This window comes from Litoreibacter albidus, from assembly GCF_900107015.1.
GTDB classification, from domain to species: Bacteria; Pseudomonadota; Alphaproteobacteria; order Rhodobacterales; family Rhodobacteraceae; genus Litoreibacter; species Litoreibacter albidus.
On sequence record NZ_FNOI01000002.1, the window covers coordinates 446331 to 560081 of the forward strand.

Here is a 113751-nt window from a genome sequence, read left to right on the forward strand (position 1 = left end):
GGAGCTGGAATTGATCGGCCCGAGCGTGGCACCGACAGACCTGTTGTTCCGCCTGTTTCACGAAGAACGGCCCGTCGTCTATGACACCCAACCGGTCAAATTCGGCTGCACCTGCTCCGAGGAAAAGGTGCGTCAAAGCCTGTCGATCTATTCGGCCCGCGACCTTGGCCACATGACCAAGGAAGACGGATCGCTGACGGCGGACTGCCAATTCTGCGGCGCCCATTACGTGATGGACCCGAACACCGTTGGATTCGAGGCCGAGACCTCTGATGACGGGCAGTGACCTGATCGAAAAACTGGAGGCCGCGCTGGGGAAACCGGGCGCGGCCTCTTCCGATTTCGACCTGAACCCTGACGTGACGCTGCCGGAAGGGCGCGTGTTGCGCGACGCGGCGGTTCTGGTCGCGCTGATGCCATCGACAGATGGCGCGCAATTGGTGCTGACCAAGCGGTCCTCCGCGTTGAAGCACCACCCCGGCCAAATCGCATTCCCCGGCGGCAAACGCGACGGCGACGAGACGCTGGCGACGACGGCCCTGCGCGAAGCGGAGGAAGAGATCGGCCTAGACCGCAATCAGGTGCGCCTGATCGGCACATTGCCGTCGCATGAAACGGTGACCAGCTTTCAGGTGACGCCGCATGTGGCGATCATCGACGGACCGTTCACCCCAGTGCCCGAGGCGGGCGAGGTGGCGGAAGTGTTTACCGTGCCGTTGGAGCACGTTTTGGATACCCGAAATTACGTGATCGAAGGCCGCCGCTGGCGCGGCAGAACGCGCCATTATTTTGTGGTGCCCTACGGCCCCTACTACATTTGGGGGGCCACGGCGCGAATGCTGCGGTCCTTGGCCGAACAGGTGCGCGCGTGACGCGGATCACGGGAAACTGGCTCAGCGCCGCCGCCACGCAAGCGGTGTTTGACGCGCTGGAGGCGACCGGAGAGACCGCGTATTTCGTGGGCGGCTGCGTGCGCAACGCGCTGCTGGATGCCCCCGTGGCAGATATCGATATTACGACCGCCGCCACCCCCGACCGCGTGAGCGCAGCGGCGAAAGCGGCTGACCTGAAGGTCATCCCGACGGGGATCGAGCACGGCACGGTCACGGTGGTGTCGGGTGGCATCGCGCATGAGATCACCACATTTCGCGCGGATGTGGACACCGACGGGCGGCACGCGAATGTCGCGTTTTCCACGTCCATGCAGGTGGACGCGGCGCGGCGCGACTTCACGATGAACGCCCTTTATGCGGATCGGCACGGCGCCGTCAGCGACCCTGTTGGGGGCTTGCCAGACTTGCACGCACGTCGCCTGCGCTTCATCGGTGACGCGGGGGCGCGAATTGCGGAGGATTATCTGCGGATCTTGCGCTTTTTCCGGTTTCACGCGTGGTATGGCGACGCGGCGCAGGGCTTGGACGCCGACGGGCTGGCGGCCTGTGCCGCAGGAGCGGACGGGTTGGCGCAATTGTCGGCGGAGCGCGTGGGCGCGGAGATGAAGAAACTGCTTGCCGCGCCGGACCCCGCACCAGCCGTCGCCGCCATGGCGCAGGCCGGAATTTTGGCGCGCGTGATGACGGGTGCCGATGCGAAAGCCCTGCCGATCTTGGTGCATCTGGAAGCTGGGCGCGCGCCGCGCATGACGCGGCGCGCGGCGTGTTTGGGCGGTTTGGGCTTGAAAGAGCAGTGGCGGCTGTCCAACGCGGACGCCACTGAAATCGCGCTTCTGCGCGACCTGATCGGCGCGGACATGGGGCTGGCAGAAATTGCCTACCGCCACGGCGCAGCGCGCGCCTTGGACATCGCATTACTGCGCGGCGCATTGTTCGAGCAGCCCTTAAGTGCGGGAATGGACGACGACATCGCGGCCGGAGCAGGTGCGGTTTTTCCTGTGAAAGCGGCTGATCTCATGCCACAGGTAACGGGCCCCGCCCTTGGCGCGCGGCTGAAAGAGCTGGAAGCGCGGTGGATCGCGTCGGGCTTTACCCTAGGCAAGGCGGAGTTGCTTCGATGAATTTTGACCCGCTTTACGCCTTTGTGTTTTTCGGGCTGTTTTCGCCGGGTCCAAATGTCATTTTGCTTACCACCTCCGGCGCGCGGTTCGGGTTCAAGCGCACGTTGCCGCATGTTTTGGGTGTGGCGGCGGGGGTTGGTATTACGTCGGCACTGACGGGCTTTGGCGTGGGCGCGTTGCTGCTGGCGCAGCCTGCATTGACCTTTACGCTAAAGTGCCTCGCGGCAGGGTGGATTTTGTGGATGGCGTGGAAGCTGTTTCGCTCCACCAGAGGGCCGCAAGCCGAGGGGCGCGATAGGCCGTTTACCTTTGTTGAGGCCGTGTTATTCCAATGGGTGAACCCGAAGATTTGGGTGGTCGCTATGGCCGCGTCCTCGGGGTATGCTATCGGCTTGTCGCCCGCTGCGGATGCGGTCCGGCTGGGCACGGCGTTTTCGGGCATTAACCTGTTTGTGTGCCTGTTCTGGACCTTTGCGGGGTCTTTGTTGGCGGTGCTTATGACCCGCCCCGCGTGGTGGCGCGGCTTCATGACGGTGATGGCCCTTGCGCTGGCCAGCTCTGCCGTGATGATTTTCATATAAGTCACGGCCTAGATTAACGGGGCCGAAATCGAGGTTTTGATGTTCCGGTTTTTAGAGAATTTGGTAGACCCCTACGGGCCTTACGACGAAGTTGACGCCCCGCCGCAAAAGCTGTGGGCGTTTTTGTGGTCCTATTCACAACCGTTCAAGAAGGTCTTCGTGTGGGCCGCGATATTGTCGCTGATGGTGGCGACGGTCGAGGTTGGCCTGATCTACTACATGGGCCGCGTCGTGGATGTGCTGTCCAGCGGCGACCCCGCGCAGGTGCTGGCGCAATACGGCACGGAGCTTGTTCTGGCGGCCGTGTTCATCCTGATTATACGCCCCCTGATCCAAGCCGCGGACGTGGGCATTTTGAACAATGCCATCTTGCCGAACTACGGCACCTTGTTCCGCTGGCGCGCGCATAAGCACGTGCTGCGCCAGTCCGTCGGCTGGTTCGAGAACGACTTTGCAGGGCGCATTGCCAACCGCATTATGCAAGCGCCTCCCGCCGCTGGTGAGGCGGTGTTTCAGGTGTTTGACGCGATCACCTTCTCACTGGCCTATGCCGTTGGCGCGTTCGTCTTGCTGACGCAAGCGGATCCGCGACTGGCGATCCCGCTGGTCGTTTGGCTGGGGCTGTATGCGTGTTTGGTGATGTGGACGATGAAGCGCGTGGGGCCTGCGTCCAAGGCCTCCTCCGACGCGCGGTCGATGACCACGGGGCGCGTGGTGGACAGCTACAGCAACATTCATTCGGTCAAGCTTTTTGCCCACCATGAAGGGGAATTGCGCTTCGCCAAGGAAGCGATTGAGCAAACCCGCCAGACCTTTGCGCGCGAGATGCGTATTTTTACCATCATGGACGTGATGTTGGTCGCGCTGAACGGCTTGCTGATTGTCGGCGTCGTGGGCTGGGCGATCTGGCTCTGGGCGCAGGGCAGTGCCAGCGTCGGGGCGGTTGCGGCGGCCACGGCTTTGACACTTCGGCTGAACGCAATGACCGGCTGGATCATGTGGGCATTGTCGTCGTTCTTCCGCTCCCTAGGCGTGGTGTCGGAAGGTATGGAGACCATCGCACAGCCCATCGCATTGGTGGACGCCGAACAGGCGCAGCCTTTGGCGCTAAGGGCGGGCGAGGTCGAGTTCAAAGCGCTGACGCACCACTACGGGCGCAATCAGGGCGGGTTGGACGCACTGTCGCTCAAGATTGGGGCGGGCGAGAAAGTCGGGCTGATCGGGCGATCCGGCGCGGGCAAATCGACGTTGGTTAAGCTGCTGCTGCGCTTTTACGACCCCGAGGGGGGCGTGATCGAAATTGACGGGCAGGACATCACTGGCGTTACGCAAGACAGCCTGCGGCAGGTGACGGGCATGGTGAGCCAAGACAGTTCGTTGTTGCACCGATCCGTGCGCGACAACATCCTTTATGGCCGCCCCGACGCGACGGAGGCCGAGATGATCGAGGCCGCCAAACGCGCGGAGGCGCATGAGTTTATTCTGGACCTATCCGACCCCGAAGGGCGCACCGGCTATGACGCCCATGTGGGGGAGCGCGGGGTGAAGCTGTCGGGCGGGCAACGCCAGCGGATCGGGCTAGCGCGGGTGATTTTGAAGAACGCCCCGATCTTGGTGTTGGACGAAGCCACCAGCGCGCTGGACAGCGAGGTGGAGGCCGCAATCCAAGACACGCTGTATGGTGTGATGGAGGGCAAAACCGTTATCGCCATTGCCCACCGCCTGAGCACCATCGCCCATATGGACCGCATTGTGGTGCTGGACGGCGGCAAAATCGCCGAACAAGGCAGCCACAGCGCGCTATTGGCGAAAGGCGGGCTATATGCTGGGTTCTGGGCGCGCCAGTCGGGCGGATTTCTAAACACGGATGAGACAGATTTATGAGCCGTTTTCTAAGCACCTTCGAGCCGGTGTTGCGCCGGTTGGGCGACAGTATTGACCCCTTCGCGGAGGCCGGTACGCCGCCGCCACGCACGTTGTGGGCGTTTTGCAAATGGTGCCTGTCGGGGGCGTGGCCGGTGCTGATATTGGCGGCGGTGTTCTCGGCGTTGGCGGGGGCTATGGAAGCGGTGACCGCGCTAATGCTGGGCTGGGTGATCGACGCCGCCGCCATCACGGGGCCGCAGGCGTTCTTTGTGCAGAACTGGCCGCTGGTGCTGATGTTTGTGGGCTTCTTCGTGATCATGCGCCCGCTGTTTTTCGGGATGAGCGCGGCGTTCAACGGCATCGTGGTGCCGCCGAACATCTACCCGTTGATCCAAAGCCGCCTGCACCGTTGGACCTTGGGGCACTCGGTTGATTACTTCGACAGCGACTTCGCGGGGCGCATTGCGCAAAAGCAGATGCAGACCGCCCGCGCCCTGACGGAAGTGACGGCGGAGACGATCAACGTGGTGGCCTTCGCGCTGGCGTCGATCGTAGGATCGGTGCTGTTGCTGGGCACGATCAGCGGCTGGGTCGCGGTTGCGCTGGCGGTTTGGCTGGTCGGCTATATCCTGATGATCCGCTGGTTCATGCCGCGCATCCGCAAGCGGTCTGCGGCACGAGCGGGCGCGCGCACCATGGTCACAGGCCAAGTGGTGGACACGATCACCAACATCAAAACGGTGAAGCTGTTTGGACATTCCAAATTCGAGGACCAGTCGGCGCTGGACGCGATGGCCGTTCTGCGTGACCGCGCGTTGGAATTTGGCCGCCTGTCCACGGGCTTTCGCTTTGCGTTGATGACGACGGCGGGGATTTTGCCTGTGATGCTGATCGGCGGCACGGTTATGCTGTGGCAGTCCGGCATTGCGACCACCGGCGACATCGCGGCGGCGGGGGCCATTTCGATCCGCATCGCGCAGATGACGGGTTGGGTCAGCTTCTCGCTCATGGCGATGTACGCCAATATCGGGGAGGTCGAGGACGGCATGCGCACCCTAACGCCACCACATGCCTTGCTGGACAAACACGACGCCAAAGCGCTGAGCGTGCCTGAGGGCGCGGTGCTGTTTGACAAGGTTACCTTCCGCTATGGGCGCGACGCGGGCGGCGGCATCGACGATGTCACGCTTGCCATCAAACCCGGCGAAAAGCTGGGGCTGGTTGGCGCGTCGGGGGCAGGGAAATCAACGTTGGTTAGCCTGCTTTTGCGGCTCTATGATACCGAGACGGGTGCCGTGCGCATTGATGATCAGAACGTATCGGCTGTGACGCAGGAAAGCCTGCGCCAGCGGATTGGGATGGTCACGCAGGAGACGGCGATGTTCAACCGCTCCGCCCGCGACAACATTCTTTATGGCCGCCCCGATGCGTCCGAGGAAGAGATGATCGACGCCGCCCGCCGCGCCGAGGCGCATGAGTTCATTCTGGAGCTTGAAGACCACAAAGGGCGCACCGGATACGACGCCCATTTGGGGGAACGCGGCGTGAAACTATCGGGCGGACAGCGGCAGCGCATTGCCTTGGCCCGCGCCCTGTTGAAAGACGCACCGATCCTTGTGCTGGACGAAGCCACAAGCGCGCTGGACAGCGAAGTGGAAGCCCTGATCCAGACCGCGTTGGAGAACGCGATGGTCGGCAAAACCGTCATCGCCATCGCCCACCGGCTAAGCACCATCGCCCGCATGGACCGGATTGTAGTGCTGGAGGCGGGGCGCATTGTCGAGGACGGCACCCACAGCGCCCTGCTGGAAAAGAACGGACTTTACGCGCGCTACTGGCGGCGACAGTCCGGCGGGTTTATAGGCATAGCCGAAGCAGCCGAGTAAGCACCCATGACACAGACCATTTTGCGACTGAACCACAAGGGCGAGGGCGTGCCGGAGACGGGCGCACCGATCCCACGGACCTTGCCAAACGAGGTGGTCGAGGATGGTCGCATCGTGACGCCCTCCGCCGACCGTGTGGCAGCACCTTGCCGCCATTTCAAAAGCTGCGGCGGCTGCGCGATGCAACACGCCAGCGACGCGTTTGTCGCCGATTGGAAAACCGATGTTGTCCGGCTGGGCCTGTCCGCGCGGGGCATCGAGACGGACATCCGCCCTATCGTGACCTCCCCCGCGCAATCGCGCCGCCGCGCCACGTTGCACGGGCGGCGCACCAAGAAGGGCGCGATGGTCGGCTTTTTCGGGCGCGGCTCTGACGCGCTGATCGAAGTGCCCGACTGCAAACTGCTGGACCCCGCAATCATCGCGGCGATCCCGATGCTGGAGGAGTTGACCGTCGCCGCCGCGTCCCGCAAGAGCACGGTCGGGCTGGTGGTCACTTTGTCCGGCTCCGGCCTAGATATCGACGTCCGTGACGCCAAACCGCTGGAGCCGCAGAGCATTTTGGAAATGTCGGCGCTGGTGGAGCGTCATAAGCTGGCCCGCCTCAGCTGGGACGGCGAAGCCGTTGCGACCCGCGTGCCGCCGTTCCAAATTTTCGGCGCGGGGAAAGTCACCCTGCCACCCGGCGCATTTTTGCAAGCGACGGACCACGGGCAACAAGCGCTGTCCGACGCGGTGCGCGACATCTTGGGCGACGCCAAACAAGTGGTGGATCTGTTCGCAGGTTGCGGCACCTTCACCCTGCCCGCCGCCGAGAAAGCCGAAGTCTGGGCGCTGGAAGGCGAAGCGTCGCTGATCGCGGCGCTGGATGCCGGATGGCGTATGGCAACGGGGTTGAAGAAGGTGAAATCCGAGACCCGCGACCTGTTCCGCCGCCCGTTGCTGCCACAAGAATTGCGCAAGACAGATGCGGTGATCATCGACCCGCCGCGCGCAGGCGCGGAGGCCCAGACGATTGAATTGGCGCAAAGCGGTGTGAAGCGGATCGCGGCAGTGTCGTGCAACCCGATCAGCTTTGCCCGCGACGCCAAAATCCTCATCGACGGCGGATACCGCCTAGATTGGGTGCAGCCGGTGGATCAATTCCGCTGGTCGTCGCATGTTGAGCTTGTTGCGCAGTTCACAAAACCCCATATGGGCTGAAACCCATAAACGGAGCCTTTATGTCCCTGCGCGCGCAAACGCAACTTTTTCTGGAACGCCCACTTACCCGAAACTTCATCCTAGGCGTCATCCTGTTTAACGCGGTCATTTTGGGACTAGAAACGGTGGAGCCTGTGATGGCGCAGGCGGCGCCGCTGATCCTCGCGCTCGATAGCATTTGCTTGGCGATTTTCGTGGTGGAACTGGCCGCGAAGCTGTTCGCGCAAGGCACGGGGTTCTTCCGGCGTGGCTGGAACCTGTTCGATTTCTTCATTGTCGGCATCGCGCTGGTGCCGGGGACCGGCGCGTTCTCGGTGCTGCGGGCGTTGCGGGTGTTGCGCCTTCTGCGGGTGCTATCGGTCGCCCCGTCCATGCGGCGCGTGGTGGAGGGGCTGGTGACCGCCCTGCCCGGCATGGCATCGGTGTTTTTGCTGATGGCGCTGCTGTTCTACATCGGCGCGGTGGTCTCCACGAAACTGTTCGGCGCGGCCTTCCCGGAGTGGTTCGGCAACCTTGCGCTATCAGGCTACACGCTGTTCCAAGTCATGACGCTGGAGTCGTGGTCCATGGGCATCGTGCGCCCCGTGATGGAGGTGTACCCCTACGCGTGGGCCTTCTTCTTGCCGTTCATTCTGGTGACGACATTTGCGGTGGTGAACCTATTGGTCGGCCTGATCGTGAACTCAATGCAGAACGCCCATTCGGAGGAAGAGCACGCGGCAACCGACAGCTACCGCGACGACGTGATGGCGCGGCTGAACGAGATTGAGCGGCTGATAAAAGCCCGCAGCTAGGCGCGGCGGGTCGCGATGTCTGCGATGCCCAAAGTCTCCAGAACCTTGGCCTCGATCTGCGGTGCGTTCATCGCGGCGGCAGCGTACATGTCGGCGGGGCTGGCTTGGTCGATGAAGATATCGGGGAACACCATGGAGCGATATTTCAGGCCCGCGTCAAACACCGCATTGTCGGCCAAAAGCTGCGCGACGTGAGAGCCGAAGCCGCCGACGGCGCCTTCCTCAATGGTGATCAATGCCTCGTGGTTGCGCGCAAGGTTCAGGATCGCGTCCTCGTCCAACGGCTTGGCGAAACGGGCATCGATAATGGTGGGCGTGATGCCTTTGGCGGCAAGGTTCTCGGCGGCTGTCATCACCTCTGACAGGCGGGTGCCGAAGGACAGGAGCGCGACGCGATTGCCCTCTTGGATCAAGCGGGATTTGCCGATCTCCAGGACTTCGCCCTTCTCCGGCATCTCAACGCCGACACCTTCGCCACGCGGGTAGCGGAAGGCGATGGGGCCATCGTCATAGGCCACGGCTGTGGCAACCATATGGACCAACTCCGCCTCGTCTGCGGCGGCCATCACCACCATCCCGGGCAGGTTCGTCATAAACGCGATGTCAAAGCTGCCCGCATGCGTGGCCCCGTCAGCACCGACCAAGCCAGCGCGGTCAATCGGGAAGCGGACAGGCAGGCCTTGCAAGGCCACGTCGTGGACGATCTGGTCGTAGCCGCGTTGCAGGAAGGTCGAGTAGATCGCGCAGAACGGCTTCATACCGCCCGCCGCCAAACCGGCGGCGAATGTGACGGCGTGTTGCTCCGCAATGCCCACATCGAAGGTGCGGGAGGGATAGCGCTCCGCCATCAGGCCAAGGCCGGTGCCATCCGGCATCGCGGCGGACACGGCGACGATTTTGCTGTCTTCGGCGGCGTGCTCTACCAGCGCTTTGCCGAACACGGAAGTGTAGCTGGGCGCGTTGGAGGGGGCCTTCTTTTGTTTGCCCGTGACGAAGTCGAACTTCGCCGTAGCGTGGCCACCGTCGGCGGCATTTTCGGCGGGGGCATAGCCTTTGCCTTTTTTGGTGATCGCATGGATCAGGACCGGCCCGTCGGCGCGTAATTTCACGGTGCGCAGCACGGCCAAAAGCTGGTCCATGTCGTGGCCGTCAATTGGACCGACGTAGGAGAAGCCAAGCTCCTCAAACAACGTACCGCCGACGGTTGCGGATTTCAGCAGCTCCTTGGCGCGGCGCGCACCTTCCTGGAAGGGCGGCGGCAGCAAGGACACGGCACCTTTGGCGGCGGCTTTGAATTCTTGGAACGGCGCACCCGCATAGAGGCGCGACAGGTAGGACGACATGGCACCAGTGGGCGGCGCGATCGACATGTCGTTGTCGTTGAGGATCACGATCATCCGCTTTTTCAAATGGCCCGCGTTGTTCATGGCCTCGAATGCCATGCCCGCGCTGATGGAGCCGTCGCCGATCACGGCGATGCAATCGCCCAAACCGTGCTCCGGCGCGCCGCCAAGATCACGGGCGACGGCCATACCTAGGGCTGCGGAAATGGAGGTGGAGCTATGCGCCGCACCAAACGGATCGTAGGGCGACTCGCTGCGCTTGGTGAAGCCGGACAGGCCGTCTTTCTGGCGGATCGTGCGCATACGGTCGCGGCGTCCGGTGATGATTTTATGCGGATAGCACTGGTGCGACACATCCCAAATCAGGCGATCCTTAGGGGCATCGAAGACGGCATGGATCGCGACAGTCATTTCAACCACACCAAGGCCAGCGCCAAGGTGGCCGCCGGTTTCTGAGACGGAAAACACTGTCTCCAACCGCAACTCATGCGCGAGCTGTGCCAGCTCCGCGTCGGACATACCTTTCATGTCGGCGGGTGTGTTCACCCGATCAAGCAGGGGCGTTTGCGGTCTATCGCTCATCTGTTTGTCCTTCACGTATCGCGGTCGATCACGAACCGCGCCGCTGCTTTTAGGTTGTCTGCCTCGTCGCCATAAGGGGAAAGGGCATCGCACGCACGCACAACCAGCTCCTCTGCGCGTTTTTTCGCGCCCACCATACCAAGCAACGACACAAATGTCGCCTTACCAGCGTCCGCGTCTTTTTGCAGGCGTTTTCCCGCTTTTGCCGCGTCGCCCTCAATATCCAAGATGTCATCGGCTATCTGAAAGGCAAGCCCAAGGGCGTTGGAATAGTCGCGCAGCGGCGCGGGATCGGCCCCAGAGAGCAGCGCACCCGCCTGCGCGGACCATTCGATCAGCGCGCCGGTTTTGCCGGCCTGAAGGCGGGTTATTTCATCGAGCGTGAGCGGTGTGGGCGCGGATTCAGCCGCGATGTCCAACGCTTGACCAAGGACCATGCCAGAGGCGCCAGCGGCCTTTGCCATGGTAGAGATCAGCGCCAAACGTCGGTCCGGCGCGACGTCGAGATCGGCCAGCACCTCAAACGCGAGGGTTTGCAAGGCGTCGCCCGTGAGTACCGCCGTGGGTTCATCCCACTGGATGTGGACCGTTGGCATTCCGCGCCGCAGATCGTCATTGTCCATGCAGGGCAAGTCGTCGTGGACAAGGCTGTAAGCGTGAATCATCTCGATGGCGGCGGCGGTTTGATCGGCCACATCCGTGGGTGCGCCGTGTAGGCGCGCGCTTTCCATCACAAGGAACGCCCGCAGCCGCTTGCCGCCCGTGCAGGTGTAGCGCATGGCGTCGGCGATGATGCCATCGAGCGGCTTCATCGACGCATCAAGCGCCGCTTGCACGCGGGTTTGCGCGTCGGTCAGGGCCGCTTGAAACATCGGATTACAGGCCTTCGACTGGTGTCGTACCGCTTGGCTGGCCATCCCTGCTTAGGGTAATTTGCGCCACCTTTTCCTCAGCCTCTTTCAGCTTCGTCTCGCAGCGCTTTTTCAGTTCCGCACCGCGTTCATAAAGCTTGATGCTATCTTCCAGCGGCACGTCGCCGCGTTCCAGTTGGCCAACAACCTGCTCAAGCTCGGACATTGCCTGCTCGAAGCTCATTTCGTCTACTTTCATGTCAGCCATGGGTGCCCCGCTTGATCAAAACTTCCAGATGCGCGCGTGTGGACGCGGCAAGGGCATCAAGATCATATCCGCCCTCCAGAGTCGAGACAACACGGCCTTGCGCGTGGGTATCGGCGACGTCGTACAGGGCCTGCGTGGCCCAGACAAAATCGGCCTCGTCCCAATTGAGATTGGCCAGCGGATCATTGCGGTGCGCGTCGAACCCTGCCGAGATCAAAACCAGCTCTGGCTTGTAGTCATTGAGAGCGGGGAGGATCACGCGCTCGTAGACGTCGCGCAACTCCGCGCCGCCGGAGTGCGCGGCCAAAGGCACGTTCAAGATGTTGCCGGACGCGCCCGTCTCATGGGCCGCGCCGGAGCCAGGATAGAGCGGCATCTGGTGGCTGGAGATGAACAGCGCCCTGTCCTCGTCCCACAGCAGATCTTGCGTGCCATTGCCGTGGTGGACATCAAAGTCAACGACGGCAACGCGGCTTAATCCGTGCACATCCAGCGCGTGTTTGGCCGCGATGGCGATATTGCCAAAGAGGCAAAAGCCCATAGGCGTCTGCTTTTCCGCGTGGTGACCCGGCGGGCGCATGGCGGCGAACGCGTTCTGCACCTCCCCACCGAGCACCATATCGACGGCCTTCGTCATGGCACCGACACCGCGGTAAGCCGCGGTGAGCGACCCCGCCGACATATGCGTGTCCGCGTCCAATGCGCGCGAGCCGCTGTCCGGCGCGGCGGCGGTAATCGCGTCGATGTGCGCCTGCGGGTGGACGCGAAGAATGTCGGCGTCCGTGCCCATCGGGGCATCGACGCGGATCAGCCCGTCATCACCCAACGCATCCAGCGCGGCGTAGATCGCCATAAGACGGTCAACGCGTTCGGGGTGACCGGAGGGCGTGACATGTTGCAAGCAGTCAGTGTGGGTGATCAATGCGGTTGTCATGGGCGATCCTTAATCAGGTGCAAGCATGTAGCCGGAGCCGCGCACCGTTTGCAGGTAACGCGGCTGCTTCGGGTCGGCTTCGATCTTGCGACGCAGGCGGGTGATTTGCACATCCACGGCGCGTTCTTGGGCCTGACCACGGTCGCGGCCCAAATCTTCCACCAGCTTGGCACGGCTGACCGGCTCACCAGGATTGATCGAGAAGATTTTCATCAGCGCCACCTCGGTGGCGGTCAGACGGATCAGTTCCTCGTTCCGCCACATCTCACCGCGTTCGATGTCATAGCGAATATCGCCCAGCGTTAGGGATTTGGGGGCCTCTACCACGTCTTCGGAGTTTGGCACGCGGCGCAGGATGGCGTTGATGCGCAGCAGCAGTTCCTTTGGCTCGAATGGTTTCGGCAGGTAGTCATCCGCGCCCGCCTCAAGGCCGGAAATCCGGTCACTGCTTTCGCCTTTGGCCGTCAAAAGCAGGATCGGCGTGTCGCGAGTTTGGCGCAGTTCCCGCGTGAAGGTAATCCCGTCGTCGCCCGGCATCATCACATCCATGACGATCAGGTCAAAATCCAAACCTTCCAGCAAGCGACGCGCGTGGTCGGCATCCCGCGCTGAGGTCGTCCAGAAGCCGTTGCGGCTGAGGAATTGCTGGATCAGTTTGCGGATGCGTTCATCGTCGTCGACGATGAGCAAATGGGCGTCGTTCTGAGACAAGGCCATCTATGAACCCTCCTTAAATGTCTGGAAATGCCTGCGCATTTCAGGATCCATGATTTGTTCTAGCACTTGTCTGAAGCCCGCAACAGCCTCTGGGCCGGCATCGCGGTATGCGGCGCGCATGCGGCCACGCTGGGCCTCAGAGAGCTCTTTTTCCAGCTCCTGACCCGTTTCGGTCAAATAGAGGTGGCGTTCACGACGGTCTTGCTTGCCGACGCGGCTTTCGACCAAACCGTCGGCGATCAGCGCGCGGAGCACACGGTTCAAAGACTGTTTGGTGACACCCAGAATATCGAGCAGGTTGTTGACCGTATTGCCGGGGCTGCGTTTGATGAAGTGAATGGCGCGGTGGTGAGCGCGGCCATAGGCGTATTGCTGCAAGATGCGGTCGGGGTCGGCAGTAAAACCACGGTAGGCGAAGAACATAGCCTCAATCCCGCGCCGCAGCTGGTCGTCTGTCAGAAATAGCAGGCTTTCGCCGCTCGTATGTGTTTGACCCGTCCCTCGATCTGACATTCAGTCGCTCCCGCCGTCTTGCTTTGAGACAGTTTATGTCAGCCTTGTTGACTTTCCAAGTATCGAATGGTAGCGAATCCTGACTTTAATGAAATATTATGTCCGAAACGGGCGTATACCACGCAACAAATGGAAAAGGATGAAGGTAATGGCTGGTGGATATGACGATCGCGACGGCGTCATCTGGATGGATGGCAAGCTGGTGGACTGGCGCAGCGCCAACGTCCACATCCTGACCCACGGGCTGCATTACGCCTCCTCCGTCTTTGAGGGCGAGCGCTGCTACAGCGGCAAAATCTTCGAAAGCCGCAAGCACTCCGAACGCTTGCTTTATTCGGGCGACCAGCTCGACATGCCGATCCCCTACACCGTGGACGAGATCGAAGCGGCCAAATACGAAGTGCTGAAAGCCAACAACCTGACCGACGCCTATGTGCGCGTGGTGTGCTGGCGCGGCGCGGGTGAAGACATGGGTGTCGCTTCGGCGAAGAACCCAGTGCGCATGGCCGTGGCCGCGTGGGAATGGGGTGCTTACTACGGCGACGCCAAGATGAAAGGCGCGAAACTGGACATCTCAAAGTGGAAACGCCCATCGCCCGAGACCATCCCGTGCTTCGCCAAGGCATCAGGCCTTTACATGATCTGCACCATGTCCAAACACGCGGCGGAGGCCAAAGGCTGCTCCGACGCGATGATGTTCGACTATCGCGGCTATGTGGCCGAGGCGACAGGCGCGAACATGTTCTTCGTGAAAGACGGCGAAGTTCACACGCCAAAGCCTGACTGCTTCTTGAACGGCATCACCCGTCAAACGGTCGTGGGCATGTTAAAGGACCGCCAGATCACGGTCCATGAGCGCCACATCATGCCCGAGGAGCTGGAAGGCTTCGAGCAGTGCTGGCTAACGGGCACCGCCGCCGAAGTGACGCCTGTCGGCTCCATCGGCGACTACAACTTTGAAGTCGGCGCAATCGCGCGCGACATCGCAGAAGGCTACGAGAAGCTGGTGCGGGCCTAAGCCCTGATCCCGCGCTCAATTCTGGAATACTGCTGAGGCCGTACCGATTCCTTCGGTGCGGCCTTTTTGCGGCGCTGAAGGGCGAGGGTTGCGGCGCTGGGCATCTCGTTCAGCTGGAACGCAAAGGCGTGGCGCATTCCGGTTTGGGCTGACGACGTGGATGGCTTGTCGAGGACGTGTCTCATGCAAGTGTCTCCTTTGATGTGATGTGGGGCGACCCTAACACATTTTGCACACAAAATGGAGGCCCGCCTGCGCAGCCGCCGTTAAAGCCACGATTTTGCCAAATCAACAGCGTCCCACAGAAGCCTGCGCACCTGTGGAAACGCTATAAAAACCAACGCGATAGCTTGGGCGAGGAGGATCAAGTTCAACTGCCGCGCAAAGGGCTGTTTCACGGTCTTATGCCGCAGCCAGCGTTGACCAAGCTTGGCAGCGGGTGTCCCGCCGACAGCCGACCACATTAACAAATTGGACTCGCGGATTCGACGTCCGCGCGTGCGCGACCGCCGCTTGTCGAAGGCAAAGAGAAAGAACGTCACGAAATTAACGAGACCCAGATACGCCCCAGCGATCCCAAGCGGCAACAATGCGTCCATCGCCCTACCCCTGCGGCGTCATGACTTTGCGGGCTTGCTTGCGGTCTTTGCCCAGCTTGCCCTCCCGCCAGATAATCAAGATACCCGCACAGACGATCAGCGCGATGCCGCCAAGCATCACGACTGTTGGCACCTCCTCAAATACGAAATACCCGATGCCAAGGGCCAACAAGATCGAGAAGTATTCGAACGGTGCCACCACGGACGCATCCGCGTAGCGGTAGCTAGATGTGAGGAATATCTGGCCAATCCCGCCACACAGCCCCGCGCCGACCAGCACCGCCCATTCCGTCGCAGTCGGCCAGACCCAGCCGAACGGCAGCGTCAGTAGTGACAGCGTGGACGCGGTGACCGAGAACCAGAACACGATGGCGGAGGTGGGTTCGGACATGGTGAGCTTACGCACGAACACATGCGCCAGCGCCGCCCCGATAGCGGAGCCGAAGGCGAGAACTGCCCCAAGCGCCAGATAGGGGTTGGCGCTGCCGTCCGCGAAAGCAGTGAGGCGCGGCGACATGATGATCAGCACCCCGATCATTCCCAAAGCCACGGCAGTCAGGCGGAAGGCGCGGACCTGTTCACCCAAAAACATGGCCGCGAAGATGACCACCAGAACCGGTTGCGCGTATTGGATGGCTTTGACCTCTGACAGGGGCAAGAGGCCGAGTGCCGCGAAGCCCATCGCCATTGCCGTAACCCCAACCAACCCGCGCCAGAAGTGGCCAAGCGGGTTGTCGGTTTTCAGCCCCGTGCGCAGCTCCCCCCGTGTGGCGATCCAGACGAGGATGATGGGCAGGCCGAAGAAGGAACGAAAGAACACCGTCTCCCCCGGCGGAATGCGGACGGAGGCGATTTTGATCAAGGTCGCCATGCCCATAAAGAAGGCAACGGCCCCCAGCTTGGACATGATCGCAAGGAGGGTGTTCGGCTTGGGCGCGGGGGGGGCCATTTAGAGGAATACCCGCTCAATCGCCCAGTAGGCCCCGATAATGGCGATGAACACCGACGCAGGGATGGCAATGCACGCGCGGTACCACGGCTTTTTGCCAAACCACAGACCGACCGCGAGGAAGGCCAGCGCGATGACGGTAAGTTGCCCGACCTCTACCCCGACATTGAAGCCGATAAGCCCCGCCACAAAGCGACCCGGCGCAAGGCCGAAGTCACTCAAGACGGAGGCAAAGCCCATGCCGTGCAGCAAACCGAACGCGAAAATCACGATAGGGCGCCACCACGTGACGCGGCTGGTGAAGATGTTTTCAACCGCGACATAGACGATTGATGCGGCGATGAGGGGCTCCACAATGGCGGGGTTCACCGACACGTAGCCAAGGCTGGCGAGGGCCAGCGTGATGGTGTGCGCCACCGTGAAAACCGTGACCTGGGTGATCAGCGGACGCAAATGCAGCGACAGGAAGAACAGGCCCAAGACAAACAGGATATGGTCGAGACCTTTGGGGATGATGTGGTCGAAGCCGACGCCAATGTAGCGGATGAACACCGAGACGGCGCTTTCGGTGGCAACCCCTGCACGCGGCAGCGGCGCACTGAGCGCCCCACCCTCCAGATAGCCCGCGTAGGCCTCGTCACCGCCACCCGCTTGGCGCACGATAAGCGGACCATTCGCCGCGCGCCAACCCGCGCGCACGTCACTGCCATCGGCAGGCAACGCGCCTGTCAAAACAACCGTCGTATCACGAGGGAGTTCAACGTTGGGCTGGTCCGCCACTTCGACGCTGGTGAGTTCCACCGCGACGGGGGTCTCACCCGCCATAACCGACAGGTTTTTCGCGATGTCAGGCCAAGCCTGCTGTAGCCGCGCGGATAACTCCGTCGGGGGCAAGGCGCGCAGGGCGTCGTGCTGCTCCGCCTGTGGGGCTTCGTCAGTGTCTTCGAGGCCTTCAAGGTCGATGCCTGCGATCAGCGGCTCTGCGGTAAGGCGGATTGACAGTTCCACGGTGGTGTCTGTCAGTGTGACATCTGCAATGGCGGGCCGTATTTCATGCGCGGCGGATGGCTGCGCCATCGTGATCACCGCGAGCATTGACATCACCGCCAGTTGCACCAGCATGTAGGATAGGTTTTTCAAAGGAAATATCATGTTGCCCCGCCGCTTTTTCACTGTTGTCGCTGTGACTTTATGGGCGTCCGTCGCACATGCCCACGAATTCTGGATTTCACCTGAAGCATACGTGACCCAGAAAGACGCTAAGGTTCAAGCTCAACTTCGGGTTGGCGAGAAGTTTGGCGGCGCATCCTATGCGTTCAATCCCAACCGTTTTGAACGGTTTGACTTGGTGACTGCGGAACGAACCCAGCCCGTGACGGGGCGTTTGGGCGACACGCCTGCGCTGAACATGAGTGTCGCGGATGAAGGGCTGGTGACTATTGTGCATGAGACCAGCGACAACCTTCTGACCTATAAGGGCTTGGAAAAATTCACCAAGTTCGCCAAGCACAAAGACTTTGAGTGGGCCGTGCAAAGCCACGTTGACCGCGGCCTCCCGACGGAGCGGTTCACCGAACGCTACCGCCGCTACGCCAAAAGTCTTGTAGCAGTGGGCCATGGCCAAGGGGCGGATCAAGAGGTCGGACTGAAGACGGAGATCGTCGCGCTCAACAATCCCTACACCGACCCCGCCGGCACGTTTCGCGTGAAGGTTTTGATGGATGGCGCACCCCGCGCGGACGCCCAGATAGAGTTGTTTGACAAGGCGCCAGACGGCGAGGTGAAGATCACTTTGCACCGCACGGATGCGCAGGGCGTGGGATCATTCGAGGTTCTAAGCGGTCACGAATATCTGGTCGACGCGGTGGCGCTTTTACCGCTGGAGGAAGGTGATCCCGCCACGACCCCCGCTTGGCTTTCCATCTGGGCATCGCTGACCTTTATGGTGCCCTAACCCCACATATGAAGAGACCTTCAGTGACAAACCCGCTCTATGATCGCCTGTTCGGCCGCCACGCCGGCAAGGACACCGCGTTTCTACATCTGCCCGACGGCAAAATATTGACCCACGCGGCATTTCTGGCCGTGGCTGCGCAGTTCGGGCATGTGTTCGCGGGACTGGGGCTAAAGGCGGGTGACAGGATCGCCGTGCAGGTTGAAAAGTCGCCGGAATGCCTTGCCATATATGCCGCCTGCGCCCAATCGGGGCTGGTGTTCTTGCCGCTCAACACGGCCTACACCGCACAAGAGGTGGCCTATTTCTTTGAGGACAGCGGCGCTGCGTTGATCATCTGCGACGGAGGTGCCGAAGCGCAAATCGCGCCTATCGCGCACCGCCTGAGCGCCGCCCTTTTGACGTTGAACGCGGACAGCACGGGCACGCTGATGGACGCCGCCGCGCCGATGCCGACTGTGCTGGCAACGACACCGCGTGGTGACGGTGACCTTGCCGCGCTGCTCTACACATCCGGCACGACGGGCCGCTCCAAAGGGGCGATGTTGAGCCAGCGAAACCTGCTGTCCAATGCCGAAACCCTATCGTCCGAATGGCAGTTCACGAACGCGGATGTTCTGCTGCATGCCTTGCCGATCTTTCACACGCACGGGCTGTTTGTGGCGGTCAATGTGACACTGATCGCGGGCGGCAGCATGGTGTTTATGCCGAAGTTGGACGTGGATGCGCTGATCGCGTGGATGCCCCGCGCGACCAGCCTGATGGGCGTGCCGACCTTCTACACACGGCTGCTGCAAGACGCGCGGTTCGATGCCACTTTGACGGCGGGTATGCGGGTGTTCATCTCCGGCTCCGCCCCCTTGCTGGCCGAAACCCACGTGCAGTTTGAGCAGCGCACGGGCCACCGCATTCTGGAACGGTACGGCATGACCGAAACCAATATGAACACGTCGAACCCCTACAACGGGGAGCGGCGCGCGGGCACCGTAGGTCACCCCCTGCCCGGTGTGGAGTTGAAGATTACCGACCCCGAAACCGGTGAGACCCTGCCGGGCGGGGAAATTGGCCAAATAGAGGTGCGCGGCGACAACGTGTTTCAAGGCTATTGGCAAATGCCGGACAAGACCGCCGCAGAACTACGCGCCGACGGGTACTTCATCACAGGCGACTTAGGGCGCCGTGACGCGGACGGCTATGTTCATATCGTGGGGCGAAATAAGGATTTGATCATCTCTGGCGGGTACAACATCTACCCCAAAGAGGTGGAGTTGGTGTTGGACGCGCAGCCCGCCGTGCTGGAAAGCGCTGTGATTGGCGTGCCGGATGCGGACTTTGGCGAATCTGTGCTGGGTATTTTGGTCGCACAAGACGGACAAACGCCTGATATCCCTGCCATAATGGAAGCCGTCGGCGCATCGCTTGCCAGCTTCAAACACCCGCGGCGCTTGCTGATTGTCGACGAATTGCCCCGAAATACGATGGGGAAAGTCCAAAAAAATATCCTGCGCGACAGGTTCTCTTAGCGGCATCCGCGCACCGGAACGGGAAACCCCCGGCCTGAAATTCAGACCGGGGGCTCTTATTCACGTAGCACTCGACACGGCGATCTGGGTGGGGGCTGATCACACCGTGTCGAGCTTGAGTTCTCACTCGCTACAGGTTGTGTATCGCAAGCAACTGGGGCGACATCAGGGGCGAAGCGTGGTTATGCGCGGGTCATCACACGGCTTTTTAAAGGCAAGACTTGATTCGAGGCCGAGCGCGGCCCAACATATAGATATGAACCAAAATGCGCCCATTCCCTTCCGCCCGAGCCAGTCCGACAAGGTCGCGTTTCAACGGCGGGAGCTGGGCGATATCCTGACCGTCTATGGCCGCATGGTCGCAGCGGGGGAGTGGCGCGACTACGGCATCGCCATGCAAAAGGATGTCGCAGTGTTCTCTATTTTCCGGCGCGCGGCAGAGCACCCGATCTACCGCATCGAGAAACGTCCCAAGCTGGCGACCAAGCAGCAAACCTATGCGGTCATTGGCATGGACGGGCGCATCCTGAAGCGCGGCGCGGAGCTGCGCCAAGTGCTGCGCGTTCTTGAGAAAAAGATGATCCGCGCCGTTGATTAAAGCCTTTTGATGGAGGTGACAGGCCCGCCGCCTGCGGCCTCGATCCGCGCGATAGCATCGGATAACGGCTCGTAAGCGACGGCCATGTGATAGGCGTTGGCGTGCAGGATCATATTGTCGCCCGACACCCACGCGACGTGCCCGTCCCAGAACACCAGATCACCGCGCCGCGCGTCCTCTAGCTGAACAGGGTGGCCTAAGTCGGCTTCCTGCATATCGCTGTCACGCGGGCAGGACATGCCACAACTGCGCATCGCGATCTGCACCAGACCGGAGCAGTCAATGCCGTGACGCGTTGCCCCGCCCCACAGATACGGCGTGCCCATATGCAAGTCAGCCACGGCAACGGGATCGTTCATGCGCTGTGCGTCGGGCAACAAGTGCATCGACGGCACGTAGCCACCGTTGGACAGGCGCGACCACGTGCCTTCCTGCTCCATCACCTGCACCACGGAGCCAAGGTAGAGCGCACCGTTGTTCATCAGCTTCATGTTCGGACCGGGATAGATGTGGGTGCAGGGCATGGCGACCCAGTGGTCCGCATCATGCGGCCGGTCAAGAAGGTTATCCTGCACATAGCCGCAATAGCCATCGTGCATCGCCTGCCCGAAAGCAAAGCCGTTGCGGCGCTCCAACACGTTGAACAAATCGCCGTAGATCAGTTGCGACGTGCGCCGCCCCTCAGGCTTGCCAGTGATGTCGGCGAACGCGGCCCCGCATTGCGCCATTTCCCCGTCGGTGTAATTCGGGGCCTCCACCTCGCCGCGCAGATAGCTGGCGGCGATGCGGCCGTTCGCGGGCGTTGTTCGCGGGTCGTTCCTCATAGGTTCAGCGCCTTGGGCAGCGCCGCGAGGATCGCCCGTGCGCCCATGCCAACACCGCCTTTGGGGCGTGCGGGCTGTGCGGTTGGTTGCCAGCCGTAGATGTCAAAATGTGCAAATCGCGCCGTGTTAGAGACGAATCTACGCAAGAACAGCGCCGCGGTGATCGTCCCCGCAAAGCCACCTTTGGGCGCGTTATCAAGGTCCGCGATGCCCGGTTCTATCAACGGCTCGTAGGGGGCGTGGAACGGCATTTCCCACACGGGGTCGCGCGCGGTTCGCGCACCTGCGCGCAGCGCATCCGCGAAAGGCACGTCGTCCGTGAAAAACGGCGAGATATCGGGGCCGACAGCGACCCGCGCGGCCCCAGTCAGGGTCGCCATGCAGATCATCAAATCGGGCGGTGTTTCATCCGCCAGCGCCAGCGCGTCGGCCAGAACCAAGCGACCTTCGGCGTCAGTGTTGTTGATTTCGACCGTGAGGCCCTTGCGCGATGTCAGGATATCCTGCGGGCGGAAGGCGGAGCCGTCGATGGCGTTTTCCACGGCAGGGATCAGCACGCGGAGTTGAAGATTCAGCCCCAGCGCCATGATCATATGAGCTAGACCCAACACCGTGGCAGCGCCGCCCATGTCCTTTTTCATCAGGCCCATGGAGGCGCCGGACTTGATGTTCAGACCGCCGGTATCAAAACAAACGCCCTTGCCGACCAAGGCCAGCGTCGGTCCAGTTGTGCCCCATGTGATGTCAATCAAGCGCGGCGGCGTGGCGGAGGCCCGACCGACGGTGTGGATCATGGGGAAGTTTTGCTCAATCAGCGCATCGCCCGTGATCACGTTGATCGCCGCACCATGCGCGTCCGCTAATTGGCGCGCGGCCGCTTCTAGCTTGTCCGGCCCCATATCGGATGCGGGCGTGTTGATGAGGTCGCGGGTCAACGCCTCCCCCGCAGCAATATTTTCGATACGGCTCCGATCCAACGTGTCGGGGCAGACTAACTGCGCCGCGTGGGGCGGCTGGTCACGGTACGTCTCGAAGGTGTATTGCGACAAGAGCCAGCCCAACGCGTGCTCTTCCAGATCATCTTGCGCGTGGTCCGTTGCGATTCTGTATCTACCAGCTGGCAAGGCGGATGCGACGGATGCCATAGCGAAACGTCCGCGCGCGCGGGCTGTATCATCGCCAAGTCCCGCCAGTGCGATACCGATCGCGCCATCTGCGTCGGGCACCACGCAGACAGAGCCGACGTTGGCGTTGAAGCCCTGCGCCTTTACCCAGTTTTGCACCGTGGGCGTTTGGCCTTCGAGCCATGCCGACAGATTATCTGCGTCCAACGCAAAGAGGGGAACCGCGCCATCGCTGGACGCGGCGAATTTAAGCCGTGTGTAGTCTAACATATTGATTGCCTTGCTGCTGCGCGCACAGCCTACTGTTTGCAGCGTATTCTGCAAGTACACGCGTGGGACAAACGGCAGTCTACCCCGGCAAGTCTTGCATATCCCACACCGCACTCAAGGAGCGGTCCGCGATACGGCGCAACCTGTTCAAGGTCGCGGCCAAGGCGACCCCACCGCAATCGCGCGCACAAACGGCGACGTCATCTGCCACCCGCGAAAACGTGGTCATTCCGATCTTGTTGGCCGTCGCCACCAGCGCATCAGCGCGGTGCACAAGTGTTACCATGTCATGCGACAGGTACGCGTCTTCGACCTCGACCATCCCCTTGGCGAGGTCTTCCATCGTGGTGGTTATCAACACCTCCGCGCGCATTTCCCCCATCGCAACGCAGAGCTCGACCAGACGGTCAGGATCAACCCGCACTGGTTCGCGCAACTCCAGTTTCACCACATCTTGCATACTGTACCCCATTTCACGTGCCCCCTTAAAACACGTGGCAACACTTGCTGGGGAAGCTGAAGAAACTCTTTCATGCGAAACCGATTATCACTCGAATTTCATGTCAATTGTCACTACATAGGTCCAAATCATAGGAGCCACGTTATGCCGACAGTCAAACCGCTGCCATCATACCTGATCACCCGTTACCATGGCTGGAAGGCCACCACCTATGCCGACAACGAACCGTGGTACCGGAACTTGGCGGACAACGGACAAAATCCGCGCGCCATGGTTATTTCCTGCTGCGACAGCCGCGTTCATGTGACGTCGATTTTCGGCGCCGAGCAGGGCGAGTTCTTCATCCACCGCAACATTGCCAACCTTGTGCCGCCTTTTAACCCCGACGGCGAACACCACGGGACATCCGCCGCGATTGAATATGCCGTCAACGCATTGAAGGTCGCGCATATCATCGTGCTCGGGCACTCCAACTGCGGCGGCGTCGCGGGATGCAACGACATGTGTTCCGGCCACGCGCCGGAGCTGGCCGAAAAGACCAGCTTCATCGGTCGTTGGATCGAAATCCTGCGCCCCGGATACGAGCGGGTCAAGGATATCGAAAACGAGGACGACCGGCGCAGGGCGCTGGAGAAGGAAGCCGTGAAGGTCTCGCTAGAGAACCTTGCAGGCTTCCCGTTCGTCGCGGACGCGCTTGAGAAAGGCAAACTGAGCCTGCACGGTCTGTGGACCGACATCGGCGAAGGTGGTCTGGAGCATTACACCCCAGAACACGGTTTCAAACAGGTCTAAGTCTTAAGGCTGCCAATGCAATTGCTGGCCTTCGGGCCAGTCCATTTCCACATTGACGCGGACTGTTTTTGTCTCGCCCGGGCCAACTTCAAGGTTCCAAACGGAGACGCCGCGTTTTTGCTCGAAGTCCCTCTCGTCCGGCGACGGACGGGAGGTGAGCGAGATGCTAAGATCCTCTTCCTCAGCGTAGGGCAGCGCGAAGATAGTCTGCACCTCTTCCGTCGTGTCCAACAGGTTTTCCACCGAGAATTCCATCTGCTGAATGCGCGTGCTGCTGGAGGTCAGGAAGCCACGGTCGCCCGTGTTGTTGTCGAGCAGTTTATAGTCGAGGCGCAGGCCTTCAAGGGTGCCAAATGACACCTCCGCCTTGTCGCCTGCGGAGACCAGTGGCAAACTCGTCCGCCCCACAAAGACGCCGTCACGCGATACGGACGCCTGCCCCGGCAGGAAGGGTTCTTGCGTGGAGTTGGTGAACTCCGCCATCAGGAACGCAGTCTGGTCATAGCGCGGGGCCGCGCGGTTGAACTCGCGGGCGTCAAAGGTAAAATCGTCGAGGGCGAGGATCAACTCTCCCCCGCCCGACGCGAGACTGACGGGTTCGGGGTAGTCATACGTCACGGAGAGACCGTCGATCACGGCAGTGGCGGTGATCACTGGCGCTTCATCTGCGGCGACGCCGCCGCGCATAAGATCAGCGGTTAGCTCTGGCTGCGGGGCCGCTCTACTTGTGGCGAAGGAGGCTTTCCCTTTTGACTGAAGAAATGCCCGCGACGGATACGGCGACGTCGGGACGACTTGCGCAAAGGGGTTTGCGGTGGACAGCGTCAGATCAATATCGGACCACAGTTCGCCCGACGATTGGTGCATTACGACTTTGCGCTCCATCGCGATGATTGCATCCTCTCCGCGTGTTAGGTTCAGGTCATAGTCTGCATGCCACCCAGCGTTCACGATCAAACTATCGAGCGACAGTTCCACCGCACCCGCTGAGGCCGCTTCTACCGTCACCGCCAGCATCGTGACGGCACCACTTGGGGGAGCAAGGCGCTTCAGGTCTTCTTCGGCCTGTTGCATAACTTTTCGCGCCTCATCGCGCGCCTTCTCGTCGGCGCGAAGCTTCACAGAAGCGGCGTATTGATCGCGCCAAGCCTTCTCCAGTTCTTCGGCGACCATGTTGCTGGCTGCGCGCATCGCGTCAGCGTCAGCCCCTGTTAGGGCTGCACCGGTTAAGGTACGCAGATACGCATTCTTGGCACCTTGTGCCTCTACCACAGCTTGGCCGCGCACGACCACGTCCTCCAAGGCTTGCAGCGCTTCTTGTGCGGCGTCCACCCGTTCGGCCGCGGCAGCTTGTTCTGGTGTGTAAGCCGCCTTCGGGTCGGTCAGGTAGTTATTCAAAACCTCCATCGCGCCGATCACGACACCCTCCGGTGCCTGTAGCCGCGGCGGGGTGTTGTGGGATGGGGTGTAGGGCAGCAAAATGCGGTGCCTGCCCTGCGGCAGGTCCGCGCTGATCACCCGCGTGACAGTGGCACCTTGCGGATAGACCGTGACGGCAGACACGGGGGCCACAACGGTGAAGTCCTCCGCATACGCAGCGGAGGATAGGAGAACAGCGGAAATGGCTAGGGAGCGGAGCATGAAAAAGGGCCTCAAATCAATTGATCTGAGGCCCAATGTTTCGTGTCAGGAGAGGCTTTGCAAGCCTAGCCTTTTTTCAAGCAACGCGTGCCCAGCGTTTCGGCGATTTGCACTGCATTCAGGGCCGCGCCCTTGCGCAAGTTATCGCTGACGCACCACAGGTTCAGGCCGTTGTCGATGGTGCTGTCCTGACGGATGCGCGAAATGAACGTCGCGAAATCGCCAACGCATTCGATCGGGGTCACGTAGCCGCCGTCTTCGCGCTTATCGATAACCATAACGCCTGGGGCTTCGCGCAGGATGTCGCGGGCTTCGTCTTCGTCAAGGTGGTCCTCAAACTCGATGTTGATCGATTCCGCGTGGCCCACAAACACAGGAACGCGCACGCAAGTCGCGGTGACCTTAATGTCCTTGTCGATGATTTTCTTGGTTTCAACGACCATTTTCCACTCTTCTTTCGTGGAGCCGTCTTCCATGAATACATCGATATGCGGGATCACGTTGAACGCGATCTGCTTGGTGAACTTCGACGGTGGCTTGTTGTCGACGGGGTTGTAGATCGACTTGGTTTGATCCCACAGCTCGTCGATAGCCTCTTTGCCCGCGCCAGATACCGATTGGTAGGTCGACACAACAACGCGCTTAATGCGGGCGCGGTCGTGCAGCGGCTTCAACGCCACAACCATCTGAGCCGTAGAGCAGTTGGGGTTCGCGATGATGTTTTTCTTGGTGTAACCGGTCACGGCTTCTGGGTTCACTTCCGGAACCACCAAAGGCACGTCAGGGTCGTAGCGGTACAGCGACGAGTTATCGATCACGACGCAACCAGCCGCAGCCGCTTTTGGTGCGTATTTCTTCGTCGCCTCGGAACCCACAGCAAACAGCGCAATGTCCCAGCCGGTAAAATCGAAGGTATCAAGGTCTTTGGTCTTCAGGGTTTTCTCGCCGAAGGTGACTTCGGTGCCGATCGAGCGACGGGAGGCCAACGCCTCGATTGCGTCCACTGGGAACTGACGTTCATCCAGAATGTTCAGCATCTCGCGACCCACGTTGCCCGTGGCTCCTACGATGACGATTTTGTAACCCATGATCCCTTTGATCCTTCTATAGGTCGTGTTTCAGACGGGGCCTGATACTCTTTTGAGGGCCGATGCGAAAGGGGGATGTTGCACTAGCCTTGCCGCAAGCGTCGTTCCTACGCTACACAGTTCGGTGAAGTAGCCATATGCGAGCCAATTCTTGAATACACCTTCAGACCTAGATTTGGCCCAGTCGACCCAAAACGGGCGACAGCTCTTCGCCCGCTTATGGCGCGGCTACCTGCGGCGGCATTGGCCGCTGTTTCTATTGGCGTTCGTGTTTATGGTCATAGAGGGCAGCACGCTGGGCGCGCTAAGCTACATGCTGCAGCCGATGTTCGACCTTGTATTCGTCGAGGGGCAGTCAAGCGCGATCTGGTGGGTTGGTATCGGGATATTCGCACTGTTCGCTGTCCGTGGCGTCACCGGAATTATCCACAAAAGCATCCTGACCGGCGTGTCCTTTCGGGCGTCTACCGAGGTGCAGGTGGACCTTTTACGCCACACTTTGACACTGGATAACGCGTTCCACTCGCGCACCTCACCCGGCTCCATGATTGAGCGGGTTCAAGGCGATGTCACCGCGATCCAGACCTTGTGGAACATGATTTTGGTGAGTGCAGGCCGCGATCTGATTGCCTTGCTGTCGCTGCTGGGTGTTGCTTTGTCGATTGACTGGAAATGGACGCTGGTTGCCATCATCGGCGCGCCGATGCTGGTAATCCCAAGCCTGCTGGTGCAGCGCTACGTGCGCCGTAAATCCAACTACCTGCGCGATGTGGCGGGCAAACGCACCACCCGTCTGGACGAGGTTTTTCACGGTATAACGCCGATCAAATTGAACCGGATGGAAGACTATCAGGCAGATAATTTTGAAGGTCTGTCAGATACTTGGGTCAAGGCGACGGTCAAAACCACCATCGGGCAAGCCACCGTGCCAGCGCTTGTTGATTTCGCAGTGGGCTTCGGCTTTTTCTGCGTGCTGCTTTATGGCGGGCCGCAAATCATCGCGGGCGAAAAGACCATTGGCCAGTTCATGAGCTTCTTCACGGCAATGTCGCTGGCCTTCCAGCCGATGCGCCGGTTGGGCGGGGTTCTGGGCTATTGGGAAATGATGATCGCGAGCCTGAGCCGCATTTTCGGGTTGTTCGACACCAAACCCGCCGTCGTGGAGCAAGCGGACACTGACGTGCCGCTCGACGGGTCCTCCATTTCGTTCAATGGCGTAGCACTTTCCTACGGGGACAAGGCCGTGTTGAACGGTCTCAGCTTCGACGCGAAATCCGGAACCACGACCGCGCTCGTGGGATCGTCGGGCGCGGGCAAAAGCACCGTGTTCAACGTGCTGACGCGGCTGGTTGACCCAGCGGACGGAAAGATCCTGATCGGCGGCGTCGACATCAAGGACATGCCGCTGTCCCAGCTTCGCGGCCTGTTTTCCGTCGTGTCCCAAGACGCGCTCTTGTTCGATGAAACCCTGCGCGAGAATATCCTGTTGGGGCGCGACGACGTTGACGAGGCCCGCCTGAAGCAGGTGCTAGACGATGCACATGTTAGCGACTTCCTGAAGAACCTGCCGGATGGGTTGGAAACGCAGGTCGGACCTCGCGGCAGCAACCTGTCGGGGGGCCAACGCCAGCGTGTCGCCATCGCGCGCGCCTTGCTGCGTGATACACCGATTCTGTTGCTGGACGAGGCCACAAGCGCCTTGGATGCCGAATCTGAAAAGGTCGTCCAGAAAGCGCTGGAGCGGCTCTCAAAAGGGCGCACGACGCTGGTGATCGCCCACCGCCTGTCCACCGTGCGCGATGCCGACCAGATACTGGTTCTGGATCACGGCACGCTGGCCGAAAGCGGCCCGCATGATGACTTGATCAATAAGGGCGGTATTTACGCTCATCTTCATGATTTACAATTTCAGACCGGCACAAAGCCGTTTACCGGAGACATCCCAGTGAATTCAAAATCAGCAACACGTAGCACGGGATCGGGTATCTGGCGCAGCCTTAGTGGCAAGGAGCGCAATCTCGACGACGCCGACGATCAACTGCCGTTCGGGCACTTCGCACCCAACGCGGTGCAGCGCGCGATGATCAAAGTTGGTAAATCGTCCCCGCTGAAGCGCGGTGTGTTTCGCGGCACTTGGACGTCGATGGTGCTGGCGGCAGGGCGTGGGAAGCTCGACATACACTTCCGCGACTGTGCCTACCGCATTCGTGGGGAAAACAACCTGATTGAATACGGGCTGCTTCTGAACCCCGCCTACAACGCCGAAGATTTGGACTTTCTTATTAAGGACGCGCCAGCCACCGCCAATTTTGTCGATCTTGGCTGCAACATCGGACTTTATGCGCAACCCATGGCGCGATCCGCCCCGAAGGGTCGGACCTTTGCCGTGGATGCAAACCCCCTGATGGTGGACCGCCTGACGTGGAATGCGAACGCCAGCGGGCTTGATAACCTGACCGTGCTGCATTGCGCCGTGAGTGATCAAGAGGGGCGCGGTGATCTGCAAATTCGCAAAGACGATCTGGCCATCGTCGCGGTTGAGGAAACACCCGACGGCGAGATGCCCGTGCGTTGCCTTGATGCCCTGTTGCAAGAACACGCAATTACCGAGATCTACGGGCTGAAAGTCGACATTGAGGGCCACGAGGACAAAGCGCTGGTGCCGTTTCTGGAGGCTGTACCCGAGACGCTGTTGCCGCGCCGGATTGTCATAGAGCATCCCTACCCCGATGCCGATTATCCGGGCTGTACTGCCGCGTTTGCGGCGCGGGGCTATGTGTTGGTCGGGCGGACCCGCAACAATTCCATGTACAAGCTGGCGTCCGCCTAACCGCGCGTGCGCGATAGCGTGGCAATCTGGCTGCGGTAGGTCCACCGCTTTGCCGCCGCGATCAGCTTTTGCCACAGCGTACGCTTGCACGACACGGTGCTTCCGCCCGCCTCCGCGGTGAGGTCGGACACGCCAGAGGGCACCACGCAATGCGGGTGCACGCCGGTCTCCCAAAACATTTGCAAAAACCCGTCCACAGGGCGGTCGATCTGCTCCGACGCCGCCAGAAGGCGTTGCGCGGCGGCAAGACTTACCAATTGGGCGGAGGTCCGAAGTGGCACGACCTGTGGTCGGATCAAAGCCAATGGCCCCGCCTGTGACACCACGGCGAACGGCGCCTTGACGGTGCGCACCTGAAACTGGATGTACCCAAGCTCCGCCACGTGGCTTTGCGCGAGTTCCACCGCGTCGCGAAACGCAGCGACGTCAATCGCGACGTCGTCCTCTAGGATCAGCGCGCTTTCGATCCGGTTCTCAACCACATGACGCCACACGCTACGGTGGCTCTCAAAGCACCCGACTTCGCCCATAGACAGCGCAAACGGATAGGCGGGCTGGAACACTGCGGCGTCTGCGATCAGGTTGGCGCGCTCTGCGGGGTCCATCTTGGCACCGTCACAGGCCGGCCAAATCTGCGCAGGATAGGGCGATTTCTGCACCATCGCATCGACGTGGGGGCGGCGCGCCGAGGCGCGCTCCAAGTGGATGATAAATGTTTCAGTCACGATCTACGCCTTGTCCCAGAGCTGTTGGTAGACGGCCTCTATGCCATCAACTTCGGTCTGAATTCCATAGCTGTTCCGCGCCACTGAAAGTGCACGCGTCGACATCTGCGAGAGGGCATCAGGGTCGCGCAGCACCGCCTGCACCTCAGCCACCGCGCCGTCGACGTCCCCCAATGGCACGACCCGCCCAGCGGTACCTTGGGCGCTGAATGCGCGAAAATAACCCGTGTCGGTGGCGACGAATGGCACGGCGGAGGCCATCGCCTCTAATGGTGTCATCCCGTACCCTTCGTAACGTGGAAGTGGCACAAGGAGGCTGAGGCCGCGTAAAATTTGGGGCAAGCGATCAGGCTCTAACTCACCCAAAAACAGCAATCTGTCCGTCAGTTCGGCGGTTGCCACGCGCGCCTTCAAATCCTCAAGGAATGCATCATGTGCGCCGCCTGCCCGCCCGATAACCAGTGCTGTGGTGTCAGGATGGTCAGGCAAAACGCGGATCATCGCGTCAACGAACTGGTCGGTCCCTTTTTCAGGGCGGATGCGGCCAACCGTGGCGATACCCCGCTTACCCGGGAAGCCCGTGGCTGCCCATGCCGCCGCACGGTCCTCAGCGGGGCGAAACATTGCCGTGTCCACCCCGTGTGGGACCACCGCACGCACATGTGGGACGTACTCCGCAGCCACGTCCGTCGTTGCTATCACCGCGTCCATGCGCGAGATTAGCCATCGCGGAAACGCCGAATGGCGACGCTGAGCGGCGGAGGTGAATACGATGCAGATGGGTAGACGAAGGACATCACGCGCCCAGATCGCGGCGCGCATCTCGGTGTTGCGGCGAACGTGCCAGATCGCGAAGGGCAGCCCGTCAGGCGCGTTACGACACAAGTTCCGCGCCTGTTTCAGCGTGATTGGATCAGGGCAACCCGGCAACGGTTGACCCACGAGGCGCATATGACCGTTGACGGCCTGCGCGCGCACAACGCCCGCCGCAGTCGCGGAGACGCCGGTAAAGTTCCGGTTGAAATTCGTCACGAAAAGGGGCGGCGTTTGGTTCATCCCAATTGACTACGCGAGGTCTGCACCGCGCGCAAACTCTATGCGCCCCGTCGGCGTCGGAGTGCTGCGACCCCGATAAGCGCCCACCCCAAGATACCTTGACTGTGGGCGGCCAAGCTAGCGTCCCGCTGAAAGGCAAGTGTGCGTGCCAACTCTAGGAGACCCACGGGGCGCTTAATGACGATCTGGGCGGGTAGCCCGTCGATAATCATTCGGTAATATTGATAGTAGACCTGTGGCGAGAGCCAGATGAATACCGCGAGCAGGGTCAGGGCAATCCCGATGCGGACGGGCAGCGAGAACCTGCGACTGGCTAGCCAAGTAACGAATAGGAAAACGGCGGACAGGCCCAACGATAGCAGTACCAGCCCTATTTTCTCGGCGCTGGTCAGAGTGAAGAAGCTGTCACCACCGTACAAAGCGGGTCCTAGCTCTTCGGCGGATTACGCCTGATCTGGCGCGGCCAGAGCGACGGTCCGATCCGCAGGGACGTGCCGGTTTCCGGTCGTGATCTGGTGCGCAAAACGGGCGTGTTGGATGTCTTGGAGCGGCTTTCGCGGAGCACGATGTAGAGACCACTTGCGATGATGATCGACGACCCGATCAAGGTGCCTATATCGGGGTACTCCGCGAAGAAGAAGGCCCCGTACGCGGTGGCCCAAAGTATCTGGCTGTATTGCATCGGGGCGACGATGACGGCCTCGCCAGCGTTATAGGCCCCGATCAGGAAGCGGCCCGCAATCCAAGCGAATACCGCGACGATGGCGATGCGGCCCAAGTCCTCAATCGGCATGGGCACATAGACGGTTGGTAGCAGCGCGCCCATCACCAGAAAGTTCGCCATCATCGGATAGAGCATTATGACGACCGTGCGCTCCTCCCGCCCGATCTTGCGCACGATGACCGAGGCGAACGCCCCCGCGACGGCGCAGGCAAGTGCGGCCAGATGACCAAGGCCAAGGTCAGTTTGACCGGGGCGCAGCACCACAAGGACCCCGCAAAGCCCGACCAAAACAGCGAGCCAACGGCGCAGCCGCACCTCTTCACCCAGAACAGGAATGGCAAGCACGGTAATAAGCAACGGAGATGCGAAAATGATGGCGTAAACTTGGGCCAACGGCAGCACGGAGAACGCATAGAACGCCGAGAAACCGGTGATCACAGCGGCAATTGTGCGGGCCATCATCCAGTAGGGGTGTCGCGGGATCAAGGTGCCGCTGGTTTGGTCACGTAGCAGCCACATCGTGGCGAGGGGAAAGCTGAACAAGACCGAAAAGAATACGATTTGTATGGGCGAATAGGTTGCGCCTAATACTTTGATAACCACGTCGTGGGTGGAGAATACCCCGAACGCCACCAGTGCAAGCAATGCGCCTTTTGCGTTCGGGGTCATTTGGTCTCTCCTACAGGCTGGCGTCCAGCGCCTCCAGAATGACATCGCCCATTTGCGTTGTCGACACCGGCGTGCCGCCTTCTGGGCCCATCAGATCTGCGGTGCGCGCGCCGTCTGCCAGAACCTTCTCAACCGCTTTTTCAAGGCGTGTCGCTTCCGCGCCCTGATCGAACGAGTAGCGCAGCGCCATCGCGAAGCTAAGAATGCATGCGATCGGGTTCGCCTTGCCTTGACCTGTGATGTCCGGTGCAGAGCCGTGCACGGGTTCGTAGAGTGCTTTCGGGCGGCCGTCGGCGTTTGGCAGGCCAAGCGACGCGGAAGGCAGCATCCCAAGGGAGCCTGTGAGCATCGCCGCGCAATCCGACAGCACGTCGCCGAACAGGTTGTCGGTCACAATGACGTCGAACTGCTTTGGGGCGCGTACAAGCTGCATCGCGCCGTTGTCGGCATACATGTGCGACAGCTCTACGTCGGGGTATTCCGCGTCGTGGATTTCCTGCACCACGTCGCGCCACAGAATGCCGGATTCCATGACGTTGGCTTTCTCCATCGAGCAGACCTTATTGCCGCGTTTGCGGGCCAACTCAAATGCGGAGCGGGCCACGCGGGCGATCTCGGACTCGGTGTAGCGTTGGGTGTTGATGCCCACGCGCTCATTGCCTTCTTTGTGGATGCCGCGTGGCTCCCCGAAATAGACGCCGGAGGTCAGTTCCCGCACGATCATAATGTCTAGGCCGGACACGATGTCTTTCTTCAACGACGAGAAGTCAGCCAGCGCGTCAAAGCATTGCGCAGGGCGCAGGTTGGAAAACAGGTCCATTTCCTTGCGCAGGCGCAGAAGGCCGCGCTCCGGCTTCACGGAGAAATCCAGATCGTCGTACTTTGGGCCACCGACCGCACCAAGCAAAACCGCGTCGACTTCCATAGCGCGGGCCATGGTTTCATCCGCCAGCGGAACGCCGTGTTTGTCGTAAGCCGCACCGCCGACCAGATCGGTTTCGACGTCAAATTTCAGGTCACGCTTTTCGCCGAACCAGTCAATGATGCGCGTCACTTGCGCCATGACTTCGGGGCCAATGCCGTCGCCCGGCAGGATCAGGATGGATGGGTTGGACATGGAATGCGCTCCGTCAAAAATGGGGTCTATAGCGGGGTATCGCGCAGGGCTTATGGGGTCAAGGTTGCTAGGGCGAATGCATGATCGGGATCGTGCTGTCTTGCGACAACTCCGGTCGCAAACCGTCCTCCAGAACCTTCCAAACCGCGGCGACACGCGGCGTGTGGCGCACTGCCTCATGCGTGGTCAGCCACAGTTCCAATCCGGGCACCGGAAAATCGGGCAAAACAGGCTCTACATCAGGGAGTTTTGCACCTAATGCGCAGGCCATAACACCGATACCTGCACCCATGCGGATCATCTCGCAATGCACTTGTTGGGAGTCGCACCGGAAGGCGAAATCGTCACGGGACAGCTGCCAACCCATCTTTGCCGCCGCGCGAATAAACCGTTCCGACCGGTCGTAGCCCAGCAAATCGTGCTGCATTAACTCGTCCACGGAAGACGGCGCACACCGCTGGTCAAGATAGCTCTTGGCAGCGAAGAACCCGAGCTTTAACACCCCCAGCTTCTTCGTCACCACCTCCAGCTGCGTGGGGCGGTACATGCGGACCGCGATATCGGCTTCGCGGAACAACAGGTTTTCGCTCAGGTCGGTCGCGTTCAGCTCTATCTGGATGTCCGGATGGTCACTGCGCAAACGCGCCAAAATGGGCGGCAGGGAATACATCGCGGTGAACTCACTGGCCGTGATGCGAACAGTGCCCTGCAAGGAATTGTCATGGCCAGCCGCGATAGTCGCCAGACCGGACGCCGCGTTTGACATCGCCGTCGCATACGGCATTAAAGCCTCGCCTTCAGCGCTCAGACGGAGGCCTTTAGATTGGCGGTAGAACAGGGTGATACCGAGTTGTTCTTCCATCGCGCGGACCTGTCGGCCCAAGGTCGGCTGGCTAACCCCCAACGCCCTCGCAGCCCCTGAGAGGGAGCCTTCAGCCGCCACCGCGAGGAAGGTTTGGATCAGCGTCCAGTCAAGGCGATCAATTCTATCCATTCATTTATGAATATCAGACCCCCGAATTTTGGCAATTCCATTTCATTTTTGTATGCGCAACCATGCTCCTGTCGTCATCGGAGAGGCTCTTTCACATGACCAAAACTGTACTCATTCTTGGTGCCAGCGGGCGGTTCGGGCGCAATGCCGCGACAGCCTTTTCGTGGGCGAATTGGAACGTCAGGCGCTTTGACCGCAACACGGACAGCCTGCCCGATGCAGCATGGGGCGCGGATGTGATCGTGAACGCCTGGAACCCCGCCTACCCTAATTGGGAACGTCTGGTCCCCGCGATGACCGAACAAGTGATAAACACCGCCAAAGACACTGGCGCGACGGTTCTTATTCCCGGCAATGTCTACAACTACGGCGCAAACATGCCTGCGCAGTTAAGACAGGACACGCCGCAGCGTCCGACAGGAACATTGGGCGCAGTCCGGCAAACGATGGAGCTGGCCTACCGCGATGCTGGCGTTAAAACCATCGTCCTGCGTGCTGGGGATTTCATCGACACGATGGCCAGCGGAAACTGGTACGACAAGATCGTCACCGCGAAACTGTCCAAAGGCACGTTCACCTATCCGGGCGACATGGACACCCCACACGCTTGGGCGTTCCTACATGATTTGGCGGATGCTGCGGTTATGCTCTGCGACAGGTCAGAGGATCTGCCGCAGTTCTTCGAGGTGAACTTCCCCGGCTACACGTTGACCGGTCACGAATTGCATCAAGCTTTGCAAGACGTCATTGGGCGCAGTTTGACGGCGCGCAAAATGCCATGGTGGCCGCTTAAGATCGCGCAACCTTTTTGGCCGATGGCGGCGTCCCTGCTGGAAACCCGTTACCTGTGGCAGACTCCGCACCGGATGATGCCGGATCACTTCGAAGCGGTATTGCCGGAGTTCACGCCCACGCCCCTTTTGGACGCAATCGCGGCGTCATTGCCAGACGACGTCCACGATAACGGGGTAATGCCGCGACACGCTGTCAGTTTGCGGCGTCCGTTCAACTTTTGCTGCCCTAACGCCAAGGCGACGTGAGGGTAAGACATAGTCCACACGTAGTTGAAGACCGTTGGACCAATGCGCCGTCATCTTATCCCCCGCCCACGTCGGTTCGGGATCGGTAAGCAACGGATGCTGGAGCAACGCGCGGAGCGGCGGCTTATGCCCCTCCCCCGCGTCGAGATCGCTATTGAATGTGCCGAGAAGGACGAACGGCGCGTCGGCAATCTGGGGCTGCTCTATGTAGTGACGCCAGAACCGGAGCTCCGCCGCGTTTCGCAAGCCGTTGCGGTCCTCCGGCCCGTCGAACACGGGCGTCGTGGCGTGGGATGTGAGAACCCGAAGAACGCCGCGGGGAGTCTCAACCCCGACATCCCATGCACCGACGGAATGAAGCGGCAGAACGTCCAGAACTGGCGCTGCGAAATACTCGTCGGCGGGCAGGTCCGGCATGGGGGCATCGCGCCATAGCAGCTGGCTTAGATCTGTCGTGCCGTCAGCGACCAACGGGAAACGCGACAGCAACAGCATGCCCCCTTGCCCTGCAAACTGCCCGTAGCCGAGCATATCGCGCGGCTCCCCGAGCTTGCCGTTCCGGTCCAGATCAATGCCACTGTCCCGCCCCGTGTTGGGGCGGGCGGTGAAGCCGTGGGGCATGGCATGGCCTAGGTCCGCCAAAGCTTTCTGGATAAGTGAGACGGCAATCAGGTCGTGGTCATAATCAACGTTCTGCAAAACCGCGATGTCGGGGGCCAGCGCCGCGACGCGGGCTAGATCATCGCGCGCCTTACCGTCCATCAAGTCGCGTACAAGCAAAGCCGGCCCGTCGCGGGACAGGCCGGTGTGATAGCTCATGATCCGGTAAGTATCCGCCGCCGCGACCTGCGAAGCGGCCAGAACGCCGATCAGGCTGGCAGCAATCCAGCTGCAACAGCGCGTGCGCCACGCATCCGCTTTTCGTCGATCATGTCGGCGATGCGGTTCATCGCGATGCCGCGCATGAACAGGCTTGCGGGAAGGAAGGCCCATATGGAAATCATCCAAACCAATGTCTGCGGCGATTCCATCATCGACGCATTGAACAACCCCGAAGCGGAACTCGCCACGGCGGGGGTCAAGAATGGCAGGAAGAACCCTAACGCAATGTTAAAGCGTGCGTCGCGATTAAGGCGCGTCACCACATCCGCGCCCATTGTCGGGTCGAATGTTGGCAAGTTGGTCCAGAAGTTGAAAGCCTGCGTGCGGTTCGGCCACCCCATGACGCGCAGCACGATTATGAACACCGCCAAAGTAAGCAACGACACAAGGTAGCTTAAGCCAACGGCTGCGCGCATGATATTCATGTGCTCGATGTTGCTCTGGTCGGGGACCAGCAGCATGATCAGGCGCACAGGGCTATAGGGGAAGTCGATGACGTACCCCACGAGGTGCCCGATAGCCTGCACAAAGCGCGTCAGCGTTGTTGGCTCATAGAGGCCACGGAAGATGATCGACAGCAAGAACACCGTCACAAACAGCGACAGGAAGCGCACGCGGTTAAACGGCGGCGCGTTACGGAATTCGATGAGGCACGGATAGGTGGAGCTGTATTCAATGAGCGTAATCAGGCCCGCGAAAAGGCCGATCAACACAACCATCTGCGTTGTGTCTTGCGTCACTCCCGGTAGCAATAAGGACGGCGTGCAGATCAACAGCACGGCAAACATTGCTCGGGCGACCGCGCCTGTTAGGCGTGATAACACGTCGATAAACCCCTCAACCCGAGTGGATCCGATGCTTTGCCGAACCCTATCCCAGAAAGATGATCCTTTGGCTTGTGCCGAAAGGTGCCTCATTTTCGCCTCAGTTTTGCCTAGATTCACTATCTCCTTCAACCATCTGATAAGACTGAGGGATTTTATTGGGAGATTCCGTGGTATTCTTGTGTCAGTGTAAAACACCCACAAGCGTATCTAGACTAGGCTCGCGTCAAACCATCTATATCTGGGATGAAACATGGCATTACTGTGCCGGAAGGCGGTATCTGGTGGTGGCCTAGGGTTAACGATTGGCGCCGCGCGGGGCAGGTACTGCGCCCGAGATTTTAACGGAAGTGGCCAGCCCCACGATCCGAGGCTGGCCACTATCTGAGCTTTTTAGTCGCTTAGACCCAAGGACGGGCAGCGCTGGCTTTTGCCTCAAACGCTTTGACACTGTCGACCTTTTCCAAGGTCAGGCCAATGTCATCAAGGCCATTCATCAGGCAGTGCTTCTTGAAGCTGTCGACTTCGAAGCTGAACACCTCCCCGTCGGACAGGGTCACGGTCTGAGCATTCAGATCAATCGAAACGCGCGCGTTGGCGCCTTTCTCGGCGTCCTTCATAACTGCATCGACCTGTTCCTGCGGCAGGACGATCGGCAAGATGCCGTTCTTGAAGCAATTGTTGTAGAAGATGTCCGCATAGCTCGGCGCAATCACGCAGCGAATGCCGAAATCTTTGATGGCCCACGGCGCGTGCTCCCGCGAGGAGCCACAGCCAAAGTTATCGCCTGCCACCAAAATCTCTGCTTCGCGGTACTGCGGCTTGTTGAGAACGAAGTCCGCAATCTCGTTGCCTTGACGGTCAAAGCGCATCTCGTCGAACAGGTTCGCCCCAAGGCCGGAGCGCTTGATGGTTTTCAAGAACTGCTTGGGGATGATCATATCGGTGTCGATGTTAACCAGCGGCATAGGTGCGGCGATGCCGGTGAGTGTTTCGAACTTATCCATTACATCATCTCCCGAACGTCAGTGAGTTTACCGGTGATTGCAGCCGCAGCCGCCATGCCAGGGGACACCAAGTGAGTCCGGCCTTTGTAGCCCTGACGGCCCTCGAAATTACGGTTGGAGGTGGAGGCGCAGCGCTCACCCTCGGCCAGTTGGTCGGGGTTCATCGCGAGACACATGGAACACCCTGCCAGACGCCATTCAAAACCGGCCTCTTTGAAGATGTCGGCCAAGCCTTCTTCTTCCGCCTGCGCACGCACCAAACCGGAGCCCGGAACGATCATCGCCCGCAGCCCGTCCTTGATCTTTTTGCCCTTCAGGATTGCGGCAGCTGCGCGCAAATCCTCAATGCGACCGTTGGTGCAGGACCCGATAAAGACGGTGTCGATCTCAATTTCTGAGAGCGGCATGCCGGGAGTCAGGCCCATATAATCGAGGGAGCGTTGAACTGCCTCAACCTTACCGCCTTGATAATCCGTGGGCGACGGAACAACAGCGGTGATTGGCAGTACGTCTTCGGGGGACGTGCCCCACGTAACGGACGGCGCGATATCTTCGCCCTTAAGGGTGATAACCTTATCAAAATGCGCGCCTTCGTCAGTGAAGAGCGTCTTCCAGTAGGCAACCGCAGCTTCCCACGCCGCACCTTTTGGTGCGTGCGGGCGGCCCATGCAATAATCATATGTGGTCTGGTCAGGCGCGATCAAACCAGCGCGTGCGCCGCCTTCGATTGCCATGTTGCAAACCGTCATGCGACCTTCCATCGACAAATCGCGGATCGCCTCACCACAGTATTCAATCACGTAGCCTGTACCACCAGCAGTGCCGGTTTCACCGATGACGGACATGGTGATGTCCTTGGCGGTCACACCCGGGCGTAGTTTGCCGGTGATTTCGACCTTCATGTTCTTAGACTTCTTCTGGATCAGCGTTTGCGTCGCCAGCACGTGCTCCACCTCGGATGTGCCGATACCATGCGCGAGGGAGCCGAAGGCTCCGTGCGTTGCGGTGTGGCTGTCGCCGCACACAACCGTCATGCCCGGAAGGGTCCAACCCTGCTCCGGCCCAACGATGTGCACGATACCTTGGCGCACGTCGGACACGGGGTAGTAGTGCAGGCCAAATTCCTTGGCGTTCTTATCAAGCGCTTCAACCTGAACACGGCTGTCTTCGGTCATGGTTTTCGCGTTGGCGCGGTCCAGCGTGGTCGGCACGTTGTGATCAGGCACCGCAATCGTTTTGTCAGGCGCGTGGACACTGCGGTTCGCCATCCGCAGGCCTTCAAAAGCCTGCGGGCTTGTCACTTCGTGAACAAGGTGGCGGTCGATGTAGAGCAGGCAGGTGCCGTCTTCGGCTTCATGGGCGACGTGGGCATCCCAGATTTTGTCGTAGAGCGTCTTGGGGGACATGATGGTCCTCTCCCGTAATGAATGAGTTGGATAGGCTGACGGAAAACGCGCGTTTATAGGTGCGCAAGCACCGAAAAGGTCGCGCCGTAGAAGCGTTCGCGCAGCCGAGCGCGGTCGTCGATGTCAAACACAAGCGTCATATACATGCAGATACACGCGCAGCTTGAGTCTCGCAAGGTCCAGCGCTTGCGGGTTTTCACCGCGCGTGCGAGGATTTGAAAATTCACACGAAGGGGGCCGCATGGCAAACCATGACAGCGTAGTTGAAAGCAGCCCCCTAAAGCCGAATGAAGCCGTATCTTCGCCAGAGTTGGTGCCTGATCTTGCGACCCAACCCGTGTCAGACTTGGTGGACTTCGGGCAGATGCTGTTTTCGCAGGCTGAAATCTTTGCGGCATCAATGCTACGGCCTTGGAACGCTTACCAAATCGGGATTGCGCTCGGGCTTTGGGCGCTGGCCCACGTGCTGCGCGCAATTTTGGGGCCACGCATTCGCAACTGGATGGCAACCCGTGAAGGCTGGCCAAAGTGGCGCATGCGTATCCTTGTCGTCGTGCACCAGCGGCTCCGGCCAATCTTCTTCGTTATCCTTCTGTGGATCGCCGTGGCGCTAATGCGCGAATTCACCTGGCCCAGCCGATCCTATGTTTTGGGCATCATCGCGACCTTGGCGACGGCGTGGCTCTTCGTGGTGTTCCTCACCCGCTTGATCCGCTCCAAGGTGCTACGGCGCACTGTGCGCTACGGCGCGTGGACCTATGTGACGCTGCATATTCTGGGCCTCACCTCCGACGCCGCACGGCTGCTTGATCGCGCCTCCATTGAGGCGGGCGAGTTCCGGCTGTCGCTGCTGCTGATCATACAAGCGATCGTCATTTTGGGCGTTTTGATTGTGGTCGCGCGATTTTTCACCACCACAACCTCCAAGCGCATCCAGTCGAACGAGGAAATCTCGCCGTCGATGCGGGTGCTTATCGTCAAAGTGCTGCAACTGGCCTTCTACGGCATCGCCTTCTACATCGGCGTTAAAGCCATTGGCATTGACCTAACCGGTCTGGCCGTGCTGTCCGGTGCCATTGGCGTCGGCCTTGGTTTTGGTTTGCAAAAGGTCGTGTCCAACCTCGTGTCGGGCGTCATTATTCTGCTCGATAAGTCGATCAAACCGGGGGATGTGATTTCCTTGGGCGAGACCTTTGGCTGGATCAACACGCTGGGAGCGCGCTACGCGTCCGTCGTTACCCGCGATGGGAAGGAATATCTAATTCCGAACGAAGACCTAATCACCAATCAAGTGGTGAACTGGTCGCATTCCAACGATTTTGTGCGGCTCGATATCTTCTTTGGAACGGCTTATGGCGACGATCCCCACACGGTTCGCAAGCTGGCAATCGAGGCCGCGCAGGGGGTTGAACGGGTACTGACGTTCAAGGCGCCTGTGTGCCACATCGTGGGGTTTGGCGACAGCTCGGTCGACTACATTCTGCGTTTCTGGATACGCGACCCCACGCAGGGGCTGACCAACATTCGCGGCAATGTGTATCTGGCGCTTTGGGATGCGTTCCAAGAGAATAACATCTCCATCCCGTTCCCGCAGCGTGAAGTGAAGATGCTCAACAACGAGCCGCCAAACCTGCCGGACTAATCGCACCCCAGAAACGAAAACGGCGACCCCGAAGGGCCGCCGCATTCACCTGACAATAAGGTAGCTATCAGCTTTCTGGGCTAACGGAGACCAAGTAGGCCCAGATGTCAGCAGCGTCTTCTGCTTTCTTCAGCTTGAAGGACATCTTGGATTTCGCCTTTGGATCGTCCAGCTTGGCTTTCAGCCAGTCTTTCGGGTTCGCGACGTATTCAATGAATTCCGCCTCATCCCAGACCAGACCAGTCTCGTTTACTTCCATGATGGAATTACCATATTTGAAATCTGCCGCCGCAACGACCTGACCCGGGAGACCGAACAGGTTCGGGCCTGTCTTGCCGCCTTTGACGATAGCATTGTCGCCATCGACGATCATGTGGCAGGACTTACATTTCTTGAACGTTTTCTCGCCGGCTTCGGCGTCGCCTTCAGCGAAGGCCGGCGCGGCGAGGAGGGCTGTGGTAACTGCTGCGATTGCGGCAAATTTCATGGCTATGGTTCCTTTGGTGAATTTCTTCTTGATCATAATATAAGCATAGCATCGTGATTGCTGCTAAAAAATGTAGAAATCAGGTCAGGCGGGTCAATTTGCCGCCACCTCGCCAAACTGTGAACGCTGGGGTAGGACACTACGGACACCCCAAACCAACGGAGCCAACACCATGTCGAAACGCGTCGCTATCGTAACGGGGGCCGCCCGTGGGATCGGTTTGGCCACGACCAAACTGCTTTTGGAGGAAGGCGTGGCTGTTGTGATGGTAGATAGGGATGCCCCCGCCCTGACCGACGCCGCCGCAGACCTTGAGGGCGTGCTTCCCTTGGCATTGGACGTATCCAAACCGGACGACGTGGCGACCATGATCGCGGAGACGACCAAAGCATTTGGCCGCATTGACCACTTGGTGAACAACGCGGGCATCGCAGACTTCGGCCCTATCGCCGAAACCGACTTCGAGCGCTGGCGCGCCGTTATGGCCACGAACCTCGACGGGGTCTTCCTGTGCACCCAAGCGGCAGCGCCAGCTTTGAAAGAGACGCGGGGGAGCATCGTTAACATCGCAAGTATCTCGGGGCTCCGCGCCTCCACCTTGCGTGTGGCCTATGGCACCTCGAAGGCCGGCGTCATCCAGTTAACCCAGCAGCAGGCGGTGGAACTTGGTGAGTTTGGCGTCCGCGCGAATTGCGTGGCCCCCGGCCCCGTGCGCACGAAGCTCGCGATGGCGGTTCATAGCCAAGATATTATCGACGCATATCATGACGCCATCCCGCTCAACCGTTACGGCACCGAGGTAGAAATCGCCAACGTCATCGCCTTTCTCTGCTCGCCCAAAGCCAGTTTCGTGACAGGCCAGACCATCGCGGTTGACGGCGGATTTCAGTGCACGGGCGTCGGGCTTCCCGCGTTGCGGAGCTAAACCACGATGGCCAACATGAACATGATCCCCGCTTGGGTCGACGGGACGTTGACCCCTGTTGAGAAATTGAAGGTTCACCAAGACGGGCTGCGCCACAAAGCCGTGTCGGTGTTCGTGATGCGCCGCGACAAAGTGCTGATCCAGCAACGCGCCCTATCAAAGTATCATACCCCGGGCCTGTGGGCGAACACCTGCTGCACCCATCCCCTTTGGGACGAGGTGCCGCTAGACTGTGCCATCCGCCGGCTTGATGAAGAGCTGGGCATCACGGGGCTGGACCCAGTATTCCGCGACCATCTGGAGTACCGCGCGGACGTCGGTCACGGACTGACGGAGCATGAGGTGGTGGATGTCTTCATGGCCGAAGCGCCGGACGATCTAGCCGCAAATCTAAACCCGGATGAGGTCATGGATATTCGCTGGATCAGTGTTTTCGATCTTGTAACTGAGGTTGACCAACACCCTCAGCGATTCACCGCGTGGCTGCGCATATACCTGAAAGAGCACGCCGATCGCATCTTTGGCAGTCTTGTTTAGGGCTGGATTCAGTGACTTTCTGGCACTTTTCCGCGATTCCGCAGCGTTGCGGCGCAGCTGCGCGGCGCTACGGCTTGAATATGTTGTCACGGCCATGTATTCGCGCGGATTGAGATTTTATCGTCACACTGCTATCTTATAAGCATGATGCGCCAACCCTTGGCGCTTACACAGGAGGTTTGAGCTCTGTCTCAACATTCAAACGTGGCCGCAGACGCCGCCACTTCATCGGCCAAACAGGCCCCTGAAAAAGACCCGGGCACCAGCGAAGAACTGCTGGCGCGGATCGTAGGATTTCTTGAAGAAGAGAAAGCCGAAGAGCTGGTGCAGATTGACCTGCGCGGGCGCTCTCAGATTGCCGACTATATGGTCGTCTGCTCTGGCCGCTCGACACGTCAGGTTACCGCGCTAGCGGAAAAGCTGTCTGACACGATCAAGCAGGACTTCGGCCGGTTCTCGAAGATGGAAGGCAAGGCCCAAGGCGATTGGGTTCTGCTCGACACTGGTGATGTGGTTGTCCACATCTTCCGTCCAGAGGTCCGCGAGTTCTATCAGCTAGAGAAAATGTGGTTGCCTGGCGGCACCGCAGAACTCGACTAGAGAGAAACGGTGAAGGTCACGATCTGCGCAATTGGCCGCCTTCGGGCGGGGCCAGAACTTGACCTGATCAAGGACTACCTGCAGCGGTTCGACCGCACGGGGCGCAACTTGGGGCTGGGGCCTGCCCAGATCATGGAGTTGGAGGACAAGAAAGGCGGCGGCCCCACTGCGGAGGCCGCGTTGCTGGAACGCGCTATCCCCAAAGGCGCAAAGATTTGCGCCATGGACGAACGCGGCAAAGTCATGACCTCACCAGAGTTTGCCGACATGATGGGCAACTGGCGTGATCAGGGCACAAGCGATCTGGCGTTCATTATCGGCGGCGCCGACGGGCTGAGCAAACAGCTGCGCGCGCAGGCCGATACGTCCCTGTCATTTGGCAAAATGGTGTGGCCGCACATGCTGGCCCGCGTCATGCTTTGCGAACAACTCTACCGCGCGGCGTCGATCCAGTCCGGCTCCCCATACCACCGCGTTTAGCGGTCGGCGGTATTACCAGTTGTTAAGGCGGCTCTGCCAAAAGGCGTGCCAACTTCTCTTTGCAACAGGATACGCATTTCATGGATAGTTTTTCGGCATTCCCGACCACCCCGATCTCCCCCGCGCGCTCTGCCAGTACCGTCATTCCGAACGACACCGCAGAGCTGCCCCACGTCAGCCGCGCGTTGTACATCGGTCAATCCGGCGCGTTGTCGGTGCAGATGGCCGACGGCGACGTTGTCACCTTTGAGGCTATTCCTGCGGGCAGCATGTTGCCCATTCGCGCCGCCAAAGTCCTGTCCAGCGGCACCACCGCCGCCGCGATTTTATCCCTTTGGTAGCGGTCTAAAGCCGTTCATCCATCGCACGCCACCGGTGCCCCGCCGCCACCAGCGCTTGGTCACCGGTCCGCTTGCGTAACGCCACTTCACTGATCACACGGGCCAGCGCGTCCACGTACTCACGCAAGCGGTCCACCCCGACCAATCGCGCAATGCGCACCTGACGCGCCAGCGCCTTACGGTTGTGATATCCGTTCACGACAGACCGCACCAAGTCGCCCTGACCCAAAACGCGGCAATCCAACGTTGCATCGTAGCCAAGCGCCCCGAACAACCCTTCAAACTTCCCGCTATACGCCATCGGCACCACCGCCACATCGCTGGAAAACGCGGCGATGCATGCGTGCATGCGCGCACCCGCGAAAAAGTCCAAGCTTGCGATATAGGCCTTCGCGCTCCCCGGCGTTGCGAAGGACGGCGCAACCGTCACGTCGGGAAACTGCGCCTGCAACGCCAAGGCTGCGGCCATATCATCCTCGGCGGGGGCGGACGGGCTGATAACATGGGGCACCAACACCACGTCCGGCCTATCCGGCAATGCCAGTAACGCGCCAATAAGATCGCGCACGGTCGCCGCGTAGTCTGCCTTCAACTGGAATTGATTTTGGCCTGTGTAGCCGCCACCCATCAACAAGCCCGACACATTCAACCCGATGGACGGCCTGCTCCACGTTGGCGCGCGCCCTTCGGCAGGCAGGCACAACGCAACGTCCGACGCCGTAATCACAGGGCGCGTCACCCCCAACGCACGAAGCCTGCGCGTGGACTCATCGTCACGTGTGGCGACCAGCATGGCCCGCTTTATCAGGTCCCGCGCGAAAGGCCGCGCCAGCCAAGACTTGAACGGCCCAAAGGTTTGCGGCGCCAACACGACGGGGCGTCGCGACAGATACAGTAGATATTTCAGGTAGATCATCCGGTTCAGACGAGCCGCGCCGTAAACGTCGGCAAAGCTGTCGCCTGCGCCGATATCCAGCACCACATCGCAGGTCCGAAACATGGAAATAACCCGCCTTGGGTTCTTCATCACCTGACCGTTCAGGTACACCACCGACACATCGGCCCCACCCACATAAGGCGCCCGCGCGCCTTCCCAGTCAAACACAGTGATCGCGATTTCAATTCCTGTCGCCCGCGAGATGCCGCGCAGAATCTCGATCTGGGATACGGTCAACGCACCTACCCCCAAATTGTCGGAATTCGTGGCGTAGAACAGCATACCGACTTTCAACATGGCTTATCCCCTTTGATCGAAAAGCGCACAGTGCGTCGGATCATGCCCGCAAAATTGCGAATGACCTCCGTCGCGGGGGCGCTGCGACTCATCGCCCAAAGCCCCATCCCACGGTAGTGCGGGATGGGGCGCCCCATAATCCAAAGTGCCGCGAGCCGTGCCAAAAGAACCCGCCGCCGCCGTACCTGCCCGGGCTGTACCTGCTCAAGATCGTTCAAGTCATAAGTCGACACCTCAAGATCCCCTGGCCCCTGCGCCGCCAGAAGAAGGGATTGGCCCAAAGCTGTCCGCGCTAGAATAAGGCTTTGCCCCGGCCTGTCTTCAAAGTCGGGATATCCATCGCTGTCCGCTTCCCAAGCGTCGGCAAAAATGATGTCGGCAAACACTCCGCTCCCGTCGGCGCAAATTTTGCAGCGATGTTGAACAGCCTTGGACAGCACATCGCCCCAGCTTTGGCTGTAACTTAAGCTAACGGTCTTCCCGCTTTGCAAGCGAGCCGTTGCGCGGCCCGGCCATCCATCGGCACGGTGCCGGAAAGTCGTGACATCCCGCGCCTCCACCCCCATGAGCCTGAGTAAGGAAGCGCCCGCATCCAACGATGGCACCCCCGCGCACATAAATGACACCAGCACGGGGACCATCGACCGGACTTCTGGGTCAATTTGGCGAAGCGTCGCAAGCGCCGACACATCGCATGGCTTGCCCACGAAGGCATACCGCCGCCCGTCGCCGCGCAATTGGTTGAGGCTATCCAGTGGACTGGACGGCGCATACCGCGATCCGGATGCTTCAAGGATGTCGTCGGTCGTTGTCGAAATCGTCGTGATATTGGCCATCGGGTCGTTGGGGTCGGCCTTAATCTGGATGATCCCGTCCACGTGACCACCTTTAAGAAGCGCGATCAGATACCCTGACAACGCCCCGCCCGACGCCGCGCGACGCCGCAACACAGGGTCGACGGAGAAGCCGAGACTTGCCGACACATACGGCCCCCAGTTCGGGTCATTCACGCGTCCGCCCGCTTCGCACTCTTGCCCAACACTGGGGCAAATTTGCGCGATCCGGCGCTGCTCTGAGTGCTGCAACCGACGGGTAAAGTGCGGGCGCAAGAAGCCGTCTTTGGTCATGCGCATTGACACGGCGTTCGGTGCGACCGCAGCGCAGCCACCACAGCCCGCACAGAGGTCGCCGTTCAACACTTTTGAAAGTTTATCAGGCAATCGCGCTCCGCTTTCCAAGACACATTTACCTGCCGTTAAACACCTAAGTGGTTAATGGCTCGTAAAGTTAGCTTGGAGCCACTCATTGATCCGCATTGCCACTTTGCTATCCGGTCACGGCATTACAGCCGCTGCCACGCTGGCGCGTAATCTCATGCTGGCACGTCTTTTGGGGCCGGAGCATTACGCAATTGCGGTGGGTATCGCGATCCTTGTCGCGGGGGCAGAGATGGTCACGACCCTTGGCCTGCCTCAGTTCATCGTCAGCCACGAACGTGGCAACACGCGCAAACTCCAAGCGGCGCTGCACATGGTCCATTGTGCGCGCGGAGTGGTGGGCGCGGGGTTAGTCCTGCTCTGCGCCGCGCCCCTAGCACAGCTACTGAACACACCTTCCGCAGCACCTGCCTTCCAATCGGCAGCCGCCGTGCCCCTGATCTTGGGGCTAATTCATCTGGACCCCTACAGGGCGCAGCGACACCAAATTCACATGCCGCAGATCTTGACGTTATGTGTCCCTGCTGCAGTCTCACTCTTGGCACTGGGACCAATCATAGCGTTGAATGACGGCCCCGAAAGCATGCTCTATGTGTTGCTGCTACAGGCCTGCGCGACCGTGCTGACCTCGCATGCAACCGCGCGTTGCCGGTACCGGTTCGCCTTCACTCCAGCGATTACTGCGCACGCCGTGTGGTACGGTCTACCGCTCGCGCTGAACGGCGCGTTGATGTTCACCGTGCTGCACGCGGAGAAATTCATCGCGGGCGCGCGGCTTGGCTTAGAAGAAATGGGATTGCTGGCGATGGGTTTTACATTAACCCTTACCCCGGCCCTGATCGGAGCGCGTTGCCTGCAAGCCTATCACCTGCCAAGACTGCGCCAAAAATCGGACAATGCGTTAGGTGCGTCGTTCCTGCTCGGCGCGTCTTTGGCGGCATTTTTGGCTCTCACCGTCCCCCTTGCCGTGCCCGCGTTGGGCGCGGGCTTCACGCCGCTCGTGACACTAATTCCATTGCTAAGCTGCCTCGCTGCAACCCGCCTGCCAAAGTCCGCGCTCTCAACCGCAGCGCTGGCGCAGGGGCGCACGTACCTTCCGCCGTTGGCCAATCTGCCAAGGCTCCTTATGGCACCAATTATATGGCTGACGTTATCGCACGGCGGCTCAGTCCAAAGCTTGTTGAGCCTCGCCGTTCTAGCGGAGGGTATAGGGCTATTGGTCGGCATTCTCGTCGGGCATCGCGGTGCCTTTCCGGTGACACAAGCCGCGCTGGCGCTTGGTGCCACGACGCTGATCATAGCTGGCCAGCCGACGTTCGCCGCACTGCTCTGCCTCGGGGGATGGATCATGCACCTGCAACGCCCCAACAGCCCTGTCAGACCCGCCACCGCATGACGTTAGCAGTACATATAGGGTACCACAAAACAGCAAGCACTTGGCTGCAGCGACGGGTATTTGTGCCGCAAATGGGTTTCGCGCCCTTGCTGGACCATCAAGAAATCGACCAGCTGATACTCCGCCCCCATGATCTCGATTTTGACCCCGCGCCAGCGCAGGCCGCCATCACAGTCCGCCAACGGTCGGCACCTGCTAAGTCTTGCACAATTCTGACCTCCGAAACCCTGTCGGGACATCCATTCTTCGGAGGCCGCCAAAGCGCCACCGTCGCGCATCGCCTACATCAAATCGCACCAGACGCTCACATTGTCATATGTGTGCGGTCCCAGATGAGCATACTGCCCTCGGTCTACATGCAGTATCTCCAACGCGGCGGCACGCTGTCCCACGCGGCGTTCTTCGCGGGGCCTGAAGGGTTCGGCTATCCCGGCTTCGAGCTCGCACATTTCTGCTACGACAGGCTTGTCAGCCTATACCAAAGCCTGTTCAGGAATGTGCACGTTCTCACCTTTGAGCAGCTGACTAACGCGCCCGATCTCGCACTGGCGAATTTGTCCGAAAAGCTGGGCCACACCATGCCGCGCCTAGAGGCCCAAGATACGCAACGAGTAGGCGCGTCGCTGCCACAGGCGTTGGCACCAGTAGTGCGACGGCTAAACCAAACACGCGTCAGCACGCTCAACCCCGCCCCCGCGGTCGCCCTCACGCGGGAGCCGGGTTGGATGTACCGTGCGTTGGGTGTTGCCGCGCGGTCCAAGGCCGCACGGTCATTGCTCCACCACCGTCCCGTCAGCGACTATGTGGCCGCTCACTTCGCCACGAGGTTCCGCGACAGCAACAAACGCTTGGCGCAGATCACCGACGGCACATTGGACCTCTCGGGATACCCTTAAATTGCGTCGGCCCCCAGCTTCCACGCGTCCGCGTTGACCGTCGCCGCAGGTCCAACCAGCGTTTTATAACTGCCCCCTGATGGGTCGCTGCCGTCGTCGGTGCTGTCTTTCCACACCGACAATTGGTGCACGGTCCCCTCCACTTGGTAGGAGCCGTTCGCCGTCGCCAAAAGCAACAGGATCCTGTTGTTTGGCAACAGACCCGACCCCGGCGCAAATACCTCATCCATTACGAGTGTTTCGTTCACCCAGATCCCCGTGAAGCCTACCGCCATGTCGATCGCCAGAACCACCCGCGCCCGTGCCATACTTGTGATCACACCGGACCCCGTTTGCACGTTGTTAACCTTCACAACCCCATCCGCGTCGCGCACGCGCACCCTAAGGGAGCCACTCGGCAGAACTTCCAGCTTTAGGTAATTACCCGTCGTCGTCATCAAAGTCCGCGAACCGGACGGTGGCACGGTCATCGCGACATCAAGCGCAAACTGGATTGACCCAACCCCCGCGCCCAATGACACTGTATCCTTGAAATGCGGGCCTGAGGGGCCAGTGGTGAACGACGGCTCGGCCGCGATCAGCGTGTTCGCCAGCACCGACGCCTGTGGGAGCGGTCGCACACCAATCCCCTCGACACGCGCAGCCCCAACGTCAACCATCGGCAGGTTTTTATACGTCTCGGCATAGAGGTCCTCGGGAAACTTAACGGCACCCGTCCCCCCGCCTTCGCCGAAACTGATCATGTCAGTGGCGGTAAACGCACCCGCCTCCGGATAGATACGGACGCGGCCGGCGGACAACTCCGCTCGCGTCGCGGGTACGCCATTGATTTGCCAACCGAACACATCCGTCCAATGTGCGTACGTTGATCCCAAAGGAAGCTCGCTACGCGCTTCTCGAAGCGTGGTGATCGGCCCCGCGCTTGACCACACTTCGACGTAGGCCCCTGACGGCTCCCATGTGCACATGTTGAATTCGGGGACGCTCCATCCGGTCAGGCCTGCGGCCTGCAACACTGCATGGGCCGTTAGGCGGGCATAAAGTGCTGCGCCGTCGTCGTGATCGTCCGCAGGGTGGCTTTGGTCGATCCAGCCCCCCGCGCCGTCCGCCACGCCGTTGCGATAAGCCAGTGGCTCCAACCCCATGGGCAGAAACCAGTCGCCCGCATGTTGGTTGACCACCATATTACGCCACGCTTGTCGCGCCGCCTGCTTGTTGCGCAGGTTATCGTGCTCCGCGCCAACCGCAGTAACGGTCGCATTTTGCATGTCCTCCCCAATATCAAACCGATGTGGGCCAAAGGGGACCCAACGCGTGTGTGCGGGGTCGTAGAACTCTCCGAACCAGTGATCCGCCGTGTAGCTGCCCCCCGTACCGTAGGTGATCTGACTTGGGAACGTGACCGCGGTCCCGTCCAGAGTTCTTCCAGTGAAGAGCGGGAAGAACGCATCGTCGAAGTTGTCTCCCAGTGCGCCGGGAGACGCGAACCAAGACATGGCTGGTAGACCCACATGCTGGCCATCAGCCGTCGCGAAAGCATGCAGCGCGGCGTCATCCGCCCAACTGCGCGCAGCATCGCCATCATCCACAAGTTGGCGTAATCCGGTGCCTGAGATGGCGTGAAAGACGATGGCCACCTTGTCATCTGGCCGCTCCGCCATGAACACATTCGCCATCGCAGCCACCGCCGCCGTATGCCGGTCGGCGTCGCTCAGATGCTTCACCACGGGCGCGCCATCGGTCCAAATCATTTGCACCATATCGTCGGCCAGCAAGGTTTCCGCAGGCAATTTGTCATGCGCCACGGACCGAATGCGCACCACCTCCGATTGACCCCATAGCGCCACAACGTGACCCACGCCGAAACGGTAGGCGCTTGCGGCGCCCGTCGCGGGTTCCGATTTGATCCGCACTTGGGGGGTGATCCACGCGGGGTGCCGCGCGTGAGACGCCACCGCACTCCAATTGCCATCCGGCCCGATGGTTGCGGCGTCGGTCCAAGGCGTCACCGTCCCATCGTCGCGGATCAGGCGAAGCTGCACGACCTCCCCCGCCGTTCCTGTCCCCCTTAGCGGGATGTCAGCGGTGTTACGCCCGAAGGCAGCGCCGCTGTCGAACAGCGTTTTGTCGCGACTGAAGCTGTCCAATGTAACTTGCGTCGCCGGAACAAAGGGTGTGCTGTCTCGCACGCCCTGCTGCGTTAAAGCCAATCCCAATAGTATTGTCATCTGACCCTCTTTCAAACGTCGACCGAAAGGGGCGCACTAAAAGGCACAACACCGCAGAGCGCCCCGATAGGTGCGAAACGTCTCATGCATGTGGTTGTCATCTAAAGCCCCCATAGCACAGTGCGGTAGGGTGTTGCGCGGCGACGCGGGCTGCGACCGCAACCGCTAGGTCAACTGGTCGCGCGCCAAAGCTGCCTCCAGATCATCCGCGTTTTTCAACCGCCCAAAAGCGCCGGTGGCTATATCGCGCCGGATGATCTGTGCCGGATTGCCCGCAGCGATGGACCGCGCGGGCACGTCCTTGGTGACAACGGCCCCTGCAGCGATAATTGCCCCATCGCCGACGCAGACCCCCGGCAACACGATGGAGCGCGCACCAACAAAGCAATTCGACCCGATACGCGTATGCGCATAGAGGCCACGCGTCCGGTCATGGCTTAGGATGCACGCGTCAAATGCGACATAGCTTTTGGCACCGATGTGAACGCCTATAGGAAAGGTACGATCAAGGCGGGCGGACAAGGACAGCTCCGCCGTGGGGTGAATATCCATCCCGAAAACGCGAACACAGACCGCGCGTTTTGACGCGACCAGAATTCGTCTAAGCCATTGCAGCCTGTTCAGGCCCCGACGCCGCGCCTTCAGGGGTGCGGCAGCCGGAGCCCGTGACAGGTCTTCAAGAGGTGTGCCTGCATTTTGGCAGGACAGGGTCGTGATCTCGTCGCCTAAACTGTGATTAAAGCGATGCATCCTCAAACCCTCACAATCGCCCCGTTCTGGAGCTGAGCCTCGAGGGCCCGCTACCATTTACCTAAAAGTCTATGAATCTCTGGTTAACGCCGTGCTGTTTATCGCGCTGACCACCGTTAACCTTCCGTTATCCAATCCCGACGATCCTGCGGCCACCAGACACCGCAGGTTAGCCATGCCCGACCCTAGAACTTGCCCAGAAAACAAAGAACTGTCCCCCGTGGTCGTCCTTTACTTGGCAGCGGTCGCACTGCCCGTGCGCTACACGCTAGGCCCGTTACAAATGACCAGCCTGCGCACGGTCCTTGCGCTCGTGTTCGTTCCCCTACTGATCCGCTACTTCCAAAGTAGTGATCGAAAAGCCGCCTCTACCGATCTTCTGTTTGTGGGTTTCATCTGTTGGGCTGGCCTTGCGTTTACGCAAACCTCCCCCACCCATGCGCTGGAAAACACCGGCGTCCTGCTGCTGGAACTGCTTGGCGGCTACCTTATCGCGAGGACCTATATCCGCTGCGCCGCGCAACTTCGTGCGACGATCAAGGTGATCCTTGTGATTGTCATGCTGTCCTTGCCCTTCGCCATTGTAGAAAGCTTAACGGGGCAGCCCGCGCTTATCACACTTATCGACGCTATTCCGGGTTTGAATTCTGTGGCGAGTGTCTCGATCCCACCACGGCTTGGCTTGGAACGCGCGCAAACCCTCTTTGCACATCCGATCCACTACGGGTTGTTCGCCTCCACGCTCACCGCCCTCGTCTTTATCGGAACAAGGGGGTGCTGGCCGCTCTGGTGTCGCTTGGTCGGGCTATCCTCCGGTGTTCTTGCCAGCTTTTTGGCGCTGTCGAGCGGCGCCTTCCTTTCTGTTCTGCTCCAACTTCTGTTGATCATCTGGGCCTACACGTGGGCCGAGGGCCGCACGCGTTGGTTCGTGTTAATCGGCCTATGTTGCATCGCTTACGTGCTGATCGACCTCGCCTCTAACCGAACACCTGTTCGGGTATTTTTCAGCTACGCCACGTTCTCTGCACATAACGCATACTGGCGCGGGCTCATCTTTGAGTGGGGTATGGTGAACGTGTGGCAGAACCCCACCTTTGGCATCGGGTTGAACGACTGGATCCGCCCGCCTTTCATGCATTCAGGCAGTATCGACAACTTCTGGCTGGTGATCGCACTCCGCTATGGGGTGCCCGGTTTTGTGTTGTTCGCCGCCGCATATCTTTCCGGTCTACTCAGGGTTCTGTTCGCCCCAATCCCCGCTGAAAGTCGGGGCCTGCGCTTGGCTTGGGTGATTTGCTTCACAGGCCTCACGTTTACCCTGTGCACCGTCCACATATGGACGTCGATCTTCTCGTATGTGTTCTTCCTCTTTGGCGCTGGCCTTTGGATGCTGGAACCCGCCATCGTCCAATCCAAGACAACCCCAAGCCGTGCACCGCCGCGATTTACGCGGTTTCCAAGGGTCCCCGCATGACTGTCCGGATGGGGTGCATCATCGTCACCTTCAACTCCGAGCGACATATCACCGCCTGCCTGAAAAGCTTGGCCGAAGCCACGAACGTTCAGCTAAAAGTGGTCATTGTGGACAACGCTTCCAGTGACGCAACAACGCGCCAAATCAACAGTTGGGCTGCGGGGCAAAGCCTTGATCTCACCTTAATTCAAGCTGCGGATAACCGCGGGTTCGCTGCGGGTGTTAACATCGGGTTGACCCACATCATGGCGGACAAGACGCTGGATCGGGTCTGGATCTTAAACCCTGACTGCACCGTACCGCCTGAAACTCCAGCGCTGCTGGCGACCGCACCTTTGCCCTTCGCGCTGTTAGGAAGCCGGATTGTTTATGCAAACAACAGCGGACAAATTCAGATCGACGGGGGGCAGGTAAACCGTTGGACTGGCGCCACGCGTAACCTCAACATCGGGCGCGACCCGTCCCGCACGCAACTGCCCGCTGCCGCGTATTTGGATTTCATATCGGGGGCCAGCATGGTCGCTTCGCGAGACTTCATCGCGCAAGCCGGCCCGATGCCGGAGCAGTATTTCCTATACTATGAGGAGGTCCACTGGGCCCAGCAGCGCGATCAGCTTCCACTTACGATTTGCCCCGGTGCAACAATCTACCACCATGCCGGTGCGTCCATCGGCTCCCCCACACTACAGCGCGGGCCGTCGCGGCTATCAGCGTATCACAAGCACCGTGCGCGGATGTTGTTCATGGCTAGCTTTCATCCGATGCGATTACCAGTGGCCTATGCCTTCGGCTGGGCCAAGCTCATCCAACATATCGTTCGGCGTCAGTTTGAACCTATTCCCGCCATCCTCAGGGCTTTGCACGGTCTTTCCTCGGGCACTTAAGTATAACCGCAGGCTCAGGCTGAAACGAAACTCCGCACCCTATCCACGAGACTGTCGCAACGCGGGTTCGTCCCGTGTTGCGGCACCTCGCAAGCCGAGGCCAGCAAGGGCGGTAAATCCTCCACCTCCCACGCTACCCGCAGTCCAGCCCGCCCCTCCAGCGCTTGCGCAGTTGCGCATTGATGATTGTTTCGGTGCTCCGCCAGCGCCGCACGGCGGGGTACAATTATAATCGGCTTACCTGCGAACTGGGCCGCCAGAACTGTTCCAATTCCGGCATGCGACACGATTATTCGCGCGTCATCTACCGTTTGTTCAAATCGACGTATCGGCAAATCCCCGTGGGCTTCGAACCCAACCAGCCCATGCGCTTGGCCGGTTTGAAACACGACGCGTTCAGTTTTCACACTTGCCCACCGCGCCATGAAATCCACTAACCTCGGGAATGGCAGTTGCGTGCCAACCGTCACAAAAATCATAGGACCGCGCCCGCATAAGTTGCGCCGGTTTTCAGCGCCACCGGTTTCCATTGCGTCATCCACAGGTCGCTAAAGCGTCGCGCCACGCGGCCTGACAGTGACATCCGTTGCACGTTCGCCACCGAGTCGATCCAGACTGTGCGGCACCCCACACATTTTCCGAGGATGAGCACCAAAACACCCGGCGCTGCACCCGTTGAAACTATGACGTCAGGCCGTACACGCCACAGAATTTGGCACGCTCCGATCAAAGTTCTCACCAACCGAAACGGGGTTTTGAGGTTGCAGTCCGGCAGTTGTAGCACCGTCTCATCGCCGACATCCGCACTGCAGGCATAGGTGACTTTGGCCCCATCAAATGCCTTAGAGAGCAACCGTAGTTGCTGCCAATGCCCTCCGCCTGACGACACCGCCAACACATACACCATTTTTAAAGCCCCCCTTTAAACCGACGCTCGAACGTGACGTGCACAGAATTTGATCCCACCCGATGCCCCGTCTCGTCGCGCCGTGTGCGCCGTTGACCACCAAGCACGAGCCCCCAATCTTCGCGCAATCTCAACCGGTAGACAGCACCAATGTGCGTTGCGCTGCGCTTTCCTGCCAAGGCTGTCGCATCCGTTTTCAAATATGAGACCGACAAATCAAGCGCCCCGCGTGCGCCGATCCGCCGTGACAATCCGACATCAAACTTCGTGGCAATTCGCGTCTCGCCACTCTCATCCGATCCGGAGAAATCACGCGACAGCGCGATGTCCAAACGGCTTCGCGCGGCTGTCGCGCTATAGCGCAAATCAATCGTCGGTTCGCTGGAATTCACCGCGAGCCTCGCTAGCCCGACCGCGACACTAAACTTGTGATGTTCGGTGGCGCGGGTCAGCCCGAACTGCAACTGATCCAGTCTTCCCTGTGCAAGTTGCTCCGACGACGCGTAAGCAAAAACATCGCCGACGCGCCCCTGCCGCGTAGCGGCGACCCTCCATTCCATGCCGGCTATGTTCGCAGCATCATCGCGAAACCGTCCGCTCCCTACATCAAACTCCAGCGTCAAAAGTTTACTTGGCCTAAAGGTCACGCCAACGCCAACGCGAGTTTTGGTGTGTGTCACGGGCGTAGACCCCACGACGCGCAAGCGGTCGCCGCCCAATACCCCCCGCAAAATCGCGCGCCTGTTCAGCCGAGCATTCACCCCAAACTCAAGTTTCTGCCGCGTACCACGGATGACGGTCATGCCATCAGTCTTGCGGCGGGTGATGGTGTAAGTGAACTTGGTCCCGAACGGTCGTTTGATCCCAGTCATGAACCGAACGTTGCCTTGCTGAGTACGAACGCCCGATGCATGGGCCGCAAGGTCAACGCTGCCGGATGGCTCTAAGCCAGCAGTTGTGAAATCTCCGACAGGCAAACGCGCGCTGACGACTGAAGCATCGAACTGGCTAGACTTCGTCGCTCGGCTATATGAAAGGCGGCTTTTTACCTGCGTGCCCGCCGCCGTGTTTCGCTTGGCATCAAGCTGAAACTTCAACGCCTGTGTGCGCGTTTTCGACGACATGGTCAGCCCCGCTGTCCCGAGCCCCGCCACGCCTGATCGTTTGATCCCATTCAAATCAGGGTCGCTGTCCAGAACGGCTCCAATCCCCAAAGTAAGTTCAGCGCGAAAACCGCCATAGTCCTGTGCAAAAGTAGCGCCAGTGCAGGCGCATGTAATCGCAAGCGCTAACGCCTCGCGGATCACTCAAACAGCTTTCGCTCTGGCACGATGACGACATCACCCGCCGCCAGCGGGAAACTCTGTCCGCTGCCGCGCATCAATTTAGCCACGTTCACGCGGTACGTTGTCACCTGCCCGCTGGCATCGGCCGTCCTGCGAACCTGAACACGCTTCATTGCGGCATAGCTGGTGGTGCCGCCCGCTTGGGCCAAAAACTGCATCAGGGACGTGCCGGGACGCACCTGCACCCTTCCGGGCTTTACCAGTTCCCCCATTCCGAAAACGGTGATCAGCTTTTCGGCAGACGGGGCTGCAGTCACCACCCGCGCGGCTTTGCGTTTGGCAAGGGATGCCACCGCAACATGCAAGCTTGGGCGTTGCGAAAACTGGGGCGCCAACTCTGCTGTCAGCCCGTCCCGAAGCTGACCCAATGTAAGCCCCGCCGCCCGAACTTGCCCCACCATAGGGAACGCTATTGTCCCATCGGGCAGCACCAAGGCATTGCGGTTTAGGCTGGCGTCTTCCATCACCTCAATCCGCAAAAGATCGCCCGACTTCAGCACATAGCTAGACCCCAGAACCGGCCCCGAAAGGCAGCACGCCAAGGTCGCTAGCCAGCCAAACAGCCTCAACGCCCCGTCCCCCAGAGGACCACGCCAACAGTACGCGCAATAAGGGACAGATCGTATAAAAACCCATGCTGGCGTTCATAAAGGGCGTCGTATTTCGCGCGTGCTGTAAAACTCTGGTCGTTGCGTCCAAACACCTGCCAAGGGCCTGTCAAACCTGGCCGAAACTTGAAGTATGCCGTGCCCGCATACATGATGATTTGCTCTCGCAATATGGGACGAGGCCCCACCAGAGACATGTCACCACGAAGAACGTTCCAAAGCTGCGGCAGCTCATCCAGTGACGTGGCGCGCAGAAAGCGCCCAATGCGCGTGATACGCGGATCAAAACGCAACTTATGTGTCGTTTGCCACTCCATCGCGGCCTTCGGATCTTGCATCAGGATTTCCATCAACTGCTGCTCCGCCCTCACGCGCATGGTGCGAAGTTTTAGCAACCTGAACATCCGCCCGCCTTGGCCAACCCGTGGTTGCGCATAGAACGCGGGGCCCCCGTCGAGCACCACCAAAAGCGCGGATACTAAGATGAGTGGCACCGATATTGGCGACGTCAGAACGACCAGAAAAATATCCAGCCGACGCTTCCAACCGCCACGGTACCACGCCCTTTTTGATTGCTGTGCTGGGGGGGTCGATTGCCCACACGCACCCACCGGTTGGGCATCCTTAAAATGATTCGTCGCCCGAGCATCCATACGTCATCTGCCTCCTACCTTGTTTCAAACCGCACACAAAATGCACGAGCTCAGACAAGAAGAACTGAGATGAATTAATTATGTCTTAAGTTTTCAAAGGTCTGATTGACGATGGAAATTTGTATCAACAGTTGGACGAGTCGGGCGGATGGTGGAATGGGGATATTGGCGGTTTCAGGTGCTTCGCAACCTACCCATAGCAATAACGGTTGCCATCATAGCGGCATCATTCGGCTGGCTGGGGCTTCGCCACATCCCGATAGAGCACACGGCGGCGGCGCGCCTCGTTCTGGAACGGCAAGTGGGCTTAACCGGCTCACCTAAAGCCCAGCGCACTTCGGAAGAAGTGCAGCACATCCAAAGCGTAATCCACGCATTAACCGCAGAAATAGGGGGTAGCGATAGTGTCGAAACCTACACGCTGGATGTGCAGACATCGCGGGACAAGCCGACCTATCTATACGTAACAGCAACAAAGCCAGCAGCGCAGGAATCGGTAGCCTTGGTGCAAACGCTCTCCAAACGCGGGGTGGAGATTAGCGACACGCTTCAGGCAAAGCAGATGGCTGCCGCCCTTAGTCGTTTGCAGGATCGTTTAAGCGACAGTCAGATTAAGCTTTCGCATGCGCAAGACGCCCTTGCGACACACAGAAGCAACGCACCAACGTCGCAACTCGACACATTGCGCGAACAGGCCGCCTTGGCACGCGCAACGCTGCGCACGCACGAGACCCAGACGGCGCAAGAAAGCCCTGCGTTAACCAAGCTAGCCGCTGATCTCGCGGCCGCGCGTAGCTTGTACTCAGACCTCCACCCGAAGGTTCGCCTGATCCGCGCGCGTATCGAGCAGGCGCAACGCACCGCCGCAACAAACGCGCCAACCCCGAAGCCCATGCAACCGATGATGCAGCGCGTGCTAGACCTAGACGCGCAGATCGCTGGTCAAGTTCAGTACGCTGCTGTCACAAGACAGTTGGAACAAGCGTTTGACGCCGCGAGCTTCGCCAGCACGGTCGCTCATGACGCCCTCTCCACAGCGCAAAGTAAGCATTTGGCCAACCGCATTCGCCTCAAGGTCGTGGAAGACGCAAACCTCCTCGGTCGCGGTGAAGATAGCATGCGCGACATTCTCCACGGCGTCATTCTGCTCGCTGCCCTAGCAGCGGCTGGCGTGGTTTTGGTATTGCGGATCAAGTTCGACGCACGGTTGCGGCGCCCCAGCGATCTGCACCGCACCCTAGGGCTGGTCCCCTTTGCAACCCTTCCCGATCTCGGGCCAAGTCTAAGTTAGGAGACACACTTGGAGCACATCCCAAACACCGATGAGTTGTTGCGTGCGGCCCAGCGTGAGTCTACGCAGGGCACCGATCCCGTCAGTTCGACGCCGATTTCGGATCCCTCGAAAAGCTGGCTCCGCTTGACAGAAACGACATTGGACCCCGTCGCCTTGTCGCGCCACCACATCAAGTCCGCGAAACCCAGCCCTCAATCCGCGCCCTACGACCAGCTAAGAACCCGTATGCTGAGCCACATGCGCGCGGCGGGTCACAAGCGTGTTGCCATCACCGCGCCAACGCGGGGGTGCGGCAGCTCCACCGTGACCGCCAATCTGGCTCTAAGTCTGGCCCGCCAAAGTGACCTTCGGGTCATGGTTCTCGATTTAAACCTACGACATCCAAGCCTGATCCGACTCTTTGATCTGCATGCCGCAGGCCCGCGTTTTTCAGTCCTGTTGGGACATCGGCGCAATTTTGACAGCACCTGTCTGCGCATTGGTGACAACCTAGGACTTAGCCTGAACCCCACCCCGATGGACGATGCGGCGGAGCGGTTGGCACACGCAAAAACCGCAGCCCTTCTGGATCATATAGATCGCGATTTCGCGCCTGACATCACGCTCCTTGATCTTGCTGCGCTCTCACCAATGGATGACGCGGTGGCGGGGTTGGCGCTGGCCGATTGCGCCTTATTGGTTGCGCGGGCAGATGTCTCGACGCGTGCAGACGTGGACATAGCAGAACGCACTATTGCGGAGCATTCGACTTGCCTCGGGGTTGTGCTCAACGGGTGTCGCCACCATGGCAAAGGGGGCGCCTGACGTGTTTGACGCCGAACTCCCGCCGAGCCTGTTGCAAACCAAACAGCGTCTCACCCATAAAATAAGGCTCTCTCGTTTTCTGCTCTCCGTGGTAGACCCGCGGGCCTACCTTCACGCATTAAAGCTGCTGAACCATTACAACCAAACGCACGTCATTCCGCGCCGGTCTATCACAACAGGTCCGAACGCGGCCATCAGTCCGACAAGCCAGTTTGCTAACCCGTCCCGCATTAGCCTTGGCGCGCGTGCGCACGTCGGCGCCGGATGCTTCATCTGGGCAGGGCCGCATTCCGGCCGGATCGACGCGGGCGACGATTTGTTGCTTGGCCCGAACGTTCTACTTACCGCCGCGAACTACCGTTTCCGCGATGGTACGCCCGTGTCCGATCAAACGATGGACGAGGCCAGTATTCACATTGGTGACAATGTTTGGATCGGCGCAGGCGCAATCATTCTGCCGGGGTCGCGTATCGGGTCAAACGCAGTGGTCGCTGCGGGCGCGGTGGTGCGCGGCATCGTCGCCACCGGCGAGGTCGTCGCAGGTGTGCCAGCCAAGAATGCCGGGCGTCGCTGATGGCGCCCTTGGCCACCGTTATCATCCCCCACCACAACGACGCGACACGCCTTTCGGCCTGCCTTCGCGCCCTTGATAGGTGTGACGAACGAAGCAAGGTGGAGTTTATCGTGGTCGACAACGGCACTCCTCCGCTTCCTGCAGTTTTCCCCGATCTTCATCAAAATACTCGCTTCCTATATGAGGCAACCGCTGGGGCTGCCAACGCCCGAAACGTCGGTGTGCAGTCAGCCGTGACCAACATCCTGATCTTCACAGATAGCGATTGCACCCCAGCCCCCGACTTCCTAACGCAAGCGATCCGAGCCGCCCGAGAGGCGGACATCACAGGCGGCGACGTCAGGCTTACTCAGTCACACGCGAACGGCGTTACTGCGTTCGAACAGGTCTTCGCCTTCAACCAACGCCGCTACATTGAGGAGATGCAGTTCTCCGTCACCGCAAATCTGGCGACCAGTATGAACGTCTTCAACCACGTCGGCCCATTTCGCGCGGACCTGTCGGAAGACCTTGATTGGGGCCGGCGCGCCACCGCCCTCGGCTACAAGATCACCTATCAGCCGGACATGATCGTATACCACCCCTGTCGGACCACGTGGACGGAGCTACGCGCCAAATGGAACCGTATAACAGCGGAGCTACATGGCGTTCACAATTCCGACGGGAAGCCAACTGTTCTTTGGATTTTGCGGGCGCTCGCGATGCCGCTGTCGGTGGTCGGTCACGTGCCGCGCGTTCTCTCTTCGCCTAAGCTAACCACATGGCGCGCGCGCGGCGCAGCGCTCGGCGTACTGGCGCGCCTACGCCTATGGCGCATGTTTGCAATGATCCGGTTGACCATCCCTCAAAAGCCCGCCGAAAGACGCCGACCCAAAGGCTTTGGTTGAAGCCAATGCCCGCGCCCCGTAGAAGAGGGGAGACCAATAGCGAGCTTGCACAATGACCACGCCCAAACCAGTTGTTCTTTGTATTCTTGATGGCTGGGGGTTGTCCGAAACCACCGAGGCCAACGCACCCGCACTGGCCAACACGCCAACGTTTGACCGACTGATGGCGACCGACCCCAGCGCGACCCTAATCACCCACGGGCCGGACGTGGGGTTGCCGAAAGGGCAAATGGGGAACTCCGAAGTGGGGCACACCAACATCGGTGCAGGCCGCGTGGTGGCTATGGACCTTGGGCAAATTGATCTCGCGATTGAGCAAGACACCTTCCAAAACGAAGCAGCACTGCAAGCTTTCATCGCCAAATTGAAAGACACCAACGGAACCGCGCACCTGATGGGCGTCGCATCCGACGGCGGCGTACATGGCCACATCACGCATATCATCGCCGCCGCGAAAGCGCTTAGCGCGGCAGGTGTTCCAACCGTGCTGCATGCCATTACTGACGGTCGTGATGTCGCCCCGAAATCCGCGCTCGGCTATATCGAAACGCTGGAGCGCGAGCTGCCTGACGACGTGAATATCGTGTCGGTATCCGGCCGGTACTACGCATTGGATCGGGACACCCGCTGGGACCGCGTGGAGCAGGCCTATACCGCTATGATCCTTGGCAAAGGACAGACCGCCGCCACTGCAACATCCGCGATTGAGGCGTCTTATACCCAAGACAGCACCGACGAGTTCATCCTCCCGACCGTTATTGGCAACTACACAGGTGCAAACGACGGTGACGGCGTGTTTTGTCTGAACTTCCGGGCCGACCGCGCCCGCGAAATTCTGTCAGCCATTGCCGACCCTGCGTTTGATGCGTTCGACATTGCCGCCCGCCCGAAGCTGTCCGCGTGCTTGGGGATGGTTGATTACTCCACCGCCCATAACGCATTCATGACGACGGTTTTCCCGAAAAAGAAAATCCACAACACACTCGGCAGCTGGGTCGCGGATCACGGGCTGCGCCAGTTTCGCGTGGCGGAGACGGAAAAATACCCGCATGTCACGTTCTTCCTCAACGGCGGTAAAGAGTTACCGGAAACCGGCGAGGACCGGCACATGCCGAAAAGCCCGAAAGTGGCGACCTATGACCTGCAACCTGAGATGTCATCTGAAGAAGTCACCGCCGATTTGGTAAGTGCGATTGAACAGCAATACGACCTCATTGTCGTGAACTTTGCGAACCCCGATATGGTCGGCCACACTGGCGATCTTGGGGCTGCTATCGCCGCCTGCGAAGCCGTCGATAAGGGTCTAACACAAGCCATTTCGGCGCTCGACGCCGTTGGTGGCGCGATCATCGTGACCGCGGACCACGGCAATTGCGAAACCATGGTCGACCCTGTGACAGGCGGGCCGCACACCGCGCATACCACCAACCTTGTACCGGTGATCCTTCATGGTGGTCCGAAAGGCGCATCCCTGCGCGACGGGAGGCTCGCGGATCTTGCCCCAACACTTCTGGAACTGATGGGCCTGCCTCAACCAGACGAAATGACCGGAGTGTCACTGATCCAATCATGAAGCAGCTGCTTGTCGCCCTCTTGCTGCTGGCAACGACCAGCCCAGCGGTTGCCCAAAGCGATCCGATCACGACCGCCAAGCGGGCGAGCCAGATGCTTGACCACGCGGCTGACAGCCTTGTCGCCGCCGAAAGCGCGTCCGACCGCGTGGGCGCCCTGACTGAAACGGTCCGCGCCTATGAGGAGGGCCTGTCCGCCCTGCGCGAAGGTTTACGCCGCGCGTCTATCCAAGAACGCAGCATCGCGCTTGTCTTCGAGGCAAAGCGCGACCGCCTGTCCCGTCTGCTGGGAATTTTGCAAACCATCGGAACCTCCCCCGCGCCACTGCTGATGATGCACCCGACGGGCGCAATCGGCACAGCACGGTCGGGCATGATCTTGTCCGAAGTGACCCCCGCCCTGCAGAGCGAGGCCTTAGTGCTGCGCAATCAACTGGAGGAAGTTCGCGACATTCGCAGCTTGCAGCAAAGCGCTGCGACCCAGCTGACAACCTCGCTCGCCGAAGTGCAAACCGCTCGCTCCGCGCTGTCAAAGGCTGTGGCGGACCGCGTGGACCTGCCGCGCAGCTTCACGTCGGACGCCACCCAAATGCGCGCGCTGGTCGAAAGTAGCGACACATTGCAAAGCTTTGCCTCCGGCCTAACGGACCTGAACCCCACCGACCTGAACAACCCCGCCGATTTTGAAGCCGCAAAAGGCACGCTTGCGCTGCCGGTATCTGGTACATTGCTGCACCGCTTCAACGAAACCGACGCCGCAGGCGTAAAACGGCCCGGCATCGTCATCGCCACGCGCGCGCAATCACTGGTCACCGCCCCGTGGCCCGCTACCTTACGCTATGCAGGGCCCCTGTTGGACTACGGCAACGTGGTCATTCTGGAGCCAAGCAAAGGGTTTTTGCTGATTCTGGCGGGCCTCGGCCAAACCTTTGGGGAGGTCGGTGAAGTCCTAGATCAAGGTGCCCCCGTTGGCTTAATGGGTGGTTTGACCCCGAATCCTGACGCTTTTTTGATCACGGCGGCCAAAGGGAGTGGCGGCAATCAACAAGAGACGCTTTATATAGAACTTAGACAAGGCGACGAGCCGGTCGATCCGGCCACTTGGTTCGCCACCAACAAGGAATGACGTCCGCATGAAAAAATTTCTGATGGCAGCCACGCTGGGTACCGCCACGAGTATTCTGGTGACCACGCAATTCGCCGGCCCTCTGATCGCGCAAGAGGCGGAAAAGAAGTCCACCGTCTATGAGCAGCTCGACCTGTTCGGCGATATATTCGAGCGCATCCGCGCCCAATATGTGGAAGACGTGGATGAGGCAGACCTGATCGAAGCCGCTATCAACGGCATGCTGACGTCGCTCGACCCGCATTCCTCCTACCTGCCGCCCAAAGACTTCGACGACATGCGCACACAGACATCCGGCGAGTTCGGCGGCCTAGGCATCGAAGTCACGCAGGAAGACGGCTACGTCAAAGTTGTCTCGCCCATGGATGGCACCCCCGCAGACGAGGCCGGTATGGAATCCGGTGACTTTATTACTTCTGTCGACGGCACCAGCCTGTTGGGCCTGACCTTGGAAGACGCTGTAGAAATGATGCGCGGGCCAGTTGGTTCGGAAATTCTGCTGACCGTCGTACGCGAAGGCGTGGATGAGCCGTTCGAGGTCTCCATTGTGCGCGACACCATCAAGCTGACTGCGGTGCGCTCGCGCATTGAGGGCGACTCTGTTGTGTTGCGGGTGACGACGTTCAACCGCCAGACATTCCCGAACCTGAAAGAAGGCTTGGCCGAACAGATCAAAGAAGCTGGTGGCGAAGATAAGATTAACGGCATCGTCCTTGACCTGCGCAACAACCCAGGCGGCCTGCTGACGCAAGCCATCGCCGTGTCTGACGCCTTCCTTGATAAGGGTGAAATCGTATCGACACGCGGTCGCAACCCGCGCGACAGTGAACGCTACAACGCGACAGAGGGCGACTTGTCCAACGGTAAACCCATTGTTGTGCTGATCAACGGCGGCTCCGCCTCTGCGTCCGAGATCGTCGCAGGCGCGCTGCAAGATCACCGCCGTGCGGTTGTCGTTGGCGAAAAGAGCTTCGGCAAAGGCTCCGTGCAAACAGTTGTGCCTGTCCGTGGTGACGGCGCTATGCGCCTGACCACATCGCGTTACTACACGCCGTCGGGCCGCTCTATTCAGGCGCTTGGCGTATCGCCGGACATCATCGTGGTGCAACCGCCCCGCCAGCCGGCGGAGGAAGAGACCGAGGAAGAAACAAAGCGCAACAGCCGTTCCGAGGCTGACCTGCGCGGCTCGCTCAGCAACAATGACAGCATCTCGGAAGACGAGCGCACGCTGCTAGAAGCGGAACGCACCAAAGCCGAAGAAGTCGCCAAACTGCGCAAGCAGGACTACCAGCTGGCCTACGCGCTGGATGTTCTGAAAGGCCTGAGCGCCTTGGCCCCCGCTGACAAATAAAGGAGTGGGCGGGGCCACCCCCGCCCTCCATTCGCCATGACCCCAGAAGACATCGCCAAACTGCCCTACCGCCCCTGCGTAGGGATTATGCTCGTGAACAAAGATGGCTTGATTTTTGCGGCCCAACGCAAGGACAGCGACGTCGCCGCGTGGCAAATGCCCCAAGGCGGCATCGACAAAGGGGAGGCCCCTGAGGTTGCTGCCCTGCGCGAGCTAGAGGAAGAAACCGGTGTTCCCGCCGAGATGGTCACCGTTGAAGGACAAACCGACGACTGGGTGCCCTACGATCTGCCGCACGATCTTGTGCCGAATATCTGGAAAGGCCGATTTCGCGGTCAGAAGCAAAAGTGGTTCCTTTTGCGCTTCAACGGCACGGACGCCGACATCAACATCGAGACAGACATACCGGAGTTCACCGAATGGCGCTGGATGGACACTGAAACATTGCTCGGCAACATCGTGCCGTTCAAGCGGGACGTCTACGCTAAAGTGATCGAAGCATTCCGGCCACTCCTGTAAGATCAGCCTATGATCAAACACCTCACCATAGCGGCCACGGCTCTTGCCGTCGTCGCCGGTCCCGCGAGTGCCCTATCCTGCTCTGCAACCCACCCCGTTGCGGCGTATAACGCCGTCGCCAACGCAGAGGAAAGCTTCGTCATTCTGCATGGCGAGTTCGACTTTGACGTGAAGAAAGTGCCGGACGTGAACGCCCCACCTGTCGAGGCCCGCATCCCGACGCAGTTCACAGGCAAGCTGCTCACCGGTGACGGGTTTACCGACGACGTAGAGGTGGCCGTGACCCTCGCCCTAAGCTGCGTAGGCCCATGGTGCGCCCGCGTGTCGCCCAAGACGGATTACTTGGCATATGTTCTTCAAACCGAGGAAGAGCTGATCTTTAGCGTTGATCCTTGCTACGCCTTCGCATTTTCAAATCCGGCCGATGAGTACATCGAAGCAATTGAACAATGCGCCGCTGGCGGCGACTGCGAACCGAAGTAACCACAGTCTTGTAGTGAAAAGGGCGGGAAGATTATTCCCGCCCTTTTTCGCGTCATCTATTCTGCTGGAATAGCTTGGTCCTCAAGGCTCAACGGGGCCGGAATGTGGATCAACATCTCTTTCGGGCAAATCTGCACGAAGTTCGATTTCTCCAGATCCCAGTCCTGCAGAATCAAAGCCGCTTTCGCGCTGCCTGTCTCGCGCAGGTGCTCTTCGATCAAGCCCTTCAGTTCTGCTTCCCAGTAATCAACGGTCACTGGGCAAGTCACCAGAGTTTCCATGTTGATCAGCGGGGCCGAATTGTTTTCAGGGTCATAGAGATAGGCCATACCGCCCGTCATACCTGCCCCGAAGTTCGCGCCAATGGAGCCCAGAATAACCGCGACACCGCCTGTCATGTATTCACAACCGTTGGTGCCACAGCCCTCAATCACGACTTTCGCGCCTGAGTTGCGAACGCCAAAGCGCTCCCCCGCGCGACCGGCGGCAAACAGATGGCCCGCAGTCGCACCGTACAGAACAGTGTTTCCGATGATCGTGTTGTCGTCCGCCTTCAACGGGCTGGCTTGCGCAGGGCGCACCACGATACGACCACCGGACAGACCTTTACCCACGTAGTCATTGGCATCGCCAAAGACTTCAAGCTTCAGACCAGGTGCCGCGAACGCGCCGAGCGATTGACCCGCGGAACCAGACAGACGCACCGTCAAATGGTCATCCTGCAAGTCGTTGCGCATGCCGAACCGCTGAACGATATGGCTAGACGCCCGTGTCCCGATGGTACGAAGCGTATTCTGCACCGCATAAGACAGCTGCATTTTCTCACCGTCGTTGAAGAACGGCTGCGCGTCATTCACGATCTGCGCGTCCAGCGTGTCCGGAACGGCATTGCGCGCTTTGGAGCGGTCGTAGACGATCCGGTCAGCGCCATCCACAGTGATCAGCAGCGGGTTCAGGTCAAGGTCGTCAAGGTGGGCAGACCCACGCGACACCTGCGTCAGTAAGTCCGCACGACCGATAACATCATCCAACGAGCGCGCGCCGATAGATGCCAGAATCTCGCGCACCTCGGTTGCGTAGAAGGTGATAAGGTTCACAACCTTATCGGCATTGCCCGTGAACTTATCGCGCAACGCTTGGTCTTGCGTACACACGCCCACGGGGCAAGTGTTCGATTGGCACTGGCGCACCATGATGCAGCCCATAGCGATAAGCGCCGCTGTGCCAATGCCGTACTCCTCGGCACCCATCATAGCCGCCATGACGATATCACGGCCCGTCCGCAAGCCACCGTCGGTGCGCAATGTCACGCGCCCGCGCAGGTTGTTCATCGCCAGAACTTGGTGCGCCTCTGTCAGGCCCATTTCCCACGGCAGCCCAGCGTATTTGATCGACGTTGCGGGCGATGCACCCGTGCCGCCGTTGTGGCCGGAAATCAGGATCACGTCGGCCTTTGCCTTCGCAACACCCGCCGCAATCGTCCCAACGCCGGACGCGGCAACCAATTTCACAGTCACTTTGCAGCGTGGGTTGATCTGCTTCAGATCATAGATCAGTTGGGCCAAATCCTCGATGGAGTAGATATCGTGATGCGGCGGCGGTGAAATCAACGTGACACCCTTGGTGGAGTGCCGCAGCCGCGCAATCAGGTCCGTGACCTTCATACCCGGAAGCTGCCCGCCTTCACCCGGTTTCGCCCCTTGGGCGACCTTGATTTCCAGCTCTTCACAGTGGTTTAGATACTCCGCCGTCACGCCAAAGCGGCCAGAGGCCACCTGCTTGATTTTCGCAGAGGGGTTGTCGCCATTCGGCTCCGGCACGAAGTGCGCGGGGTCTTCACCGCCTTCGCCACTGTCGGATTTTGCGCCGATGCGGTTCATAGCGACGTTCAGCGTTTTATGCGCCTCCGGCGACAACGCACCCAAAGACATGCCCGGTGTCACAAAGCGCTTGCGGATCGACGTGATGGATTCCACCTCGTCCACCGAGATAGGCTCACCCAAGGATTTGATATCCAGCAGGTCACGCAGGTGAATGGGCGGGTTTGCCTTCATCGTCTGGCTGTACTGCTTCCACATATCGTAGGAGGCGCGGTTACACGCGGCCTGCAACATGTGCATTGTTTGCGCTTCCCACGCGTGCTTCTCGCCAGACCGACGCGACTTATAGAAGCCGCCGATAGGCAGAACCGCCGTCTCACCCGCCCAGCCAGTGGCGTGAACTGCCGCTGCTTTGGTCTGGATACCGTTGATGCCGATACCGGAAATGCGTGACTGCATACCTGGGAAGAATTCCGCCACCATCGCGCGCGACAGCCCGACAGCCTCAAAGTTCAGACCCCCACGGTAGGAAGAGATCACAGAGATCCCCATCTTCGCCATGATCTTGAGCAGGCCTTGGTCAATCGCATTGCGGTACTTCGCAACGGCCTCTGTCAAAGTGCCCTCAAGCAAGCCGCGATCAATGCGGTCCGCCAGCGAGTCTTCGGCCAGATAGGCGTTCACAGTCGTCGCACCACAGCCGATCAGAACCGCAAAGTAATGCGGGTCGATGCACTCTGCGGAGCGCACGTTCAGCGAACAGAATGTCCGCAGACCTTTGCGCGTCAACCAGCTGTGCACGGCAGATGTAGCGAGGATCATCGGAACGCCAATGCGGTCTTCGTTCTGGCCCTGATCGGTCAATACCAAGTGCCCCGCGCCGGAACGCACAGCGTCTTCGGCTTCATTGCGGATACGATCCAGCGCGGCGCGCAGGTCACCCTGATCGTTTTTGGCATCAAATGTGCAGTCAATCGTGACCATGTTCGCGTTGAACTGCTCAACCAGTTTTTCAAACTGCACGTTGCCGATAAACGGACTGTCGAGCACCAAAATTTCGGTCTGCGACGAGTCTTCGTCCAACACGTTCTTCAAGTTGCCGAAACGCGTTTTCAGGCTCATCACGCGGAATTCGCGCAGGCTGTCGATCGGCGGGTTGGTCACCTGACTAAAGTTCTGGCGAAAGAAATGGCTCAGTGGGCGATATTTCTTGGACAGCACCGCGGACGGCGTATCATCCCCCATAGACGCGAGTGTTTCCTTGCCGTCATCAGCCATCGGCGCGAGGATTTGCTCCAACTCTTCAATCGAATAGCCCGCAGCTATCTGGCGTTTACGCAGCTCTTCGCCGGTAAACAGCGGCTTTTCCTCTACGTTCAGGGTGATCTCTTCCAGATCAGTGATCTTGCCGACCCATTCACCGAATGGCAGCGCTGCGGACATTTTGTCCTTCAGCTCTTCGTCGTGGTACAACTCACCCTTGCCCATGTGAACACCGATCATTTGACCCGGCCCCAAGGCGCCTTTTTCGCGCACGGTCGCTTCGTCAAATGGCACCATGCCGGTCTCGGAACCTGCGATCAGCAGCCCGTCCCCAGTCACGGCATAACGCATCGGGCGCAGCCCATTGCGATCCAAGCCCGCACAGACCCAGCGCCCGTCGGTCATTGCCAGCGCGGCTGGGCCGTCCCATGGTTCAATCACGGAGTTGCAGTAGGAATACATGTCCTGCCATGCCTTCGGCATCTCGACCGCTTGCTTGGACCACGACTCTGGCACCAGCATGGTTTTCGCCATAGGCGCGGACCGTCCTGCGCGCACCATAACCTCGAACACCGCATCCAACGCAGCGGAGTCGGAAGAACCACCCGGAACGATTGGTTTGATGTCCTCCGCACGGTCCTCGAATGCGGCGGAGGCCATGCGGATTTCGTGCGACTTCATCCAGTTCAGGTTGCCCTTCAACGTGTTGATTTCGCCGTTATGCGCCAGCATGCGGAATGGCTGGGCCAACCACCACTGCGGGAACGTATTGGTGGAGTAACGCTGGTGGTAAATCGCGAACGCGGATTCGAACCGTTCATCCATCAGGTCCGGGTAGAACTCGGCCACGTCCTGCGCCAGCATCATGCCCTTGTAGATGATGGACCGGCAGGACAGCGACGCCAGATACAGTGTCGGCACCTGTGCGGCCAAAGCCGCTTTCTCGATGCGGCGGCGGATAACATACAAGTCGCGCTCGAAGTCTTCTTCCTCAACACCTTTGGAGTTGGAGATCAGGATCTGCTCGATCTCAGGACGTGTCGCGTTGGCTTTCTCACCCAACACTTGGATGTTCACAGGCACGTGGCGCCAACCGTAAATGTTGTAGCCCATGCGCAAGACTTCCGTCTCGATGATGGTCCGGCAGGTTTCCTGCGCGCCGTGGTCCGTGCGCGGCAAAAACACCTGCCCCACGGCGATCATCTGATCCTTGTTGGGCTTGTGGCCCGTGCGCTCAATCTGGTCGTAGAAAAACTCGACCGGAATTTGCACATGGATACCGGCACCGTCACCGGTTTTGCCGTCAGCGTCGACAGCGCCGCGGTGCCAGATTGCCTTTAGCGCGTTGATCCCATTCTCTACGACCTTGCGGGATTTCTTACCGTCGATAGATACGACAAGGCCAACACCACAAGACGCGTGTTCGTCTTCATCGCGGTAGAGCGAGTTCTCCGCCATCCAGCGGCGCTTTTCTTCCTCACGGGCAACCCAAGCGTCATCATATGTGGTCATGGTAAAGGCTCCTCATTAGGGGAATGTTTATGGGTTGGGGCAGCTCCGCCGACCCAACAAGTGTTTGAGATGTAGAGTGTTGCCCGACAAAACGCCGACTAGATGCAGTCGCATAGCTGGCGGCAGTTTTTGGGGAATTCAGTCGTCCAGCGACGCGGGCCGTTTCCGCGGCTTGCGCGCTTCGAAATGTGCTTCTGCCAGCGCGTAATCCGCGTAGTCCTCGCGCCGCAAACCGCCCGCGCGCTGGACCACCTTGCCCATGCGGCCCGGACGATCGTTGATCGCCGCCATCACGATATTGCGCAGCGTGTTCGCGCCCTTCAGGTTGCGAACGAAATTGTGGTCGGCACCCTTGAAAATATAGTGGCGCAGGTTGGATGCGGTTGGAAACCGCTCCCAATGCATGCGCTCGTCCGGCGTGTCGCCGTGAAACATGTAGATCGGAACGGGCGGATCGGGCAGCTTGTCCATTTTCTTGAATGGCCAAACCTTGATCTGCTTGCGAAACCACCACCAGCGCTTTTCCTCTGGCATCACATCGGGATGCACCGAGTACTGCGGCGTGAAACAAATGATCCGCGCCAATGGCATCTTGCGGCCCAGTACCAGCGCGTTGAATGCGCCCATACTGGTGCCGATCGCCATGACTTTGGTTATTCCGTGCTTCAACACGTAGTCGCTGATTGTGGTCAGCACCAAGTTGGACATCCCCTTGGAGTTCATCCAACTGCGTGAGATATCCGTGATGCAGATGACGTGGTTCTGGCCATCCTGCGACGCAAGACCAACGAATTCCTTCGGCGGCCACTTGTCGCGTTCCTGACCAACACTGGTGAAGCTCACGATCAAGCACGGCGACGATCCTGCTGCGGATTCGATCCGAAGCGGGTGCGCGTCGTGCAGGAGCTCGAACTCCAGCAGTTTCTTTTGATCGGTCATAGATCACTCGGCAGCTACCTGCGCCGCTGCATTGATTTGATCCATGATCGCTTCGGCAGCTTCGCGCCCGTCACGAATAGCCCAAACAACTAGGCTAGCGCCACGCTGAATGTCGCCGCAGGCGTATACGCCCTTCAAAGATGTCTCATGTGTGCGGAAATCTGCCTTCACGGTCCCCCAACGGGTCACCTCCAATTCAGGCACATCCCAAAGCGTCGGCAGGGCCTCAGGCTCGAAGCCAAGCGCCATGATAACAAGGTCGGCGTCTTCGACGTAGTCAGCGCCTTCAATAATCTCCGGGCTTTGGCGACCGGATGCATCCGGCGCGCCAAGGCGCATTTTGGAGACCATCACACCCTCGACCGTATCACCGGCAAAACCTTTAGGGGCGGACAACCAAACAAACTCTACGCCTTCTTCCTCGGCGTTGGCGACTTCACGCTGCGAACCGGGCATGTTTGCCTTGTCGCGGCGGTAGAGACATTTCACCGATGTGGCACCTTGGCGGATCGACGTGCGCAGGCAGTCCATAGCGGTATCACCGCCGCCGATCACAACAACGCGCTTACCCTCTGCGTTCAACTCGCCGCTGTCGAATTCTGGCACAGCGTCGCCAAAGCTTTTGCGGTTGGAGGCCGTGAGGAAATCAATCGCGCGCACGATACCCTGCGCGCCAACACCCGGCGCGGGTAGGTCGCGCGACTTGTAAACACCTGTCGCAATCAGGATGGCGTCATGCGTGTTCTGCAATTCGGCAAAGGATACATCCTCCCCGACGTTGCAGTTCATCTTGAAGGTCACGCCGCCCTGCTCCAACTGGTCAACGCGCTTCATGACGACGTCTTTCTCCAGCTTGAACCCTGGGATGCCATACGTCAGCAGGCCGCCTGCGCGGTCGTACCGATCATACACTGTCACCTGCACGCCTTGACGGCGCAGCATGTCAGCCGCAGCCAAACCACCGGGGCCAGCACCGATGATGCCGACACTCTCGGGGCGCTCAACTTTCGGGGCGGCGGGCTTTACCCAACCGTTTTCCCACGCCGTATCTGTAATGTACTTCTCTACCGCGCCGATGGTGACCGTGCCGTGGCCGGACTGCTCGATAACGCAGTTGCCTTCGCAAAGACGGTCTTGCGGGCAGATACGGCCGCAGATTTCGGGAAACGTGTTCGTTGCCTGCGAAATCTCGTAAGCTTCTTGCAGGCGCCCTTCGGCGGTCATGCGCAGCCAATCGGGGATGTTGTTGTGCAACGGGCAATGGGATTGGCAATACGGAACACCGCACTGACTGCACCGCCCAGCTTGCTCTTCAGCCTTCGCAGTCGCATATTCTGCATAGATCTCGCCGAAATCTTGCGCGCGCAAGTTCGGGGGCCGCTTCTCCGGCATATCCCGATCTACGTTCACAAACTGCAACATACGCTGCTTGGCCATGTTAATTCTCCCAATCTGAAATTCTTGTGTAAATTGGGTCTTTAGAAAAGAAAAGTCACCCATGCTGACCTATTATTCATTTTTCGCGCTCTTTGGAAAGAATTTTTGCCAGATATCCAAAATATAAGTCAGCATAAGTTACCTATTTATCCCCTTCTCATTTTTTCACCTGTCCTTAGGTTGGCCGAAACTGATTCGAGGCGCCGCAGATGTCCCTATTTCAACTAATCCTAGTCGCCCTAATTCAGGGCCTCACGGAGTTCTTGCCCGTCTCCTCATCTGGTCATCTCATACTGCTTCCAAGCCTGACCGGCATGCAGGATCAAGGACAGGCCATCGACGTCGCGGTGCATATTGGCACATTATTTGCGGTGATCTTGTTCTTCTGGGCCGACGTCCGAATTGCCGCTGGCGGCATGGGCCGGTTGGTGCGGGGCAAGGTAGACACCCAAGGTGCGCGCCTTGCCTTCCATTTGGCGATTGCAACCATTCCTGTCGTCATCTTCGGGCTGATCTTGAAGCTCACGGGCATAGACGCGTTGCTGCGCTCCGTCGCGCTGATTGGGTGGACCATGCTGATTTTCGGCTTGGTACTTTACTGGGTCGACCAAAAGGGCGCCACAATGAAGACAGCGCCCGACTGGTCCACGAAGGACGCATTCATCATGGGGCTGTGGCAAGCCATTGCGCTAATACCCGGCACGTCCCGGTCTGGCGCAACAATCTCGGGCGCGCGCCAACTCGGCTATGCACGGGAGGATGCGGCGAAACTTTCAATGCTAATGTCGATCCCGACAATCATCGCATCCGGCGCGGCCTTGGGCGCAGACGTTCTCGGCACGGCTGACATGCAGCTGGCCAAGGACAGTGCTATCGCCGCAGCGTTCGCATTCGTCGCGGCCCTATTGGCGCTGTCACTTATGATGCGCCTCCTGAAATCGGTTAGCTTCACGCCTTACGTGATCTACCGGATATTCCTTGGCATCGCGCTACTGGCTTTTGCCTATTCCTGACCCGTCCGCAGGTTTTGCGCCGATTCCTTAATCGCGTCGTACTGACCTGCGGGGCGGAAGCGCCATAGGTATTGCGGTATAATCACTTCAAACGACGTTGGCTCAATTCCCAGATCGGCGAAGGTTTTCACTTCACCAGTCACAACGTTATCTTTGGCAAGATTGCGCACCTGATCCTTGGTCACCGGACCCGAAATCAAACCACCGCTGAGCGTGGACAGCAGGTCAAACGCACCCCCCATAAGGCGCGCAGCGAAGAATGGGATGTTCACGACCAGCCGGCGGCGGCGCACGACATCAAGCATGGACTGAACCAGCTCACGCAGGGTCGCAACCTCTGGCCCGCCCAATTCATAAATACCGGGCGTCGCTTGCCCCAGCACACCTTTGACCGCGGCTTGCGCGACATCGTCCACATAGACTGGCTGAAACTTGGTTTCCGCCCCGACAAGCGGCAGCACTGGGCCGAACCGCGACATTGCGGCGAAACGGTTGAAAAAGCCGTCTTCAGCGCCAAACACAACGGATGGGCGCAAGATCACGGCATTGGGGAAGTTTTGCAAAACGCCCTCTTCACCCAGCGCCTTGGTTTGCGAATAGTCGCTGTCACTTTCCAAGTCTGCGCCAATCGCAGAAATCTGGACCAATCGCCCAACGCCGTTCTGTGCCGCAATGCGCGCCACGCGCTCCGCGCCCTCGTGCTGGACCGCGTCGAATTTATTCTTGCCGGAAGGTGCCAAAATGCCCACGCAATTCACAACCGCGTCCGCCCCGCGCATGGCGGCTGCGACCGATGTGTCGTCGCGGATGTTGCATAGGATCGGTTCTACTTGGCCTACCGTGCCGTAGGGCTTCACAAAGATCGCCTCGTTTGGGCGGCGCACAGCGACACGAACCCGCCAGCCTTCTTTGGCCATGCGACGCGCAACATAGCGCCCAACAAAACCTGATCCGCCGTAAATAGTGACGAGCTTCGACATGGTACTTCCCTTCAAGGCTGGCTGCATTGGGTTTACCCAGCCAAAATACGCCCGACAAGGCGCTTTTCGTAGTTCTAACGCCTTGGACAGCGATAATCCGTAACAAACATTCCTAGAAAACAGCGAATCCCGTTGACACCTGCGCCGCACCGACCTAATCACCGCGCACCAACACCTGTGCCCAGGTGGCGGAATGGTAGACGCGCCAGCTTCAGGTGCTGGTGTCTGTATGGACGTGGAGGTTCGAGTCCTCTCCTGGGCACCATATTCCCCGTAATCATTGAAGAATTTCGGGTAGAGGGCGCTTTTGAGGGTGCGAATCTGGTCTGGTAACGTTCCGGTATCTGGTTCAAACTGGCTCTAACAACAGCGCCTTACTTGGAACGCACAATGACAAGCCCAAGCTTTAACAAACAGACAGTGGATACTCTTGGGCGTTGAGCACGTTACCAATGTTCGAACCCTGATTGTCGTGCTCACACAGTCCCACCCAACAGCAATCCAGAAAAATCGACAACAATCGGCGAAGCGGCTCACATAATGGGAGCCAAGTCCGGTGCTGTTCGATACGATCCATCGATGTCCGACATGACTCGATCATCCATTACAAATGGTATTTGGTTGTGTAGAAACTGCCATGGTCAAATCGATCGAGATGAAGCTCAATTTCCACCAGAGCTTCTCGTTGCGTGGCGCAAGGAGCATGAGGATTGGGTTTTGCGTGAGCTAGGTACTCGCGGTGAGCAAATGCGTCACGATCTTGAGATGTCTCGCTACCCCTTCTTAGAAGGCTGCCCAGCGATTGTTCAACGAATTGCTCTGGATCGACCGACCGGATGGGAGTGGAGGCTTGCCGCAGAGTTACTTCGGCATCTGAACGGTCCGCAGTTTAAGAGACTCAAGAACCTTCAGTCTGGCCAAACCTACAAACCATTGCCTCGCGTTCAGCTTGAAGACTTTATCGATTTCATTGTGGAGCGAACTCATGTCATGGGAAGCTTGCTTGGACCACTAGTCAGCATTCTCCACCGACTTACAGACAGCTTTGGCGCTCCGAGCGTTGCAGGTGATGCCGAGGAAATCTACGACTGTTGCGTCCTCATGCGCGACATACTGGTAACCGCCGTTGACCACGAAGAGATACTCAGCTTCACGCAAGTCCCAGAGGAGGGTGAGGCATTACGCGACTTATTGCTCAACGCATTGGGCCAGAACCTGATAAAACTGGTCGAATTCCCTGATACACTCGACAGCCTCATCGCCCTCATCGGAACCGATCACGGTGGTACATATGAAAACCCACATACCGTCACCCATATCGTAACCTTCGATCTACCCAACGACTTCGATAAAAGCTTCAATCGAGATCTGAAGCGTTTCGAGCGCTTAATATGAGCAAAGCTCATGCTCACAAAAGCCTTTCCATGCCATGGGAGCAGCTACCACCCCCCATCGCTCTACAGAGGCCCCTACTCCCCTTCCGTTAACTGGAAACAGTAGGGCCTGCGCAGCAAGATGCGATCGGCTGACAATTAGGTTTGAAATTTTGCACACATTTCGGGCAATGCGATACCTGTTTTGCTGATGCGGAAAATTCCATATCGACAGCAGGCGCCCGGCTGCTACCCGCCTCATTGCAGCGATGGGGGTACTCCCTACGCGGGACCCGTATTTAGTTTATTATTTTAATGACTTACGATAATATTACCGCTGACGCGGGGGGGCGATGACCTGCCGATGTGTTGGCAGGGCAGGACCTTTGTGTTTCAGCCGTTCATCCTAAGGAGAACAGAGTAGACATCCTGACTGACGTCCAGCTTTACGCCGCTCTTGAGTGTTATTTGTGAATATTCATCTGTAGTTCCGCAGATGTAGTTGATGTTGGTCGTTGGGACGAAAATGATGTGGTCGGTGCAGTCTTCGAAGACGCAGATTGTGTTCATGGGGTAGTCCTTTGGTTAGGGGTAATAGGTATTTTCACCACCGCCCGAACCGTGTTGCGGAGAAAGTCAGAAGTTATTTCGGCGTGAGTGTTTGGCCGTGACTGGCGGCGTTATCAGCCGCCGTTAGGCGGTCTAATGGTTGCTTTGACGGTAGATGGTCCCCACACGCCGCAACGGGCTGTCTGGTCGTTGGCTGCGTTCAATGCGGCTGCGATGTCGCGCACGGTCTTCTTGGAGTCACGCATCGGCATGATGATTGCGCGGATACGTTCGGCACGATCATTGGCGTTCGCCTTCACCACTTCGTTGCGCTTCATTGTCTTGTCGCGCAGACCACCCAACTTGACGCCACGCGCCTTGGCTTCTTTCAATGCCGCCTTGGTCCGTAGAGATATGAAACGGCGCTCTTGCTCTGCAAGGGCTGCATAGATGTGAAGCTGAACGCATCTGCGGTCGGCATGGATGCCACACGGAACGTGATGCGCTTGTCTTCCATGAGTTGTGCAATGAAGGACACCTTGCGGCTCAGACGGTCCAGTTTGGACACGAGCAATTCTGCACCTGTCTTCCGCGCCAGTTCCATCGCCTTGGCCAGTTCGGGGCGGTCGTTGTTACCACCGGACAGTACGTCCGTGAACGTGCCAAGTATTTCGAAAGGGACGTCGGAGTAATTCTGTAAATAGAGATCGATGTCGCGCTGCTGGGCTTCAAGGCCGAGGCCGAGGCCGCTCTTGCCTTGTTCCTTCGTCGAGACTCTGCGGTAGATCACGTATTCCTGCATCGGATGCCCTCCCGTTCTAATCGTCGTCGTTAGACGTGGGCAATACTGATTATGAACGTGGGCAAGGGGTCTGCAACTGTGATACGGCGAACTTGTTCCTTTGCGATTTGCCTGAGGATATCCAAAGTCGATTAATGCTACGAGGGTTGGTGAACGGCCAACCGACCGAAGTATTACCTGTTGGTGAAATTCATCGGCATCCCAATTCGATTGAGGGCACAACGAACGCGTTGGAGCTTGCTGGGACGGGCATAGCCCCTCAGGCGATATTTGACCAAATCGACGTTGGCGAACCGAACTTTCCTGAAGACGTTAGGACGCTTATCGGGCTCAGAGAGACGCAACAGCAGGTTGTTGAAGACCCTCTGCTCGCCAGTCTTAGGCAGATGATTGTCCATCCTGACACGATGTCAACAATGCGCCCTGTATATGAGCGCCGGCTTGCAGAGCTTGAGCAACAAGACCGGCAGAGGACCGCCAATGATTACGCGGCGGCGGGCGGCGATGGAGAGGCCGTCTACACACTCACCATTCCATCAGCAAATCTACCTGTCGGAACGTTAAACTTGGAAGAACTGACGCCTGATCAAATCATCACGCTGTCGGAGGATTTAGCCGGTGCATTTGACGTCAATTTTGACAGTGAACCATCTGTCATGGCTGCATTGGGCGGCAGGTGTGCGCGTGCGGCCTTGTCCCTGGGGATAAGACTGGAGCAAATTTTTCAGGCTATCGGGGGCCAGCGCCTCTCGACACTATCTGCTGTCGACAAATTACGTCTGCGTGGCGTGTTTTTGCGCGAAATTTGGGTGACGGACACGAGTAAAGTATCAATCGTTCAAGGCCGAAAAATCATTTCATTCAAAGGTTACGCAGGGTTGCGGGTCTTTATGTCGGCGACATATTATCCGGCGTCATCCATCGCGGTGGTGAACGCAGGTGCTGTCGCGCGCAGCGCCTCCGACGCTTTGAGAAGTGCGGCAGGTCCTCCTTTCAGGGGCACAGGCGGGATCTTTTTGGTTTTCGGCGGACTTGTCGAAGTGGCTTCTTGGATGTCTCAAGACGGGGAAAAATTCTTATCAGACCTGTTCATTGATTTGACAGTTCTGGTTGCGACGACAGTTATTTCAACCATTGTTGCAACAGCTTTAATGATAGGGGTGATGGCTGTTTGGCGGCGTCGTCACAGCGCCGGCATTGGTGATCGGTGCTGCTGTTAGTGGCGTTGCCGTTCTGGTCGGCTGGTTTATTTCAAGTGGTCTCGATAGGAGCGGGTTGGTTGAGAGCGCCAAAGCGCACGCGCGCTCATTTCTTGCCGTACCTCAAGTGTTCTATGATCCCGACTGGCATCCGATTCAGCACATGGGTCCTCTTGAAGGGCTTGAGTATTTGCAAACCGCCGACCAAGAGGAGTTTGGATATATAATGAAACGAGGATTCGGCCTTGACTGAAAATAGCGAAACATCCCCGCGCCGGCGTGTGGTTTACGTCCCGCTTTTACCAAAAATAGAAGCACTCATGCTTTCACTCTTGGGAACAAGTCTTTCAATTCTGTTTTTTTGCGGGTTCGAATTGTCGATGAACGGCTGGTCCGCCTTCGTTTGGGGGCCGTTGGCGTTTTTTTGTGCCGTCTTTTTACTATTTGCTCTAAATTTGTAGGTGTTTCGCAACCCATGGGCGCATGCTCCACTTACATCCATAACCGCAGGTCCGGCCTCGCCTCCTCTCATGGTGCTCTTAGCAGGTTTCATCCTATTTAGTTTTGGCGAACCATTAGCGGTAGCCATCGCAGTGATGGTGCCATTTCTTGTCCTCATATTTCTTCTTGGCTGGGTAGAGGCAACCCATTTGGATATTCAAAAAATGGAAGCTGATTTTCGTAAAAACAAGCGCTTACGAAGCTTGCCGGATGGGTTTCTCGCCTATGACAATTATTGGAAATTCGGTTGGGGCAAAGACGCCAAAATACCCAGATTTGGGTGGCGCAATTGGTTTGACGGCGCTGTTCTCGCTGCAATAATCCTAGCGATGTCCATTGGGGCAGCTGTCGCATTCACTAGTTCTGGCAATATTTTCAACATCCCGCCGCAATGGGGTATGGCGACCACAGCTATCTTGGTTGCACTGCTTTTGCGATCTGTTGCGACATCCTTTTTCGCACAGCTGACTTTTTTGCGGTACCTTGAAAGACCAAGCAAATAGGATCGAGTCCAGTAGTTCCAATTGAGAGCGCGGGCGATGGTGTTCCGATCCTCGGCCGCAATTTATCAGTATGGAGGTGGCTTCAAAGACAGGAGAGCTGATATTGATCCAACTCGCAGCATCGGTCAAAATGGGCTCGAAGCCGCCGTTATATCAATCGCGGCATATTCACCTGCTGACCTCACCCCCCCTCCAGTAGGGACGGCCCATTGCAGACATTCCTTCGATGCGAAATCTGACAAGCAGCCTTCCTGAAAGCCGTCGTTCGTACATCCTGCAGCATTTTGGACTGAGCGTACGGCCGCAACGCGGACGAAGTGTGAATTCGCCGCAGCTGCACCAATTGAGGGTTTCGTCACATTGCGACCTAAGGGAGTAAGGTGAAACTTCTTGTGACGATGGCTAGAAGGAGTGATCGCCGCTTTATCTTCTTCGTTCAGAACCAGCTCAAATGGTCGCAGATACCGGCAAGTTTGAGATCGGTAAACTGATGCCTGATAACGTCATAAGCACGCGCTGACGTCTCGGTGGTTTTCAAGTCACCCGTGTCGATGGCATGAATGCCACCCGCGACAAAGTAGGCGGCAAACCCGTTTTGGGCAGCCCCTTTGATATCTGTCGGCAAGCCATCACCCACGACAAGTATTCGATTTTTTGAAAGAGTTCGCCCCGCAGCAATGGTCATTTGCGCTATGGCCGCTTGATATATTGGTGCCTCTGGCTTGCCAGCATAAGTGACTTTGCCGCCCAATTTTGCGTAAAGCTGCGCGATTGATCCCGCACAGATCACAATGCGGTTTCCGCTTTTCACGACCAAATCAGGATTGGCGCAGATCATATATACATCATTGTCACGCATTTCCAACAATATGCGCTCGTAGATTTCAACGCTTTCGATCCCATCGTTCAAAGGGCCTGTCAGTAGGCACAGCTTGGCGTCCTTACTACTGACCATTTGGTGTGTCCGGCCTTCCAGGATCGACTTGTCGCGCTCTGGACCGAAGTGGAACAAAGGCGTGTCGGGCCGTTTTTGCAACAGCGACCTGGTCACATCGCCGGACGTGACAATCAAATCAAATGCCTCGCGCGGGACGCCCAGCTTAGTCAACTGCGGATAGATAACTTGGTTTGACCGCGGAGCGTTGGTGATCAGAATGACAATCCCGCCCTGCGCCCGATATTTGCAAAGGGTATCAATTGCGTCAGGAAAAGCGGCGATGCCGTTGTGCAGAACACCCCAGATGTCGCATAGCAAACCGTCATAACGTGGTGCAAGATCACTGAGTGGCATGAGTTTGGCCATTAGGCCTGTGGCCTAGGTGCAGGAGCGCGCCCAGTCAAGCGCCGCATAGGTCGCTTGCTATTTGCGGTTTTGCTCTGTACTTATACAGCTCCGCGGTCAGACAGGATCGCAGCCAATACGCGACAAGGTTACCTGCTTCAGCGCACCTTGTCTGTCTACCACGAAATTCGAATATTTTTGGGGCCAACAGGGCGTTAGTTTCAGCGCGCAATGGTGGCCCAATCCGCAACACGTGTGGAATAAAGTCATTTTCAGTTCTGCCCGCGTTCAATTTTGGGACGCCAAATCCACGGCATCTTCTCAGGCTGTGTCTTCGAAATCGATTTGTGCCCTCTCGGTGTTCACGCGCGTTCCTCGCACGTGGAGATATCATGGGCGTAGCGGCTTTGCGTCCAAGGGCATGAGGTCGAAGAAGATTGAACTTGTTTTGGACAAATACCTGCTGTTCACCCCCGGCCCTGTCAATGTGGCCGCTTCCCTTCGCAATGCGATCTGCAAAGAAGACATTTGCCACCGCGAACCCGACTTTGATAGTCTTCTGGCGAGCATAGAGCAAAAGCTGCTCACCCTGTTTGAGATCAGAAAACGCAACCGCTACCGTGCCGTTGTTATCACTGGGTCAGGGACTGCCGCAAATGAAGCTATCTTGTCTTCTGTCGTAGGGACCGGCGCGATTCTGATCCTATCGAATGGCGAGTTTGGGGAACGGTTGTACAAAACCTCGCTTATTCACAACGCCCGCACTCATCTGCTGCAACAGCCTTGGGGCATCCCGTTCGATACGGACCAGATCGCGGCCTACCTTGCGACCCATAAGATTGATGTCGTCGCGATGGTCCATCACGAGACATGTTCAGGCATGCTGAACCCGCTTGCCGCGATCGGTACACTGGCAAAGACGCATGGCGCGATCTTTGTCGTGGATGGCGTCAGTTCTGTTGGGGCCGAAGTTGTTGATATGGAGCGTTGTAATATCGCCTTTTGTTCCAGTTCAAGCTCCAAGGCAATTGGATCTTATCCCGGTTTGTCGTTTGTGATCGGGCGCAAGAAACAGTTTAAAAAGCTGAAACTGCATGCCCCAAAGACGACATATCTGAACCTCGCGACATTCTATCGTTTCCTCAAGGACCATAGCCAGACACCCAACACGCCCGCTGTCCCGCTGTTTTTCGCTCTAGATCAAGCGCTGGCCAACATTCTATCCGAAGGTGTCGCCACTCGTTTCGCCCGCATCCGTGCGCGCGCGGATCAGCTTCGATTGGGGATGCGCAAACTCAACCTTGAATTCGTTCTGGATGAGGCGAACATGTGCGCGATCCTGACGACCGTTAAAGTGCCGCCGTCAATCTCGGTACGTGATCTGCGTGACAAGCTACGCGAGAAATCAATCATTATCTATGAAGGTAAGGGCTGTTTTGCCGGAAAAGTCTTTCAGGTCGGCAACATCGGCGAACTGTCAGATCATGATACCCAGTTCTTTGTCAGTACACTAAGGGACGTCCTGCTCGAACTTCAGGCAAAAGCCGCCGATGTTGTCGCCCCCATCCAGCCAAAGATATCCAAGCCAATCTTGTCGGCACTTGGGACGCATAAGCGGATTGCGATCATATAATGATAGACAAAGCAGCACGACTTTGGGCGACGAAAACCAAGAATGATGAATGGTGGTCGTCGTTTGTTACAGCGCCCCTTGGGATCGTTGCTAATTATTGGGCCGTGGACATTCCATCGCTGACGCCGAACCGGATCACTGCCTTATCCTTTGCTGTCGCGGTCGCTGCGACCTTTTGCATTTTGACCGGTGGCTCTGGCTGGTTCTTGGTTGCAGCCATTCTGATCCATCTCAGTCATATTCTTGACTGTATGGACGGCCAAATGGCGCGTTACCGGAAGGTGTCCTCCCCTGTTGGCAGCTACTTTGATCGCCTCACAGATCAGGTGCAGGTCACGCTTTGGTTCGGGGCAGCGGGTTATGCCGCTTACGCGCAATCGCTCAGTGTGGTGCCCGTGTTCCTTGTCCTGATTGGTATCGCGTTCTACGGGCTGCGTGGATATGTGAAGTATGTCGCACTTGAGATCGAGACAGCGCACGATCCTGACTATCCCGCTAAGATAGCACGCCTGGAACGGAAGGACCCTGTGGCCGGTCTAGGCTTTGGTGTCGTGGCAAATGTCAGGTGGTTCTTGAAAGAACAGCCCAAGCTCTTCGCCTTTGACGAAGGCGTGTTCGTCTTCATGCTGTCAGCGGCGCTGATCTTTGATCAGCTCACACCGATGCTGTGGATCTTTGCCGCTAGTCAGGTGTTTTGGGGCACCTTCAAATCATGGCAACGCGGCAGAAATCTTGACGCGAACCACAAGCTTTCAATTCAGAAATAATTTTCAGCATCGCTGATGATTAAAGGACCAAAGTATATGAAATACGAAAACAACCGCCCACCTATGGCCGTTATTCTTGCCGCTGGCATCGGATCCCGCCTCAGACCGTTAACGGACGAAAGCGCAAAAAGCCTGCTGTCTGTTGGCGGCTCTGTCATCTTGGAGCGTATGATCCGCAATTGCCTAAGCTGCGGGATCTCCCAATTCGTTTTGGTGCTGGGCCACCGCGCGGACGAAATTAAACAGTTCGTCGACAAGGCCTTTCGCGGGATCCGCGTTACCTATGTAATTAACGACCGGTATCGTGACACTAACACCGGCTATTCCCTGATGCTTGCTTCAGCGGTTGTAGGAACTGCCGAGTTCATAAAATTCGACGCAGATGTGGTGTTTGACACCAGAATTCTGCGTGAATTAGTCGATAGCGATTTGCCGAACGTCCTGTGCATCGACCGCAACATTGCGCTGGCCGATGAGGAGGTGAAAGTCATCACGGATGGCCAAATGCGGGTTTGCGAGATTGGTAAAACAGTCGACCCTATCAAGGCACTAGGTGAATCCATTGGAATTGAAAAAATTAGCGCTGTTACAGGTCCACTGGTATTCGCCGAGCTGAAGGAGATGATGCAAAGCGCCGCGAATGCGCAGGAGTATTATGAAGCAGCCTACGCCCGGCTAATCGGTAAAGGGGTACCGTTTCACGCGCTGGACATCACAGGGATGAAATGGACCGAGATTGATACGGTCGAGGATTTCGCTGTTGCAAACGCATTGTTTGGGTCACCTGTCACGACCGTATCACGCGGGCAACAACAAGTGTTGGACCAAGCGGGCACAACTCCGCTGCGTCCCATATAGGCCCACAGAAAGATTCATTGCGCGTCTGTAACTGGCGCGTGATGCGTACCGTAGCCTCGCTCAGTCAATATGGCATTGGGTCGCTACATTTTGGAAGGACAGACAATGGCCAAAGGTAAAAACAGCAACAGAGAAGCCAAGAAACCAAAGCAAGAAAAGCCGAAAGTCTCCGCAACGGCGAACTCCAACGCTGGAAAACCTGCAATCTCGATTGCAGGTAAGAAGGTGAAGTAAGACAGCAAGGCCAGCCGTTTGGCGTTGATACTTGGAGCGAGTTTTCCAAAAGAAATAAAGTTCAGCAGCCACTTGCAGAGGTCTACTTTTATAGCCACCTCGATAGCATTGGCACTCAGGTGTGTCGAGTGCCAATGCATTTCTACGCACGCTACCTATACCGGAAATCTCAAGAAGGAGCATTCCCATGACGTTTTCCCCCCTCCATGAACGTGTCCTCGTGCGTTGCATTGAAAGCAACGAAAAAACATCCGGTAGTCTGATCATTCCTGAAAGCGCCAAAAACAAACCTTAGGAAGGCGAGGTTGTCTCTGTCGGCGCGGGCGCAAAGGGCGCAACGTGGTGATCGACAAGCCCTATGGTGCGCCGCATATCACGAAGGAAGGTGTAACCATGGCCAAAGAAATTGAACTGTCTGACCCATTTGAAAATATGGGTGCTCAGCTGGTCAAGGATGTCGCATCGTTCACCGACGATAAAGCAGGCGATGGTACAACCACCGCGACTGTTCTGGCCCAAGCCATTATCAAAGAAGGAATGAAGGCTGTCGCTGCGGGTATGAACCCGATTGACCTCAAGCGAGGGATCGCAAGGCAGTCACTGCTGCTTCCCCAAATTTAAGACGAACACAAAGTTCACCCCATCGCGGTCCAGCCGATCCGGCGGTTTGCCCTCCGGCGACTATGTGCGTAGAAGCCGCGAACAACACCCCTCCCAACCGCTTGGAGCTCCGCCATGACTGTCACCCAACTCGTCACCCACTCGGGCGGCTTTCACGCGGATGAACTGATGTCATCCGTCATCCTGACGCAGCTTTTCCCGCAAGCGGATCTATTGCGGACGCGGGATGCGGAGCTTTTAACGCCAGCGGCAGGGCGGATCATTTATGACGTCGGCCGTGACTTTGACGCGGAGGCGCAGATATTCGATCATCATCAGCGGCCTAATCCGCTTCGCGAAGACGGCCAGCCATTCAGCTCTTTCGGTTTGATCTGGGCGCATTACGGCCGGGCTTACCTCGCCGCGATGGGTGTTCCTGAAGCCGACGTTGACGCAATCCATACCTCGTTTGACACCAAGTTCGTGCTGCCAATCGACCTATTGGATAACGGCGCTATGGAGCCATCTGTCGCCGGGCCGCTTTCCATTTTGACACTGCCCTCCCTTCTAGGCAGCTTGAAGCCCGTCTTCGACGACCCATCGCCGACTGCCGACGATGACGCGTTTCACGCGGCACTGCCAATCGCGCGCAGCTTCATTGAGGCTTTTGTGCAGAACCTTGCGGCCAAGTATCGTGCGCAAGATCTTGTGATGAACGCCATTGCCGATGCGGGCGATTCCGCAATCCTAGAGCTACCGATGGGCATGCCTTACCGCTCCGCCCTCGAAAAAGCAGAGGCCGATCACATCTTGTTCGTTGTTAACCCGCGCGGCGGGGACTGGACCCTTAACGGGATCAAACTGTCGAACGACACGTTCGAGCAACGCGCGGACCTTCCCGCCGCCTGGGCCGGTTTAACCGATGCTGCGTTGGAAGATGCGTCCGGCGTGAAAGGCGCGAAATTCTGTCACAACGCCCGCTTCATCGCTGTCGCAGATACCCGTGACGCCATTCTGGAAATGGCCAAGATCGCGGTTGAAGAAGCAAAATAACGCGCCGCGACTATGGCGCGCACCCCCTTAGGAAAATGGTGATCGCTAGCTCCCTGCGCCGCGCCACCGCAGCGTCGTCGAGCCGTGGGTCGCTGGGGTGGAGCAATGGAAACAGGATATTCTCGAACGTCATATCCAGCAACATGTCTGCGGCGAGGTCCACCTCCTTCGGGTCAAGCATGATCTCCCCCGCCTCAACGGCACGGGATAGCTCCGCACTCACATAACCCATCAAGGCACCACGCCCGTTGGCATAGAGCTGCTGGGCGAGCACTGGATATGTCTGCGCCTTCGCGATGATGGAGCGCAAAAACTCCAATTTGGTCGCCTCGCTTCCGGGTGGCGCATTGATGCGCAAGAGAAGGGACAGGCGGTCCCGCAACGGTCGCTGCAAGTCTTCTGCGCTAAGCGGCAAAAAAATCGTCCGCGAAATATCCACGATTGCGCGAATCAACAATTCTTCGCGGCTTTTGAAGTGTGCATAAACCGTACGCTTCGACATGCCTGTGCGACTGGCGATCGCCGCCATCGTGACATCGTCGAAGGGCACCTCCAGCAGCAACTGCGCAGTCGCCCGCAAAATTGCCGCCTCCCGCGCGCTTGTATCCATTTGCGGGGGTCGTCCACGCCGCGTCCTGCCGCATAGCTCGCCCTCGGCGGGCGATGTGTCACTGCTCATAATGCCTGCTATCAAACCTTGGATGTGCGCCATCGCACAGCCCGCCATACTTTACAAAACTATCGGGTTTCCTTAATTGCAGCGCAAGTGTGTTTTTTGCCGTCGTCGCGGCAGGTAGCATGTCGCGCAAGCCATTACTGTTTCATCACTGATCCGCTGATCGGTCTATCCACTGGAGCCATCCTCGATGCCTCGTACTTCCTTCGCACGTATCAGCGGTTTGTCGGCCGCGTTTATCCTTGCGCTTGCCCTTCCAATGGCAGCAACCGCCCAAGACGGACCACCGCCGACGCCCGTCACTGTTGTGACGCTTGAGGCAAGCGACGTGACATTGACCGCGCCGCTTCCGGGTCGTGTCGCCGCCTCGTCCGAAGCAGAGGTCCGCCCGCAAGTGAACGGAATTATTCGCGAGCGGCTTTATGTGGAAGGCCGCCCCGTCGCAAAAGGCGATCTGCTCTACCGCATCGACTCAGCATCCTACGAAGCGCAAAAAGCCTCTGCCGAGGCGCAATTGGCACAAGCCAACGCTTCTCTGAAATCAGCAGAACGTGAATTGGGCCGCCAACAGGCATTGAAGGCAAGAAACGTCGTCTCTCAACAGAACTTGGATAACGCAGTCTCCGCACGCGAAATTGCACTGGCGAGCGTTAAGGTCGCTGAGGCACAAGTTCTGGCTACAGAGATTGATCTGGAGCGCACGGCCATCCGCGCCCCCATTGCGGGCATTGCAGGCCTCAGCGACGTCAGCCCGGGCGCCTTGGTCACATCGGGCCAAGCGACGCCACTGACAACGATCCGCGCGCTTGATCCTGTCCACGTCGACGTGACGCAGGCCGCCGCTGACATGCTGCGCTGGCGCCGCGCGGATGGTGGCGCGAAATTTGCCGAGGAATTGGGCCAAATCGTGGAATTGAAGTTGGCTGACGGCACCACCTACGAGCATCAAGGCGAGTTGTCCGCCGCTGAACCCCATGTGAAAGAAGACACCGGCACCATTGTGCTGCGCCTGTCCTTCCCCAACCCTGACGGCTTCCTCCTGCCCGGCATGTACGTGCAAGTTGATATGCCGCAAGGTGTCGTGAAAAATGCGATCCTCGTGCCACAACAAGCCGTTTCCCGTGACCGCCGCGGGGAGCCGATGGCGCTTGTCGTGAATGCTGACAACGTGGTCGAGCAGCGGAAGCTCACGGTGCTGCGTGACCAAGGGAACCACTGGGTGGTGACTGCGGGTGTCGCCGAAAAAGAGCGGGTTATCGTCTCGGGGCTGCAAAAGACCGCCGCTGGTGCCACCGTCACCCCGCAAGAACAGGGGGCCGCAGAGGCCCCTGCTGAAAACAACTAAGCTCAGATCTGAGAGTATCCCATGGCCCGTTTCTTCATTGACCGCCCTATTTTTGCATGGGTGATTTCGATCCTCATTATGGGCATCGGCCTTCTGTCCATGGTATCGCTGCCAGTCGCGCAATACCCGCAGATCGCACCGCCATCTGTCGCCATCAATGCAACTTACCCGGGTGCATCGGCCGAAACGGTAGCAAACACAGTCACGCAGATCATTGAGCAGCAGATGACCGGCCTCGACGGGATGCGCTACGTTTCGTCCTCGTCGACATCGTCGGGGTCCGCGACGATCACGCTGACATTCGAAACAGGAACAGACCCTGACATTGCGCAAGTTCAGGTGCAGAATAAACTCTCGCAGGCCACCGCGCTACTGCCCGAAGCGGTGCAGCGCCAAGGTGTGACGGTGCAGAAATCCTCTGCCGGGTTCTTGATGGTCATCGGTCTGATCTCCGAAGACGGCAGCTTGGATCAGGCCGACCTGTCAGACTATTTGAACTCCAACCTTGTGGACGCCTTCAGCCGGATCGAAGGCGTGGGGGGGACACAGGTGTTTGGCGCGAAATACGCGATGCGGATTTGGCTCGATCCGTCGAAACTTGCCGCCTTCGACATGACGCCATCCGATGTTGTCTCTTCGGTGTCGTCGCACAACGCGCAAATTTCGGCAGGCTCTTTCGGCTCTCTCCCTGCGCCGGACGGTCAGGCGTTTACCGCCACCATCACCGCTCAATCGCTACTGGAAACGCCCGAAGACTTCCGCAACATCATCCTGCGCTCTGAGGCGGACGGCGGCCTTGTGTTGTTGGAAGACGTCGCGCGCGTAGAGATTGGCGCTGAAAACTACATGGCAATCGCCAAGTACAACGGAAACCCCGCGTCGGGCATGGCCGTTCAGCTAGCACCAGGGGCCAACGCGCTCGACACCTCCAAACTGGTGCGGGAGCTAATCGAGGAGTACTCCGAGTTCTTCCCCGAAGGCATGTCCTACGTCATTCCATATGACACCACGCCATTCATCGAAATCTCCATCCACGAGGTTCAGAAAACATTAATGGAGGCCATCGTTCTGGTGTTCTTCGTGATGCTTTTGTTCCTGCAGAACCTGCGCGCCACGCTGATCCCCACGCTGGCCGTTCCTGTTGTTATCCTTGGTACCTTCGGAATCCTGGCGGCCTTTGGCTTCACCATTAACGTTCTGACCATGCTGGCCATGGTCTTGGCGATCGGCCTTCTTGTGGATGACGCCATCGTGGTGGTCGAAAACGTCGAGCGCATCATGGAGGAAGAGGGCCTTTCCCCCCGCGAAGCCACCCGCAAATCCATGGACCAAATCACAGGCGCCTTGGTCGGGATTGCGCTCGTTATTTCAGCCGTATTCGTACCAATGGCATTCTTCGGCGGGTCCACCGGCGTTATCTACCGCCAGTTTTCGGTGACGATCGTATCAGCGATGATGCTGTCTGTTCTGGTGGCCCTGACATTGACGCCTGCGCTTTGCGCAACGTTACTGAAAAGCAAGGACACGCAGCACACGGCACGCGGGCCGTTTGGCTGGTTCAACCGCGCCTTTGACAAACTGGCTGGCGGTTACGGCTGGACAGTGAACTTCGTCATCCGTCGCCCACTTCGTATGCTGATGGTTTACGCTCTCATGGGTGCGGGCATCGCTTGGCTCTTCTTGCAGACCCCCACAGGCTTTCTGCCCGACGAGGATCAAGGCATCATGCTGGCGCTGGTTCAGGGGCCATCCGGCTCCACCTCAGAAAACACGCTGAAGGCAACGCAGCAAATCCAAGACCACTTTCTGAATACAGAAGCCGACAACGTCGATTCCGTGTTCAGCGTAGTAGGCTTTTCTTTCAGCGGTGCCGGCCAGAATAACGGCCTAGCCTTCGTCCGTCTCAAGGACTGGGAAGACCGACCAAACCCCGGACAATCGGTGCAAGCCCTCGCTGGTCGCGCCTTCCCCGTTATGATGGGCATTCAGGAAGCCATGGCTTTCCCGATCGTGCCGCCAGCGGTGACAGAGCTTGGCAACGTGTCGGGCTTTGACTTCTATCTTCAGGCGCAGGGCGGCCAGTCGCATGAGCAGCTATTGGAAGCGCGCAATCAGGTGCTGGGCAGAGCGGCACAAAGCCCACTTATCGCGTCGGCACGGCCTTCCGGACTAGAGGACGCGACCCAGTTCAAACTGGACATCGACTGGCGTGCCGCTGGCGCGATGGGCGTCTCTCCGTCAAACGTAGGCAACACTTTGGCCATTGCGATGGCGGGCACATATGTGAACGACTTCAACGACAACGGCCGTACCAAACGCGTCTACGTGCAAGGTGAGGCGGAGTCCCGCGCCACCCCGTCCGATCTGCAGCGCTGGCGGGTTCGCAACTCCGCGGGTGAATTGGTTCCGTTCTCCAACTTCTCAAGCGAACGTTGGGTGTACGGCCCGCAGGGGCTGACACGCTACAACGGCACGCCCGCCATGCAAATCCAAGGCTCGCCCGCACCGGGTGTGGCTACGGGCGAGGCCATGTTGGAAATCGAAAGCTTTGTCGAAGACATGCCCGGCTTCTCCGTGGCGTGGACGGGGTTGTCACTAGAGGAGCGCGAATCCGGCTCGCAAGCGCCGATGCTTTACGCACTGTCCCTTGCCGCTATTTTCTTCTGCCTCGCTGCACTCTACGAGAGCTGGTCGATCCCGTTTTCGGTCATGCTAGCTATGCCCGTCGGCATTTTGGGAACGCTCTTCACCGCATGGAACTTCGGCTTCCAGAACGGCGTGTTTTTCCAAGTTGGTCTGCTGACCGTCATCGGGCTTACGGGGAAGAACGCCATCCTCATTGTGGAATTCGCACGCGATCAGGTCGATAGCGGCAAGAACCTCTACGACGCGGTCTTGTCCGCTGCACGTCAGCGGTTCCGGCCAATCATCATGACGTCCTTGGCATTCTCACTTGGGGTTGTGCCACTGGTGTTGTCATCGGGCGCAGGGTCGGGCGGACGTCAATCCGTCGGCGCGGCAGTCCTTGGCGGGACGATTACAGGGACCGTTCTTGGCATTATCTTCGTACCGCTGTTCTTCATATTGGTGCGCAAGCTGATGAGCCGTCGCAAGGTAGACGCCACCTAAACAGTGGTACCTTGCGACGGCGGACAAAAGCCGCCGCGCAGATCAGCGTTATTGAATATCACGCCTAAACGGCCTATCCCGCTTTAACAATTCGATGGGAGCCCTGCGCGTGGCCAATTTCCTGCACCAAAACGACCTGCCTGACGATCTGAACCTTGGCCCTGTCGTGGCGATTGATTGCGAAACAATGGGCCTGCATCCGCACCGCGACAGGCTGTGCGTCGTGCAATTGTCAGGCGGCGATGGCAATGCCCACCTTGTGCAGATAGCGAAGGGGCAGACCGACGCCCCGAACCTGTCGAAGTTGCTTGAAGATCCCGACACGCTGAAGCTGTTCCACTATGGCCGCTTCGATATCGCGGCGATGTATAACGCGTTCGGCGCGCTCGCGGCACCTGTGTACTGCACAAAAATCGCATCCAAACTTGTGAGAACCTACACTGACCGCCACGGCCTGAAAAACCTGTTGCAAGAGTTGGTCACCGTTGACGTGTCCAAGCAACAGCAATCCAGCGATTGGGGGGCCCCCACGCTAACCAAGGCGCAGCAAGACTACGCCGCATCCGATGTTTTGCACCTCCATAAGCTAAAGGTCGAACTCGACCGGATGCTTGATCGGGAAGACCGAACGGAATTGGCGCAAAGCTGCTTTGACTTCTTGCCGACCCGCGCTCGGCTGGATTTGGCCGGTTGGCCTGAAATTGACATTTTCGCGCACTAGATAGCACCTATGAAAAACAAAACATCATCAGACACATTCATTAACATCGGTCGCCGCGTGATCGCCCGCGAGGCCGCAGCGCTGGAACTCCTTGCGGATAGCTTGGACGACAGCTTTGCAAAGGCTGTTGATTTGATGCTTGGCGCAACTGGCCGCGTTATCATATGTGGCATGGGTAAATCCGGACATGTTGCCCGCAAGATCGCCGCGACACTGGCATCCACCGGAACGCCCGCGCATTTCGTCCATCCCGCAGAGGCTAGTCACGGCGACTTGGGCATGATGGCCCAAGGTGACGTGGCACTGATCCTGTCGAACTCCGGCGAAACGCCAGAGCTGGCTGACGTCATCGCCTACACGCGGCGGTTCAGCATTCCGATGATCGGCGTGGCAAGCCGCCCTGACAGCACATTGATCAAACAATCCGACGTCGCACTCATCCTTCCAAAGGCGGAGGAGGCCTGCGACACAGGAGTTGTCCCAACGACCTCCACCACTATGACGCTGGCCTTGGGCGACGCCCTTGCAATCGCGCTGATGGAGCATCGTCATTTCACACCGGAAAACTTCCGCGACTTCCACCCCGGTGGCAAGCTCGGCGCGCGTTTGTCGAAGGTTGCTGACCTGATGCACTCAGGGACGGAGCTTCCGCTCATTGCGATGGAAGCACCTATGTCCGACGTCCTGATTGCCATCAGCCAAAAGGGCTTCGGAGTTGTGGGTGTCACCGCCCCGAATGGCGACTTGGCAGGGATTATCACCGACGGTGACTTGCGACGGCACATGAAAGGCCTGCTGGATATGACAGCGGCAGAAGTGATGACCGCCAATCCAAAAACCATCGCGCCTGACGCGCTGGCAGAAACCGCAGTGGCGAACATGAACGACCGCAAAATCACCTGTCTGTTCGTAACCAAGGCGGGAAACGGTGGCCCGCCACTGGGCATCTTGCACATCCATGACTGCCTTCGCGCTGGCGTCGCTTAGCGTATGGCCCGCGTCGACAACAGGTATTCGCGCTTCGTGCTCTGGGCAAAGGTTATCTTTCCCTTGGTCGCGCTTGGCCTGCTGTCGACAATGTTCTTGTTCTCTCGGACACTGGACCCGTCAGATGCGATCCCTTTTGCCGACATTGATATCGAGAAAATCGCGCGCGAGCAGACGCTGACGTCGCCCCGTTTTTCCGGCACGACCAGCGATGGCTCTGCAATCACCGTAGACGCAGAAAGCGCCCTGCCTGACCTGACCGATTTGCGCCGCCTTACCATCCAAAAAGTGGTCGCGAGGATCGAATCCCAAGACGGCCCATCCTACGGCCTCATTGCAGACCAAGCGGTTTACGACGGCAACGGTGGGGTGCTTGATATGGAAGGCCGGGTGCGGGTTTCGACCTCCACAGGCTACAGCCTCGAGACCGAGAACCTGACTGCCAGCCTTAAAGACACGAAAATCGACGCGCCGGGCGCTGTGTCGGGTCGCGGTCCTGCGGGGCGGTTGTCAGCAGGTTCCATGACACTGACAACAGATGGCGACACACAGGTTCTTGTTTTCAAGAATGGCGTGAAGCTGATATATGTTCCGAAAGAGTAGAGGGTAATTATGACAATCGTATCCAGATTTGCCGCCGCGGCGGCGCTAGCCCTCCTTTTGATTGGCGGAATGGCCCACGCCCAAGGGGCCTCTGTCGCGTTTGGCGGCTTGAAGCATGACGCATCCCTACCCGTTGAAATCACCGCCGACGAACTCACGGTAGATCAAACCACGGGCAGCGCTGTCTTCAGCGGCAACGTTGTCGCGGGCCAAGGTGAAATGCGATTGAGCGCGAGCCGCGTGCAGGTGCAGTACGCAACCGAAAACGGCGAAGCCACGGGTCGCATTGACCAGCTCATCGCCACAGGCAGCGTCACGCTGGTCAACGGTGCGGAAGCCGCCGAAGCAGAGAAAGCCGTATACTCTGTTGATGCGGCGAATATCGTAATGACGGGCAACGTGATCCTGACCCAAGGCGTCAATGCGCTATCGGGCGAGAAGCTTACCGTGGACCTAAACACTGGCTCTGGCCGAATGTCCGGCCGCGTGCGCACGATTTTCCGCACTGGCGGAAACTAAAGATGAGCGATGCGCCTAACCTGAACGTCAAAGAAGGCTCGTCCGGTCTGAAGGTTACGGGGCTGCGCAAGAACTACAAGCGCCGCCCCGTTATCCGCGATGTGTCGATCGAATTGGCACGCGGTGAGGTTGTGGCCCTGCTTGGCCCTAACGGATCAGGCAAAACGACCTGCTTTTACTCCATCGCAGGCTTGGTAACGCCCGAAGCTGGCACGGTGACAATCGACGGGCGCGATGTGACACTGCTGCCGATGTATCGCCGCGCCAAGCTGGGAATCGGGTATCTGCCACAGGAAATGTCGATCTTTCGCGGTCTCAGCGTCGAAGACAACATTCTGGCGATTCTAGAGATTTCCATTAGAAACCGCACCAAACGTCGCGAACGCTTGGAAGAGCTGCTCAGCGAATTTTCCATCGTACACCTGCGCCGTGCGCCCGCATTATCGCTGTCCGGCGGGGAACGCCGCCGCGCCGAAATTGCTCGATGCCTTGCCGCCGATCCAAAATACCTCCTCCTTGATGAACCGTTTGCGGGCGTAGACCCGATCGCCGTTGGCGAAATCAGGGGGCTTGTCGCCGACCTTAAAAAACGGGGTATTGGCGTGCTGATAACCGACCATAACGTGCGAGAAACACTAGAAATTGTGGACCGCGCATACATTTTGCACGACGGCCACGTTTTGATGAGCGGAACCACCGACGAAGTCGTCAAAGACGAAAACGTGCGCCGCGTTTATCTTGGCCAAGATTTCCGTATTAACTAAAATTGCCCAAATCAAAAAACGGTGCCCGTGCATCTATTTGATTGACACAAGGCCGTCCCTCGTCGCCAAATGGGGTCAATGAGTGATCGACAGCCCCAGGCTTTGGTCTTGCCTTGCGCAAACCTCGAAACGGAAACGTCCCGCACCCTCGGGCGATACCAGACACTCAATCCAAATCCGGCCAAGACCTTAGGATTTTGGTCGGTGATTCCCCCCAATAAACGAACAAGGAGACGCCATGCGGTACCAAATCACAGGCAAACAGATAGACATCGGCGAAGCGCTGCAAACACACGTGCGCACAGAGCTGGGCAGCACTCTGGATAAGTATGCAGGTCGCCCCACTGACGCTACGGTCATCTTCTCCAAAAGCGCTCATGAATATGTTTGTGAGGCCATCGTGCACCTTAGCACCGGATTAACGACACAAGCGCGCGGCCATAGCACCGAAATCTATGCCGCTCTCGACCAGTGTGTCGAGAAAATGGACAAGCAACTCCGGCGCTACAAACGTCGCCTCAAGGACCACCACAAGGAGAGGTCACAACCAGTTGAACTTTCGGGTGCTTCCTCCTATATCCTTGCCGCAAGCGGGGAGTCAGAAGATTCAGAGCCCGAAAACCTGCAGCCAATCATCGTTGCAGAAATGGAAACAAATATCCCTTCGATCTCGGTTGGGGAAGCCGTGATGCAGATGGAAATTGCGGGGGCACCTGTGCTAGTGTTCCGCAACGAGGGAAACAAAAACGTCAACGTCGTGTACATGCGCGAGGATGGCAACATAGGCTGGATTGACCCCGCAAGCAGCTAAATAGGCCATCAACGGCCATGTTCAGAGAGCAGGCTATGCAAATCTCGGAAATCCTGACTCAGTCGGCAGTGAAAACTGTTTCGGCTGTCACAAGCAAAAAACGCCTCTTTCAGGAGATCTCTGAAATTGCGTGTACCGCACATGGAATTCCGACCGATTTGGCGCTGGAAGCCCTTCTTGAACGCGAATCCCTTGGCCCAACAGGTGTGGGCCATGGGGTGGCGTTGCCCCACGCGCGGGTGAAAGACCTAGATAAGGTCGTATCCGTGTTCTTGCGGGTAGAGCGCCCGTTAGATTTCGATTCCGCTGATCGTCATCCAGTCGACTTGTTTTTCGCCCTGTTCGCACCGGAAACCGCTGGGGTGAACCACCTGAAAGCGTTGGCGCTGGTATCACGCACGATGCGCAACAGCGACGTGTGCACCAAGTTGCGGTCCAACACGGACGCAACCGCGCTGCACGCGATCCTGACTGAAGTTGCGGAATCGAAGGCGGCTTAGCCTTCGTCCCACGCGCCAAACCCGAAGTTGATATAGTCCTTGCGGTAGGCTGCCATCGACAGCTTTTCCAGCTCTTTGTCGTAAATGTCGGCCAAGGCAAACGGCCCCGCTTCTGGCTCAACCTCGAGCGCGCCCGCCTCCAAGCCCAGCGATTGCGCCAGTGCCACCAAGCCGGCTGATATTTCTCCCTCCCGTAGGATAACATCGGGCAAAACGACACCCGCCGCACCCTGCAGCAACGCCGATTGAGTGGCCCAGACCGCATCAATGCGAACGCTCGTTTGCCCCGCCAAGTTACCTTTGAGAAATTCCAAGAAATTTGCAAACGCCGCGCGGTGCTCAAGCTTGGTGTAACCTTCCAAATCACCCTGACCCGGAACAGAAATGCCGTACTTGTTGCGCATAACCTTGCGCGGGTCAGCGAAGTTGTCTTCTCTTTTGGGGACGATGTATTCGCAAAAAACCCTGTGCGCCCGCTCCAGCGGGTGCCGTATCACGGTAAAGCTGCGATGCCCGGGATTGCCGCGTTTCCATTGGCGCAACGATTTCTGGGACAGGTTCGTGTGCAGGTGTTCTTCCGTGACCCCGTCAATATCAGCAAGCCAACCCAGCACCGACTGCTTTGGCGCGGCGGCGACGGGGATAAACAAAATCGGCGCCTCAGCGGCAAGGTAGAACCCCGGCACACCCGGGCCACGACGTGGTTCAAAGTTGGGCGTGTCCGACAGTGAGAAGTGATCAATACCCGCCAGATCTTTGACCATCTGGGTGTAGTTCGTCACCTTGTCTTCCAGCCCGCTGGGGTTTTGCTTCTTAACAGAATTGGGTGTCGAATTTATCTGCTCTTGGGATCCGATAAACCGCGCCATACCGTTGATCACATCTACGTCGCCAATGTCTTCATAAGCAACATAGAAGCCAGTTTGGCCGGACACTTGCATCCCCTTGAGTATGTCCAGTTGGAACAGTTTCTTGGCGGCTAAGTGCTGCTCAAACTCTTCGCGGTCGAACTCCACTGTGGCCGACCTGCGTTGCTTCATGTCGGACAGTTTCCACTGCCCTGTCTGCGCCGCAATCTTGAGTGACACATAGCTGTCGAGCGGGTTGCGCGTCAGAATAATCTTCGCGCATTTCGGGTCAGCCAGCACATGCGCCATGACACGCGGGTCATGGTCGTTAAAAAACCGGAACCCCGGAAAGCCGTCGGTGTTTTCTTTCATGCGCTCGATCAGCGATAGCGGTGAAATCTCCCGCTGGGCCATATCGACGCCGAACAGAGCATCCTTGTTATGATGACCCACGAAGTGAGGGTTGTAGGCTTCGCCATAGCAGTGAAGGTCCGGAAATTCGTTCAGGCTTGCTTCAAGGAAGTTGGAGCCGGTGCGCATTTCGGCAAAAACAACGAAGTATTCGAAAGGCTTGCTCATAATCTATTTCACCAAATACGGGCGCCTGCCCTGAGGTTTATCCGTGCTGTCTTGGATGACAGGAAAGTCGCCCATTAAATGCGGGCTCATACCTTGGTTTTTAAGGTTTTGTAGAAACTGACCAAATCCGGTTAGGTCGGCCATCACTGGTACTTCAGACAGCCGACGCTGGCCAATGCCGCCGATCTCGTCAAGGATTAGCTGAAGGTTTTCCATCGGGTTTTCAATGAACTCTGCAAGGCTCCAGATGCGCACGCGAGCCTTGGTTATTCCAAGCCGCAGAAGGTCTAGGTGCGCCGCCTCAATGCGCTGTAGATTGGCCGCTTCTTTGCGTAGCTCCGCGAAGTTCCGATTGGAATGAAACAGCGGTATGGCCCAAGCGCCCGATATAATTGAAATCTGCGCATTTCGATCAGACGCCAGAAAACTCGATATCCCTTGATCGTCCGCTGGTCCAAACTGGAAGCATTGATGCTCCCCACGGGTGTTCCAGATCAGGTTCGTTAAGAAGCCTTGCGGATTATACTCTCGCAGTGGGGCGCTATCGCTGAGGGCGCCATTGTAGAAGGCATCTCCGCCGGCAAACTGGACCCTATCTGCAGCGAACAGGTTGCCATGCACACGGTTCCCCGTACGCCGCGCAATCCACCCCTCGAAATCCTCAAACAGATCCGTGAAGCCCTCAAACACCGAGTACCGTCCGCCGGTCTTGCCATTTTCCCACCCGTCGTTCGGGTATCTGCCTTGCATATATAACCCTGCGCGACCGCGCGTGCGCCGCTCCGTCGCGCGGCTGAACAGGCGGTCAATCTTCAAGGGGTTCGGTTCGGCCATGACCTGCGCGCGAGATTTGGGGACAAGGAATTCACGGTACAGGCGTTCGGCGCGCGGCCATATCTTACGCGCAACAAAGCAATCGGAGCGCCGCAAGAGCTGCAAGTGGTCATCGTAGAAAACATGCGGCTTGCCCTGAAAGTCGAACTTGGACAGCGTCAGCGATCGGCTTTCAATCTGCGTGGAATAAAGTCGCGCGAGGCTTTGAAAGTAGCTTTCATCCGGAATCCAGACCCGCTTGAAGTAACGATCGAACTCGGCGCGGCGCGGATCTTGTAGAATAGCCGACAGCGTTTGACGGGTCAGGCACCACCATTGCGAGCCCAAATGCGGCGTTAAGCCTTCGGGGATGTGCCGCGACAGCTTCAGCTTTCGCTGAAGATCAACATAGCCGTCGAACAAGCGGCGCTGCCGTTTCCAAGAAAACGGGAACCGCAACGTGAACCGTTCCTGATCCAACCCGCCAACGGTCCAGTCCACTTCGTCAGTTGTAACGGACTCAATGAAATCGGTACGCGGGCGGTCATCAAGATAGCTTTGTATCTCCTCAACCGGCCTAAGCGGCATGCACGACCCACTGGACAGGTAGACGTGACGCACGTCGGGGAACGCCTCCAGCATCAACTCGCAGGCGGATTGCGTAGCGCCAACGATAGACCAGTTGCCCCACTCGCAAGCGTGCCGTTCTGAGAAGCGGACGTTGCCTAGGTCCGCCAATTTTTGCTGAAAATACTCGTAGTTCGGCCCGTCGACACGCTTATCAACGTGGATCACCACCGGCTTGCCGTGCTCCGACCAGTGCCGCGCCACCTGTGCCGCGCGGTCCAGCGCCTCATGCACCAACATGACAAAGCCAACGCTCATGCCCAGTTCCCCTTGGACATCAGGCCCAAAATCTCCAACTGACGCCAGTTGATGTACTTTTCAGACCATTTGCACCACAAATCTGGGTCTTCCGAAAGCCCACTGTGGTAGGCCTTGTATTCATAGCTGTTGGCAAAATGCTCTTTGCGCTGAAGCTCTTCCTTGGACTTCGACGACATGGTCTCCAGGAACTTCGCGTGCAGCAAGCACCCCGATGTCTTCTCCCCGCCCCACTCGTCGTAAACAAGGTTCAACCCACGCGGCAGAAGCATGTGGGTTGAACTCACATAGGCATAGCTACGGTCCCAGCGCACCAGCGGCACCTTATTCAAGGCCGGTGCGCGCTCAGGGTGGTCTGCGAAGAAGGCCCGTGGCGAGGACCGCCCTGAATCCACAGGTTCCCGTATTTGTCGTTTTTCTTGATCGAATAGTTGCCGCTGTCGAACCAATGCAAATGCTCAAAAGGATCAGCACCCACCTCGTAACGCACGGAGTCGATCGGGCCTTTCGGGTACATGTCCAGAAGCAGAGTGCCGAACGACTTTACCGACGACGCATCAAGCCAATCTGTAAGCGCCTTGATCGGGCGCGTATCGCAGAACGGGTACACGAAAAACTCGTCTACATCCAAAACCAGCGTCCAGTGACCGTGGCCGTACTTTCGCAGCAGCCAGTTGATCCAGTCGACCCCGAACCGCGACCGTTTGTAGCTGCTTGGCGTGCTGAACAGGGTGACGTCAGGCTGGGTCGCCAGATAGTCTGCGGTACCGTCGTCGGAACCGTTGTCGACAAATATGAAATGATCGACACCCAATTCGCGGTAGTACTTCAGGAAATATGGGATACGGACGGCTTCGTTGCGAAGGGTGCAGAACACAATGATATCGGACTTAGCAATCTGCTCCGTGCGGTTCTTTATAGACGCAAGTTCCCTCCGCTTGCGGACTGCCCGCCAGCGCCAACGCTTCCGCTCCATGCGAAGGCGATATGATTTCAGGAGACCCATCTTCTGTCACCTCTCACGACACGTCTTATAGCAAATTGCCCATCGCCTCATTAACGGCATCAAAATGCTCCGACCAAGTCGGGATCTTTGGGGACTTCGCTATGTGCGCGTGGACGAGGTCTTTCTGCCTCTGCTCTGCCTGCTCAAGTATTGTTTTTTTCCAAAGGTATATGTCTTGCAGGTCTGCGTAAACGGGGTAGTCGCCCAACACCTCGCGGTGGATGGCAAGATCGCCACATATCACCGGAACGCCAAGTTGCGCCGCCTCAATTGACGGGAGGCCAAACCCCTCTGCAAGCGATGGGAAAAGCAATCCGTGAGAGCCTGATAGAAGTCGCCTCACCTCCGCATCCTGCATGTTGTTGTGTTCAAACAGCCAGCCGTTGCCCTTCAACTGATCCAGGCGCTTAAACACGTCCTCATTCTTCCAACCGCGCCGGCCGACGATGTGCAGTTCGGGTAGCTGGTTAGTTGGATGGTCTGCTTTGAGCTGTTCCCAGATATCCAAAAGGAACGCGTGATTTTTACGAGGTTCGATCGTTCCCAGGGCCACAAAGTAGGGTCTAACACTGGCACTTTCAGCAACTTCCGCCCTCATTGGATCAGCGCCCAGAAACGCGGTTACATACTCAGCCTGTGCGCCCCAGCCATCAAAGTAGTGTTTAACACGGGTCTGCGTGTGCCACGAATTTGCGATAACAAGGTCACTATAGTCTGCCGCGCGGCGCATCTTGTCTTCAAACGACTGCACAGTCCCGTCGCGTTGGAACTGCGGCCAATCTAGGGGGATCATATCATGGATCAAGGTCGCGACCTTCAGTCCGGAATCGCGCATTCCGGCAAGCGTTGCCTTGCTTAGATTGGAGTGACCGGTGTTCAGATATACGCCGTTCGGTAGCGATATTTCCGGCGGCCCCTGCCGACCAGAGCGCTCGATTGACAGCCGCCGCAAATCCGATTCCGCCGCGCGTCGTCCCTTGGGCAGCTTCATGCTAACCCTTGCCCGCAGATCAGACGGCCCCCACGGCAGCGCCCCCAAAAGCTTTGAGCGGAAAACCAAAGCCCCTTCGCGGTCCAAAAGCGCGTAGCCCCCCGATATTCTGGCGAGGCAGTAAAAGGGCACGGAGACGTCCTGCAGGCACCAGTTCAGATAGGCGAGTTCCACTCGGTCGACGCCCGTCAGCGGACCACGGCCCACGCGCGACGCAAGCCGTGTAATGTCCAAAACGACGGGATGGTCCCTATTTGTCGTAATGTCCGTTCTGGTGCCAACGCCATGCATCAGTGATCATCGCCTCCAATGTTGATCGGGACGGCGTCCAGCCCAGCTCCGACATCGCGCGATCACTGCCCGAAACCAGCTTTGTGCAATCACCTGCGCGGCGGGCACCCTCGACGATCGGCACGGATTTGTTGGTCACCGCGCGGCTGTGGTCAATCACTTCGCGAACAGAAAAGCCGCTCCCTGTGCCTAGGTTAAACACAGCTGGGGCACCGCCGTCGATCAGCCATTCCAAGCCCTTCACGTGCGCTTCGACTAAATCCATCACGTGGACATAGTCACGGATGCAGGTTCCATCCGGCGTATCGTAATCGGTTCCAAATACCGTCAGCGCTGGCCGTTTTCCGTCAATCGCATCCAGCATAAGCGGGATCAGGTGCGTCTCTGGCTGATGAAATTCGCCGATCTCGCCGGCAGGATCTGCACCCGCGACGTTGAAGTACCGGAAAATAACGTGCCGTAACCCGTGGCTATGCTCAAAATTGCGCAAAATATCTTCGACCGCACGCTTGGAGGCACCGTATGCATTGATCGGATGCTGTGCTGTGTCTTCTGTCAGCGTCACGCCATCTTGGTCGCCATAGGTGGCACACGTCGATGAGAACACGAAGTTTTCGCAGCCAGCTGCGGTGGCCGCTTCTATCAAGTTCAGCGATCCGCCAACGTTATTGCGCCAATACAACCCGGGGTCAGTTACTGACTCCCCCACCTGGCTTAACGCAGCGAAGTGCATGACGGCGACGGGATTATACTGCGCAAACACCGCATCAAGACGTGGGCGGTCCAACAGATCGCCAGCCTCGAACGGGCCGAATTTCACCGCATCTTCCCAGCCAGTGCATAGGTTATCATATGTTATCGGCGTATGGCCCGCAGCCGCCAAAACCTTACAGGCGTGCGAGCCGATATAGCCCGCTCCACCGGTAACCAGCACATTTGCCATAAACGGTCCCTTGGTTATTCGGCCGCTTTGCGCACGGCCGCCATTTCATCCAGATAGCTGGACAGCTCCTCGCGCAGTTCCGGACGGGCCAGACCAAACGCAACAGTTGCCTGTAGGTAGCCAGCTTTGGAGCCGCAGTCAAAGCGCTGCCCGCGGAACCGGTAGCCGTACACATCGCGGTCAGCCTGAATTTCCTGAGCAATCGCATCAGTCAGTTGGATTTCACCGCCTGCGCCTTGTTTGATCTTGTTAAGGTTGTTCAAAACCTTAGGCGTCAAAATGTAGCGACCAATCACCGCGAGGTTTGAGGGCGCATCCTCCACAGACGGTTTTTCCACCATGCCACGTACCGACACCATGGACCCCATATCTTCCTTGATATCCAAGACGCCGTAGGCCGATGCCTTTTCAGGTGGGACTTCCATCGCGGCAACCATGCAGCCGCCGGTCTCGTCGTAGGCTTCGACCATTTGTTGAAGGCACGGCTTTTCCGCCGCGATAACGTCATCAGGCAGAATAACCGCGAACGGCTCGTTACCGATCAGGCGCCGCGCGCACCACACAGCATGCCCAAGGCCCAGCGCCTTGTGCTGCCGGATATACGCAATCGCGCCGCTATCCATGTTGGTGTTCTTCAACGTGGCAAGAAGCTCCTTCTTGCCCTTCTTACGCAGCGTATTCTCAAGCTCAGGTGCGTGGTCGAAGTAATCCTCCAACGCGCCCTTCCCGCGAGATGTCACAAAGATGAACTCTTTGATGCCAGCGGCCCGCGCCTCATCAATCGCGTATTGGATCAGGGGCCGGTCAACCAGCGTCATGATCTCTTTCGGGATGGACTTCGTCGCAGGCAGGAATCGCGTTCCCAGACCAGCTACCGGAAAGACCGCTTTCGTAACCTTACGCTTCATGTGATGTGCCCTACTTTTCGACCGATACTACTCAAACTCAGAACGTCTTACTATATACACATCAACACTCTGACAAAACTGTGACCCATTCGCGTGGCCTAGCGCGTCACATCGAGCAGGTGTTGCTCCACTTTAACGCGCTCCGAAAGCCGATACCATGACCACAACGGTTGGGAACGGGAAGACTTTCCAAATATTCCCCCCGACTGAACCCAAAAGCCGTCTGAGTGAAACCACCGCCGGTGAAACAAGGCCGTCCGGCTCAGCACAATCGCGGTGCAGGGTGTTCCCGCGTCAGACAATGCTTTCGCCCGATTGTAAATGCTCCGTCGCTCGCTCCAGTGGCCTGACACATACCGATGTGCTGGTAGGTTTTCCTTGCTGGCAAATGGCTTAAAGTCAGGCGCATTTTGCCGTGGCGGTGCGGGCTTTTGTTGGCGTGTCCGGCCCTGCGCTATTCCCGCCTCCAAGTCTCTTTTTAAGCGCAAAACATCACAAGGCTCTAGGATTCCACGCACAAGCCCTGTGTCGAGCCGCTTGGATTGGCGACGTCGCAGCGCATCAAGGTCGCTGTCCGGCCTACCGTATTTTTGCACGAAGTAAGCTTGGCTCGCGCCGATCTCGAACAGCGACTTTGGCCGTCTATCCCGCCCACGCATAGGTGACGGGGCGTAGCCGTGTTGGACCTCCGCGTCGGGCACGATCGCGGTGCTAAATCCGGCCTGTGCGATGCGCAGGTTCACATCGGTTTCGTCCAGATAGAAGCGGTAGTTTTCGTCAAATCCGCCCAGTGCAATCAGCGTATCACGGCGAAATGCGCAATTGGTTCCTTGCGTCTTTATGGCTCGCCCAGCGGTCATGATTTGGGCGCTATGTCCGCTCAGCCTGATCGGCAAGCTTTCGCCATCAGGGGCTATTTCTTCGGCCTGCCACTGGAGGCTTATACCGTTTCTGCCCCGCACAAACCCGCCAGATGCAGCAACCTCGGGCGTGGTGAACGGCGCAACGAGTCGCGCCAACCACGTTGGCTCCGCAATTGCGTCGTCGTCGATGAAAGCGGCAACATCGCCAGCCGCCAGCATCACGCCAAGGTTGCGCGCCTTGGATATGTTAGCTTCCGCGCAGATCGCGCTCTTCAACCGATCAGTCGGCGCTAAGCTGCTCAGACTTTTGGCCGTCTCAGCGTCAGTGACCAGAATAAGCTCAAAGTTCCGGTACGTCTGAAAGTCCAGCGCGCGGACGCACCGGCGTAGGTCATGCGGTCGGTGCCTGCTGACAACGACCACACTGACCAAGGGTGTCGTCATGGGTGACCCATCTCCGACAGCATCGCCTCCAAGCGGGGAACGTCTTCAGGGTTGTTCAACTCCCAAAACTGACGTCCCCGGGCTTCTACTTCTACGCACAAAATCTTGCGGCTGTTTTCAAGGAAGCGAAGCTGCTCCAATCCTTCCAACTGCTCTAGCGGGCCAACTGGCCAAGTCGCGTAATCGCGCAACGCGTCTGGTCGGTAAGCATAAACACCGACATGATGAAAAACGGGGGTTTGGGCGTTGTTAGAGTATGTATTCGACGTAAAAGGAATAACCTCTTTAGAGAAAAACAACGCGGACATGTCTTGTGCGAAAACTGCCGTGGTGCCGCCAACACGACCATGGCGGCGATCCTCGAGAAAGCCGTTCAATGCCCGCCCGTCACATCGCAATACGGGAGTAGCACAGGCCGCGTCAGGCGCACCGCGCAGGCCCGCAATCAAGTCTTCGACAAACCAAGACGGTGTCAGCGGCGCATCGCCTTGCAGGTTAACGACGATCTCCGGCTCCTCACCTAGCAGCGGCAAGGCGTCGGCGCAGCGTTCCGTTCCGTTGAAACAATCGGATGAGGTCATGACCACCTCTGCCCCGAAACCCTCTGCGGCGGCTTTGATGCGGTCATCGTCGGTCGCAACAACAACGCGGTCGACGCCAGCCACGGATTTCGCGGCAAGCCATGATCGCTCAATCAGGCTGCGTGCCTCGCCCGTTGCGCCTGTCAAAGTCACGAGCGGCTTTCCCGGGTAACGGGTGGAGGCATAGCGGGCGGGTATAATGATTGTGACCGACATCAGGCGGACTTCAATTCAACGCCAGGGGCGTATGCGATAAAGAACGGGTTCTCGTAGATCGGCTTGCCGTATGTCAGCGGCGAATGATCGTCAAAGCGCACGACAGCACCGCCAGCGCCGTTCAAAACGGCATGCCCTGCAGCGGTGTCCCACTCCATCGTGCGGCCCAATCTGGGGTACAAATCAGCCTCCCCAGCGGCAACAAGGCAGAACTTCAACGATGATCCCGCGCCAGTCATGTCTGTGGTCTGGTACTTTGAGATATAGTCATCTGTGGCCTGATCGCGGTGCGACTTGGACGCTACAACCACCAGCGAGGCATTATCGGGTGTTTTCACGCGAATAGGCTTTGTTAGACCCTGTTTCTTACGATCAAAGGGTCCAACCTCCTCCACCGTTTGGCCATCTGCACCGGTATAGAACATGCGGCCTTTGGCCGGCGCGTAGACCACCCCGCGAACGGGTATGCCGTTCTCTACGTAGGCAATGTTTACAGTGAAGTCGCCGCGCCGCTTGATGAATTCCTTTGTCCCGTCCAACGGGTCCACGATGATGAAATTCGACGCGCTTTCGCCATGGGTATCCGCCTGCTCTTCCGTGACCAACAAGACGTTAGGGAAAGCCGCGCGAATACCGGCAGATATTAGCGCGTCAGCGGCCTCATCCGCGGCGGTAACCGGGCTATCATCGGATTTCGCCCGCACCTCGAAGTCGTCGGCGTCGTAGATTTCCATGATCTTGTCGCCAGCTTCCAATGCCAGCTCCCGAAACACCGTTGCCATCTTGTTATAGTCCACAGCCGCTCTCCTGCCGGATAATTGATTTCACACTTGGGCTTTCTTATGCTTGCTTGATAACGGATCGGCAAGTTTTCTGGCATCTAAGGATCAGTAGCACCGGCCGTAGGCAAAGCAGGTTTGCACAAATGTTCAGAACCGAAGAACGCAACACGCACTTCCGGTCAGCCATTGGGCTGGCGGATCTGATTTACGTCAGCACCGTGCGCCATGTTCGCAAGTCCCACCGCAACGCGGTGATCGGCCTCGCGATGAACATGATGACCACCGTGATCATGGTTGCAGCGTTCTACCTGATGTTTTCCATTCTGGGGCTTCGCGGCACGGCCATTCGCGGGGACTTCATCCTTTACCTGCTGTCCGGCATTTTCCTGTTTCTGACACATACCAAAGCCGTTGGCGCGATCATGGGGTCCGAGGGGCCGACCTCCGCCATGATGAAACATGCCCCGATGAACACAGCGATTGCCATTGCATCCGCCGCGCTGTCCGCGCTTTACATTCAAACCTTATCGGCGGTTTTGATCCTGTTTCTAGTCCACGTCGCGTGGCACCCTATCGAGATCAACGACCCAATCGGCACGATCGGTATGTTCCTGCTCTCGTGGTTTTCTGGCGTTTCCGTGGGGATGGTCTTTCTCGCCATTAAACCATGGTTCCCTGGGTTCGCGTCCATCGCATCAACGGTCTATAGCCGTGCCAATATGGTCGCGTCGGGCAAAATGTTCGTGGCCAACAGCATGCCATCCTCAATGTTGGCGTTCTTTGACTGGAACCCGCTGTTTCACTGCATCGACCAAGCACGCGGCTATGCGTTCATCAACTATAACCCGCATTTCAGTTCGGTCAGCTATCCGCTGATCGTATCCATCACACTGATCATGCTGGGCCTGATGGGCGAATTCAAAGCGCGCCGACATGCCTCCATCAGCTGGAGCGCTGGTCGTTAGGTCACCACACGCAACGTCAAGTTGATACGCCCGCCCTTGGGCAGCAAAAGCGACGTTCCGGCCTTGATCCGGTCAACGCCGTGGTAAGTCAGCCGCGCGGCGCCGCCCATGACCAGTACATCACCAGAGCGCAGCCAGATGCTTTCCGTCTTGCCGCCCCGTGTTTCATTGCCGATCCGAAACAAAGCATCGTCACCCAAAGAGATGGAGATGACAGGCCACGAGAAGTCGGCCTCGTCGCGATCTTGGTGCAAACCCATTCGCGCGTCCGCGTCGTAGAAGTTAACCAAACAACAGTCCGGCGCGCGCTCACTGGGGCCCAACGCGTGCCAGATATCCATCACGCTGTCCGGGATGTCGGGCCACGCCATTCCGCGCGGATGGCAGGCGTCGTAGCGGTACCCGTTCCGGTCGGACACCCAACCGAATTTCCCTGCCGATGTCATACGAACCGACATGTCTTTGCCACGGCTGGTGGTGGGCACAAAAAGCGGGGCCGCCGTCACGACGTCCCGTAGGTCGTCTAGCAACGCCCGTTGCTTCGCGTCGTCCAGCAGTTGCTCGAAAACTTCGACCCCCCTGACCACAAGATTTGGTGTCGGTTTGGTAAAATGATCACTCATATTCGCCTCCACGCGCCTTTCAGCCGCCTTTCTCACTATTTTGAGAGATTAGGACTGCCCTGCGCCTTGCAGCACTAGGGGCCCAGCCTTATATACGCTTCGAATTCCGATGGGGCTATGCCCCCGGTTCAATTTTGGGATCGGAGCGCAGGAGCCATATTGGGCCTGCCCTCCTCAACATCGCCTCGACGAAAGGACCTAGCTCATGGCTAAAGTTATCGGTATCGACCTTGGTACAACAAACTCTTGTGTCGCCATCATGGACGGCTCTCAGCCTCGCGTTATTGAGAACGCAGAGGGCGCACGCACAACCCCATCTATCGTAGCCTTCACAGACGATGAGCGTCTGGTTGGTCAGGCCGCCAAACGGCAGGCTGTTACGAACCCGAACAACACAATTTTCGGCGTGAAACGCCTGATTGGCCGTCGTGCTGACGACAAGCACATTGCCAAAGACAAAAAGAACCTTCCGTTCGAGGTTGTCGATGGCGGCAACGGCGACGCTTGGGTCTCCGCGAAGGGCGAGAAGTACAGCCCGTCCCAGATCTCGGCATTCATCCTGCAAAAGATGAAAGAAACCGCTGAAAGCTACCTCGGCGAAGACGTTACGCAAGCCGTGATCACGGTCCCTGCCTACTTCAACGACGCCCAGCGCCAGGCAACAAAGGACGCCGGCAAAATTGCTGGCCTTGAAGTGCTGCGCATTATCAACGAGCCGACAGCTGCTGCGTTGGCTTACGGCCTCGACAAAAAAGAAACGCAAACCATCGCGGTCTATGACCTTGGTGGCGGTACGTTCGACGTAACCATTCTGGAAATCGACGACGGCCTGTTCGAAGTTAAGTCCACCAACGGTGACACGTTCCTTGGTGGTGAAGACTTCGACATGCGCATCGTGTCCTATCTTGCCGACGAGTTCAAAAAAGAGAACGGCGTTGACCTGAAGAAAGACAAGATGGCGCTGCAGCGTCTGAAAGAAGCTGCCGAGAAAGCCAAAATTGAGTTGTCCTCGTCCCAGCAAACAGAGATCAACCAGCCGTTTATCTCTATGGACCCTAAAGGCGGCCAACCGCTGCACATGGTCATGAAGCTGACACGCGCTAAACTGGAAAGCCTTGTCTCCGACCTGATCAAAGCCTCGATCAAACCTTGCCAAGCCGCGTTGAAAGATGCGGGCCTGTCCACCTCCGACGTCGACGAAGTCGTGTTGGTTGGCGGTATGACCCGTATGCCTAAGGTTATCGAAGAGGTGTCCAAGTTCTTCGGTCGTGAAGCCAACAAAGGCGTGAACCCTGATGAAGTTGTCGCCATGGGCGCAGCCATTCAAGCTGGTGTTCTGCAAGGCGATGTGAAGGACGTTGTTCTTCTCGACGTGACGCCACTGTCCTTGGGTATCGAAACCCTTGGTGGTGTGTTCACACGCCTGATCGACCGCAACACAACGATCCCGACCAAGAAGTCGCAAATCTTCTCGACCGCCGAAGACAACCAAAACGCTGTGACGTTGCGGGTGTTCCAAGGGGAGCGTGAGATGGCCGCCGACAACAAGATGCTGGGCCAGTTCAACCTGGAAAGCATCCCACCGGCGCCACGCGGCATGCCGCAGATCGAGGTTACTTTTGACATCGACGCCAACGGCATCGTTGAAGTTGGGGCCAAAGACAAAGGTACCGGCAAAGAGCAAAAGATCACGATCCAAGCTTCTGGCGGTCTGTCCGATGATGACATCGAGCAAATGGTGAAAGACGCGGAAGCTAACGCTGACGCGGATGCGGAACGTCGTGAGCTGGTTGAATCGACCAACCAAGCCGAAAGCCTGATCCACAGCACCAAGAAGTCGCTGGAAGAGCACGGCGATAAGGTTGACGGCTCCACAGTGGAAGTCATCGAGCTGGCCCTCAAAGCCCTCGAAGAAACTATGGACTCGGAAGACGCTGCCAAAATCAAAGGCGGCATCCAGAACCTGACAGACGCAGCGATGAAGCTGGGCGAAGCGATCTACAAGTCGCAGCAAGAAGAAGCTGCTGCCGCAGAGCCAACTGAAGAGCCCGACGATATGCGCGGTGTTGACGAAGACATCGTGGATGCGGACTTCGAAGATTTGGACAACAACAAACGCGGCTAATGATGCCGGGTCCTGACACGGAAGACCGGCCCGAAAATACGGGCCGGTCAGCATGTTTCAGTGATCTAGTTTTGGAAGGTTGATCCATGGCAAAACGTGATTATTACGAAGTACTAGGTGCTGACCGCGGCGCTTCCGCAGATGAGTTGAAGAAAGCTTATCGCAAGAAGGCCAAAGAGCTGCATCCGGATCGGAATTCCGACAATCCAAACGCGGAATCCCAATTCAAAGAAGCAAACGAAGCCTACGAAGTCCTGAAGGACGCCGACAAGAAGGCGGCTTATGACCGTTATGGCCACGCCGCATTCGAAGGCGGAATGGGCGGCGGTCAACGTCAGGGCGGCAACGGTGATTTCTCATCCGCGTTCTCCGATGTTTTCGAAGACCTGTTTGGCGACTTTATGGGCGGCGGCGCGCAGCGCGGTGGCCGTCAACGCGCCTCGCGCGGCTCCGACTTACGCTACAATCTGCGTATCTCCTTGGAAGACGCATTCCTCGGTCTGCAAAAGGCCATCACCGTCCCGACCTCCGTGTCGTGCAACAGTTGTGATGGATCGGGCGCTGAAGGTGGCGCTGAACCGCAAACCTGCCCGACATGTTCCGGCATGGGCAAAGTTCGCGCGCAACAGGGTTTCTTCACCGTGGAGCGCACCTGCCCGACCTGCTCTGGCGTCGGCCAGATTATTAAAAACCCATGCCGCACCTGCGGCGGTTCTGGTCGCGAGGAAAAAGAGCGCTCCCTGAGCGTTAACATTCCTGCTGGTGTCGAAACGGGCACTCGCATTCGCCTCTCCGGCGAGGGTGAGGCCGGTTTGCGTGGCGGACCATCCGGCGACCTCTACATCTTCATCGAAGTTGCAGAGCACGAGTTGTTCCAACGCGACGGTATCGACCTGTTCTGCCGCGTGCCTGTTTCCATGGCGACGGCGGCCATCGGTGGCGACGTGGAAGTCCCTACTATCGACGGCGGACGCTCTCGCGTGAAGGTTCCCGCTGGTAGCCAGTCGGGACGCCAGATGCGCCTGCGCGCAAAAGGCATGCCAGCGCTGCGCGGCGGCGGCACCGGTGACATGTTCATCGAGCTTGCGGTAGAGACGCCGGTCAACCTGACCAGCAAGCAAAAGGAACTGCTACGGGAGTTTGAGAAGCTAAGCGAGGAGAACAACCCCCTCCTCACCAGCTTCTTCTCGAAGGTCAAATCCTTCTGGGCCGACATGAAAAACTAAATAAGGAAGCGCCCAAATCGGGCGCTTCTTTTTTTATCCGACGTTACATGCCGCCATGACCGCCATGTTAAGAATGTCGTTCGTGGACGACGTTGTGGAACAGATCTGAACAGGATGATCGACGCCGCTTAGAATCGGGCCAATAACCGTCGCGCCGCCCATTTCCTGCATCAATTTCACCGAAATCGACGAGGAATGCCGTGCTGGCACAACCAACACATTCGCCGGTCCGGACAGTCTGCAAAATGGATACTGCGCCAGCACATCGGGGTTCATGGCCACGTCAACGGTCATTTCGCCGTCATACTCGAAGTCAACGCCGCGACTATCCAGCACCTTAGGTGCAATATGCATTTTCTCGGCGCGCTCACTTACCGGATAGCCAAAGGTAGAGAAGCTAACGAAGGCAACGCGCGGCTCCAAACCAAGGGACCGTGCCGTCGCCGCGCCGCGCTCCGCAATATCCGCCAGTGTGTTCTCATCCGGCCATTCGTGAACCAAAGTATCCGCGATCAAAACGATCCGACCGTTGCGCAGCAGTGCGGTGACGCCCACGGCGCCGTCCTTTGGGGACACGTCCAGCACGTGGTTGAGCAACTCAAGCACATGCGCTGATTTTCGTGTAGCACCCGTGATCAACCCGTCCCCGTGCCCGTGCGCCAACATAAGCGCGGAGAAAACATGCCGGTCTCGGGACGCTAGCCGATGCACGTCCTGCGCGTCATATCCCTTGCGCTGGAGCCGACTGTAGAGGAACGAGCGGTACGTCTCCAAATGCTCCGTGTTGCGGGCATTCACAATGGTGAGCTCGCGGTATGCGTCCGCTAACCCAGCTGCCGTTAGCTTTTCCTTAACGTCATCTTCACGACCGACAACCAAGGCCTGACCCAGACCAGACCGCTGGTAGGACACAGCCGCACGCAGCACCCGAATATCATCACCCTCCGCAAAGATCATGCGGGCGTTCTTCGTTCTGGCGCGGTTGTGCAGGCCTTCCAGCATGGACGCCGTGGGGTCCATACGGGATCGCAAGGCCACGGTGTAGGCGTCAAAATCTACGATAGCCTTGCGAGACACGCCCGTCTCGATACCGGCCTGCGCCACCGCAGGCGGGATCGTGTAGATCAACCGCGGGTCAAAGGGCGTAGGGATAATGTAGTCGCGGCCGAACGTCAGTTTTTGCCCGTAAGCCACCGCGACTTCGTCGGGCACGTCTTCTCGCGCCAGCTTCGCAAGCGCCTCTGCGCAGGCAATTTTCATCGCGTCGTTGATCGTGCGGGCGCGAATGTCTAGCGCGCCGCGAAACAGATACGGGAAGCACAGCACGTTGTTTACTTGGTTCGGGTAGTCGGATCGGCCAGTGGCCACAATCGCGTCCGGCCGCACCTCATGCGCGTCCTCTGGCGTGA

At 58.5% G+C, this 113751-nt stretch carries 111 protein-coding genes, 1 tRNA gene and 3 pseudogenes (2 of these 115 running past the window's edge); 58 read left to right on the forward strand and 57 right to left on the reverse strand.

Translation table 11 applies throughout. The features are described 5' to 3' along the window. The 8 genes in view from hslO to BLW66_RS07275 are tightly spaced (at most 39 nt apart) and all read left to right on the forward strand, a layout consistent with a single transcriptional unit that may run on beyond the window. Positions 1–286: the 3' portion of an Hsp33 family molecular chaperone HslO gene (gene hslO / locus BLW66_RS07240; RefSeq protein WP_089946458.1), read on the forward strand. 713 nt of this gene lie to the left of the window's left edge; the window shows 286 of its 999 coding nt (coding positions 714–999); the start codon falls outside the window, past its left edge; its stop codon occupies positions 284–286. Then, the gene (locus tag BLW66_RS07245) at positions 273–872 is read left to right on the forward strand and encodes a CoA pyrophosphatase (protein ID WP_089946459.1); all 600 of its coding nucleotides are present in this window, start codon (positions 273–275) and stop codon (positions 870–872) included. The genes hslO and BLW66_RS07245 overlap by 14 nt, the downstream gene beginning before the upstream one ends. Then, the gene (locus BLW66_RS07250) at positions 869–2014 is read left to right on the forward strand and encodes a CCA tRNA nucleotidyltransferase (protein ID WP_089946460.1); all 1146 of its coding nucleotides are present in this window, start codon (positions 869–871) and stop codon (positions 2012–2014) included. Before BLW66_RS07245 ends, BLW66_RS07250 begins: the two co-directional genes overlap by 4 nt. Further along, positions 2011–2595, forward strand: a complete 585-nt coding sequence (locus BLW66_RS07255; protein WP_089946461.1) for a LysE family translocator — start codon at positions 2011–2013, stop codon at positions 2593–2595. Before BLW66_RS07250 ends, BLW66_RS07255 begins: the two co-directional genes overlap by 4 nt. Positions 2596–2634: 39 nt before the next feature. Beyond that, positions 2635–4479 carry an ABC transporter ATP-binding protein gene (locus tag BLW66_RS07260; RefSeq protein ID WP_089946462.1) on the forward strand — a complete coding sequence of 615 codons (1845 nt, stop codon included), beginning with the start codon at positions 2635–2637 and terminating at the stop codon, positions 4477–4479. After that, positions 4476–6347 carry an ABC transporter ATP-binding protein gene (locus BLW66_RS07265; protein WP_089946463.1) on the forward strand — a complete coding sequence of 624 codons (1872 nt, stop codon included), beginning with the start codon at positions 4476–4478 and terminating at the stop codon, positions 6345–6347. Before BLW66_RS07260 ends, BLW66_RS07265 begins: the two co-directional genes overlap by 4 nt. A 6-nt stretch (positions 6348–6353) precedes the next feature. Beyond that, entirely contained in the window at positions 6354–7550 is a 1197-nt protein-coding gene (locus tag BLW66_RS07270; RefSeq protein WP_089946464.1) for a class I SAM-dependent RNA methyltransferase, read from the forward strand. Between the two features lie 20 nt (positions 7551–7570). Then, complete coding sequence (locus tag BLW66_RS07275; RefSeq protein WP_089946465.1) at positions 7571–8344, forward strand: ion transporter; 774 nt, start codon at positions 7571–7573, stop codon at positions 8342–8344. Here the strand turns inward: BLW66_RS07275 and dxs are convergent. The 6 genes from dxs to BLW66_RS07305 are packed head-to-tail and all read right to left on the reverse strand — an operon-like array spanning position 8341 to position 13552. Continuing rightward, positions 8341–10269, reverse strand: coding sequence for a 1-deoxy-D-xylulose-5-phosphate synthase (gene dxs / locus BLW66_RS07280; RefSeq protein ID WP_089946466.1), 1929 nt, complete (start codon positions 10267–10269; stop codon positions 8341–8343). The two genes, BLW66_RS07275 and dxs, sit on opposite strands and share 4 nt — an antisense overlap. Before the next feature lie 11 nt (positions 10270–10280). Beyond that, positions 10281–11141 carry a polyprenyl synthetase family protein gene (locus tag BLW66_RS07285; RefSeq protein WP_089946467.1) on the reverse strand — a complete coding sequence of 287 codons (861 nt, stop codon included), beginning with the start codon at positions 11139–11141 and terminating at the stop codon, positions 10281–10283. Positions 11142–11145: 4 nt separating this feature from the next. Beyond that, a complete protein-coding gene (locus tag BLW66_RS07290; protein WP_089946468.1) occupies positions 11146–11388 on the reverse strand; it encodes an exodeoxyribonuclease VII small subunit in 243 nt (80 codons plus the stop codon). Then, a complete protein-coding gene (locus BLW66_RS07295) occupies positions 11381–12322 on the reverse strand; it encodes a histone deacetylase family protein (protein WP_089946469.1) in 942 nt (313 codons plus the stop codon). Before BLW66_RS07295 ends, BLW66_RS07290 begins: the two co-directional genes overlap by 8 nt. Before the next feature lie 9 nt (positions 12323–12331). Further along, entirely contained in the window at positions 12332–13033 is a 702-nt protein-coding gene (locus tag BLW66_RS07300) for a response regulator (RefSeq protein ID WP_089946708.1), read from the reverse strand. Between the two features lie 6 nt (positions 13034–13039). Beyond that, positions 13040–13552, reverse strand: a complete 513-nt coding sequence (locus BLW66_RS07305; protein ID WP_089946470.1) for a MarR family winged helix-turn-helix transcriptional regulator — start codon at positions 13550–13552, stop codon at positions 13040–13042. 148 nt (positions 13553–13700) lie between these two features. On the opposite strand from BLW66_RS07305, the gene BLW66_RS07310 reads away from it, so the two are divergent. Further along, entirely contained in the window at positions 13701–14570 is an 870-nt protein-coding gene (locus BLW66_RS07310) for a branched-chain amino acid aminotransferase (protein WP_089946471.1), read from the forward strand. Here BLW66_RS07310 and BLW66_RS07315 read toward each other — a convergent pair. From BLW66_RS07315 to BLW66_RS07330, 4 genes are all read right to left on the reverse strand, one after another. Then, positions 14567–14755 (reverse strand): hypothetical protein, encoded by a 189-nt coding sequence (locus tag BLW66_RS07315; protein WP_089946472.1) that lies wholly within the window; start codon positions 14753–14755, stop codon positions 14567–14569. The two genes, BLW66_RS07310 and BLW66_RS07315, sit on opposite strands and share 4 nt — an antisense overlap. A gap of 81 nt (positions 14756–14836) precedes the next feature. After that, on the reverse strand, positions 14837–15169 hold the full coding sequence (locus BLW66_RS07320) for a DUF1294 domain-containing protein (protein WP_211664263.1): 333 nt from the start codon (positions 15167–15169) through the stop codon (positions 14837–14839). A 4-nt stretch (positions 15170–15173) separates the two neighbouring features. After that, the gene (locus BLW66_RS07325) at positions 15174–16118 is read right to left on the reverse strand and encodes a DMT family transporter (protein WP_089946473.1); all 945 of its coding nucleotides are present in this window, start codon (positions 16116–16118) and stop codon (positions 15174–15176) included. Then, complete coding sequence (locus tag BLW66_RS07330) at positions 16119–17270, reverse strand: HupE/UreJ family protein (protein ID WP_244508571.1); 1152 nt, start codon at positions 17268–17270, stop codon at positions 16119–16121. Here BLW66_RS07330 and BLW66_RS07335 point away from each other — a divergent pair. The 3 genes from BLW66_RS07335 (at position 17269) to BLW66_RS07345 (ending at position 20193) form a co-directional block, all read left to right on the forward strand. Further along, positions 17269–18072, forward strand: a complete 804-nt coding sequence (locus BLW66_RS07335) for a DUF4198 domain-containing protein (RefSeq protein ID WP_089946474.1) — start codon at positions 17269–17271, stop codon at positions 18070–18072. The two genes, BLW66_RS07330 and BLW66_RS07335, sit on opposite strands and share 2 nt — an antisense overlap. A gap of 23 nt (positions 18073–18095) precedes the next feature. Then, positions 18096–19595 carry a malonate--CoA ligase gene (locus BLW66_RS07340; protein ID WP_089946475.1) on the forward strand — a complete coding sequence of 500 codons (1500 nt, stop codon included), beginning with the start codon at positions 18096–18098 and terminating at the stop codon, positions 19593–19595. A 256-nt stretch (positions 19596–19851) separates the two neighbouring features. Continuing rightward, a complete protein-coding gene (locus BLW66_RS07345; RefSeq protein ID WP_089946476.1) occupies positions 19852–20193 on the forward strand; it encodes a DUF2794 domain-containing protein in 342 nt (113 codons plus the stop codon). Here the strand turns inward: BLW66_RS07345 and BLW66_RS07350 are convergent. The 3 genes from BLW66_RS07350 to BLW66_RS07360 all read right to left on the reverse strand — a co-directional run bounded on the left by BLW66_RS07350 (position 20190) and on the right by BLW66_RS07360 (position 22883). Then, a complete protein-coding gene (locus BLW66_RS07350) occupies positions 20190–21017 on the reverse strand; it encodes a C40 family peptidase (RefSeq protein ID WP_089946477.1) in 828 nt (275 codons plus the stop codon). The genes BLW66_RS07345 and BLW66_RS07350 overlap by 4 nt on opposite strands. Next, a complete protein-coding gene (locus BLW66_RS07355) occupies positions 21014–22411 on the reverse strand; it encodes a leucyl aminopeptidase family protein (RefSeq protein ID WP_089946478.1) in 1398 nt (465 codons plus the stop codon). The genes BLW66_RS07350 and BLW66_RS07355 overlap by 4 nt, the downstream gene beginning before the upstream one ends. A 79-nt stretch (positions 22412–22490) precedes the next feature. Beyond that, positions 22491–22883 carry a hypothetical protein gene (locus BLW66_RS07360; protein WP_089946479.1) on the reverse strand — a complete coding sequence of 131 codons (393 nt, stop codon included), beginning with the start codon at positions 22881–22883 and terminating at the stop codon, positions 22491–22493. A 132-nt stretch (positions 22884–23015) separates the two neighbouring features. Between BLW66_RS07360 and BLW66_RS07365 the strand changes: the two genes are divergently transcribed. After that, positions 23016–23663 carry a carbonic anhydrase gene (locus BLW66_RS07365; RefSeq protein WP_089946480.1) on the forward strand — a complete coding sequence of 216 codons (648 nt, stop codon included), beginning with the start codon at positions 23016–23018 and terminating at the stop codon, positions 23661–23663. Positions 23664–23666: 3 nt separating this feature from the next. Here BLW66_RS07365 and BLW66_RS07370 read toward each other — a convergent pair whose 3' ends face one another. After that, complete coding sequence (locus BLW66_RS07370) at positions 23667–25304, reverse strand: DUF4139 domain-containing protein (RefSeq protein WP_089946481.1); 1638 nt, start codon at positions 25302–25304, stop codon at positions 23667–23669. 65 nt (positions 25305–25369) lie between these two features. Further along, entirely contained in the window at positions 25370–26392 is a 1023-nt protein-coding gene (locus BLW66_RS07375) for an aspartate-semialdehyde dehydrogenase (protein ID WP_089946482.1), read from the reverse strand. 151 nt (positions 26393–26543) lie between these two features. Here BLW66_RS07375 and BLW66_RS18255 point away from each other — a divergent pair, with 151 nt between their 5' ends. Beyond that, complete coding sequence (locus BLW66_RS18255) at positions 26544–29222, forward strand: FkbM family methyltransferase (RefSeq protein ID WP_139254541.1); 2679 nt, start codon at positions 26544–26546, stop codon at positions 29220–29222. On the opposite strand, the gene BLW66_RS07385 is transcribed toward BLW66_RS18255, so the two are convergent. The 6 genes from BLW66_RS07385 to BLW66_RS07410 form a co-directional block, all read right to left on the reverse strand. Beyond that, the gene (locus BLW66_RS07385; RefSeq protein ID WP_170833420.1) at positions 29219–29947 is read right to left on the reverse strand and encodes a glycosyltransferase family 25 protein; all 729 of its coding nucleotides are present in this window, start codon (positions 29945–29947) and stop codon (positions 29219–29221) included. The two genes, BLW66_RS18255 and BLW66_RS07385, sit on opposite strands and share 4 nt — an antisense overlap. 3 nt (positions 29948–29950) lie before the next feature. Further along, on the reverse strand, positions 29951–31003 hold the full coding sequence (locus BLW66_RS07390; RefSeq protein ID WP_089946485.1) for a glycosyltransferase family 4 protein: 1053 nt from the start codon (positions 31001–31003) through the stop codon (positions 29951–29953). 38 nt (positions 31004–31041) lie between these two features. After that, a complete protein-coding gene (locus BLW66_RS07395; RefSeq protein WP_089946486.1) occupies positions 31042–31422 on the reverse strand; it encodes a hypothetical protein in 381 nt (126 codons plus the stop codon). An 8-nt stretch (positions 31423–31430) separates the two neighbouring features. Continuing rightward, positions 31431–32396, reverse strand: coding sequence for a DMT family transporter (locus BLW66_RS07400; RefSeq protein WP_089946487.1), 966 nt, complete (start codon positions 32394–32396; stop codon positions 31431–31433). 10 nt (positions 32397–32406) lie between these two features. Next, on the reverse strand, positions 32407–33513 hold the full coding sequence (leuB, locus tag BLW66_RS07405) for a 3-isopropylmalate dehydrogenase (RefSeq protein ID WP_089946488.1): 1107 nt from the start codon (positions 33511–33513) through the stop codon (positions 32407–32409). A gap of 67 nt (positions 33514–33580) precedes the next feature. Beyond that, on the reverse strand, positions 33581–34507 hold the full coding sequence (locus BLW66_RS07410; protein WP_089946489.1) for a LysR family transcriptional regulator: 927 nt from the start codon (positions 34505–34507) through the stop codon (positions 33581–33583). Positions 34508–34602: 95 nt separating this feature from the next. On the opposite strand from BLW66_RS07410, the gene BLW66_RS07415 reads away from it, so the two are divergent. Beyond that, a complete protein-coding gene (locus tag BLW66_RS07415) occupies positions 34603–35547 on the forward strand; it encodes a Rossmann-fold NAD(P)-binding domain-containing protein (protein ID WP_211664264.1) in 945 nt (314 codons plus the stop codon). Here BLW66_RS07415 and BLW66_RS17735 read toward each other — a convergent pair. From BLW66_RS17735 to BLW66_RS18025, 5 genes are all read right to left on the reverse strand, one after another. Beyond that, positions 35446–36366, reverse strand: a complete 921-nt coding sequence (locus tag BLW66_RS17735) for an endonuclease/exonuclease/phosphatase family protein (RefSeq protein WP_170833421.1) — start codon at positions 36364–36366, stop codon at positions 35446–35448. The genes BLW66_RS07415 and BLW66_RS17735 overlap by 102 nt on opposite strands. Positions 36367–36416: 50 nt before the next feature. After that, complete coding sequence (locus tag BLW66_RS07425) at positions 36417–37253, reverse strand: hypothetical protein (RefSeq protein WP_089946491.1); 837 nt, start codon at positions 37251–37253, stop codon at positions 36417–36419. A gap of 401 nt (positions 37254–37654) precedes the next feature. Then, the gene (gene leuD / locus BLW66_RS07430; protein WP_089946492.1) at positions 37655–38260 is read right to left on the reverse strand and encodes a 3-isopropylmalate dehydratase small subunit; all 606 of its coding nucleotides are present in this window, start codon (positions 38258–38260) and stop codon (positions 37655–37657) included. After that, on the reverse strand, positions 38260–39666 hold the full coding sequence (gene leuC, locus BLW66_RS07435; protein ID WP_089946493.1) for a 3-isopropylmalate dehydratase large subunit: 1407 nt from the start codon (positions 39664–39666) through the stop codon (positions 38260–38262). The genes leuD and leuC overlap by 1 nt, the downstream gene beginning before the upstream one ends. Positions 39667–39719: 53 nt before the next feature. Then, a complete protein-coding gene (locus tag BLW66_RS18025) occupies positions 39720–39812 on the reverse strand; it encodes an isopropylmalate isomerase (RefSeq protein WP_211664265.1) in 93 nt (30 codons plus the stop codon). 218 nt (positions 39813–40030) lie between these two features. Here BLW66_RS18025 and BLW66_RS07440 point away from each other — a divergent pair, with 218 nt between their 5' ends. Then, a complete protein-coding gene (locus BLW66_RS07440) occupies positions 40031–41308 on the forward strand; it encodes a mechanosensitive ion channel family protein (protein ID WP_244508597.1) in 1278 nt (425 codons plus the stop codon). A gap of 67 nt (positions 41309–41375) precedes the next feature. On the opposite strand, the gene BLW66_RS07445 is transcribed toward BLW66_RS07440, so the two are convergent. Then, the gene (locus BLW66_RS07445; RefSeq protein WP_089946495.1) at positions 41376–41795 is read right to left on the reverse strand and encodes a c-type cytochrome; all 420 of its coding nucleotides are present in this window, start codon (positions 41793–41795) and stop codon (positions 41376–41378) included. A gap of 172 nt (positions 41796–41967) precedes the next feature. Between BLW66_RS07445 and BLW66_RS07450 the strand changes: the two genes are divergently transcribed. The 5 genes from BLW66_RS07450 (at position 41968) to BLW66_RS07470 (ending at position 44678) form a co-directional block, all read left to right on the forward strand. Then, positions 41968–42720, forward strand: a complete 753-nt coding sequence (locus tag BLW66_RS07450; RefSeq protein WP_089946496.1) for an SDR family NAD(P)-dependent oxidoreductase — start codon at positions 41968–41970, stop codon at positions 42718–42720. A gap of 6 nt (positions 42721–42726) precedes the next feature. After that, positions 42727–43257, forward strand: coding sequence for an isopentenyl-diphosphate Delta-isomerase (idi, locus tag BLW66_RS07455; protein WP_244508572.1), 531 nt, complete (start codon positions 42727–42729; stop codon positions 43255–43257). Positions 43258–43461: 204 nt separating this feature from the next. Next, on the forward strand, positions 43462–43857 hold the full coding sequence (gene rsfS, locus BLW66_RS07460) for a ribosome silencing factor (protein ID WP_244508573.1): 396 nt from the start codon (positions 43462–43464) through the stop codon (positions 43855–43857). 9 nt (positions 43858–43866) lie between these two features. Further along, the gene (rlmH, locus tag BLW66_RS07465; RefSeq protein WP_089946497.1) at positions 43867–44337 is read left to right on the forward strand and encodes a 23S rRNA (pseudouridine(1915)-N(3))-methyltransferase RlmH; all 471 of its coding nucleotides are present in this window, start codon (positions 43867–43869) and stop codon (positions 44335–44337) included. Positions 44338–44417: 80 nt separating this feature from the next. After that, positions 44418–44678, forward strand: coding sequence for a spike base protein, RCAP_Rcc01079 family (locus BLW66_RS07470; RefSeq protein WP_089946498.1), 261 nt, complete (start codon positions 44418–44420; stop codon positions 44676–44678). A 4-nt stretch (positions 44679–44682) separates the two neighbouring features. Here the strand turns inward: BLW66_RS07470 and BLW66_RS07475 are convergent, their stop codons facing one another. Continuing rightward, a complete protein-coding gene (locus BLW66_RS07475) occupies positions 44683–45912 on the reverse strand; it encodes a polysaccharide pyruvyl transferase family protein (RefSeq protein WP_089946499.1) in 1230 nt (409 codons plus the stop codon). Further along, positions 45906–47132 (reverse strand): Coenzyme F420 hydrogenase/dehydrogenase, beta subunit C-terminal domain, encoded by a 1227-nt coding sequence (locus BLW66_RS07480; RefSeq protein WP_244508574.1) that lies wholly within the window; start codon positions 47130–47132, stop codon positions 45906–45908. Before BLW66_RS07480 ends, BLW66_RS07475 begins: the two co-directional genes overlap by 7 nt. A gap of 85 nt (positions 47133–47217) precedes the next feature. Between BLW66_RS07480 and BLW66_RS07485 the strand changes: the two genes are divergently transcribed. Together BLW66_RS07485 and BLW66_RS07490 are read left to right on the forward strand one after the other, a co-directional pair. Further along, positions 47218–48525 (forward strand): oligosaccharide flippase family protein, encoded by a 1308-nt coding sequence (locus BLW66_RS07485; RefSeq protein ID WP_089946501.1) that lies wholly within the window; start codon positions 47218–47220, stop codon positions 48523–48525. A gap of 71 nt (positions 48526–48596) precedes the next feature. Next, positions 48597–49421 carry a hypothetical protein gene (locus BLW66_RS07490; protein WP_089946502.1) on the forward strand — a complete coding sequence of 275 codons (825 nt, stop codon included), beginning with the start codon at positions 48597–48599 and terminating at the stop codon, positions 49419–49421. Here the strand turns inward: BLW66_RS07490 and BLW66_RS07495 are convergent. Then, on the reverse strand, positions 49418–51649 hold the full coding sequence (locus BLW66_RS07495) for a hypothetical protein (protein ID WP_089946503.1): 2232 nt from the start codon (positions 51647–51649) through the stop codon (positions 49418–49420). The genes BLW66_RS07490 and BLW66_RS07495 overlap by 4 nt on opposite strands. Positions 51650–51814: 165 nt before the next feature. Then, positions 51815–52456: an acyltransferase gene (locus BLW66_RS07500; protein WP_425283326.1), complete on the reverse strand. Its 642-nt coding sequence runs from the start codon at positions 52454–52456 to the stop codon at positions 51815–51817. 118 nt (positions 52457–52574) lie between these two features. Here BLW66_RS07500 and BLW66_RS07505 point away from each other — a divergent pair, with 118 nt between their 5' ends. Then, the gene (locus tag BLW66_RS07505; protein WP_089946505.1) at positions 52575–53873 is read left to right on the forward strand and encodes an O-antigen ligase family protein; all 1299 of its coding nucleotides are present in this window, start codon (positions 52575–52577) and stop codon (positions 53871–53873) included. Next, positions 53870–54757 (forward strand): glycosyltransferase family 2 protein, encoded by an 888-nt coding sequence (locus tag BLW66_RS07510; RefSeq protein WP_170833422.1) that lies wholly within the window; start codon positions 53870–53872, stop codon positions 54755–54757. The genes BLW66_RS07505 and BLW66_RS07510 overlap by 4 nt, the downstream gene beginning before the upstream one ends. Positions 54758–54771: 14 nt before the next feature. Here BLW66_RS07510 and BLW66_RS07515 read toward each other — a convergent pair whose 3' ends face one another. The 5 genes from BLW66_RS07515 to BLW66_RS07535 form a co-directional block, all read right to left on the reverse strand. Beyond that, positions 54772–55236 (reverse strand): glycosyltransferase, encoded by a 465-nt coding sequence (locus BLW66_RS07515; protein WP_170833423.1) that lies wholly within the window; start codon positions 55234–55236, stop codon positions 54772–54774. Then, positions 55233–55664 (reverse strand): glycosyltransferase family protein, encoded by a 432-nt coding sequence (locus BLW66_RS07520; RefSeq protein WP_089946508.1) that lies wholly within the window; start codon positions 55662–55664, stop codon positions 55233–55235. Before BLW66_RS07520 ends, BLW66_RS07515 begins: the two co-directional genes overlap by 4 nt. 2 nt (positions 55665–55666) lie before the next feature. Then, positions 55667–56878 (reverse strand): hypothetical protein, encoded by a 1212-nt coding sequence (locus tag BLW66_RS07525; protein WP_170833424.1) that lies wholly within the window; start codon positions 56876–56878, stop codon positions 55667–55669. A gap of 89 nt (positions 56879–56967) precedes the next feature. After that, positions 56968–57579 (reverse strand): polysaccharide biosynthesis/export family protein, encoded by a 612-nt coding sequence (locus BLW66_RS07530; protein WP_089946510.1) that lies wholly within the window; start codon positions 57577–57579, stop codon positions 56968–56970. Continuing rightward, a complete protein-coding gene (locus BLW66_RS07535) occupies positions 57576–58229 on the reverse strand; it encodes a sugar transferase (protein WP_425283328.1) in 654 nt (217 codons plus the stop codon). The genes BLW66_RS07530 and BLW66_RS07535 overlap by 4 nt, the downstream gene beginning before the upstream one ends. A gap of 190 nt (positions 58230–58419) precedes the next feature. On the opposite strand from BLW66_RS07535, the gene BLW66_RS07540 reads away from it, so the two are divergent. Genes BLW66_RS07540 through BLW66_RS07580 form a run of 9 tightly spaced genes read left to right on the forward strand, consistent with a single transcriptional unit; the run spans position 58420 to position 66880 of the window. Then, positions 58420–59562, forward strand: coding sequence for a hypothetical protein (locus BLW66_RS07540; protein ID WP_089946512.1), 1143 nt, complete (start codon positions 58420–58422; stop codon positions 59560–59562). Positions 59563–59571: 9 nt separating this feature from the next. Beyond that, positions 59572–60369, forward strand: coding sequence for a CpsD/CapB family tyrosine-protein kinase (locus BLW66_RS07545; protein ID WP_089946513.1), 798 nt, complete (start codon positions 59572–59574; stop codon positions 60367–60369). Next, positions 60350–60943 (forward strand): acyltransferase, encoded by a 594-nt coding sequence (locus BLW66_RS18185; protein WP_089946514.1) that lies wholly within the window; start codon positions 60350–60352, stop codon positions 60941–60943. The genes BLW66_RS07545 and BLW66_RS18185 overlap by 20 nt, the downstream gene beginning before the upstream one ends. Next, positions 60943–61830, forward strand: coding sequence for a glycosyltransferase family 2 protein (locus BLW66_RS07555; RefSeq protein WP_089946515.1), 888 nt, complete (start codon positions 60943–60945; stop codon positions 61828–61830). The genes BLW66_RS18185 and BLW66_RS07555 overlap by 1 nt, the downstream gene beginning before the upstream one ends. 52 nt (positions 61831–61882) lie before the next feature. Continuing rightward, entirely contained in the window at positions 61883–63403 is a 1521-nt protein-coding gene (gpmI, locus tag BLW66_RS07560; RefSeq protein WP_089946516.1) for a 2,3-bisphosphoglycerate-independent phosphoglycerate mutase, read from the forward strand. Further along, positions 63397–64527, forward strand: a complete 1131-nt coding sequence (locus BLW66_RS07565; protein WP_089946713.1) for a murein hydrolase activator EnvC family protein — start codon at positions 63397–63399, stop codon at positions 64525–64527. The genes gpmI and BLW66_RS07565 overlap by 7 nt, the downstream gene beginning before the upstream one ends. 7 nt (positions 64528–64534) lie before the next feature. Then, complete coding sequence (locus tag BLW66_RS07570; protein ID WP_089946517.1) at positions 64535–65878, forward strand: S41 family peptidase; 1344 nt, start codon at positions 64535–64537, stop codon at positions 65876–65878. 36 nt (positions 65879–65914) lie between these two features. Beyond that, on the forward strand, positions 65915–66397 hold the full coding sequence (locus BLW66_RS07575) for an RNA pyrophosphohydrolase (RefSeq protein WP_089946518.1): 483 nt from the start codon (positions 65915–65917) through the stop codon (positions 66395–66397). A gap of 9 nt (positions 66398–66406) precedes the next feature. Continuing rightward, a complete protein-coding gene (locus BLW66_RS07580) occupies positions 66407–66880 on the forward strand; it encodes a hypothetical protein (RefSeq protein ID WP_089946519.1) in 474 nt (157 codons plus the stop codon). A gap of 56 nt (positions 66881–66936) precedes the next feature. Here BLW66_RS07580 and gltB read toward each other — a convergent pair whose 3' ends face one another. The 3 genes from gltB to BLW66_RS07595 form a co-directional block, all read right to left on the reverse strand. Beyond that, positions 66937–71475: a glutamate synthase large subunit gene (gene gltB, locus BLW66_RS07585; RefSeq protein ID WP_089946520.1), complete on the reverse strand. Its 4539-nt coding sequence runs from the start codon at positions 71473–71475 to the stop codon at positions 66937–66939. A gap of 138 nt (positions 71476–71613) precedes the next feature. Further along, entirely contained in the window at positions 71614–72414 is an 801-nt protein-coding gene (locus BLW66_RS07590) for an alpha/beta fold hydrolase (RefSeq protein ID WP_089946521.1), read from the reverse strand. Between the two features lie 3 nt (positions 72415–72417). Next, positions 72418–73851 carry an NAD(P)-dependent oxidoreductase gene (locus BLW66_RS07595; RefSeq protein ID WP_089946522.1) on the reverse strand — a complete coding sequence of 478 codons (1434 nt, stop codon included), beginning with the start codon at positions 73849–73851 and terminating at the stop codon, positions 72418–72420. A 209-nt stretch (positions 73852–74060) separates the two neighbouring features. Between BLW66_RS07595 and BLW66_RS07600 the strand changes: the two genes are divergently transcribed. Beyond that, the gene (locus tag BLW66_RS07600; RefSeq protein WP_089946523.1) at positions 74061–74864 is read left to right on the forward strand and encodes an undecaprenyl-diphosphate phosphatase; all 804 of its coding nucleotides are present in this window, start codon (positions 74061–74063) and stop codon (positions 74862–74864) included. On the opposite strand, the gene BLW66_RS07605 is transcribed toward BLW66_RS07600, so the two are convergent. Further along, the gene (locus tag BLW66_RS07605; RefSeq protein ID WP_089946524.1) at positions 74855–75844 is read right to left on the reverse strand and encodes a complex I NDUFA9 subunit family protein; all 990 of its coding nucleotides are present in this window, start codon (positions 75842–75844) and stop codon (positions 74855–74857) included. The genes BLW66_RS07600 and BLW66_RS07605 overlap by 10 nt on opposite strands. A gap of 179 nt (positions 75845–76023) precedes the next feature. On the opposite strand from BLW66_RS07605, the gene BLW66_RS07610 reads away from it, so the two are divergent. Continuing rightward, positions 76024–76109, forward strand: a tRNA-Leu gene (locus BLW66_RS07610). A gap of 314 nt (positions 76110–76423) precedes the next feature. After that, positions 76424–77239: a hypothetical protein gene (locus BLW66_RS07615; RefSeq protein ID WP_139254544.1), complete on the forward strand. Its 816-nt coding sequence runs from the start codon at positions 76424–76426 to the stop codon at positions 77237–77239. A 371-nt stretch (positions 77240–77610) separates the two neighbouring features. Here BLW66_RS07615 and BLW66_RS17885 read toward each other — a convergent pair whose 3' ends face one another. The 3 genes from BLW66_RS17885 to BLW66_RS18085 form a co-directional block, all read right to left on the reverse strand. Then, positions 77611–77787 carry a hypothetical protein gene (locus tag BLW66_RS17885; RefSeq protein ID WP_170833425.1) on the reverse strand — a complete coding sequence of 59 codons (177 nt, stop codon included), beginning with the start codon at positions 77785–77787 and terminating at the stop codon, positions 77611–77613. Positions 77788–77900: 113 nt separating this feature from the next. Beyond that, a complete protein-coding gene (locus BLW66_RS18080) occupies positions 77901–78158 on the reverse strand; it encodes a hypothetical protein (protein ID WP_244508576.1) in 258 nt (85 codons plus the stop codon). Further along, entirely contained in the window at positions 78155–78568 is a 414-nt protein-coding gene (locus tag BLW66_RS18085) for a recombinase family protein (protein ID WP_244508577.1), read from the reverse strand. Before BLW66_RS18085 ends, BLW66_RS18080 begins: the two co-directional genes overlap by 4 nt. A gap of 107 nt (positions 78569–78675) precedes the next feature. Between BLW66_RS18085 and BLW66_RS07625 the strand changes: the two genes are divergently transcribed. The 3 genes from BLW66_RS07625 (at position 78676) to BLW66_RS07630 (ending at position 80771) form a co-directional block, all read left to right on the forward strand. Next, positions 78676–79788, forward strand: coding sequence for a hypothetical protein (locus tag BLW66_RS07625; RefSeq protein WP_170833426.1), 1113 nt, complete (start codon positions 78676–78678; stop codon positions 79786–79788). Further along, complete coding sequence (locus tag BLW66_RS17890) at positions 79769–80020, forward strand: hypothetical protein (RefSeq protein ID WP_170833427.1); 252 nt, start codon at positions 79769–79771, stop codon at positions 80018–80020. Before BLW66_RS07625 ends, BLW66_RS17890 begins: the two co-directional genes overlap by 20 nt. A 277-nt stretch (positions 80021–80297) precedes the next feature. Next, positions 80298–80771 (forward strand): hypothetical protein, encoded by a 474-nt coding sequence (locus BLW66_RS07630; protein ID WP_089946527.1) that lies wholly within the window; start codon positions 80298–80300, stop codon positions 80769–80771. A gap of 436 nt (positions 80772–81207) precedes the next feature. Here the strand turns inward: BLW66_RS07630 and BLW66_RS07635 are convergent, their stop codons facing one another. Continuing rightward, a complete protein-coding gene (locus tag BLW66_RS07635; RefSeq protein WP_170833428.1) occupies positions 81208–82062 on the reverse strand; it encodes a TIGR01459 family HAD-type hydrolase in 855 nt (284 codons plus the stop codon). Positions 82063–82474: 412 nt separating this feature from the next. Between BLW66_RS07635 and BLW66_RS07640 the strand changes: the two genes are divergently transcribed. From BLW66_RS07640 to BLW66_RS07650, 3 genes are read left to right on the forward strand one after another with little or no spacing between them, the layout of a single operon-like run. Next, on the forward strand, positions 82475–83686 hold the full coding sequence (locus BLW66_RS07640; protein WP_089946529.1) for a pyridoxal-phosphate-dependent aminotransferase family protein: 1212 nt from the start codon (positions 82475–82477) through the stop codon (positions 83684–83686). Then, positions 83686–84453 carry a CDP-alcohol phosphatidyltransferase family protein gene (locus BLW66_RS07645; protein WP_089946530.1) on the forward strand — a complete coding sequence of 256 codons (768 nt, stop codon included), beginning with the start codon at positions 83686–83688 and terminating at the stop codon, positions 84451–84453. The genes BLW66_RS07640 and BLW66_RS07645 overlap by 1 nt, the downstream gene beginning before the upstream one ends. 36 nt (positions 84454–84489) lie before the next feature. After that, entirely contained in the window at positions 84490–85311 is an 822-nt protein-coding gene (locus tag BLW66_RS07650; RefSeq protein ID WP_089946531.1) for a phosphocholine cytidylyltransferase family protein, read from the forward strand. 83 nt (positions 85312–85394) lie between these two features. On the opposite strand, the gene BLW66_RS17895 is transcribed toward BLW66_RS07650, so the two are convergent. Further along, positions 85395–85643, reverse strand: coding sequence for a hypothetical protein (locus BLW66_RS17895; RefSeq protein ID WP_170833429.1), 249 nt, complete (start codon positions 85641–85643; stop codon positions 85395–85397). An 89-nt stretch (positions 85644–85732) separates the two neighbouring features. Between BLW66_RS17895 and BLW66_RS07660 the strand changes: the two are divergent. The 3 genes and pseudogenes from BLW66_RS07660 to BLW66_RS07670 form a co-directional block, all read left to right on the forward strand. Next, a pseudogene (locus BLW66_RS07660) lies at positions 85733–85837 on the forward strand (co-chaperone GroES); the annotation flags it as partial. A 29-nt stretch (positions 85838–85866) separates the two neighbouring features. Then, a pseudogene (locus BLW66_RS07665) lies at positions 85867–86133 on the forward strand (TCP-1/cpn60 chaperonin family protein); the annotation flags it as partial. 147 nt (positions 86134–86280) lie between these two features. Continuing rightward, on the forward strand, positions 86281–87198 hold the full coding sequence (locus BLW66_RS07670) for an MYG1 family protein (protein ID WP_089946534.1): 918 nt from the start codon (positions 86281–86283) through the stop codon (positions 87196–87198). 10 nt (positions 87199–87208) lie between these two features. Here the strand turns inward: BLW66_RS07670 and BLW66_RS07675 are convergent, their stop codons facing one another. Beyond that, positions 87209–87877, reverse strand: a complete 669-nt coding sequence (locus BLW66_RS07675; protein WP_170833430.1) for a TetR/AcrR family transcriptional regulator — start codon at positions 87875–87877, stop codon at positions 87209–87211. A 187-nt stretch (positions 87878–88064) separates the two neighbouring features. Between BLW66_RS07675 and BLW66_RS07680 the strand changes: the two genes are divergently transcribed. The 9 genes from BLW66_RS07680 (at position 88065) to BLW66_RS07720 (ending at position 97253) form a co-directional block, all read left to right on the forward strand. Continuing rightward, a complete protein-coding gene (locus BLW66_RS07680; protein ID WP_089946536.1) occupies positions 88065–89219 on the forward strand; it encodes an efflux RND transporter periplasmic adaptor subunit in 1155 nt (384 codons plus the stop codon). A 21-nt stretch (positions 89220–89240) separates the two neighbouring features. Next, a complete protein-coding gene (locus tag BLW66_RS07685) occupies positions 89241–92348 on the forward strand; it encodes an efflux RND transporter permease subunit (RefSeq protein WP_089946537.1) in 3108 nt (1035 codons plus the stop codon). Between the two features lie 109 nt (positions 92349–92457). After that, entirely contained in the window at positions 92458–93069 is a 612-nt protein-coding gene (locus BLW66_RS07690; protein WP_089946714.1) for a ribonuclease D, read from the forward strand. Between the two features lie 9 nt (positions 93070–93078). Further along, positions 93079–94056 carry a KpsF/GutQ family sugar-phosphate isomerase gene (locus BLW66_RS07695; protein WP_089946538.1) on the forward strand — a complete coding sequence of 326 codons (978 nt, stop codon included), beginning with the start codon at positions 93079–93081 and terminating at the stop codon, positions 94054–94056. 3 nt (positions 94057–94059) lie between these two features. Further along, positions 94060–94659, forward strand: a complete 600-nt coding sequence (gene lptC, locus BLW66_RS07700; RefSeq protein WP_089946539.1) for an LPS export ABC transporter periplasmic protein LptC — start codon at positions 94060–94062, stop codon at positions 94657–94659. 9 nt (positions 94660–94668) lie between these two features. Continuing rightward, positions 94669–95178, forward strand: coding sequence for a lipopolysaccharide transport periplasmic protein LptA (gene lptA, locus BLW66_RS07705; RefSeq protein WP_089946540.1), 510 nt, complete (start codon positions 94669–94671; stop codon positions 95176–95178). A 2-nt stretch (positions 95179–95180) separates the two neighbouring features. After that, positions 95181–95942: an LPS export ABC transporter ATP-binding protein gene (gene lptB / locus BLW66_RS07710; protein WP_089946541.1), complete on the forward strand. Its 762-nt coding sequence runs from the start codon at positions 95181–95183 to the stop codon at positions 95940–95942. A 238-nt stretch (positions 95943–96180) separates the two neighbouring features. Next, positions 96181–96753, forward strand: coding sequence for a ribosome hibernation-promoting factor, HPF/YfiA family (gene hpf / locus BLW66_RS07715; protein ID WP_089946542.1), 573 nt, complete (start codon positions 96181–96183; stop codon positions 96751–96753). A gap of 35 nt (positions 96754–96788) precedes the next feature. After that, positions 96789–97253: a PTS sugar transporter subunit IIA gene (locus tag BLW66_RS07720; RefSeq protein WP_089946543.1), complete on the forward strand. Its 465-nt coding sequence runs from the start codon at positions 96789–96791 to the stop codon at positions 97251–97253. On the opposite strand, the gene BLW66_RS07725 is transcribed toward BLW66_RS07720, so the two are convergent. The 9 genes and pseudogenes from BLW66_RS07725 to cysQ all read right to left on the reverse strand — a co-directional run bounded on the left by BLW66_RS07725 (position 97250) and on the right by cysQ (position 107403). Further along, positions 97250–98680, reverse strand: a complete 1431-nt coding sequence (locus BLW66_RS07725) for a nodulation protein NodH (protein ID WP_089946544.1) — start codon at positions 98678–98680, stop codon at positions 97250–97252. The genes BLW66_RS07720 and BLW66_RS07725 overlap by 4 nt on opposite strands. Before the next feature lie 3 nt (positions 98681–98683). Further along, positions 98684–100378: a DUF5927 domain-containing protein gene (locus BLW66_RS07730; protein ID WP_089946545.1), complete on the reverse strand. Its 1695-nt coding sequence runs from the start codon at positions 100376–100378 to the stop codon at positions 98684–98686. Continuing rightward, positions 100375–101384, reverse strand: a pseudogene (locus tag BLW66_RS07735) (glycosyltransferase family 2 protein). Before BLW66_RS07735 ends, BLW66_RS07730 begins: the two are co-directional and overlap by 4 nt. 25 nt (positions 101385–101409) lie before the next feature. After that, a complete protein-coding gene (locus BLW66_RS07740) occupies positions 101410–102609 on the reverse strand; it encodes a glycosyltransferase family 4 protein (protein WP_170833431.1) in 1200 nt (399 codons plus the stop codon). A 16-nt stretch (positions 102610–102625) separates the two neighbouring features. Continuing rightward, positions 102626–103609, reverse strand: a complete 984-nt coding sequence (gene galE / locus BLW66_RS07745) for a UDP-glucose 4-epimerase GalE (RefSeq protein ID WP_089946547.1) — start codon at positions 103607–103609, stop codon at positions 102626–102628. Between the two features lie 14 nt (positions 103610–103623). Then, positions 103624–104517, reverse strand: a complete 894-nt coding sequence (gene galU, locus BLW66_RS07750) for a UTP--glucose-1-phosphate uridylyltransferase GalU (RefSeq protein WP_089946548.1) — start codon at positions 104515–104517, stop codon at positions 103624–103626. A 98-nt stretch (positions 104518–104615) separates the two neighbouring features. Next, a complete protein-coding gene (locus tag BLW66_RS07755) occupies positions 104616–105824 on the reverse strand; it encodes a glycosyltransferase family 2 protein (RefSeq protein ID WP_089946549.1) in 1209 nt (402 codons plus the stop codon). Continuing rightward, on the reverse strand, positions 105821–106621 hold the full coding sequence (locus tag BLW66_RS07760) for a 3-deoxy-manno-octulosonate cytidylyltransferase (RefSeq protein WP_089946550.1): 801 nt from the start codon (positions 106619–106621) through the stop codon (positions 105821–105823). The genes BLW66_RS07755 and BLW66_RS07760 overlap by 4 nt, the downstream gene beginning before the upstream one ends. Continuing rightward, entirely contained in the window at positions 106621–107403 is a 783-nt protein-coding gene (gene cysQ / locus BLW66_RS07765) for a 3'(2'),5'-bisphosphate nucleotidase CysQ (protein WP_425283329.1), read from the reverse strand. The genes BLW66_RS07760 and cysQ overlap by 1 nt, the downstream gene beginning before the upstream one ends. Positions 107404–107546: 143 nt before the next feature. On the opposite strand from cysQ, the gene BLW66_RS07770 reads away from it, so the two are divergent. Next, entirely contained in the window at positions 107547–108368 is an 822-nt protein-coding gene (locus BLW66_RS07770; protein ID WP_089946552.1) for an ABC transporter permease, read from the forward strand. Here the strand turns inward: BLW66_RS07770 and BLW66_RS07775 are convergent. Then, positions 108365–108991, reverse strand: coding sequence for an alpha-ketoglutarate-dependent dioxygenase AlkB family protein (locus BLW66_RS07775; protein ID WP_089946553.1), 627 nt, complete (start codon positions 108989–108991; stop codon positions 108365–108367). The genes BLW66_RS07770 and BLW66_RS07775 overlap by 4 nt on opposite strands. 205 nt (positions 108992–109196) lie before the next feature. On the opposite strand from BLW66_RS07775, the gene dnaK reads away from it, so the two are divergent. Both dnaK and dnaJ read left to right on the forward strand, forming a co-directional pair. Then, positions 109197–111116 (forward strand): molecular chaperone DnaK, encoded by a 1920-nt coding sequence (gene dnaK / locus BLW66_RS07780; protein ID WP_089946554.1) that lies wholly within the window; start codon positions 109197–109199, stop codon positions 111114–111116. 86 nt (positions 111117–111202) lie between these two features. After that, a complete protein-coding gene (dnaJ, locus tag BLW66_RS07785) occupies positions 111203–112342 on the forward strand; it encodes a molecular chaperone DnaJ (protein WP_089946555.1) in 1140 nt (379 codons plus the stop codon). A 33-nt stretch (positions 112343–112375) separates the two neighbouring features. Here the strand turns inward: dnaJ and BLW66_RS07790 are convergent, their stop codons facing one another. Further along, positions 112376–113751, reverse strand: the 3' portion of a protein-coding gene (locus BLW66_RS07790) for an NADP-dependent malic enzyme (RefSeq protein WP_089946556.1). 883 nt of this gene lie beyond the right edge of the window; the window shows 1376 of its 2259 coding nt (coding positions 884–2259); the start codon falls outside the window, past its right edge — the gene reads right to left on this strand; the stop codon is at positions 112376–112378.

Excerpts from the sequence above, each read along its gene's own strand:
- BLW66_RS07245 (WP_089946459.1), top strand. The coding sequence starts at position 273 with ATGACGGGCAGTGACCTGATCGAAAAACTGGAGGCCGCGCTGGGGAAA.
- BLW66_RS07255 (WP_089946461.1), top strand. The coding sequence starts at position 2,011 with ATGAATTTTGACCCGCTTTACGCCTTTGTGTTTTTCGGGCTGTTTTCG.
- BLW66_RS07260 (WP_089946462.1), top strand. The coding sequence starts at position 2,635 with ATGTTCCGGTTTTTAGAGAATTTGGTAGACCCCTACGGGCCTTACGAC.
- BLW66_RS07265 (WP_089946463.1), top strand. The coding sequence starts at position 4,476 with ATGAGCCGTTTTCTAAGCACCTTCGAGCCGGTGTTGCGCCGGTTGGGC.
- BLW66_RS07270 (WP_089946464.1), top strand. The coding sequence starts at position 6,354 with ATGACACAGACCATTTTGCGACTGAACCACAAGGGCGAGGGCGTGCCG.
- BLW66_RS07275 (WP_089946465.1), top strand. The coding sequence starts at position 7,571 with ATGTCCCTGCGCGCGCAAACGCAACTTTTTCTGGAACGCCCACTTACC.
- dxs (WP_089946466.1), bottom strand. The coding sequence starts at position 10,269 with ATGAGCGATAGACCGCAAACGCCCCTGCTTGATCGGGTGAACACACCC.
- BLW66_RS07285 (WP_089946467.1), bottom strand. The coding sequence starts at position 11,141 with ATGTTTCAAGCGGCCCTGACCGACGCGCAAACCCGCGTGCAAGCGGCG.
- BLW66_RS07290 (WP_089946468.1), bottom strand. The coding sequence starts at position 11,388 with ATGGCTGACATGAAAGTAGACGAAATGAGCTTCGAGCAGGCAATGTCC.
- BLW66_RS07295 (WP_089946469.1), bottom strand. The coding sequence starts at position 12,322 with ATGACAACCGCATTGATCACCCACACTGACTGCTTGCAACATGTCACG.
- BLW66_RS07305 (WP_089946470.1), bottom strand. The coding sequence starts at position 13,552 with ATGTCAGATCGAGGGACGGGTCAAACACATACGAGCGGCGAAAGCCTG.
- BLW66_RS07310 (WP_089946471.1), top strand. The coding sequence starts at position 13,701 with ATGGCTGGTGGATATGACGATCGCGACGGCGTCATCTGGATGGATGGC.
- BLW66_RS07315 (WP_089946472.1), bottom strand. The coding sequence starts at position 14,755 with ATGAGACACGTCCTCGACAAGCCATCCACGTCGTCAGCCCAAACCGGA.
- BLW66_RS07320 (WP_211664263.1), bottom strand. The coding sequence starts at position 15,169 with ATGGACGCATTGTTGCCGCTTGGGATCGCTGGGGCGTATCTGGGTCTC.
- BLW66_RS07325 (WP_089946473.1), bottom strand. The coding sequence starts at position 16,118 with ATGGCCCCCCCCGCGCCCAAGCCGAACACCCTCCTTGCGATCATGTCC.
- BLW66_RS07335 (WP_089946474.1), top strand. The coding sequence starts at position 17,269 with ATGTTGCCCCGCCGCTTTTTCACTGTTGTCGCTGTGACTTTATGGGCG.
- BLW66_RS07330 (WP_244508571.1), bottom strand. The coding sequence starts at position 17,270 with ATGATATTTCCTTTGAAAAACCTATCCTACATGCTGGTGCAACTGGCG.
- BLW66_RS07345 (WP_089946476.1), top strand. The coding sequence starts at position 19,852 with ATGAACCAAAATGCGCCCATTCCCTTCCGCCCGAGCCAGTCCGACAAG.
- BLW66_RS07350 (WP_089946477.1), bottom strand. The coding sequence starts at position 21,017 with ATGAGGAACGACCCGCGAACAACGCCCGCGAACGGCCGCATCGCCGCC.
- BLW66_RS07355 (WP_089946478.1), bottom strand. The coding sequence starts at position 22,411 with ATGTTAGACTACACACGGCTTAAATTCGCCGCGTCCAGCGATGGCGCG.
- BLW66_RS07360 (WP_089946479.1), bottom strand. The coding sequence starts at position 22,883 with ATGGGGTACAGTATGCAAGATGTGGTGAAACTGGAGTTGCGCGAACCA.
- BLW66_RS07365 (WP_089946480.1), top strand. The coding sequence starts at position 23,016 with ATGCCGACAGTCAAACCGCTGCCATCATACCTGATCACCCGTTACCAT.
- BLW66_RS07370 (WP_089946481.1), bottom strand. The coding sequence starts at position 25,304 with ATGCTCCGCTCCCTAGCCATTTCCGCTGTTCTCCTATCCTCCGCTGCG.
- BLW66_RS07375 (WP_089946482.1), bottom strand. The coding sequence starts at position 26,392 with ATGGGTTACAAAATCGTCATCGTAGGAGCCACGGGCAACGTGGGTCGC.
- BLW66_RS07390 (WP_089946485.1), bottom strand. The coding sequence starts at position 31,003 with ATGAACCAAACGCCGCCCCTTTTCGTGACGAATTTCAACCGGAACTTT.
- BLW66_RS07400 (WP_089946487.1), bottom strand. The coding sequence starts at position 32,396 with ATGACCCCGAACGCAAAAGGCGCATTGCTTGCACTGGTGGCGTTCGGG.
- leuB (WP_089946488.1), bottom strand. The coding sequence starts at position 33,513 with ATGTCCAACCCATCCATCCTGATCCTGCCGGGCGACGGCATTGGCCCC.
- BLW66_RS07410 (WP_089946489.1), bottom strand. The coding sequence starts at position 34,507 with ATGGATAGAATTGATCGCCTTGACTGGACGCTGATCCAAACCTTCCTC.
- BLW66_RS07415 (WP_211664264.1), top strand. The coding sequence starts at position 34,603 with ATGACCAAAACTGTACTCATTCTTGGTGCCAGCGGGCGGTTCGGGCGC.
- BLW66_RS17735 (WP_170833421.1), bottom strand. The coding sequence starts at position 36,366 with ATGAGCTATCACACCGGCCTGTCCCGCGACGGGCCGGCTTTGCTTGTA.
- leuD (WP_089946492.1), bottom strand. The coding sequence starts at position 38,260 with ATGGATAAGTTCGAAACACTCACCGGCATCGCCGCACCTATGCCGCTG.
- leuC (WP_089946493.1), bottom strand. The coding sequence starts at position 39,666 with ATGTCCCCCAAGACGCTCTACGACAAAATCTGGGATGCCCACGTCGCC.
- BLW66_RS18025 (WP_211664265.1), bottom strand. The coding sequence starts at position 39,812 with ATGTATATGACGCTTGTGTTTGACATCGACGACCGCGCTCGGCTGCGC.
- BLW66_RS07440 (WP_244508597.1), top strand. The coding sequence starts at position 40,031 with ATGCTGTTTTCGCAGGCTGAAATCTTTGCGGCATCAATGCTACGGCCT.
- BLW66_RS07445 (WP_089946495.1), bottom strand. The coding sequence starts at position 41,795 with ATGAAATTTGCCGCAATCGCAGCAGTTACCACAGCCCTCCTCGCCGCG.
- BLW66_RS07450 (WP_089946496.1), top strand. The coding sequence starts at position 41,968 with ATGTCGAAACGCGTCGCTATCGTAACGGGGGCCGCCCGTGGGATCGGT.
- idi (WP_244508572.1), top strand. The coding sequence starts at position 42,727 with ATGGCCAACATGAACATGATCCCCGCTTGGGTCGACGGGACGTTGACC.
- BLW66_RS07470 (WP_089946498.1), top strand. The coding sequence starts at position 44,418 with ATGGATAGTTTTTCGGCATTCCCGACCACCCCGATCTCCCCCGCGCGC.
- BLW66_RS07475 (WP_089946499.1), bottom strand. The coding sequence starts at position 45,912 with ATGTTGAAAGTCGGTATGCTGTTCTACGCCACGAATTCCGACAATTTG.
- BLW66_RS07490 (WP_089946502.1), top strand. The coding sequence starts at position 48,597 with ATGGGTTTCGCGCCCTTGCTGGACCATCAAGAAATCGACCAGCTGATA.
- BLW66_RS07495 (WP_089946503.1), bottom strand. The coding sequence starts at position 51,649 with ATGACAATACTATTGGGATTGGCTTTAACGCAGCAGGGCGTGCGAGAC.
- BLW66_RS07500 (WP_425283326.1), bottom strand. The coding sequence starts at position 52,456 with ATGGTAGCGGGCCCTCGAGGCTCAGCTCCAGAACGGGGCGATTGTGAG.
- BLW66_RS07505 (WP_089946505.1), top strand. The coding sequence starts at position 52,575 with ATGCCCGACCCTAGAACTTGCCCAGAAAACAAAGAACTGTCCCCCGTG.
- BLW66_RS07510 (WP_170833422.1), top strand. The coding sequence starts at position 53,870 with ATGACTGTCCGGATGGGGTGCATCATCGTCACCTTCAACTCCGAGCGA.
- BLW66_RS07515 (WP_170833423.1), bottom strand. The coding sequence starts at position 55,236 with ATGATTTTTGTGACGGTTGGCACGCAACTGCCATTCCCGAGGTTAGTG.
- BLW66_RS07520 (WP_089946508.1), bottom strand. The coding sequence starts at position 55,664 with ATGGTGTATGTGTTGGCGGTGTCGTCAGGCGGAGGGCATTGGCAGCAA.
- BLW66_RS07540 (WP_089946512.1), top strand. The coding sequence starts at position 58,420 with ATGGTGGAATGGGGATATTGGCGGTTTCAGGTGCTTCGCAACCTACCC.
- BLW66_RS18185 (WP_089946514.1), top strand. The coding sequence starts at position 60,350 with ATGGCAAAGGGGGCGCCTGACGTGTTTGACGCCGAACTCCCGCCGAGC.
- BLW66_RS07555 (WP_089946515.1), top strand. The coding sequence starts at position 60,943 with ATGGCGCCCTTGGCCACCGTTATCATCCCCCACCACAACGACGCGACA.
- gpmI (WP_089946516.1), top strand. The coding sequence starts at position 61,883 with ATGACCACGCCCAAACCAGTTGTTCTTTGTATTCTTGATGGCTGGGGG.
- BLW66_RS07570 (WP_089946517.1), top strand. The coding sequence starts at position 64,535 with ATGAAAAAATTTCTGATGGCAGCCACGCTGGGTACCGCCACGAGTATT.
- BLW66_RS07575 (WP_089946518.1), top strand. The coding sequence starts at position 65,915 with ATGACCCCAGAAGACATCGCCAAACTGCCCTACCGCCCCTGCGTAGGG.
- BLW66_RS07580 (WP_089946519.1), top strand. The coding sequence starts at position 66,407 with ATGATCAAACACCTCACCATAGCGGCCACGGCTCTTGCCGTCGTCGCC.
- gltB (WP_089946520.1), bottom strand. The coding sequence starts at position 71,475 with ATGACCACATATGATGACGCTTGGGTTGCCCGTGAGGAAGAAAAGCGC.
- BLW66_RS07590 (WP_089946521.1), bottom strand. The coding sequence starts at position 72,414 with ATGACCGATCAAAAGAAACTGCTGGAGTTCGAGCTCCTGCACGACGCG.
- BLW66_RS07595 (WP_089946522.1), bottom strand. The coding sequence starts at position 73,851 with ATGGCCAAGCAGCGTATGTTGCAGTTTGTGAACGTAGATCGGGATATG.
- BLW66_RS07600 (WP_089946523.1), top strand. The coding sequence starts at position 74,061 with ATGTCCCTATTTCAACTAATCCTAGTCGCCCTAATTCAGGGCCTCACG.
- BLW66_RS07605 (WP_089946524.1), bottom strand. The coding sequence starts at position 75,844 with ATGTCGAAGCTCGTCACTATTTACGGCGGATCAGGTTTTGTTGGGCGC.
- BLW66_RS07615 (WP_139254544.1), top strand. The coding sequence starts at position 76,424 with ATGTCCGACATGACTCGATCATCCATTACAAATGGTATTTGGTTGTGT.
- BLW66_RS17885 (WP_170833425.1), bottom strand. The coding sequence starts at position 77,787 with ATGAACACAATCTGCGTCTTCGAAGACTGCACCGACCACATCATTTTC.
- BLW66_RS18085 (WP_244508577.1), bottom strand. The coding sequence starts at position 78,568 with ATGCAGGAATACGTGATCTACCGCAGAGTCTCGACGAAGGAACAAGGC.
- BLW66_RS07630 (WP_089946527.1), top strand. The coding sequence starts at position 80,298 with ATGGTGCTCTTAGCAGGTTTCATCCTATTTAGTTTTGGCGAACCATTA.
- BLW66_RS07635 (WP_170833428.1), bottom strand. The coding sequence starts at position 82,062 with ATGCCACTCAGTGATCTTGCACCACGTTATGACGGTTTGCTATGCGAC.
- BLW66_RS07640 (WP_089946529.1), top strand. The coding sequence starts at position 82,475 with ATGAGGTCGAAGAAGATTGAACTTGTTTTGGACAAATACCTGCTGTTC.
- BLW66_RS07645 (WP_089946530.1), top strand. The coding sequence starts at position 83,686 with ATGATAGACAAAGCAGCACGACTTTGGGCGACGAAAACCAAGAATGAT.
- BLW66_RS07650 (WP_089946531.1), top strand. The coding sequence starts at position 84,490 with ATGAAATACGAAAACAACCGCCCACCTATGGCCGTTATTCTTGCCGCT.
- BLW66_RS07670 (WP_089946534.1), top strand. The coding sequence starts at position 86,281 with ATGACTGTCACCCAACTCGTCACCCACTCGGGCGGCTTTCACGCGGAT.
- BLW66_RS07675 (WP_170833430.1), bottom strand. The coding sequence starts at position 87,877 with ATGAGCAGTGACACATCGCCCGCCGAGGGCGAGCTATGCGGCAGGACG.
- BLW66_RS07680 (WP_089946536.1), top strand. The coding sequence starts at position 88,065 with ATGCCTCGTACTTCCTTCGCACGTATCAGCGGTTTGTCGGCCGCGTTT.
- BLW66_RS07685 (WP_089946537.1), top strand. The coding sequence starts at position 89,241 with ATGGCCCGTTTCTTCATTGACCGCCCTATTTTTGCATGGGTGATTTCG.
- BLW66_RS07695 (WP_089946538.1), top strand. The coding sequence starts at position 93,079 with ATGAAAAACAAAACATCATCAGACACATTCATTAACATCGGTCGCCGC.
- lptC (WP_089946539.1), top strand. The coding sequence starts at position 94,060 with ATGGCCCGCGTCGACAACAGGTATTCGCGCTTCGTGCTCTGGGCAAAG.
- lptA (WP_089946540.1), top strand. The coding sequence starts at position 94,669 with ATGACAATCGTATCCAGATTTGCCGCCGCGGCGGCGCTAGCCCTCCTT.
- lptB (WP_089946541.1), top strand. The coding sequence starts at position 95,181 with ATGAGCGATGCGCCTAACCTGAACGTCAAAGAAGGCTCGTCCGGTCTG.
- hpf (WP_089946542.1), top strand. The coding sequence starts at position 96,181 with ATGCGGTACCAAATCACAGGCAAACAGATAGACATCGGCGAAGCGCTG.
- BLW66_RS07720 (WP_089946543.1), top strand. The coding sequence starts at position 96,789 with ATGCAAATCTCGGAAATCCTGACTCAGTCGGCAGTGAAAACTGTTTCG.
- BLW66_RS07725 (WP_089946544.1), bottom strand. The coding sequence starts at position 98,680 with ATGAGCAAGCCTTTCGAATACTTCGTTGTTTTTGCCGAAATGCGCACC.
- BLW66_RS07730 (WP_089946545.1), bottom strand. The coding sequence starts at position 100,378 with ATGAGCGTTGGCTTTGTCATGTTGGTGCATGAGGCGCTGGACCGCGCG.
- galE (WP_089946547.1), bottom strand. The coding sequence starts at position 103,609 with ATGGCAAATGTGCTGGTTACCGGTGGAGCGGGCTATATCGGCTCGCAC.
- galU (WP_089946548.1), bottom strand. The coding sequence starts at position 104,517 with ATGAAGCGTAAGGTTACGAAAGCGGTCTTTCCGGTAGCTGGTCTGGGA.
- BLW66_RS07755 (WP_089946549.1), bottom strand. The coding sequence starts at position 105,824 with ATGACGACACCCTTGGTCAGTGTGGTCGTTGTCAGCAGGCACCGACCG.
- BLW66_RS07760 (WP_089946550.1), bottom strand. The coding sequence starts at position 106,621 with ATGTCGGTCACAATCATTATACCCGCCCGCTATGCCTCCACCCGTTAC.
- cysQ (WP_425283329.1), bottom strand. The coding sequence starts at position 107,403 with ATGGCAACGGTGTTTCGGGAGCTGGCATTGGAAGCTGGCGACAAGATC.
- BLW66_RS07770 (WP_089946552.1), top strand. The coding sequence starts at position 107,547 with ATGTTCAGAACCGAAGAACGCAACACGCACTTCCGGTCAGCCATTGGG.
- BLW66_RS07775 (WP_089946553.1), bottom strand. The coding sequence starts at position 108,991 with ATGAGTGATCATTTTACCAAACCGACACCAAATCTTGTGGTCAGGGGG.
- dnaK (WP_089946554.1), top strand. The coding sequence starts at position 109,197 with ATGGCTAAAGTTATCGGTATCGACCTTGGTACAACAAACTCTTGTGTC.
- dnaJ (WP_089946555.1), top strand. The coding sequence starts at position 111,203 with ATGGCAAAACGTGATTATTACGAAGTACTAGGTGCTGACCGCGGCGCT.